Below are 112,599 nucleotides of genomic sequence, written 5' to 3' on the forward strand. Positions count from 1 at the left end.
TCAGCTGATGGAAGGCAAGATCCAGATCAGGAATCGGGGTCGGGCTGCGAAGCCCCAGGGGATCGATATCGGCCCGCTGATGGCCGCGGAAGCGATATGCGTTGATCAGTTGGAGAACCTTGACCTGCTTCTTGTTCTCGCTACTGTCAGCGACACTGGCGGCGGGTTTGCCACGCTGGTTTTGTGCCAACCGATAGAACTGATCGCGAATCGGACTGAGAGGAACATCGTGAGAGGGAGCGCCTTCCGGACGAGGTAACTGATCGAAATAGTTACGCCATTCGTCGGGAACGTCAGAGGGCTCGACGAGGTATTGCTCGTAGAGCGCTTCCACGTAGTGGGCGTTGCCGCCACTGACATGGGAAGTGCGCCACATCAACTCCATTATGCCTTCTTGCATTTTTTGGTCACCCTATGCACTGATGGGTGTTCTTGGCGCCGGCACGACCGGACGTGCCAGCGTCACTTGGGGCCTGCGGAAGCAGGTTGGCGTCATACGCGACGCTGGGGTCCACTTATCGTCAAAAGCCGGTGCGCAGGGCACCGGCCAACGGCGTTCGGGGAACCGACTTCCTGCGACGCCATGTCGCATGAAGAAGCTTGTTGCCAATGATAACAAGCCACGCGGCGCGATTTAAGTGGCATTGGACAGTAACATCTCACGAATCTTGCCAATCGCCCGCGTCGGGTTGAGCCCTTTAGGGCATACCGCCACGCAGTTCATGATGCCACGGCACCGAAACAGGCTGAACGGATCCTCAAGCCTCGCCAGGCGCTCATTCGTTGCGGTATCACGCGAATCGGCGAGGAAACGATAAGCCTGCAGCAAACCGGCCGGCCCCACGAACTTGTCCGGATTCCACCAGAAGGACGGGCAGGCCGTGGAGCAGCAAGCACACAGGATGCACTCGTAGAGCCCATCGAGTTTTTCGCGCTCTTCCGGCGACTGCAAACGCTCGGTGGCCGGCGCAGCAGTATCGTTTTGCAGATAGGGCTGGATGCTCTCGTACTGCTTGTAGAACACCCCCATGTCGACCACCAGGTCACGGATGACCGGCAAACCGGGCAGCGGACGCAGCACCAATTTGTTGTCCTTGACCACCTCGGACAACGGCGTGACGCACGACAGGCCGTTCTTGCCATTCATGTTCATGCCATCGGAACCGCAAACTCCTTCGCGGCAGCTACGCCGGTACGCCATGGAGCTGTCTTGCTGCTTGATCATTTCAAGCGCATTGAGAACCATGATGTCGCGGCCCTGCGTGTCCAGCTCGAACTCCTGCATGTAGGGCGCGGAGTCGGTTTCCGGGTTGTAGCGGTAGATAGATACCTGAAGCGTAGACATCTTGAACAACCCCTTTAATAGGTGCGAATTTTCGGCTCGAAGGTCTCGACGGTTTTCGGCGCAAAGTTCACGTCACGTTGCCCAAGCCGCTTCTCGACCGGGAAGTAAATGGAGTGCTTGAGCCAGTTGGCGTCGTCGCGATCCGGATAGTCGTAGCGCGAATGTGCGCCGCGGCTTTCCTTGCGCTCCAGTGCGGAGATCGCCGTGGCTTCCGCCACCTCGAGCAGATTGTCGAGTTCCAGCGCTTCGACACGCGCAGTGTTGAAGGCATTGGATTTATCGGCCAGATGCGCATTACTGATACGCTCGCGGAGGTCGGCCAGTTTCTTGACGCCCTCCTGCATGTTGTCTTCCTGGCGGAAGACCCCGAAATCGTTCTGCATGACATCCTGCAGTTCGGCGCGCAGCTCATGGATCGCCTCACCACCACTCGACTCATCCCAACGAGTGATACGCGCCATGGCGCTATCGATATCGGACTGCGCCGCCTCGAGATAATCGACACCCGCATTGAGCGCTTCTTCGATAAACATGCCGGCAGCACGCCCGAAGACCACCAGGTCGAGCAATGAATTGCCACCCAGACGATTGGCGCCGTGTACGGAAACGCATGCCGCCTCGCCACAGGCAAACAGGCCGTTGACGATCTGATCGTTGCCGTCGGCATCCTGCATGATCGCCTGGCCGTGCACGTTGGTCGGCAAGCCGCCCATCATATAATGGCACGTCGGCACGACCGGAATCGGGTCCTTGGCAGGATCGACATGGGCAAAGGTCTTGGATAGCTCGACGATCCCCGGCAAGCGTTTACCCAAGACCTCTTCGCCCAGGTGATCGAGCTTGAGCATGACGTGATCACCGTTTTCGCCGCAACCGCGCCCTTCAAGGATTTCCATGACCATGGCGCGGGCCACGACATCGCGGCCGGCCAGATCCTTGGCGTTCGGCGCGTAACGCTCCATGAAGCGCTCGCCATCCTTGTTGATCAGGTAGCCGCCCTCGCCACGACAGCCTTCGGTAACCAGCACGCCGGCCCCGTAAATGCCGGTGGGGTGGAACTGCCACATCTCCATGTCCTGCATCGGGAAGCCGGCGCGAAGCGCCATGCCGATGCCATCACCGGTATTGATCAGGGCGTTGGTCGTGGACGCGTAGATACGGCCCGAGCCACCGGTTGCCAATACCGTTGCCTTGGACTTGATATGTACGAGCTCGCCGGTTTCGATGCACATGGCGATACAGCCCACTACATCGCCGTTGGCATTCTTCACCAGGTCCACCGCATACCATTCATTCAGGAATACGGTATTGTTTTTCAGATTATTCTGATAAAGCGTATGCAGCAGCGCATGGCCGGTACGGTCGGCGGCGGCGCATGTGCGCGCGGCCTGGCCGCCCTTGCCAAAGTCCTTGGACTGGCCACCGAAGGGACGCTGATAGATACGGCCGTTATCGAAACGCGAAAACGGCAACCCCATGTGCTCCAACTCAAAGACCGCCTTGGGGCCTTCTGAACAGAGATACTCAGCGGCATCCTGGTCGGCGATATAGTCACCGCCCTTGACGGTGTCGTACATGTGCCAGCGCCAATCGTCATTGGGGTCGGCGGAGCCAATGGCACAGGTAATGCCGCCCTGGGCGGAGACGGTGTGCGAGCGCGTCGGAAAAACCTTGGATAGTACTGCAGTCTTCTTGCCGGATTTGGCCAGCTCGAGCGCGGCACGCAGGCCAGAGCCACCGCCACCGATAATGATTGCGTCGAATGTCAGGCTACGCATATTGGACATGAATTAGGCTCCCCAAAGGACTTGAATGCCCCACACCAGAAAAACGAAGATGGCCAGCATGACGACCGCTTGAAATGCAACGCGTGCTCCCGATTGCTTGAGATAGTCGGTGGACACCGTCCACAAACCGACCCACGCGTGCGCCGCGATGGAAATGAAGGCCAGCAGGGAGAAGATGCGCATCCAGGTCTGTGAGAAGAGACCGCTCCACGTGGCATAATCGAGCCCCGGATGGAACAGTAGATACAGGACCATGAACACGGCATAGACCGCCAGGATGATCGCCGAGACTCTCTGGATCAGCCAATCGGACAGGCCACTGCGGCCGAGGTTAGTGATGTTGGTTACCATACCCAGACTCCTGCCAGAACCACCAAGATGGCACTGATCACGACCGTGATCTGCGCCTTGCGATGCCCACTCTCGAGATCCACGCCAATGCCTGCATCCATCAGCAGGTGCTTGATGCCGGCCACGAAGTGAAAGCCGAGTGCCGAGAGCAATCCCCAGGCGATCAATTTGGCGAGGACGTTGTTGGCGAGGGTGTCACGCACTGCTTCGAATCCTTCGGGAGACGACAGTGACGCGTCGAGGGCCCAGAAACCGAAGATCAACCCCACGAAGAGGATGACACCGGTCACGCGGTGGGCGATGGAGGTCAGTGCGGGAAGTGGAAATTTTATCGTCGTCAGGTCTAAATTTACGGGTCTTTTGCTATTCACGGCTCATCACACTCTCTTGGCCCGCCAGCGGCTAGGGCTGTACCCGGTGCGGGCGGTGGTTTGAGGGGGAGGCCTTGGTCGAGGGCTTACATGACCAAGCCATGCTCCTGCCAGTCGCGCGGATAAAGATTATAAGGACCGGGGGATGTCATGACAAATGAGATAACCCTTGCAGCCGTTCCCTTGGACGCGTCAAATAGGGCGGCAACTCCGGGTAAAAGCCTTGCTCGACCTTTCTATATTGCCACACCGGGACACGTCCATCGACAGGCCGCAATGCGCCTTGCACGGCGCCCCATGGGCACAGGCGCCCTAGGCCAATTGACAATCCACTGCGTGGTTCTATAGTAGGCGCATTATTTTCGCTGGCATGGCAAGCAAGACAAAGACTTAGGTAAAAAGAGGAGGCCATAATGGCTGACAGGAAAGCGCAGTTGACGGTAGAAGGGTTAGACAAGACGATCGAGTTCCCTGTCTACTCCGGCACCGTCGGGCCTGATGTGATCGACGTCCGCGGCCTGACCAGCGAAGGTCTGTTCACATACGACCCGGGCTTCGTCGCCACCGCCTCCTGCGAATCAAGCATCACCTACATCGATGGTGCTGCGGGCGTCTTGCTTCACCGCGGTTACCCTATCGGCCAACTGGCCGAGCATTCCAATTACGTCGAACTCTGTTATTTACTGCTCTTCGGAGAGCTCCCCAACAAGGCGCAATACGACGACTTCGCGGCCACCGTGAGAAATCACACCATGGTCCACGAACAACTCGTCAACTTCTTCAAGGGCTTCCGCCGCGACGCCCACCCGATGGCGATCCTGTGCGGGGTCGTCGGTGGCCTGGCTGCCTTCTACCATGACAACCTGGACATCACCAAGGAAGAAGAACGGCGTGTCAGCGCGGTTCGCCTGATCGCCAAGATGCCGACACTGGCCGCAATGTGTCACAAGTACAACATTGGCCAGCCGTTCAATTATCCGCGCAATGATCTCGATTACGCGGAGAACTTCCTCTACATGATGTTTGGCAACCCGTGTGAAAGCTACGAGGTCAATCCGGTCTTCGCCAAGGCCATGGACCGGATCTTCATGCTGCACGCCGACCATGAACAGAATGCCTCCACTTCCACGGTGCGTCTGGCAGGCTCGACGGGCGCCAACCCCTTCGCTTGCATCAGTGCCGGCATCGCCGCGCTATGGGGTCCGGCCCATGGCGGCGCCAACGAAGCCGTGCTCAACATGCTCGACGAGATCGGCGATGAGTCCGAGGAGAACATCCAACGTTTCATCGACCGCGCCAAGGACAAGGAAGACCCGTTCAAGCTGATGGGCTTTGGCCACCGCGTCTATCGCAATTTCGATCCGCGCGCCAAGGTTATGAAAGAGACCTGCGATGAAGTGCTGGGCGAACTCGGCTTGGCCGACGACCCGCAGCTCAAGATCGCCAAGCGACTCGAGCAGATCGCACTGGAAGACGACTACTTCATCGAGCGCAAGCTCTACCCGAACGTCGACTTCTATTCCGGCATCATCCTCAAAGCGATCGGTATTCCGACCAACATGTTCACCGTGATCTTCGCCACGGCGCGCACGATTGGCTGGATATCCCACTGGAACGAGATGATCAGCGGCAGTTATCGCATCAGTCGCCCGCGTCAGCTCTATGTCGGTCATTCCAAGCGGGACTATCCGGCCAAGTAACTCGCCAGCAGAACGCGGCTGCAACTCCCAATCAAGATGACTGCACAAGCATCACGGACCGCCTTCAGGGCGGTCCGTTGCGTTTTGAGCCGCCTTCTCTCCTACCCCCAAGAGTGTCCTCTCCCACAGTTGAGTTTTTCCATCCTGACGCCACTGAGCGTTTTCCACACTTTCTGTGGATAAACCTGTTCAAAACCTCTAGGTAGTTCGCCAGAAACACCATGACAAGGCGGTTACGCTCAGATCGGTTAATTTTTAACCTTCCATAAGTTATTGAAAAACATAATATTTTACTATAACGCGCAGCATGACGGGCCTCATTCGGCGTTATACACAACACGATAAGGAAAACCACACGGCAGTGGACAAGATCTTGGAGGTGTCAAGGGGGAAAACGTATAAAAACGTCTAATAGCGAGTGGAGAGCAGAGACAAAAAAGACGCTTTCGCGTCTCCGGTATCGCCATTGCTGATGCTGATAGGCAAGAAAAAGTGGCGTCCCATAGGGGGTTTGAACCCCTGTTACCGCCGTGAAAGGGCGGTGTCCTGGACCACTAGACGAATGGGACGCATTGCCTTGAGCTTGGTGGAGCCTAGCGGGTTCGAACCGCTGACCTCAACACTGCCAGTGTTGCGCTCTCCCAACTGAGCTAAGGCCCCGTGCCTCAAGACGGTGCGTAGAATACTGATTCCACCTGGCTTCGTCAAGCCTGAATTCGGGCTTCGGGCTTCGGGCTTCGGGCTTCGGGCTTCGGGCTTCGGGCTTCGGGCTTCGGGCTTCGGGCAAGCAGCAGTCTGGATCGTCGCCAGCCTGCTGCCAGCGGCTCGTAGCTCGTCGCCCGCAGCTCGCTCGTAGCCTACAGCTCCCGATATTCTTTCTCGAAGCGCTTGGCCTGTTTCTTGGAAACGCCCCCCAGCACCTGGGTGGCATGACGCAGGCGTGCCCGTGTCATGTCCGAGCCGAGAATCGCCATGGCATCCAGCACCGAGGTAGAGGTCGCACTCCCCGTGACGGCGATGAAGACCGGCGCCAGGAACGCCTTCATCTTCATGTCGAACGCCTCGGCCAGGGATTTGACTTCGTCGAGCAATGCCTCCTTGTGCCAGCTCGAGACGCCTTCCAGGCGCCAGATCAAAAACTGCAGCAACTTGAGCAGGTCTTCATGCTCGAGCTTGACACTCTCGAAACTGGACGCCTCGAGCGGCGGCACCCCCGAAAAGAAATGCCCGGCCAGCGGCATGACATCGGAGAGCGTCGATATCCGCGGGCGTACCTGCGGCAGGATCTGGTTGACGTATTCTTCATTGAAGGCCCATTCACGCAACGCCTGAAGCAGTGCCGCATCGTCCAGATCCTCGCGGATATAGACGCCGTTGAGCCAGGTGAGCTTCTCCAGGTCGAACACCGGGCCACCCAGCGATACGCGCTGAATATCGAAGTTCGCCATCATTTCCTCGAGGGTAAACTTCTCGCGATCGTCAGGCATCGACCAGCCCATGCGCCCTAGATAGTTGGTCACCGCCTGCGGCAAAAAGCCCATGTGCCGATAATAATTGATCGAGGTCGGGTTCTTGCGCTTGGACAGCTTCGACTTGTCCGGGTTACGCAGCAGAGGCATATGGCACAGCGTCGGCATCGTCCAGTCGAAGTATTCATACAGCAGCTTGTGCTTGGGTGCCGAATTGATCCACTCCTCACCCCGCATGACATGCGTGATACCCATCATATGGTCATCGACGACATTGGCCAAATGATAGGTCGGCATGCCGTCAGACTTGAGGAGGATCTGGGCATCGACCTGCGCCCAGTCGACTTCGATCTCGCCACGCAGCATATCGCTGACGATACAGCTCCCCTCGCTGGGTACCTTCATGCGCACCACGTAAGGCCACTGCTCGCGCTCGCGACGCGCTACTTCTTCGTCGGCAAGTGCCAGATCCGCAGGCTTGAGCGCCAAGTGCAGCCCTGCTGCCTTGCGCGTCTCCCGTAGCTCGTCGAGCTCTTCGCTGGTCCGATAGCACTTGAACGCATGTCCGGCGTCAAGCAGTTGCTGCGCATATTGCGCATAGATATCGCCCCGCTCGCTCTGGCGGTATGGGCCATGAGGGCCACCGATATCCGGGCCTTCATCCCACTCGAGTCCCAGCCAGCGCAGGGAGTCGAGGATCATCTGCTCCGATTCGGCCGTCGAACGCACGCGGTCCGTATCCTCGATGCGGAGAATGAACTGCCCGCCGTGCTGACGCGCGAAGCAGAGGTTGAAAAGCGCAATATAGGCCGTGCCGACATGGGGATCGCCGGTCGGCGACGGCGCAATACGTGTACGTACGGTCATGAAGTTCCCGATCATTGGTGACTGGCGATGGCATCATTATACGCATGCACCAACCCGGCATCAGCACCGCCGACACCTTCTTCACAACGCCAGGTGCTCACGAAACCAATCGGTAATAAAATCCAGATAGGCACGGGTCTTGTCGGGCAGGTATTTACGCGAACGGAACAACACCAACATGCTGCCGTGCTCATTCCAATACGGCTGCAAGAGCGGTGTCAGCTGCCCCTCCTCCACCGCCGCGCGCGCCGCGAATGTCGGCAGATAGGCCAAGCCGAACCCCGCTTTTGCCGCTTCGACGACGCCCAGCAGGTTATTGATCACCAGGCGTGAGTTGGGCTCGATATCCAGCGGCTGCCCATTGAGCGAAAAACGCCAGTGAGCGCCGAGATCGTAATTGCCGTAGAACACCGTATCGAACTCGGCGATATCTTTGGGATGCAGCGGCCGCCCGACACGGGCCAGATAATCCGGCGCGGCGTACAAGCCATAGACCACTTTGCACAGTGGACGCGACACCAGGCTCGAAGGCGGCATCGGGCCCATGCGAATGGCCAGGTCCACCGATTCGTCGATGGGCTCGAAACGCTGATCCTCGAGCAGGATTTCCACCGACATCTCAGGATAACGACGCATGAAGGCCGTGGTCGGCGCCGCCAAGTACATGAAGCCGAAGCTCACCTGGGCGCTGACCTTGAGTTGCCCCCGAGGTTGCGACGTCACCGACTGTACCTGCGCCTCCGCCGTCTGCAATTCTTCGATGACCCGCAACCCATGCTCGTAATAGATCTGTCCGGCTTCCGTGAGGCGCAGTGAACGCGTCGAGCGGTTGAGTAGACTGACGCTCAACTCATCCTCGAGCGCGGCCACACGCTTGGAAGCCAACGACTTGGAAATACTCAGACGCCGCGCCGCTGAGGTAAAACTCCCTGCTCGAACGACCTCGACGAAGACCCGCAATGCATCCAGTGTCGTCACGTTGAAGATACTCCGATACGCAGTTTCCAAATTAGAAACACTAGTTTTCGATTGTACCCTCTTATTACGCAAAGGCCGACTGCTTATACTTGCCGCTCGGGTAGGCGAGGTATCGTATCGCTCCCGACATGCGTGGCCTTTTCTCAGCGGAATTGCCGCGCGCACGCTAACGGCGCCAGGCAGCTTCGACTTTCCTGCGCCGTGTGGCGTCTTCAGTGAAACGAGCTTTTCTTTGCGCCACCAGGCTGTTCTTCGGGACGGCCGGCGCTCTTTTCCTACTCATTCTCTCCTTTCCACACTGCAATACGGATCCGACATTCGCATTGCATGCTGTTCATAACCCCCAACCCGAAACATACTTTGGCATTGGCTGGCTATGCTAACGCGTTCACCTCATGGCGAGATGTCTACATGGACGCACTGGGACCCCGAATCAAGCAGCTAAGGATAGACGCCGGCTTGAGCAAGGCCGCCTTGGCCAGGCGTGTCGGCGTATCGGACGTCACGATTTCCTATTGGGAATCCGGCACGATCAGACAAGTCGGACACGAGCGACTCATCGCGCTGGCCGATGCGCTGCATTGCCCGCTCGAACGATTACTCGAAGATGGCACTGCCGTCGCCAAGCCCCCGGCCTCTCAACGTACCACCGAGGACGCGCCCGGCAATGCACGCCTCTTGGCACTACACGCTACGCCCCCGGTGCCGTGGGAAGCTCAAACGCTCGCCGACCCTCTTGCCGGCTCAGGCATCGCTATCGATGCTCTAGTTAAGGGGTGTTACCTAGTGACACCAGGCGCAGGCGAGACGTTCGCTTATCTTGAGGAAGGCGATATCGCCGCCATTCTGCCCACCTCGCACTTCCGGCAGGAAGGGCTTTATCTGCTCGAATGGCGACATGCACTCACGATCCTGCACCTGAGCCAGCCTGAACCGAAGACATTGCGCATTGATGCCCCTGGGCACTGCACGCTTGTCGACTCGAACAAGCCGCTCCCCTTCCGCATAGCAGGGCGCCTTCAGGCTCGCTGGCAAAAATGTAATGACAGTGAGTGACCTCTCCTGAAAAAAACCTCCGAGCGTCTCGGAATCCCATGCAATACGCCATGGTCCATACTGGAGAGGTACCCTCATCGCTGGAGGCATCATGATAAAAGCCATTCTGCTGATGACACTGTTCGCCCTGGCATGGCCGGTACTGGCCGACGACCCTGGCCGGCACGACTCACTTAACGACAGTCGACAGCGCAATCAACTGCAACGTGACGTCAGCAGCAACCGTGCCACCACGATCGAGCGTCACCAGTCACTGAACCGCAGCGAACACCGCGATGAGCGTTTCGACGAGCGCCAGCAGCAAGAGCGTCAACTCAAACGCTCTCTGCGCCGCCTGGAAGACTCGCAACACCAGCTTCGAGATAAGCGCAACCAGTCACCCTGACACAAAAAAACCCGACCAATACCGGCCGGGTCTTTATGCAAATCTGCATTTCCTTGCAGTCATCACGAACGTCCTGTCCGTGCCTCCATGCTTACCTAGGCTTCCTTTTCCCTAGCTTCCTTGCTTTCCGCCCTTCCTTGGCGAACACCATCACCATGGTAGAAGAAACGCAGTAGGGCAAATAACCTGAATTAAACAATGCCAATTTAATGTTCCAGAAAGTAAAAGAGGTCGACTCGGCCCGGCTACAAGGATATTGCCCACTCCCCCGCATGACGTACAATATGCGGCCCTTGGTGCCACTCTCGATTTTAGTTCCCCTTCATCGGAGGCCGACAATGGTTGAAAAATCAGCTCATGACTCGCTAGCGCGGGCCCGCCGATTTTCTGTGGCCCCGATGATGGATCGGTAACAAACCCTGCCAAGCTGGGCCTGGTATCGGTTGGGTACCAAATATGTTCCCTCTGTTTCTCCGTTTTCTCCCCTTCTTTCGCTAACAACGTACTCGCAACTGCGCTTCGCCAGCGACATTCGTGCGGGATACAGTCGGCGCGTGCGTGCACGCCTCATACGCGAGGCAGCTTCAGAATCTCCGGGGGTCTCGGAAAAAGGTAACAAAGGTAATGCTTTGCCTGATTTTCTCTTAACAAACTGAATACAAAGGGATTAAAACGAGTGTTCAAAAGGTAACAAAATGGTGATGGTAAGGTAATGCGTTACCTTTTAAAGAGGTAATAGAGAGCAAAATCCATATCCTTTTAAAACAATGACTTACAAGCGCATCACCTTTTACAGTACCTTTCATCACCTTTTGAGGGTAATGAAAAAAAGACTAAGAATCAGAAGGTTATCTCCTGATACGCCCCCTCGTGACCAACATTACCTTTCTCCGAGATACCCTCACTTTCTCAAGAAGCTCACCCATTCCTACCATCCCTCGTCGTACGCTCTGCGGGCTGCTCGGTTTCGCATGATTCCGCATGAGAATAGGCAGCCTCCTGACCATGCTGGCGCCCTGTATCTGCGCGGCCTGCGGCTAGGCGCATGGGCGCCCAAAAACCGACCGGTTTAGCGCGCAGGCGGGGCGGGGTGTCGACGGCGCGGCGCGGGCGCGCAGTGATGTAGGCAAGGCCGCTGGCGAGCTGCTTTTGTGTCCTGAAGGTTACTGAGACCAAAGAAGTGTGGCGGGGTGTCAGCCGTCAACTAGCTTGATGGCTGTACTCATAAAATAGGAGGGGTCGTGGATAACTATCATATCGTAAAGGATGGCGACCACTGGGCCTTGAAGAAGGCAGGGGCTACACAGGCCACGCTTACCGCGCCAACCAAAGACGAGGCCATTCATAAAACCCAAGACTTTATGAAGGGCAAGACGGCCAGCGTCAAAATTCACAAAGAAGATGGCACCATCCAGGAAGAGAGAACCTACCCGCGTAGTGCGGACCCTCATCGCACACCGGGATAGTGCTTGAATAGGGGCCGCCAATCGGGCGGCCCCTTCCAATTTACACACCATTCAGCGATTGGTGATGATCAGCTCGCCCTTGTCTTCTGTCGGCTTGCCGCCGACGCGATAACGAAGGCTGGTTCGTTGGATGTTCAATCCATGGAAGGCACTGCGCATCTCGGGGATGTCGTTCACGCTGATGACAACTTGGCCAGCGGCGTTGCGTGCCAGATCGGCCATTCGATCATACTGCTCGAGCCCGAAATCCCGACCGTAACCGGCGGTTCCCCAGTATGGGGGATCGAGGTAGAACAGGGTTCCTTCACGATCGTACCGGCGTATGCAGTCCGCCCAGTCGAGATGCTCGATAAGCGTCCGGGCAAGACGGAGATGCGCCGTACTGAGATCTTCTTCGATCCGCAACAGGTTCAAACGTGGCGGTGACACGGCAGAGGTTCCGAAGGATTGCCCTTCCACCTTGCCGCCAAACGCCAGCTTCTGGAGATAGAAGAACCGCGCCGCGCGCTGTATGTCCGTCAAGTGAGCTGGATCGATGTCTCGCTGGGTCAAATACTCTTCGCGGCTGACGAGCGCCCAGCGGAACTGGCGCACCAGCTCTTCGAGGTGATGCTTGACGATGCGGTATAGATTGACGAGTTCGCCATGGGCATCGTTGATCACCTCGACCGGGCTCGGCTCCTTCATGAAGAACAGCGCCGCTCCACCGCAGAACGGCTCGACATACGTCCGGTGGGGTTGAAACAGCGGCATGATCTGTTTCGCAAGGCGTCGCTTACCTCCCATCCATGGGAGAATCGGTTTAGTCGTCATCCTTAATACCTGTCTATTTATACAGCATTTGGTATACTCAAGGTGTTGCTCGAGGAGCATGGAAGGCTCCCTAGCGATCAAGGATGAACGCGAGTGACCTGCGCCCGATGGTTAACGCCTCGGGCGCTTTTTATTGTGCTGTAGCCGTTGCCGCGCCACCATCCAGCGAGTATTCCCGGAAGCGGATCACCTGTTCGCCCAGGATGTCGTTGATCTCTTCGAAGACGGCTTGCAGCGGCTCGAGCTCGTTGGTGACGAAGACTTTGGCGGCCTTCTCGACGTCGCCGAATCCGCCGACGTTGTTGGGCATCACGCCCATGAGCTGGGGCGGGACGCGGTGGCTTGCCAGTGTGTCGTCGCGGGTCTCTTGCTTGATGCCGGCGAACTCGTCCTTGGCGGCGACTTCCGAGATGGGGATGATCTGAACGCCGTCCTTCTTGCCGCCGGGCGAGTGAAGGAACAGATTGCGGAAGTTGCCGACGCCCTTCGATTCCTTGAGCGCTGTGCGCATGGCGTCGATGTCTTCCTGGTTCTGCGCGGTGTCGCTGACGTACATCACGAAGCCCGCGTGGGAGCCGTTCAGGTAGTATTTGCGGCGGAACAGGGTGGCGTTCTCGTTGAGCAGGATCGACTGCAGCGCGCCGAGGTAGTCCGGCACGCCGTAGATCTCTTGATTGATGTCGGGCTCCATCAGGTGAATGACCGAATCGCGCTCGAACTCGCTGGCCACCTGCCAAGACGTGACCCACCAGAACTGCCCTTCCTCGACGCCCCGCCGCACGTACTTGGCCCGTGCCGGCCGCAATGCCAGCAGCCGACCCAGGCGCCCATACACCCGCTCGATATACGCATTGCCAAACACCAGGTAGTCGGTGACCAACGCGCGGAACGCCTGCCGGCTCAGTAAGCGGTGAGGGATGAACGATCGCGATAAGATGTTGCGCTTCACCTGCAAGCTGGAGCCGTGATGCGCCGTGGCGCGGTACACCTTGGCCAACGCGGGCAGATCCACCGGCGGTTCGTACCAACGTGACGTCAGCATCCAGCAGCCGGTGTAGAGAAAGTCGGCCAGGTCGGTCACCGGGACCGGCTCGCCGAAGGTGAACGCCTCAGCCCGCGCCGGGGCTGACGCTGCCGCCTCCGCCGCCGGCTCGGATTCGGATAGCGTCGCCGGTACGCGCATGCGCGGTTTGTCTGCCGTGGTCATTCGGACATCTCCATGATGGCGCCGCCGCGCTCGCCCTCGGCGAGCACGTCGATGGGTTCGTTATTGAGGGCGTGCATCGTCGCCCACGCGAGATCCGCGTGGCCGGTCTGGGCGTTGCGCCCGGCGGTGAAGGTGAATTGGCGACCGCTCGCGGTCAGCTCGCGACGAATGGCGGTGAACGACTGCGCGACGATCACGTCGCGGCTATCGAATTCCAGTCGCCCGCGCTCGATGATGTGCTGCGCCTGGCGCACCAACGCGGCCTTGCTGTCCGGCGTGTAGCGATAGCGCGTGACGCGCGGGAAGAATTTCGCGACCAGCTGCGCCACGGCCTCGCCCATCCCGTTGGTGTCGATACCGATGAACTGGACGTTGTAGCGCCGCGTCACCTGCTCGATGAACCCGGCTTGCTCTTCGTAGTCCTGCCCCTTGATGCGGTGCTTCTCCAGGATGCGATGCCGGTCGTTGCGGTTCTTGGCCGGTGCCAGAACGACCAGGCCCGCGCCGTCACCGTCCAGGTTGTCCCCCGCCGGGTCGTAGCCCAGCCACACCGGCTTGTCGCCGAACGGCCGCGCGGCGAAGGGCTTCCAGTCGCGCCAGATATCCCAGCTGTCCACCATGCAGCGCTGCATGGTCATCATCGGGAACGCCGACTGCGAGTCGTCGACGAACTCGCACATCAGCAGGTTGGCGAATTCCTCATCGCTGTATTCCAGTCGCAGCTGATCGAGATCGAACAGATCGCAGCCGCCGTCGATGGCGTCCTCGATGGTCACGATCTGGCGCCACTGGCCATCGGCACCGCGTGCGCCACCGGCGAGCGCTGCATGGCTGACGTCGATCTCGACGCGCTCGTCTTTCTTGCGGCGCTTGTTGAAGCGCTCCCCGGTCCAGAACGGGTACGCCTCATGCGCCACGGATGACGGCGTGCTGAAGTAGGTCTGTTTCCACTTCTTGTGCATCGCCATCCCGCTGGTCACCTTGCGGAACTGCTCGAAGCCGTTGATCCAGAAATACTCATCTAAATACGTGTCGCCGTGGTAGCCCTGCGCGGTCTTGGCGTTCGTCCCCAGAAAGTGCAACTCGGCGCCATTGCTCAAAACGATGGGATCGCCCTTGAGCTCCACGCCGGTGGTTTCCTTCACGAACTGCACGATGTAGTGCTTGAAGATGTGTGCCTGTGCCTTACTCGCCGACATGAAGACCTTGTTCTTGCCGGTCTCCACCGCATCGGCGATGGCTTCCCTCGCGAAGTACCAGGTTGCACCGATCTGCCGCGACTTGAGCAGGTTGCGGATGCGCTCGTGCTGGCCAGCGCGGTACCAGCCGCGCTGGTAGTCGAACAGCGAGGCCTCGAAAGCCTCGACGATCTGGATCACGCCCTCGTCGCCGACATCGTTACGCGCCGGCTTGCGCTTTTCGCCGGCGTTGCGCCGTTCGATGTTGGGGTTGAGATCGCTTTCCTTGCCCGAGCCTTCGTACTTGTGCACCCGCGCCAGGCGCTCGACCTGGCGACCCAGCAAGTCGATCTCTTTGAAGTCCTTGCCTTCCTTCGAATCCTTCCAGATCAGTTGCACCATGCGCGCCTCGAGCGCGCCCTCGATGCGTTGACTGGGAGAGGCATCTTCCCAGGCGTCGCGCTTCTTCCAGCTATCGATGGTCGCGCGGGGCAGGTCGAGGAACTCGGCGATACGCGCGATGCGCCACCCCATCCAGTAGAGGTGGCGGGCAGAGAGGCGCGAGGCGTCGTGGGTATCCAGTTCGGGCGTCGGTGTCGTCATGCCGCCCAGCGTAACCTTGCGAGGGAGTGCGCCATTGCGGGCCCCGGTGTAGACAGGCCGACTCACACCCGGCCCGCGTTGAGCCCGGCCGCCGGTGCGCGGAACCTGATGCCAATACGCATCCCGCACCGCTCGAGGACACTTCATGAAATGGTTTCGCATCGCAACCGAAGGCGCGACGACTGACGGCCGCAACATCAGTGCCGCCTGGCTGCAGCAGATGGCCGACAACTTCGACCCCAATACCTACGGATGCCGGATCAACCTGGAGCACATGCGCGGCATGATGCCGGATGGCCCGTTCAAGAGTTACGGCGATGTCACCGCGTTGAAGGCCGAGCAAGGCGAAGACGGCAAGCTGCAGCTGTACGCATCCATCGACCCCACCGACGAGTTGAAGGCACTCAACGACAAGCGCCAGAAGGTCTACACCTCGATGGAAGTCGACCCCAACTTCGCGGACTCCGGCGAAGCGTATCTCGTCGGCCTGGCCGTTACCGACTCGCCTGCCTCGCTGGGTACCCAGATGCTCCAGTTCGCCGCCGGCGCGGGTAACGAGTCGCCGCTGGCCGGACGCAAGCAGCGCGCGGACAACCTCTTTTCCGCCGCCGTCGAAACCGCGTTCGACTTCACCACCGAGCCACCGGCCGATCCCGGCCCGTCACTCACCGAGCGCGTCAAGGCGCTGTTTCGCAAGCACGACGCCAAAAGCGAGGCGGGATTTACCGCGTTTCGCGACGAGCTCGAGCAGACCCTGGGGCTATTCGTCGAGAAGCATCAGGCCCTGGCCGACGATCTCAACGCGCGGCCCAGCGCCACGGCTTTCAATGAACTGAAAGCCGCCCACGACACCCTGCAAACCCGCTTCGACGAGCTGTATCAGCGCATCGACAACACACCGCGCCACACTCCACGCCAGCGCGCCACCGGCGACGACGGCACCATCGAAACCGACTGCTGAGGAATCCCGACGCTCATGCGTAACGATACCCGCAAACTCCTGAACAACTACGCCCAGCGGCTCGCCCAGCTCAACGGTGCCCCGAACGCGTTCGCAACGTTCGATGTCGATCCGTCGGTGCAGCAGACGCTGGAAACCAAGATCCAGGAATCAAGCGAGTTCCTGAACCGCGTCAACATGGTCGGTGTGCGCGACATGGTCGGCGAAAAACTCGGGCTCGGTATCAGCGGCCCCATCGCTGGGCGTACCGATATCAGCCAGCGCGACCGCAATCCCAGCGATCCCACCACGCTGGACGAACACGAATACCGCTGCCAATCCACCGAGTTCGATACTTTCCTGAGCTGGGCCAAGTTGGATGCCTGGGCCAAATTCCCGGACTTTCAGGCCCGCGTGCGCGACGCGATCATTCGCCAGCAAGCCCTCGACCGCATCATGATCGGGTTCAATGGCACTAGCGCTGCCAAGCAGACCGACCGTAGCGCGAACCCAATGCTCGAAGACGTCAACGCGGGCTGGTTGCAGCAATACCGCGCCAATGCCGCCGCGCGCGTGATCGACGGTGTCCAGATCGGCAAGGGCCAGGAATTCCAGAACCTCGACGCGCTGGTGTACGAGGCGGTCAACTCGCTGATTGACCCGTGGTACCGCGACAACACCGACCTCGTCGCCATCGTCGGCCGCTCGCTGATGACCGACAAGTACCTGCCCAAGATCAACGAGTGGGAACAGCCCACGGAATCGCGCGCCCTGGATCTCATCATGGCTGCCAAGCGCCTCGGCGGGCAGAACGCCATGCAGGTGCCGTTCATGAAAGACAACGCCATCTTCATCACCAGCACCGAGAACCTCTCGATCTACTGGCAGGAAGGCTCACGCCGGCGCCACCTGGTCGAGAAGCCGGAGCGCAAGCGCATCGTCAACTATGAATCCAGCAACGATTCCTACGTGATCGAAGATTATGGCTTCGGCTGCCTGATCGAGGGCATCGAGTTTGCAGACGCAGACACCAGCGGTAGCGGGGAATAACGATGGTCAGTTCCATTCGTCGACACTTCGAACGCGTCAGCGCCGCGCAAGCGGCGCGTGACGCCGGCGACGCGCCCATGCACGGCGACGAATACCACCTCATGCAAGCCAAGCTCTTCGAGGACTATCGGCGCCTGAAAAGCGTCCAGTCTGTCGAGCGCAAGGTCGCCATCAAGCGCGAGATTCTTCCCGACTACGCCGATTATGTCGACGGCGTGCTCGAGGGCGGTGCCGGCGCACAAGACGAGGTACTGATGCGCGTCCTGCTCTGGCGCATCGACATCGGCGATATCGATGGCGCGTTGGGCATCGGCCGCTATGCCCTGCGCTACGGGCTCGAGCCTGGCGATCAGTTTCAACGCTCCACCGCTGCGATTCTCGTCGAGGAAGCCGCCGATCAGGCGCTCGCCCTGGAAGAGGACGACGCCAGCCTGCTCGCAGCACTTCAGGAGATCGAACGCCTTACCGAAGGTGCGGACATGCACGACCAGATCCGCGCGAAATTGCACAAGGCCCTGGGCAATGCCCATCGCGCCGCCGGCGAACCGCAAGAAGCGCTGACGCATTTCCGCCGTGCACTGGCGCTCAACGAGCGCGCCGGCGTCAAGAAAGACATCGAGCGCCTCGAACGCGAGGTGAAGAACGCAGGCGATCAGGCCAACTCCTGACCGTCGCCAACGAGTCGCACGCCGACGTCAGGGGGCGCGACGCCAGAGTAGCGACTTATCACTGCTCGACGCGTCGCCCACCCCCTTCATACACGAACACCAGGAGCCACGATGAGCAGCTTCGTTTCGACCGGCACCACAAGCACCACCACCGCCGAGCCCGTCACGAATAACGGCTTCTGGCCGGACATCGAGCCCAGCGAGTTTCGCGACACGCATCGCCTCGACGGCACCATCACCGCCGTGCGCATCGAAGGCGCCCTGCTCGCTGCCATGGCCACGGTCAACCGCACCCTGCGTGACTGGCAGACCAAACAGGTCGACGCAGGCTACGCCACCGTTGATGCCGTGCCGGTACCGATCTGGCAGGCACCGGGCGTATTCGATGCGTTGTATCGCCGCGCGGTCTTCTCCACGGCGCATGCCAGCCTGGTCGAGCGTTATCGCGATTACGACGCCACCGCCTCGACCCGTGACCGGGGCGATCTCAACGAGTACACCGGCGAAAGCTACCGGCGCGACGCCGCCTGGGCGATCAGCGAGATCGAGGGTCGCCCGCACAGCACGGTCGAGCTGATATGAGCCGCACCGTGCACGCGCGCCAGGGCGACACGCTGGATGCCATTTGCTATCGCGCCTACGGCCGCACCGCCGCCGTCACCGAACGCGTGCTGGAGGCCAATCCCGGCGTCGCCGACCTGGGGCCGATATTGCCGCATGGCACACCCGTCACGCTGCCCGAGATCACCCGACAGCCCAGCCGCGCGCTCGCCGTGCAGCTCTGGAACTGAACGTTTTACCGCGCCGACACCGCGCGATTGCCGACGAGGACAGCATGGCCCAGCCGCTCGAAATTACCACCGAAAGCCTCAAGGCAACCCCGCCGGCATTCGTCACCGCCTTGTACATGGGCGGCATGACGCCGGCCGACTGGGTCACGGCCCTCACCCTGCTCTATCTGGCGCTGCAAATCGGCCTGCTGATTCCGCATTACGTGCGCAAGTGGAAACGCTGGAGGGCGAAATAATGTCGATCAAACGCCGCCTCATCGTCGGCGGTACCGCCGGCGCCCTCAGCCTCGCCACAGCGGTGGTATCCCAGTTCGAGGGCTACCGGTCGGAGGCCTACCGCGACCCGGTGGGCATCCCGACCATCTGCTATGGCCACACCGGCGATGTCGATATGGGTCAGACCCTGAGCCAGGCCAAGTGCAAGGAGCTGCTCGCAGAAGACCTCGGCGATGCTTTCGACGCCGTCGACCAACGCGTCGATATCGAGCTTCCCCCGGCGCGCCGCGCGGCTCTCGCCTCATTCGTCTACAACGTCGGCGAAGGCGCCTTCGCCCGCTCCACGCTGCTCGAGCGACTCAACGCCGGCAAGATGCGCGCCGCCTGTGACGAGCTCACCCGTTGGGTCTACGCCGGGGGCCGAAAGCTCGCCGGCCTGGTCAAGCGCCGCGCCGCTGAACGCAAGCTATGCCTGCGAGGGCTCAATCCATGATGGTGCTGGGACGCCTGCTCGGCGCCGTGCCGCTCAAGGTCTGGCTGGTGCTGATCGGCACCGGGGTGATCGGCGCCGGCGGCTGGTTCGCTTGGCAGGAATACCGCGCTGCCCTGACCGATGCATCCAGCGCCCAGCAAGCGCTTGATTCCGCCCAGGCCGAAAACGCCCAACGCCAACTGGTGATCGACGCCTTGTGGCAAAACGCCCAGCGCCTCGAGGACCAGCGCCGGCAACTGGCCGAGACGAAAGCCGACCTCACCCGCACCGCATCCAACCGCCTCGCCCACATCCGGGAACTACAGCATGACAACGATCAGATTCGCCGCTGGGCTGACACTCGCTTGCCTGACCGGGTTAGCCGGTTGCGCGAGCGCCCCGCCGTCACCGGCGCCGCCGCTTATCATCAATCAGTGCTCGACGCCCAGCCCGTGCACGCTACCGGCCAGCCACCCGACGACTAACGGCGAATTGCACCTGCAACTAGAGCACACCGAAGCCGCCTGGGCGCAATGTGCGGCCGAGGTCGATGCCATCATTCAATGCCACGAGCACACCGATGAAAAAACTCCATCTGCTACGCACGCACCTGATTAACGCCGTGCCAGGGCTCGCCCGCGATCCCGACAAGCTGCTGACATTCGTCGAGGACGGCAGCCTCGAGTTTCGTCGCGGCCCCAACCTGTCCCACGAATACCAGTTCGCCGCGCAGCTGGTGCTGACCGACTTCGGCGACGACCTCGACACCGTGATGGTGCCATTGCTGCAGTGGCTGGCCGAGTATCAGCCCGACGCCGCCCCCGGTGAGGCAGTGACGTTCGAGGCGGAGATCCTCAGCAATCAGGCGGTAGACGTCGCGCTGCGCGTGCGGCTCACCGAGCGCGTGATCGCCAAGGTCGATTGCGACAGCGGCGCGATCCACGTCGACCATGTGTTGTCACGGTTCGAGCGCGATGCCTGCCCCATCACGCATTGGCAGTTGCTACTGCGCGACGCCGAGGCCGACGACGACTACACCCTAGCCGCCGAATGGGGCGAGGAACCCACCGATGACGGATGACCTGCAAGCCCTGGAGGACTGGGCAGCCCCGTTGCTCGCCCAGCTCGAAGCCAAGGAACGCCGCCGCCTGGCGCGCGTCATCGCACGCGACCTGCGCCGCAGCCAACGCCAGCGCATCCGCGCGCAGACCAATCCCGACGGCACGCCCTACGCGCCCCGTAAGCCCCAGAAGTGGCGTTCCCGCCAAGGCGGCATCCGCCGAAGCGCCATGTTCGACAAGCTCTCCACCGCGAAATGGATGAAAGCCACCGCGCACGGCGATACCGCCGTGGTCGCTTTTATGGGCAACGTCGCGCGCATCGCCCGCACCCACCAATACGGCCTACGCGATCGTGTCGACCGCGACGGCCCCACCATCGACTACCCGCAGCGCGAGCTGCTCGGTTTTACTGACGCCGACCGTGAACTCGTCATCAATTCGCTGTTCAACCATCTGGACCCGGTGTAAGACGCCCGCGCCACACCCGCCGCCGCTTCGCCTGTCGCCGTAGCCCACGCACGATAGCGGCATGCACAACGTCGCCGAACTTCTCCGCCTGATTCACAACCTCATCCGCACCGGCACTATCGCCGAAGTGGATCACGACGCCGCGCGTGTGCGCGTCAAATCCGGCGAGCTGCTCACCGATTGGCTGCTGTGGATCGAAGGCCGCGCCGGGACGACGCGTGACTGGGATCCGCCCACCGTGGGCGAGCAGGTCATCGTCTTCTCGCCCGGCGGCGATCCCGCCGCCGGCGTGGTGCTTACCGGCCTCTATCGCAGCGCACACCCGGCGCCTTCGAGCGATGCCAACGTCATCGGCCGCTGGTACCCGGACGGCACGCGCATCGAGTACGACCACGCCAAGCATCGGCTCTTCATCGACTGCGTGGGCGATATCGCCGTCAAGGCCACCGGTACCGTCACCGTCGACGCCAAGTCGATCCACCACAACCAGGGCAACCCGGTCGTCACCACGGGCCACATCTGCCACTTCACCGGCAACCCGCACGGTGACGGCTCATCAACAGTCACGGCGGGGAAATAAGCCATGGCACTCAGCAAGTCTCAGCTCAAAAGCCGCATAGTCAGCGAGATGCGCGCCCAGGGCGCCACCGCGACCGGGGAATACAGCTGGGTCAACCGCATGGCCGAGGCCATCGCCAATGCCGTGGTCGACGAAGTCCAGTCCAACGCCGAGGTGCCGGTCACCGGCGGCTCGAGCTCCGGCACTTACGAGGTGAAATGATGGCAGGCATGTCGCGCACTACTGGCCAGCGCCTCGACGCCCTCGAGCACCTTCGGCAGTCGATCACCGACATTCTCACCACGCCGCTGGGCTCGCGCGTAATGCGCCGCGACTACGGCTCGCTGCTGCCTGAACTCATCGACCAGCCGCTCAACGGGGCGACCGCACTGCGTGCCTACTCCGCCACCGTCGTCGCGCTGATGAAGTGGGAACCGCGCGTCCGCGTGACACAGATCACCCGCATCGTCTCCACCACACGCCCAGGGCGTTTCGACCTGCGCATCGCAGGGCGTCGCGTCGACACCGGCGACGACGTCGCCATCGACGTCCCATTGGGGGCCGCCGCATGAGCTCCCCCATCGACCTTTCGCAACTGCCCGCGCCGGACGTCGTCGAGGAACTCGATTACGAAGACATCCTCGCCGAGCGCAAGGCGCGTCTGCTCGAGCTGACACCCGAGGATGAACGCGCGGACGTCAAAGCCACGCTCGCGCTCGAGTCCGAGCCGATCACCAAGCTGCTACAGGAAAACGCCTATCGGGAGCTGACATGGCGCCAGCGCGTCAACGAGGCCGCCCGGGCGGTGATGCTGGCCTACGCCGATGACGATGACCTCGATAACGTGGTGGCCAACTTCAACACCCAACGCCTCGAGGTCGATCCCGGCGACCCCGATACTTCCCCACCGGTACCGCCGAACTACGAGAGCAATCGCGAGCTTCGCCTTCGTGCCCAGCGAGCCTTCGAGGGGCTGAGCGTCGCCGGCCCCACGGGTGCCTATGAATTTCACGCACTCAGCGCAGACGGCCGTGTTGCCGATGTCACCGCGATCAGCCCCCAACCCTGCGATGCACTGGTCACCGTGCTCTCGCGCCTCGCTGATGGCACTGCCGACCAGGAACTGCTCGACATCGTATATGCCGCGCTCTCTGCCGAGACCGTCCGCCCGGTATGCGACCGGCTCACCGTACAATCCGCCGAGATCGTCGATTACGCCATCGACGCCACGCTCTATCTCTACCCCGGCCCCGAGCAAGATCCGATTCGGGACGCCGCACAGTCACGTGCCGAGACCTACGTGAAGACGCAACGCCGGCTCGGGCGCGATATCCGCCTCTCGGCGATCTACGCCGCGCTGCATGTCGAAGGCGTCCAGCGCGTCGAACTCGATGCCCCCACCGAGGATGTCGTCCTCGACGACACCCAAGCCTCCCACTGCACCGAGATCGCCTTGCGCATTGGGGGCACCGATGAATAACCGATCTCTGCTACCGCCCAACGGTACCGAGCTCGAACGCGATGCGGCACAAGCGCTGGCCGAGATCGAGCGTGTGCCGGTACCGCTACGGCAACTGTGGAACCCCGACACCTGCCCCATGCCCCTACTTCCTTACCTGGCGTGGGCGTTCAGCGTAGACCGTTGGGACACGACCTGGCCGGATACCACGAAACGCGGCGTAGTCCGCTCAGCGTTCTACGTGCACCAGAAGAAAGGGACCATTTCGGCGCTCAGGCGCGTCGTCGAGCCGCTGGGCTACCTACTGGAAGTCGAGGAATGGTGGCAGATGGAACCGCTCGGCGAGCCCGGCACCTTCGCGCTGCGCATCGGCGTGCTGGATACCGGCATCACCGATGCGATGTACACCGAGCTCACCCGCCTCGTCGAAGACGCCAAGCCGCTGACACGCCACATCGTCGGGCTCGACCTGCTCGGCGAAACGCGCGGGCCGTTCTATCTGGGCGCGGCTACCTATGACGGCGACATCACCACCGTTTACCCCTACGCCGCCGGCGACACCGAATCTACCGGCCCGATCTACATCGGCGGCGCGCTCGACGTCATCGACACTACCACCGTCTACCCGCAACCCGCGCAACCATAAGAGGAGCTGTCGCCCATGCCCCAGTTCTACACGCTGCCCACCATCGTTGGAGAGGCGAAGATCGCCAACGCCATCGCCCTGGGCGGCGCCGTCGAAATCACCGACCTCGCAATCGGCGACGGCGGCGGCAGCCTACCGACGCCGGACAGCGACCGCGAATCGCTCGTCAACGAAGTCCGCCGCGCCGCGATCAACACCAGCGTCGTCGACGAGGACAACCCCAACTGGATCGTCGTCGAGCAGGTTCTCCCGCCGGACATCGGCGGCTGGACCATTCGCGAGATCGGCCTATACGACACCGACGGCGATCTCATCGCCTACGGCAACTACCCCGAGACCTACAAACCGGTGCTGTCGGAAGGCTCAGGCAGAACGCAGACGATCCGCTTCGTCATGCAGGTCTCGGACACCGCCGCCGTCACGCTCAAAGTCGACCCGTCGGTAGTGCTCGCTACCCGCGAATACGTCGATGACGAGATCACCGAACACGCCCAAAGCCGGAATCACCCCGACGCCACGACAACGGCCAAGGGAATGGTGCAGTTCGGTACCAGCGAGGAGACTCGGCAGGGCAACCGCACCGACCGCGCTGCCCATCTTGCTGGGGTGAAAGCGGCGGTTGATAAGCACAAAGAAGAATCTCAAGCGCATAACGCGTCAAAAATCGCGCTTAGCAATCCTGTTAAGCAAGCACCTGATGCCGAAAACGTTGATGAAGCGCTTGCCGCCTTGGGGGCGTTTGCCGCTGATGGATACCAGAACATCGCCGTGTTCGATACCGCTGGGGTTACCGAGTGGAAAGTCCCGCAAATTCTGAAAGATGGCCGCCGCAAGGCTTACGTAGTCGTTGACGGGGCCGGAGCTGGTGCGGGAAGAAATGACACCGGCGGTGGCGGTGGCGGTGGTGGCGGTCACGCAGAGAAGGTGATCGATTTGACGGGGGTCGAAACTGTCACGATCACTATTGGGCTCGGTGGAGAAGGGGCCCCCGATGGTATTGGAAAAGCAGATGGAACTAATGGCGGTACAAGTTCATTCGGAGAATATCACAGTGCTGAAGGGGGGCGCGGCGGTACGAACTGGTTCGGCGGTCCCAGTGGTATTGGCATCGGAGGTGACATCAACACAAGCCTGGGGTGCGGTGGATCTGCGGCACGTAACGATGGCAACAGTAACGGCCGGTACCGAGGGGGCATAGGAGGCGGTCCCGGTGGCAACACTACAGGCGCTGACGCGAGTTCCACAGGCGGTAATGCGACTGGCCCCGGCGGCGGCGGTGGCGGTGGTAACGAGAACGCACCAGGTGGAAACGGCGCCGATGGACAGGTCATAGTGAGGTGGTAAGCATGTGGGCACGTATCAATAACAACGGCATCGTGACCGAAATCACGGACATTGACCCGACGGGACGTTTTCATCCGTCGCTAACATGGATCGAATGCGGTGATGACGTGCGCCCGCGTTGGCACTACGACGGCGAGGCGTTCTCAGCGCCGCCCAGTGAATCGCTCGCCGACCTCGCACAGCGCAAACGCCACGAGATCGACGCCGCCCGTGACCAGGCCTTCGCCACCGGCCTCGACTACGACATCGCTGGCGAGCCCGACGTCGTCCAAACCCGCGCCCAGGACCAGATCAATCTGCTCGGCCTACGCGCAAAGGCCGAGTCGCGCGCCGCCGCCGGCGTCACCGACGCGGTCATGGAGTTTCGCGGCAAGAGTAACGTGACGCATCAGCTCACGCCCGAGGACATGATCGCACTGACCACTGCCGCGCTCGATCACATCGAAGGGATCTATAAGAGATCATGGGAACGGAAGGACGCCGTCGATGCCGCGCTTGAGAATGAAGATCGGGAGGGGATTGAAGCGGTGGCGTGGTGAACGCTATCACCTCCGGGAATGAAGAAGCCCGCCTATTGGCGGGCTGCCATGCTCGTCAATCTTCCTTGAACTTCATCACACCCTGACCATTCGTCTTCACAGATTCGATGCCATTTTCTCTCGCTGCATCGGACGAGTACATCTCGCTGGTCCCGATCACCTGACCGTTTGCCGCCTTCAGGTTGAAGAAAGGCTGACCGCTCTTGGACTCTTTCCGATCATAGCGATCATCGTTACCGCTGTTGGTGCGGCAGGACTCGATGCCGTTCTCGGCAGCCCCTCGTGTCGTGTAGCGCTCGCTGGATAGGATCACCTCATGGTTACCCGCCTTGAGCGTGAAGTGGTACTGGCCATCAGTAGCCTGCTTGAGTTCGTAATAACCCGCCATCGTTCGATCTCCATGCTGGTTGTACAACCAAAAGAACCCCGTCCAGCGAAGACAAGGCCCTACCACTTCTAGTACCCATGGGGCGAGTCTGCCACCGTTCCGTTGTATACCCGCGATCCACAATGCCGACCCCGGCGAGGCTCCCCGACATCGTCCTGTAATACGACATCGCCAGCGAGGTGAGCTTCGCGGCAAAAGCAACAAAACGCGCATGCTCACGCCCGAGGAAATGATCAAGCTGACCACCGCCGCGCTCGATCATATCGAGAGGATCTATAAACGCAGTTGGGATCGGAAGGACGCCGTCGCTGATGCACTTGAGAATGAGGATCGGGAGGGGGTTGAAGCGGTCGCCTGGCTATCGGGAGCATAAAAGGGAACCGGCCTGAAATTGACGCTGGACGAGAAAGTAGCGAAGATAATGAACGCTATACGCAACACCCTACTCAGGTGCCCTCATGCCTCAGCCGCAGCCCCGCGCCACCGCCATCGCCGAGATCATTGACGAACTTAGACGCATGGAAAAGAGGCGTGGCCACACGACCCAACTGGATGAGCGGCGTTTGCATAGATCGCTCGCCAGGCTAGACGATAGCGCCGAGAGTCAAGCTGCGCGTAAGGCCATCTGGGCCCAGTGGAACAGGGACCATGAGTCGTTCGATTCAGCCGTCACGACCCTGCTCAAGATGGAGAATCTGAGCCGACCTCACAGTCTCTACGTCAATTTTGCGCTAATGTCTATGCACGCCCTGAACCCCGTTCTCTCCAGCCGTTTGAACCGCGCGGCATTCCGGACCGAGCAGCATAATCTGGAGTTCCTTCGTCATGTGCTGCGAAACGCCTGGCACGCGGCGGATCTGGAATGTTGCGAGGAAGTGATCATACAGCTCGGCCGACTCAAGGCCGATGACTACGACAAACACAACAAACCACTCCAGATAGCCAAAGATTTGCTCGAAACTCACGGCATCACGCTGGCCGAGTTCCAGCAGCATATTCAACGCGTCTTTGACCAGATGCGTGGCTTTCTGACGAACCGGCCCGATGCCTACATGGGCACCGGGATCGCCACCAACATCTATGACGACGGCCACCGGGAATTCGTTCTAGAGTTCCAGCTCGGCGTGGACGACGAGACCCTCGATACCATCGATGAAGCGCTACTGGAACTGCTCTCGGACACCAACCGGGTGCGGCCGGCGCTCAACAAGTGCGTGGGCGTGCTGGTTCGGGACCATCCCAGCGAGATCACCGAGGCCTGCTGATGCCGGACCGCTTGCTTACCATTGCCCAGGAACAACTCGACGCTACCCCATACGATCAAGCGCGACTGCGCAGCGCGGTCAATCGCGCCTATTACGCCGCCTTCCTGACCGGCCGAACCTATTGCGACGAAAAGGCGCTGGTCACGGGTACGGGCGCCAGCCACGAGAAGGTGATTCATGCCCTGCTGGACCACCCCAATCTTGCCAAGCGCGGAAACCAGCTCAACGAAATGAAGCGGCTACGCCACAAAGCCGATTACGACTGGGACCGAGACATCTCCCCTCGAGATGCCAAGAAGACGCTGAAAACCTGCAGGGAACTGGTCGCCTTTTTCCAATTCATCGACCCGCCTGTCGAATAGACCCGCCGTCTGAACTGACCCCCGAAAGCTGGACATCGGTCCAACTGTAGGGGGTCAGTTCAATGGGTAGCGGGCTTTAGGTCCTTCAATCAAAGGCGCTAGGCCTGACCACTGGCTTGGGCGGAAATTCAGCGTAGGTGGTTTTTATACCCAACTTCATCCCTATCTTGTTCAAGCTACGGATAACCCTATCTGGGACTCGTACGCCGGGCATGTATGTCTGATCTTCGCCATGTAGAACATCGTTAGCCATCAAGTTCAGGAGCATGGAGGTCTCTGTGACATCTCCCGCCTTGGGTACAAAGCGCAGCAGGGCCCACAATTTATAAAATGGTATCGCCTGCATCTTGGCTACGTTGATCGCTCCCATTTTTTTCAGCGAATTTGACATATCTTCTGTCGCGTTACAGTTAGTTATAGATGACTGATTAGAAAGAAGATAATAACTTAGCTGACCAAAAGCCTCACGAAGATCCAAAATAGGTTTGATCATAAATTGTTCAATCAATTTGCCGAGCACGAAGACCGAAACCCCAGTCACCACCGTTGCGAATATTTCCACTGGCCTCCCCTTTTTTATCGGACACCGTTCTACAACCTTCACCAGTCTACCAGCCCCGACACCATGAACGCCTGACGCCCCCTGACCAGAGCACACAATGGCTAGGTGTAAACCCCGCCTCTCACACCCTGCCCCACTAACACCCTAACCGCTCACCCCGCACGATACCTGCGTGAATTCACGTCTTTTTTGAAGACTCGCTGAACCTGCGCAGGAGCCACCATGGCACTCGACCAATACCACCACGGGGTGCGCGTTACCGAGGTCAATGACGGTACCCGCACCATCCGCACGATTTCCACGGCGGTCGTCGGCGTGGTCTGTACCGCGTCGGACGCCGACGAAAAAACCTTCCCCCTCAACCGCCCGGCGCTGGTCACCGATGTCGATGCCGCGATCGGCAAGGCTGGGACCCTGGGCACGCTGAAAAACACCCTCACCACCATCAGCAATCAATCCAAGCCGATCATCGTCGTGGTGCGCGTGGCCGAAGGCATCGACGACATGGAGACCACCGCCAACGTCATCGGCACGACCGACGAGACTGGCCAGCGCACCGGCCTGCAAGCGTTGCTCACCGCCAAGCAAAAGCTGGGCGTGACGCCGCGCATCATGGGTTGCCCGGATCTCGACACCCAGGAAGTCGCCACCGCCCTGGTCTCGGTGCTGCAGCAGCTACGCGGCTTTGGCTACGTCCATGCCCACGGCTGCGAGACGATCACCGATGCCACCGCCTACCGCGACGAATTCGGCGCGCGGGAACTCATGGTGATCTGGCCGCAGTGGGAGGCGTTCGACACCGACGATGCCGACACGGTCACCGTCAGCCCGGTCGCCGTGGCCCTGGGTCTGCGTGCGAAGCTCGACCAGGAAGTCGGCTGGCATAAGACACTCAGTAACGTCGTGGTCAACGGCGTCACCGGCATCAACAAAGACGTGTTCTGGGATCTCCAATCGCCGAATACCGACGCCGGCATCCTCAACGCGGCGGACGTCACCACGCTCATCCAGCAGGGCGGCTATCGCTTCTGGGGCTCGCGCACCTGCGCCGGGCCGGAGTCGCTGTTCCCGTTCGAGAACTACACCCGCACCGCGCAGATTCTCGCCGACACCGTCGCCGAGGCGCACCTGTGGGCCGTCGACAAGCCGATGCACGCCTCCCTGGCCCGCGACATCATCGAGGGCGTCAACGCCAAGTTTCGCGAGCTCAAGAATCTGGGCCTGATCGTCGACGGCTCGGCCTGGCTGAACGAAACGCTCAACACGCAAGAGTCGCTCAAGGCCGGCAAGTTGCGCATCGACTACGACTACACGCCGGTGCCGCCGCTCGAGGATCTCGGGTTCCAGCAGCGCATCACCGATTCGTATCTCGCCGACTTCGCCGAGCGCGTCGCCGCCACCGCCTGAACTGACTAGATAGGGACCGATCAATGGCACTCCCCAAGAAGCTCAAGGATCTCAACCTGTTCAGCAACGGTGACAGCTGGCAGGGCATCGTGCAGTCCGTCACCTTGCCGACGCTCACGCGCAAGATCGAGGAATGGCGCGGCGGCGGCATGGACGGTCCCGTCGGTATCGACATGGGCCAAGACGGCTTGCTGACCGTTCAATGGACCGTCGGCGGCCTGGTCGAAAGCATTTTCGATAACTTCGGCAGCTCAACCATCGACGCCGACATGCTGCGTATGACCGGCAGCTACGAACGCGACGACGTCGACGACGCCTCAGCGGTCGAGGTCGTCATGCGCGGCCGTCACACCGAAATCGACATGGGAGATGCCCAGTCCGGCGAGAACACCGAGCACCAGGTCACCAGCACGCTCAGCTACTACAAGCTCAGCATCGACGGCGCCCCGAAGGTCGAGATCGACCTCGTCGGCCAGGTCTTCAAGGTCAACGGCGAAGACCGCCTCGCCGGCCGTCGCCAGCGCCTGGGCATCTAAGGCTTGTCAATGGTCGCCGAGCGAAGAGACCCACCCAAGCGGCCCCGCACGGGGCCTTATGCCATACACCAGGAGCACCACCGCATGACCAAAGCCCAAGTCGCCCAAGCCATCAGCGCCACCGTCGAGCTTGACACGCCCATCCAGCGCGGCGAGCAGATCATCGACAGCATCACCCTGCGCAAACCCAGCGCCGGCGAACTGCGCGGCGTGAACCTCGCCGACGTGCTGCAGATGCAAACCGACGCGCTGATCAAGTTGATCCCGCGCCTGTCCACGCCCTCGCTCACCGACAAGGAAGCGGGCCGCCTCGATCCCGCCGACCTGGTGCAATGCGGCGGTGAAATCGCCGGTTTTTTGCTCTCGAAGCGGGCCAAGGGCGAGGACGCGTAGACCTCCCCGCGAGTGTCGAGGATGCGATGGCCGACCTGGCCATCGTCTTCCACTGGACGCCCACCGACTGCGCGGCATTCACCCTGCGCGAACTGATGGAATGGCGCGAACGCGCGCGCAAGCGTAGCGGCGCCGACAGCAACGGAGCCGGCCATGGCGCGCGATCTTAAACTCCAGGTAGTCCTCGACGCGGTCGATAAGGCCACCGGTCCGCTCAAGAAGATTACCCAAGGCAGCAGCAAAACCGCCGACGCCCTCAAAGCCAGCAAGGATGAGCTGCGCAAGCTCGAACGCCAACAGCGCGACCTGGGCTCGTTTCGCAAACTCAAGGAAGCCACCCGCGAGAATGGCGAAGCGCTGGCCACCGCGCAGGAACGCCTGCGCAACATGCGCGGCGAGCTCAAGCGCACCGATGCCCCCACCGAGAAGTTCCAGCGCCAGTTCAAGCAGGCCCACGATGAGGTCGAACGCCTGAACGGCAAGCTCGGCGACCAGCGCCGCCGCCTGGGCGAGCTGCGGGGCAGCCTGCGTCAGGGCGGCGTTAGCACCGACAACCTCGGGCGCAGCGAAGACCGACTCGCCGAGCAAATCCGCGACGCCAACACCCAGTTCGATGCGCAAAAGCGCAAGATGGGGCAAGTCGCCGAGGCACAACGCAAGGCCAAGCGCGCCAACGACCAGTTCCATCGCGGTATCGGCCGCGCCAATGGCATGCGCGGCGCGGGCATGACCGGGCTGGCCACCGGGGGCGCCGCGCTCTACGGTGCCAGCCGCCTGCTCTCCCCCGGCGTCGAGTACGGCCAACAGATGAGCGCCGTGCAGGCCGTGGGGCGCTTCAACGCCGACGACGAGCGGTTCAAGGCCCTCAAGCAACAATCTCGCGACCTGGGCTCAAGCACCCAATTCAGCGCCGGTGAAGTCGGCTCCGGGCAAGAGTTCCTATTGCGCGCGGGGATGAGCGCCAAGGCCATTAAGTCCTCGATGAAGGACGTGCTCAGTCTCGCCGTCGCCAACAACACCGAACTCGGCCGCACCGCCGACATCGCCTCGAACATCGCCGGTACCTTCAAGATCGATCTCGAAAAAGAAGGCGCCATGGGCCACGTCGCCGACGTTCTCTCGGCCACGGCCAGCCGCGCCAACGTCGATCTGGAAAAGCTCGGCAACACGGTGAAGTACCTCGGCGGCGCCGAAGATCTCGACCTAACGCTCGAGCAGGCCAGCGCCATGGCCGGGCTACTCGGCAACATCGGCATTCAGGGCAGCCAGGCCGGCACCACGCTGCGCGGCATGATGAATCGCCTCACCGACCCCACGGCGGAAGCTGCCGGCGTCATCGACCGGCTCGGTGTGAAGGTCTCCAACGCCGACGGCGAAATGCGCGCCATGCCCGAGATCCTGCGCGACATCAACGCCGACACGAAGGATCTCGGCAACGCCGACCGCAAACAGGCCCTGCAGCAGATCTTCGGCGCCGAGGCAGGCTCAGGCATGGCCGAGCTGGTCAGCCAGATGAGCACCGGCAAGCTGGATGGCCTGATCGAAAAGCTCCGCGTTGCCAACGGCGAAAACGAGCGCATGGCCACCACCATGAAGGACAACATCGGCGGCGACCTCAAGGCCCTCAATAGCGCCTGGGAAGAGGTCGGGATCTCGATCACCGACACCAATAACGGCCCGCTACGTGAGCTCATCCAGAACGTCACCGCGATCACCCGCTGGGTCGGCGACTGGATCAAGCAGAACCCGGAATTGGCCAGCAGCATCGCCAAAGCCGCCGCCGGCCTCGCCGCCCTGGTCGCCGTGGGTGGCGCATTCACCATCATGATGGCGTCGATCCTCGGGCCTATTGTCACCGTGCGCTACGGCCTCGCCATGCTCGGCGTTCAGACCGGCGGCCTTGGTGGCAAGATCTACTCATTGACCAGCAAAATACTACCGGCGTTGGGCCGTGGCATCCTGATGATCGGCCGCACGCTCGCCCTGGCCGGCCGGCTGCTGCTGATGAATCCCATCGGCCTGGCCATCACCGCGCTCGCGACCGCCGCCTACCTGATCTACAAGAACTGGGAGCCCATCAGCCAGTTCTTCAAGGACCGCTGGGCCGACGTCAAAGCCGCCTTCAGCCAAGGCACCGGCGCCGTGCTGCAGTTGCTGCTCAACTGGAACCCCATCGGGTTGCTCTATCGCGGTATCACCGCCGCACTGTCCGCGCTCGGCGTCGAGATTCCCGACAAGTTCAAAACCCTGGGCAGCGCCATCGTCGATGGGCTGATCGGCGGTCTGACCGGCAAACTCGGCGAACTCAAAAATCAAGTCGTCGGCATGGCCGACAGCGTGGGCGGCTGGTTCAAGGACAAGCTGGGCATCAACTCGCCCAGCCGCGTCTTTGCCCAGTTCGGCGGCTATACCGTGGACGGTCTCAACCAGGGCCTTGATGCGCAGCGTAACGAGCCCGCACGACGCATCGCGCAGATCGCCAAGAGCGTCACCCGCGCCGGCGCCGGAATGGCCCTGGGCGCCGCGACGTTACCCGCTGCCGCGTCGCCCGACATCGCCCAGCAAGAACCGATCCGCTTCGACACCCGGCCGCCACTTGCCGCCGGCGGTGGGCAGCAAAGCGTCGATAACAGCGTCAACATCGGCGACATCCACGTCCAGGCCACCCCCGGCATGGACGAACGCCAGCTCGCCCAGTACGTCGCCCAGGAAATCCAACGCGCCCTGGCCGACGCCCAGCGCGAGCAAGACGCCCGCAACCGATCGTCAATGTTGGACAGAGACTGAAAGTTACTCACTGGAATGCGACTGGCCGGGGCGCGTCAAAAGAGCTTGACAGGAGCTGGCCACCAATAGAACCAAAGCTCCGTAGAAAATGATCGAGAGAAATATACTGAGGATGGTCACGCAGACAGAAGCCAATGATTCATCCGGCAGCGCTTTGATAAAAAGAGACGTCACCGAGACTGTCAGGCCGCTTAAAAATGCGAGCTCTATATGCCCCCTATTAGAAGTTTTCGCCTGTATCCCCAACACGGCACCAACGAAGAGAAGCAGTCCCTGCAGGTCAACGTTATGAACGATTTTGACCAATAACAGTTTATCCGGTCCCAATAAGGAAATAATGAACAGGATTAAAAGCAGAATGACGGTAGATATTGCTACAACCGTTGCAATCTTATCTTGAGAGGAAATCTTCATGCTCATGGCCCTTGGAATGTTCGTATTTGAAGTCGGCAGCGTCCCCTACCAGCAACTCAAGCGCGCCACCGAATGGCGGCACGCCAGCCAGTCGCGCGTCGGGGATCGCCCTGCGTATCAATTTATCGGCCAGGGGAGCGATACCATTACCCTCAGCGGCACCTTGCTCCCCGAATTCACCGGTGGCCGGCTGGACCTCGACGAGATCCGCGACATGGCCGACCAGGGCCAGGCGTGGCCGCTGGTCGAGGGAACCGGGCGGCAGTACGGCCTGTGGGTGATCACCAAGGTCGACGAAACCTCGAGCGCGTTTTTCCGTGACGGCGCGGCGGCGAAGATCGAATTCACCCTCTCGCTCGAGCACGTCGACGACCGACGCACCGACCTGATGGGCGACCTCACCACCTCCACCCTCGCCCGTCTCGCCGGGGCCTACGCATGAACGACACCACCCCGCGGCGTTACAGACGCCCCAGCTACCGCATCACCCTGGCCGGGCGCGACATCACCCCCAAGATCGACGGCCGACTCGTCTCGCTCACCCTGCGCGAGCGACGCGGCATGGACGCCGACCAGCTCGACCTGACGCTAACCGACCACGACGGCGCCCTCGCCCTGCCCCCACGCGGCGCCGAGCTGCATGTGGCATTCGGCTGGCAAGACGAAGGGCTCGTCGACAAGGGCGTGTTCACGGTCGACGAAGTGCAGCACAGCGGCACGCCGGACCAGCTCACGATCCGCGCGCGTAGCGCCGACATGCGCGGTCGCCTGCCCGGCAAACGCACCCAGAGCTGGCACGACATCATCCTCGGCGATCTCGTCGACACCCTCGCCAAGCGCCACGACCTCGACCCGGTGGTCGGCAACACCCTGCGCGGCATCCGTATCGCCCATATCGACCAGACCGAAGAATCGGACCTGAACTTCCTGACGCGCCTGGGCGAGCGCTTCGACGCCATCGCCGCGATCAAATCACAGCGCATGCTCTTCACCCGCGCCGGCGAAGCATTGACCGCGAGTGGCCTGGCCATGCCCGCCGTGACCCTCACGCGCCGCGACGGCGACCAGCACCGCTACAGCGTCACCGATCGCGACGCCTATACCGGCGTCGTCGCTTACTGGAGTGACAAGGCCAACGCCGAACGCCAACGCGTCATCGCCGGCAGCGACGACGACGCCAAGGAACTACGCCCCACCTACGCCAGCCAGGCCGACGCCCTGGACGCCGCCCAAGCTGAATGGCGGCGCGTGCAACGCGGCGAAGCCAAGTTCAACATCACCCTCGCCCAGGGGCGCCCCGACATCCTCCCCGAATCACCGCTACGGGTGAGCGGCTACAAGCCCGAGATCGACGCCACCCCCTGGTTGGTAACCGAGGTGGAACACTCGCTAGGCGATAGTGGCTTCGGGACCAGGGTGCAGTGTGAGGTGCTAGAGATTTAAGGCCGACACTACTTTCTAAATGACTTTTAAAGGTTGCTGTTGTTTCCTATTCTCTCGGTGTCGCTGTATGGTCTTAACTTTCCCATCAAGCCAGCAAAACCATCCAGGCAATGCATAATCATAAAGTTCTTGCCGAAGAAAACTGAGCTTCGGAATAGTTCGATAAAAACACTCGCACAACTCCGGAAAGTCAGCCAACACATAGCGAGTAATATTTTTCTTTGAAATATCCCTATATATAAACGCACACCTATTATACACTTCTCTCTCAATGACCTTCTTTTCATCAGGGGCAAGTGTATCTCTCATTTCCAGCGCATGGCTCGTCAAATCTTGCTTAACTGCTCGGCACAAGAACATTGCCCGTTCAACATCTCTTCTTATTTTTGCTTGCCCCATATGCCCTAAACGAACGTTGGCTATTCGAGTCCATAATAGCATTTCAGGTGAGACAACACGAAATCTAAGAGTGCGACCACGTTGGGACCACTCAATTTCAACAGACGATTTCACCAACTGGCTCGAGCGTGCACCGTGAACATCACCCATAACATCAATTGTGTAGCTCTCACCATCTGCCATTTGGGGTCGACGAACCTGGATTAAAGCTCTATTCGGGGTATGGTCACCTATGGAAGGAAACTTAGACTGGCCATTCCAAGCTCTAGCTAGAATTCTTATACTCTCGTTATTGTCGGCAACAATATCCAAGTCCGAAGAGGTTAGTATGTTGGACTCTTTTTCAGATATTTCGTTTTCACCAAACAGATAATATGCCCAAAAAGAAATCGCTTGGCCTCCAATGAGTACCAAGCGATTTTGATCTTCTAACGACAACTCTGCTATAAGATCTAACGCAATATTTAGCTGTTCTTCAGCCACAAAATATCAGCCAAGATGAGCGACGCGTCCGCGCCTTACGATACGTGCATGCTCGCGCGCACCATGAAAATAGGATTTTCCACTGGACGAGGCCGCATTACCCTTCTGCTCTAGCTCTGCTTGGCGAATGCGTTCCTTTTCCTGCACGCGTAGGTCGAAGCAGTCAATACGGCCGAGGCTTACTTGAGAGACCATAAAATTTACCCGATAGATCAGTGGGTTAAAGGAAAGCCTGCTTGGCAGTCCCCTGCCCATACTGGCGCTAGCGCCAGTATGGGCAGGGGACTGCCATCTGTCAACACTCCTATAACATCCATAATGTTAGATGGTTTTACCTAATTTCGCAATTGTCTGTGCGAGTGCTCTACCTTACATCCGTCGGCACAACAATTTTGGTAGCTGCAACGCCGGCAGCCAAGCCGACGCTCAAGCCGAATGGCAACGCGGCAACGCGGCGAAGCCGAGTTCGACCTCACCCTCGCCCACAACCGCCCCGACTTCAATGCCACGCCCTGGCTGGTGACCGAGGTGGAACATTCGTTGGGCGACAGTGGGCTGGGCACACGATTGCAGTGTGAAGTGAGTGGCGCCTCAGCCGATCAAAGCACCAACTAGACGCGCTCTCGCGAAAAAAGTGGGACCGGTGGCCCCACGAACGTATTTTTTTTGCGAATACGCGCGCTTATCACATCACCGCTAACCGCCGCGCCTGGCTCACCACCACGCCCCGTAGATCCGACTGCCGTGCCCAAAGCGACTCACGCGGCCCGGCGGTCGGCATCAGCCGCAAACGCCCGCCGATGCGATGGCTGCTGAATAGCAGCGTCTCTCCCTGCCAGTCCATCACCACCAGGTCGGCATGCTGCGCGGGGCGTTGCTCATCCACCACCAACACGTCGCCCTCGATGATCGGCCCCTCGACGCCGGCATCCTCGCTCACTTCGACGAGATAGCACCCCGGCGGAAACTGCGAGATGTCGTAGCCCCGCATCGCCGGATGTGTAGCACCCCTGCGTTTGATCAATGGCCCCAGGTAGTTCACCCGCATGATGCCCCCTGCCGTTTTCGTGTGGTTTTCGGCTAGCCTAATACTGTATAAACAGACAGTTCAAGACCGGCGCAGGCAACGACCGGGCACAAAAAAGGGGCCGTATAGGCCCCCACACGTTAGCTAATCTGGCTCCCTGCCATAATACATTATATAAAACTTATTAAAATATAATCAATAAAAGGGAGAGCAAGCCGCTGCTAGTTATCTATGACGACACGGCCTTGCAGGACACTTTATCAGTCACCAACAATTTAAGCCGCTTCATCTACGCACCAGTGTTTAATAGCATCAGTCAATTCATCTGTATCCTTGCCTAGATAATGAGGCACACGAAGGCTCTTCAGGTAAAGAGAAAAATCTCTTACTTCTTCTTCAGCGACTCTCAAGTCGGCATCCTTCATATTGCCACCTGGGCGAAGAATGAAAATTTTTCCATTACAGAAGGCTTTTTCCGTGGTGGCCACAGAAACATCTCTATGTCCAAGGTAAAGCTCGCCCTGAATCTTTTCAGGCTTCGTGAAGTCCGCTGACACAATAGTGGCAGCTTCATGCCCATCACGCTCCCTTCGAAAGGGCAAAAAAAGATTGATACCTAACTCCGTTTTAATTTTAGGATTTTCAGGTACATGTTGACGGTACTCACTACCTAGCCTGAAAGCCAAGGAATCACCAATCCTTCTGTAAGCGCGCTTCTTTGTAACAGGAGAGTGCCGGGTAGAACGGTGACCACGTGGAGCGCCAAGAGGAACAAGGTCCTCCATCATTCGCTCGACGACCTCTTCAGCGCTTTCACCTTGGGCGAACCCACCTTCGACAATGCTCAGTTGTGGAGAGGTCCAGTTTTCAGGATTCGGTTCAGACTCGATCATCATTTCTGCCACACGACAAGCAAGCTTCGCATGAAACTCGGCTCTATCATCAAAAAGACAGCGAAGACGACCAAAGTCGTCAATCGTCCGAACATACGGAGCGCCCTGTTGTGGAAGAAAAGCAACACCTAAGTTTAGCCTCTCTCCAGCCGAAAGGTCTGGTGTCCACTGGACACGGTACCACTTCCCTTTAACCAAGCACGGAGCAACACTTTGTTTTTCCCGGAAAATATCATCAATGTTAAGCATAGTCACACCGGCATAGTCGAAAGTTTTTGGCTTAGCCGATCGGAACCATTTTCGGATCGATTTTGGAAAAATGATTCAATCGCAGCCCTACGCGAGGGATCATTACCAAGAAAGGCTTGCCACCAAGGCCTCAGCTCATCCTTTATAGAATGATAGACGTCCGGGTGACGCTCTGCAGCTCTTACTACAAACCCTTCTTCAATGGGGGCGCTGCCGCCTAAGGTCATAATTTCAATCAAGATGTTACGAAAACGACCTTCTGGTGCGAGAGAATCAGCAGTCCAGCATATACCAACCGGCATGTTGCTATGATCAATGATGAATATTTCACCTTTTTCATCAATCAAAAAATTTCCCAGGTTTCTGTCCTGATTTGCAGCCCAGTCGTCGAATGCCATCAATGGGGATAGACCCCGCCATCCCTTGAGAATCTCACGTGTCGCCGTAGCAGCTAATGCTGCGGGAAGACCTGCGTAAATAGAATTGGGAGACCGTCCAGGCGACTCACTCACCGCAAATGCATAGCGATACACGCCCTCCGGACAATTTTTAATATTCATGGAATCAATCAGAGATTGATTCAATTGTACGACTGCAGCCCGTTTTGGAACAGGCAAGCCACAGGCTTTTGCAATGAGATACCCTGTCAGCTCATTCACCACGCCCAAGCTACGCGAGGATGAAAAACATTTTAGAAACCCCCGCTCCTGAGTGTTATCCTCCCACGAAATGTCACATGCATACGTTTCAGCCATTAGGCCATCAGGGGTTCTACCACGAAGACTTCTTATGGACTCTGGTTCTAAGATTTCAATGGATGAATCATTCATAATATCTACCCACGTCCTCGACATAGCCACTTTCTTATGACTTGGGTCGAGTGAACATAACAAATAGCCCCAGGATCACGTCCCCTAGCGCCCAGAACACCAATAGCATGCCGACACCCAAGGTGCTACCAATGGCTGTGCCGGCCTGTTCTGCCTCACTGGTGGCGCCATTCATGCTCTCACCGATGAAACCAAAGTAGGAGAACATCCATATCGCCATCAGTAGATTAAACAGGATGAACCCCCACTTAAAAAACTTCCCGATGATACTCCGCCTGGGTTTGCGTAGTTGCATGCCGCACTGGCTACATTTCAGTGCGGTATCACTCACTTGATGATCACACTCCGGGCAGGATATTAATGCCATGCTATTGCTCCCTTGCGTATCAGGCCCTCTCGCGGAGCCTATTGTGTTATCCGGGCAAAGCCCTAGATCGTGAAATCGGCCCTAACCAGGGCGGCACTTGCCAATACCAACACATGCACAGGGTTCAAATCTTTATATCCACCGCATCAGGGTTGCGAGGTTCGGCAGTATAGTAGTTACCATTATCGCTCCAGAACTGCAGATCGCCCTTTTGGGTGATGACGAAATACTCACCAAAGGTATCATCCGGCTTCTGCAAGCGAAGCCCGCCTCCTTCTGCCTGAGAAGTGACGTAGCGCGAAGTATTGACTCCGTCACCTGGAAAAACATCATCAATGAAGACCTCGTCATTTTTCTGGTAGGCAACAGCGATGTAGTTGAACCCTCTTTCGATACGCCATGAGCCGATGGGATCTTGGTAATGTTCAGATGGATCGTAGGATTGGTATGCCTGAAGCTGACTTGGGGTGAGCCCAGAAATGTCTACGCTAAGCTCAGGGTTATAATGCGTAGCCCCCCAGTAGGCCGACTCGGGATTCTGCGATTCAAGGCGATAGCCGATAAAGGTACGCTCCACATCTTTATCGCCCATCTTCTTGATAGACCTGCCAATGGACTCTAAATCATCTTTGCTGACCCTTTGGTGGAGAGTCACTTCAACGCTGCGCTTATACGGAGCGTTGGTTTCGTCGCTAGCAATGCTATAGAGCTGTGTGAGATCTCTATCACCTGCCGCCTTATCAGCAGCTTGAGGCCCTGTAGAAGTGGATTCAGAATCAATAAGCCCCATAGCGGCTACAACGATGCCTGCGACAAAAAGGGCGCCGATACCACACACAAAGCCAGCGAAATGGCGGGTGATAGCCCCCGACCCTTTCTGACGAAATTTATTGGCGATCCAGTACCACGCGGCAACGAGTGCGCCCAGCATGATCAATGCGGCGATGATGTCCTTCATGTTGGTTCCCTTGCGTTTACGTTTTTAAATGCCCTTTCCAGGCGAATTCTTATAAGCGGCTGCATTCCACCATTCATGCAGTTCTGTGGCGATGCAGTCATGCAGTTTTACAGTTACGCGATCCTGCCAATACGCACTTCACACCGCCCGAGAATCTCCACTTCGCGCATCTGCTCAGGCGGGATCATCTCAGGTTCGTAGTGCTCGTTATCGCTGATGAGATACAGCGCCCCACCAGCCAGGCGCTGCACGCGCTTGATGCGGCGTTCGCCGCTGATCAGTAGCAGGAAGATCCCCTCCTGCCGGTAATCCGTATCGGCCTGATTGACCAATACCCAATCGCCATCATTCAAGGTGGTTTCCATCGAGTCACCGCGCACCTTGATGCCCGCCAGGTGTTCGGGGCTCAGGCCCAGGGCGGTGAGCTGCGTTTCGGGAAAGTGAAGGACACCTTCGACGCGTTCTTCCTCGAGCGATCGTCCGGCACCTGCCGCACCTTCCACGTCGTACATCTTCACCGCTACGCCGTCATTCGACGCGCCAGAGGACGCAGCCACCGGGGCGCCATCGCTCACGCGCTGGGCGCTGACGCCTGGCGTTGAATCGTGGCGGCCGGTCAGGACATAGCCCACGTCGATCCCTACAGCGTCCAGCGCTACCAAATAGTCCGCCTTGGGGCTTCGCTGATCGCTCTCATAGAGCATCTGGGTACGCTTTGTTACCCCCGCGAGTTCACCAAAACCAGCCTGACTAAGGCCCTTTTGGTTCCTGATCTCACGCAGGCGCTCGCCGATGCTGCTCATAAGTTTCCTATTCCTTCTTGACAGGTAATCAAACGATCACCTAATCTCGCTTCCACAAGGCAACACAAAGCATCCTTATAGGTGCTTATTTGTTTACCAGGAGCGCATCCATGACTCATACAGCACTCGACCCTCGCGATCACTTGCTAGCTCGCCAGATCTTGATGGAGGTCATGGCTGATCTGGCTAAACACGAAGGATTGCAGTAAGCACCCCACGCGCTGCACTGACCACCTTGCTCATTTGAATTGCTTAGAAGTCCACAAGGGAAGCCTAACCCATGAATACTCCGGACACCATTCGTAACCCCCACACCGGCTATTCGCGTAGCCCCAACGGCTGCAGCCAACAGGTGATGACCCAGATCACCCCTGATGAGCGTGAGCGTCTCAAGCGCATCGCGGAGCTCGAGATGCGCAGCGTTTCCGCCACGTTGCGGATGCTGATGCTGCGGGGTGTCGAGCAGTACGACGCCGAGACCGAGCAAGCCGCTCGCAGTTGATAACCCTTTTGTCCTGTCTTGCCGCATAAGGAAGCTCCGCCATGTACCAGGACCCAAAACGTGTTCGCACCAAGGCCACCGTCTACCTGGACCAGTACGAGGCCGACGTCATCACCGCGCTGGCCAATTACCTGGGCGTGCCCAAGGCCGAGGTCATGCGCCAGATGATGATGAAAGAAGCCCGCGACGTGCTGGGCGTCGACCTCGCCGCGCTTGCCGACACTATCGCCGCCTGCGCGGGCTGAGCACAGCACCACATCCACCGTGCATCCGAGGTGCCGCATGCCGGAAAAAGCCTTCGAGCTCGACCCACAGCTACAAGACGTGCTCGACGCCGTCCGTGAACAGCAAGGGCTGGAAAGCCGCGAACAAGCCGCCGAGTGGCTGTTGCGCCGACGGATTCGCCGAGGCGCGCAGGAGCTCACCGGACGTGGCCGCGCCCTTTACCCCGCAGGGAGGAACGATTGATGACCATCCAAAACCGACACCGCATTCCATGCCCGCACTGCGGCGAGAACCTGCGGGTTCGCAAATCGCAGGGTCTGACGCCGCTGTACCGCGAGGCGATTTTTGAATGCCGCAACGAGGACTGTGGCTGGCGTGGCAAGGCGTCGATCGAGATCACCCACACCATCGCGCCGAGCGACATCCCCAACCCCACGGTGGCATTGCCGTTCGTGCCACGTCTGCGGGAACTGATCACCAAGCAAGCCCCCATCGCCAACAACTGATACCGGAGAACAACACCATGAACAGCACCGCCATGAACAACGTCACCACGATCGCCCCGCACCAAGACGCGCACAACCTGGCCATCGCGCAGCTCTGGCGGAACCGCTGGGCAAACCGCGTCAACGCCCTGGCCAACTGCATCGAACACTTGGTCGTCGATCACGACATGACCGAGGCCAACGCCGAGTTGGTCGCTATTCAAGCCTATGCGGAACTCGAATCCACCAATCAGCTCGCCAGCATCGATGTCGATGCCACCACCTCCAGCGTGGTGGTGCTACGCACCGAGGGCGGCCGCCCGGTTGTGTTCACCGCCCTCGACCTGATGCGCGTGCTCGAGCAGGCCCGGAATGACGGCCGCGCCGTGGTCGTTGATCGCGACCGCCGCCGCCCCGTCGTCCTCGAGCACTGAAACGGGTAACCACCGCCTTCACCGCGTTCTCTATTCATGAGCAAAAGGAGGCCCAGCGTGAATCCATCGCTGCGCCAGGACATTCTTGCGCGCTTGCAGCGCGACTATCAGGCCGAGGAACGGGGCGAGTACCTACAGAAGGTGCAATGCCCCGAGTGCGGCAAGCGTGAGGCGTTCATCAACGCCGAGTCGCCGTGGATGCTCAAGTGTGGGCGGGAGAACAACTGCGGGGCACAGCTTCACGTCAAGGCGCTGTTCCCGGAGCTATTCGAAAGCTGGACCGAGCGTTACGACGTCCCCGAGCAACGTGCCGAGAGTGCCACGCCAGTGGCCGATGGCTACCTGCGCGATGGGCGGGGTTTCGAGCTCGAGCGCATTCAGGGCTGGTACACCCAGGAGAGCTACTGGAAGCCGGGCATCGGCGGTACCGCGACGGTGCGCTTCGTCCTACCCGGCGGCGCTTACTGGGAACGTCTGCTCGATAAGCCCGAGCGTTTCGGCAAGCAGAAGGCCAACTTCGTCGGCAAGTACAAGGGCGAGTGGTGGCAGCCCCCGGTATTGACCGAAGCCGACATGGTCGAAGCCGGCGAGGTGTGGATCGTCGAGGGCATCTTCGACGCCATCGCGCATTACCACCACGGCAAGGCCGCAGCGGCGGCGATGAGCTGCGGCAATTATCCCGATACCGCGCTAGCGCGACTGGCCGATGCCGCGCATGCGGCCGGCACCGCGCGCCCGACGCTGGTGTGGGCGCTGGACAGCAACCGCGCCGGCCAGAACGCCACGCTCAAGCACGTCAAACGCGCACGGGCCGCAGGCTGGGATTGCCGTGCCGCGCAGATCCCCGGCGGTGGCCAGTACGACTGGAACGACGCTCACCAACGTGGCGAGCTGACCGACGAACACTACGCCACTTATCGGCACCACGGCGCCCTGCTACTCGCCCCGTCGGCCATGGCCAAGGCGTTGATTCTCTACAAGCGTAGCGAGCGCCGCGAGTGCTGGTTCGAGTACAAGCGCCAGATCTGGTGGTGGAAGCTCGACGTCGACGCCTTCGATCGCGCGCTTCGCGCCGAGGGCGAAGACGGGGCCGATCAGCAAAGTCTCGACCCAGCGATTCGCGATGCTGCCCTGGAACAAGCCGGCAGTGTGAAGCGCATCTGCACCTGTTTTCCCACGGCACTCTACTACCAGGCCAACGCCGTCACCGACGAAAGCTGGTACTACTACCGCGTCGAATTTCCCGATGGCCGGGCCCCGGTGAAGAACACCTTCAGCGGTGGCCAACTGGCCAGCGCCAGCGAGTACAAGAAACGCCTGCTCGGCGTGGCGCCGGGCGCGGTATGGACCGGGACCAGCCAGCAGCTCGACACCCTGCTCCAGGACCAGATCGGCAACATCAAGACGGTCGAGACGATCGACTACATCGGCTACAGCAAGGAACACGGGGCCTATGTATTCGGCGATCTGGCCGTGGCCGGCGGCAAGGTGGTGCCGATCAACAGTGAGGATTACTTCGAGCTGGGCCCGCGCAAGCACCTCAAGACCTTGAGCCAGTCGGTGACCTTGCATCTCAACCCTGAGCGCGACGACTACCAGACCGGCTGGACGCACCAGCTATTGGGTGCCTTCGGCGCCAAGGGTGTGGTGGCCACCGCCTATTGGCTGGGCAGCCTGCTCGCCGAGCAGATCCGCGCCGCCCAGGGGAGCTTCCCGTTTTTGGAGATCGTCGGCGAGGCCGGCGCAGGCAAGTCCACGCTGATCGAGTTCCTGTGGAAGCTGGTCGGCCGGCGCGATTACGAGGGCTTCGACCCATCCAAGGCGACCATGCCGGCGCGCTCGCGCAACTTCGCCCAGGTCGCCAACTTGCCGGTGGTACTGATCGAGTCGGACCGTGAGCAGGAAGGCGGCGTCAAGCAGAAGCAGTTCGACTGGGACGAACTCAAAACCGCCTTCAACGGCCGTTCGATCCGTGCACGCGGCGTGAAAAGCAGCGGCAACGAAACCTACGAGCCGCCCTTTCGCGGCAGCATCGTCATCAGCCAGAACGCCCCGGTGCAGGCCGGTGAAGCCATCCAGACCCGCATCTGCCATCTGCATTTCACCCGCGAAGGCCAAACCTCTCAGACCAAGGAACTCGCCGAGGCCTTGGAGAAAACCGAGCTCGAGCACGTTAGCCAGTTCGCCCTGGACGTGGCCAAGCGCGAAAGCGCCCTGCTCGAGCTGATCAACGCTCGCTCGCGCGAGTATGGCAACCGCCTAACCGACGACCCCGATATCAAGGTGCTGCGCATCGCCAAATGCCACGGCCAACTCATGGCCCTGGTGGACTGCCTCGGCCCCGAGGGCTTGGGCCTGTTCGACGCACAGACCATCGACATGGCCGCCGGCCATATTTGGCAGATGGCCCGCGAACGCCAGCAAGCCATCAACGCCGATCACCCGCTTGTCGCCGAATTCTGGGAAGCCGTCGAGTACCTGGAGGGCCTTTCCGAAGAGCCGGTGCTCAACCACTACGGCAAGAACACCGACCTCATCGCCATCAATCTCAAGGACTTCGAGCGCCGCTGCGCTGACTTCAAGTTGCGGCTCCCCGAAGTGCGCGAACTCAAGCGCTATTTGAAATCCAGCAAGAGCCGGAAGTTCGTCGACGCCAACCGCACCGTGCGCAGCCAGATCCGCATGGGCAACACCAGCGTCAAGTGCTGGGTGTTTCAGGGCTGAACGCCAACCGTGAGGAAAGAGGAGATCGTCATGCAGCAACGCACCTACACCCTCGACCAAGCAGCGGCGCTGCTCAACCTGGGCCGCAACACGCTGGCCCGCCGCCTGCGCGGCGCTGGCGTTCTCGGAACGGACAACCTGCCCGCCGGCGCGTACCGAGGCCGCGCCACCCTGGTGACCGTGGCCACCGGTACTTACTGGCACCCCATCTGCGGCTGGACGCACTACGGCCGCACCGAATTCACCGATGCCGGGCTCGATCACATCGCCGACCGGCTGGGCATCGAAATCGACCACCTGCCCGCGCACCACACGTACCGGGCAGCACCGCAACCCCAGCACGCAAGGAGCACCACATGACCATCAAGAATCAAGCCGTTTTCGACGCACTGCGCGTTGCCGCCACTGACGCGGCGACGATCGACTTCACCCGTCACCTACTCGATCAGAAGATCCAGCAAGCGGAAGTGGCGAAAGGCCACGCCCTGGAAGTCATCGAACGCGAGCTGTGCGAGGACGATATTGCCGAACTGGTCGACGCAGGCGCCATCGAGTACGGCGACACTCGCCTGACCCTGAAATACCTCAACGATGGCCTTGCCTTGTTTATCGACGTTCAGCCCCCGACCGGAATGAATCTTTTGAACCTGAAGCCGGTTAAGGACAACGACCAGGAGGACCACGCCCATGGCTGATAACGCCGACCGCGCCACGGACCTGGCGCAACAACACGTTGATACCTCACTCGCCAGCCGGACATGGATCGGCGTCGACTGGGCCCGCGCCGAGTGTGAGGAATGCGGCGACGAGATCCCCGCAGCACGTCGCGAGGCTGCGCCCTGGGCGCGGACCTGCATCGAGTGCCAAAGCATTCGTGAACAACGAGGGCGGCATGTGCGCTGAACAAACCAAAGGCGGGAAGATGGCTAGGCAAGCCGCCATGCTCTGCCAGGACGCAGTGTTTCGCCTCTACCTGGATCACCGCCGGCGTCACAAATTCAACATGACGGAACACGATCTACCCGATGGCACGCATGACGAGCAGGACGCGCGAGACTGGCTGTGCCAAGCCTGTGGTATCGAGAGCCGCGCCGAGCTGAATCATAACCAACGCGCCACCGCCACATTTCTAAGTATCCGGCAGCGTTTCAATCGCTGGAAAACCCAACAAGGAGGCCGCCCATGAACACCTATTTTGGCTTGCTCGCCGAATTCAACGGCCGCGCGGAACTGCCCCTGGAAGAGGTCGCCCCGCGTTACTTCGGTATCAGCGCCCGTACCGCCGGCATGCGAGCCGGTGCCCAGGCCCTGCCGGTGCCCGCCTACCGCGCCGGCGACTCACAAAAGGCACCTTGGCTGGTCAGTGCCGTGGATCTCGCCAGGTACTTAGATAAGCGGCGGACAGAAGCGCATGACATGTGGCGCAAGGTCAACAATTGACTTATTGAGTAAAAAAGAATAAAAAGCCACCTTAAACGGTGGCTTTAACCTGAGAGCAGCATGATTAAAAACTGGTTTTATGAACTATTTCGTCCCATCGAAGAAGAAGGTCCACGGGCTTTTTTCCCTAACAGCAACTTCAAAGAAACCGTAAAAGAAATCATCAAACTATATGTACTTCCTTGGGCAACCGCAGGCGCCATCATGTACATATTTGGATTTTTGCTTTCCCTCATAACTTCTAACGATTATTTTTGCCTTGCTGCAATCGAAATTTTATCTTTAAAGCTGTGGAATACAACAAGTTCACTAGGGATAGTAATAATAACCGCCTCAGGACTTCTCTTTCATATTTACAAACAGGTAAGCGACAGGCTATTCCGCCTTGGCTGCAGGCTGCTTCGTTTCTGCTCAGAGCTAGGCGCCATGGCCTTTGGAACATTTACTGCAATGTTCTTAATTGCGTTGTTTTACACTGATTTCGTAGCACTAAAATCTTACCTAGCGACCTTTATCTCTTTATTACTTATCATTACATTGTTTATTATCAACATGATAGTATGGTGGGCGAGATACTGCACCGAAGAGAACGTATCAAAACCAACTTTCCTTCTGCATATTCGTGACAACAGATCTTACATGGCTTTATTTGGGAGCATCGTGATAACTATTTTCATCATCGCATTACTTTTTAGCGAGTCATCTACCACGTCTAACACAATGTGCGTATTCACTTGAGAACTAAGTTTTCCGGCCGCAAATGAGTGTAGCGCTTCAGCACATCCCAGCTTTCATGTAACGTGAACTGCTGCACCTCTACGATCTCGTACCCAGCCTCGAACAACCGCGAGGTCGCTTCATGGCGCAAGTCATGAAAGCGAAGATCCTCGATGCCGCAGGCTGCGGTCGCTGCACGCCAGCGCGTGCCGATCGACTTGCCACTGTAGGGAAAGATCCGACTTTCCTTATGAGCTTTGGGCTGACGTTGAATGATGGCCATCGCTTCGTGAGTCAGCTTGAAGCGCTTGTGATTGCCCCACTTTTCGCGCGGATGTTTCGCGTCCCGCACCCAGCAAGTCATCGCCTGCGTGTCGAGATCGTCCCAAGTAAGGCGGGTGATCTCTTCCTGGCGCCTCGAGGAGGCGATGGCGAAGTCCATGATGTCTTCCATCGGGATAATCGCGCTCGGCCGGATCTTCTGCGAGCGTTGGAAGTAGGCGCGCAGCTTCTCAATCTCCTCCGACTCCGGCCGCCGGTCTCGCGACTTGGATTTCCCGATTAGCCCCTTCGAACGCAGCAGCAGCTTGGCCGCTTCGAACTCGTTGAGATTGACCGGCATTTTCCAAGCGGCGACGGCCGTCTTCAGAATGATGCCCAGCCACACGACATCCTGGTTGATGGTGGCTGGCTTGATCCCGCTATTACGACGCATCACGCCATGCTCGATGATCTGCTCGCTGGTCAGGTCAGCGATCTGCACCCGTGCGACCGGGAAGCGTTGCAGCTGTTCGATAGTGGCACGCTTCGACCGGCCCGCGTCCTGGGCAAACTCATGAAGATACCGCTCCATGGCATCGTGCAGGGTTACCCCCTTCCACTTCGCGGACAAGACACCGCCGGGGCTACTAAGCTCCAGCTCCCGACGCTTGGCCCACTCCTCTGCCATCGCTTTCTTGGGGAATGTCCTTGACTCGGAGTGATCTGGTTGCCCACGCCGGGCGATGCGAACCTGAGCAAGATATGAGAAACTGCCGTCCTTTCGTCGGCGCTTCCTGATCGTCGCCACGCAAACCTCCCTGATGTACCAAATTGCCGACGCACCATGTGCCAAATTTGTACCAACACATGGTGAAAAACATGGCATAAACACTGTAAATATGAACAGTTATGAGTGATAACGCAACTGCTACAACCGGCATGGATACTGGCACCAAGCGCCGTAAGCTGGATAGAACTTTCTCCATCGCCCCGATGATGGATTGGACGACTCGCGACTACCGTGCGTTCGCCCGTACGCTGACGCGTGAAGCGCTGCTGTATACCGAAATGGTCACCACCGGGGCGATTCTGCATGGCTCGCCGCGCGAGCGCTTTCTCGGGTATAGCGACGTGGAGCATCCGGTGGCGCTACAGCTTGGCGGTAGCGATCCTGCTGCGCTGGCGGAATGCGCCGCTATCGCCGAGGCCTGGGGCTACGATGAAGTCAATCTGAATGTGGGATGCCCCAGCGATCGGGTACAGAACAACCTGATCGGCGCCTGCCTCATGGAGCATCCGGACAAGGTGGCGGCGGCGGTCCGCGCCATGCAAGCGGCGACCTCGATTCCGGTCACGGTCAAGTGCCGTATCGGCATCGACGAGCAAGACGAGGACGCCGACCTGGCGCGCTTCATCGAACGCGTCGCCGATGCCGGCTGCGGTGTCTTCATCGTGCATGCCCGCAAGGCCTGGCTCGAGGGGCTCTCGCCCAAGGAAAACCGCGACGTGCCGCCGCTCAATTATCCACGCGTGCATCGTCTCAAGGCGCAGCATCCCGAGCTGCATATTGGCATCAACGGCGGCATCAAGACGCTGGACGAGTGCCAGGCTCAGCTCGAGAAAGTGGATAGCGTGATGATCGGGCGTGAGGCGTACCAGAACCCTTGGCTACTGGCCGGGGTAGACGCCGCCCTCTACGGCGGCACCTCGCCCGTGAGTAGCCGCCATGCGGCCGCGCGCGCCTTTCGTCCCTATATCGCCGAACGCCTGGCCGAGGGGGCGAAGCTTAATCACATCACCCGCCATCTGCTCGGCCTGTTTCAGGGCTGCCCGGGCGGGCGTCAGTTCCGTCGCCACCTGTCGGAAAACGCCCACCGCGACGGCGCCGGGCTCGAGATCTTCGACGCAGCACTGGCCAAGGTGCGCGAACTCGACACTGCAAGTGCCGTTGCCTGAGCCGCAGCAACCATCCTGACTACAGTTCCGGGCGCGTCTCGAAATCCGAGTGAAAGGTTTCGACGGCGTTCTCGGCCTCTTCGATTTCATCGAAGCGCGCCACATGAAAGAGCGCCTCGCCTTCATTGGCGAGCGGCAGATTACTCATGCCGATGACGATGCCATCGGCGTTGGCGAGCACTTCCTGCTCGGCATTACCGAAGGGATCGGCAACGCGCCCCAGAACATCGCCCCGTGCAACGCGCGCGCCCAACCGCGCCCGTGGCCGCAGAATGCCATCGATCGGTGAGCGCGCCCAGCTCGACCCATTGGCCACCTCCGCCGAGGCGGTCGCATGCCGACGCCGGTCGGTGGGCAACATGCCCAGCAGACGCATCACGCGCTGCACGCCTCTGACCCCCGGGGCGATGGCCCACTCGTCGAAACGCAGCGCCTCGCCGGCTTCATAGGTCAGCACCGGCACGTCTCGCGACTGCGCATATTCCCGCAGACTCCCCTCGCGCAGCTCGGCATTGAGGATCACCGGCACTCCGAACGCCTCGGCCATGGCCTGTGTCGCGGGTCGGTCCTTCAACTGCGCCCGCACCTGTGGAAGATTGGTGCGATGAAGTGCCCCGGTATGCAAATCGACGATGTGTGTCGCCAAGTCGACGATCTGCTCGCGGAACAACGCCGCCACCCGCGAGCCAAGAGATCCGGTCTCACTGCCCGGAAAGCAGCGATTCAAGTCACGCCGATCAGGCAAGTAACGCGTCTGCTGCACGAAGCCGAAGACATTGACGATGGGCACCGCGATCAGTGTGCCCCGCAAGCGCGATAGCGACGCCAGGCGCAACATGCGACGCACGATCTCGACGCCATTGAGCTCGTCACCGTGAATCGCCCCGCACACCAACAGCACCGGCCCTGGCTGACGGCCATGAACGACCTCGACGGGAATATGCAACGGTGCATGAGTGTAAAGCTTGGCCACCGGCACATCGATCTGTGCCCGGCTGCCGGGCGGAATACGCGTACCGGCGAGTTCGAAGGGAGCGCGAGCCATAAGTGTTCCTATACCCAAGGTGGCGGATTCTTTATACCCGCCATGGCGCCTCATGATACCCAGTCATGCAAGCGATTCTTTGTTGAGTCATCGATTGAGGGGCCACGCATGGTAGCTTCTCTACTGAGAACCTCGCGTGACCTGCCTGGACGGCTTGCTCGTAAAATATACCCAAGGGGGTATATCACAGGGTTGCTCCCCCTTCGTAACGTTATCCCAACGCTAATGCTCAACTGGTCAGCCTTTAATAAAGGCCAGTAAGATACAACAACGTTTCGGGAGCAAACCGTGCAGGTAACGTCTCATCCCCACTCTTATTACGCGGCTTCAGCGAATGACAAGCGCGTGCGTCCGACCCTGCAGGGTCACGTGAAGGCAGATATTTGCATCGTCGGCGCCGGCTTCACCGGCATGTCTACAGCCCTACACATGGCCGAAAATGGCTACAAAGTGGTCGTCCTGGAAGGCAACCGCATCGGATTCGGCGCATCCGGCCGCAATGGGGGGCAGATCGTCAACAGCTACAGCCGCGATATCGACTTCATCGAACGCCATTACGGCCAGAAAGTCGGCGCAGAGATGGGCCGAATGGCCTTCGAGGGCGGTCATATTCTGCGGCGTTTCGTCAAAGACTACGACATCCAATGTGACCTGAAGGAAGGCGGTATTTTCGCCGCGTGCAACCGCAAGCAGTTCGATGAGCTGGTCGGGAAAAAAAAGCTCTGGGAAGCCCACGGCCACGAACGATTGGAACTGCTCGACGAGAATGCCATCCAGCAATACGTCGGCACCCAGCGCTACGCGGGTGGTCTGATCGATCACAGCGGGGGACATTTCCACCCGCTGAACCTGGTGCTGGGAGAAGCCGCCGCCGTGGAATCCCTGGGTGGGATCATCTACGAAAACTCTCCGGCATTGAAGATTCATGAGGGTGACGAGCCAGTTGTCCATACCTCGGAAGGCGAGGTCGAAGCAGACTACGTACTGATCGCCGGTAACGCCTATCTCAATGGCCTGTTGCCAAAGCTGGAATCCAAGGCCATACCTTGCGGCACCCAGGTCATCGCCACCGAGCCCCTGGCCGAAAGTGTGCAGCAGCGTTTGTTGCCGAAAGACAACTGCGTCGAGGACGGCAACTACCTGCTGGACTATTTCCGTCTATCTGGAGACGGTCGCCTGATCTACGGCGGTGGCGTCACCTACGGTGCTCGCGAGCCGGAAAAGGTCGAAACGCTGATCGTGCCGAAGATGCTCAAGACATTTCCGGAGCTCGAGGGCGTGAAAGTGGATTTCGCCTGGACCGGCAATTTCCTGCTAACGCTGAACCGCTTGCCCCAGTTAGGACGCATCGGAAAAAACATCTACTACGCGCAGGGGTATAGCGGCCATGGCATCACCTGCACCCACTTGGCAGGCAAAGTGATCAGCGACGCGATTCAGGGTCAGGCAGAACGCTTCGATATTTTCGCCGGCCTACCCCAGCACTCGTTCCCTGGCGGACGGGCCATGCAGATCCCGCTGACCGCCATGGGCGCCTGGTACTACGACTTGCGCGACAAGCTCGGGATTTGATTTTTGTAGATCGACCACCGCCGCAATGAACAGCAAAACGCGACGGCATTTAAGCGATGAACTGAATAAGTGGAAGGTAACTGACTCGCAAGCCCCTCCAGGGGATTTCTCCTCCCTGGCGCGAAACGTTTGTCGTATTATTGCCAATTATTCAACAAAAACAAAAGGATGGAATTTATGTGCAGTACCGTCTCGGATACTCCCAATTCTTGGTACCGTGCCTCCATTGCCGTAGACCTCGAACCCACCATGCCCCTTGAAGGCGACACGAGGAGCGATGTGTGCGTGATCGGTGGTGGAGTGACAGGCTGTTCGACGGCCCTGCACCTCGCCGAACGTGGCTACTCGGTGACATTGCTCGAGGCCGGCGAGATCGGCCATGGCGCCTCCGGACGTAGCGGCGGGCAGATCCTACCGGGGCTAGGTACCGACATCACCACCGTCCAGCAGGCCCTCGGCTTGCCTCGCGCCCGCGAGGTATGGGAAATGAGCCGCGAAGCGGTACGCCTCACCGCCGAGTTGATCGAGCGCCATGCTATTCCCTGCGAGCTGGCCTGGGGCTACCTTCACGCCGCGGTCAAGCCGCGTCATATCAAGGAGCTCACCGCCTTCCGCGAACAGATGACCCGTGACTACGACTACGAAGCTCTCGAATGGCTGGAGGGCGATGCCCTGCGCGAGCACGTCGTCACCGATGCCTACCCGGCGGCCCTGTACGACCGGGAAGGCGGCCATCTTCATCCTCTCAACTACACCCTGGGCCTGGCGCGGGCGGCGCAGCGCGCCGGGGTACGCGTGCATTCGCATAGCGCCGCGTGCACGATCCGCCGCGGTCAACCGGCCACGGTCACCACCGAGCATGGCAGCGTGACTGCAGATTTCGTGGTCCTGGCCACCAATGCGTATCACGGCGGCCTGGTGCCGGAACTCTCCGGCCGCGTCATGCGGGCCGCCAACTACATGATCGCCACCGCACCGCTGAGCGAGACACAGGCGGCACAGGTACTGCCGAAGAACGACGCCCTGGCCGATGCCAACTTCGTGCTCGACTATTACCGGCTCAGCGCCGACAGACGCCTGATCTACGGTGGCGAGGTCAGTTACGACGGCCGCGAACCCCCGCAGTTGCAGGCGCGTATGGACGCCAAGATCACCCGACTGTTCCCGGTACTCGAAGGAGTGCCCATCGAGTACCGCTGGGGCGGCGATGTGGCGATCACCCTCAATAGAGCCCCCGATTTCGGCCGTCTAGGCGATAATCTCTACTATGCCCAAGGGTATTCCGGCCATGGCATGGCTATGGCCGGGCTGGCCGGCAAGCTGATGGCCGAAACCATCGCCGGCCAGAGCGAGCGCTTCGATGTCTTCGCCGCCATACCGCATCGTCAGTTCCCGGGCGGTCGCGCTCTGCGCAAGCCGCTGCTGGTGCTGGCGACCAACTTTTACAAACTGCGCGACCGGCTCTGAGAGAAGTCTTCAACAATAAAGAGGTATCCCCATGAGCGAGACCATGACGGCAGATATCGCCGACCATCCGGACGCTCGCCCGGCCGCCGATGAACGCGACCGGTCGAACCATAAGGCGTCTTCGATCGAGATGCAGGGCCTGCACAAGCGCTTCGGGCGCGATACCGTCGCCTTGGATGGCGTCGATCTGAACATCCGGGCCGGCGAGTTCTTCACCCTGCTGGGGCCCTCCGGCTGCGGCAAGACCACATTGCTGCGCATCCTCGCCGGCCTCGAGGAACCGGATGCTGGATCGCTGGTGGTAGGCGGCAAGGACATCACCGAGATGCCTCCCCATCAACGCAGCGTCAATACCGTCTTCCAGTCCTATGCGCTTTTCCCGCATCTTTCGGTACGCGAGAACCTGGCTTTCGGGCTGAAGATGCGCGGCATGCCGGCCGCCAAGCGCCACGCCAAGGTCGACGAAATCGCCGACTTCATCAAGCTCGGTGATCTCGTCGATCGCCATGTCGACCAGCTCTCCGGTGGCCAACGCCAGCGCATCGCACTGGCCCGAGCGCTGATCTGCGAACCCGACGTGCTGCTGCTCGACGAACCACTCTCGGCACTGGATGCCGGGCTGCGCAGCCAGTTGCAGGTAGAACTGCTGCGGGTGCAGAAGCGACTCGGCATGACCTTCGTCTTCGTGACCCACGACCAGCAGGAGGCGATGGTCATGTCCGATCGCATCGCCGTGCTCAATGGCGGCACCATCCAGCAGGTAGGCCCACCGCGTGAAGTCTACGAGCGCCCGGTGAATGCCTTCGTGGCGCACTTCATGGGCCACGACAATCTCTATCCGATCAGCGCTCGCCAGGGCGACCGTTTGACCACGGCACTGGGTGAACTGACCGCCGAGGAGGCCGGCGACGGCGAACTGTTGCTGATTCGCCCCGAGACGCTGGATCTATTGCCCGGCGCGGTCGAGGGACCCAACCATCTGACGGCGACCGTCACCGAGCGACTCTATCGTGGCAGCCATGCCGAGTTCCGCCTGGCCATCGGCGATACCACCCTGCAGGCCACGGTCAACAACCGCGGCCGTCATCTTCCCGAGGTCGGCGAAACGGTGACGGTAGCAGTAGCGCCGGAAGACCTGGTCACCCTGAGCGAGTGAGGAGGCGAACATGTCCTATCCTGGAGCAGTACCCACTGCCCGCAGCCGGGCCATGGTCCGCGAGACCCGCCATCTGCTGTTCACGGTGACGCCGGGGGCGTTATGGATATTCATCTTCCTGGTATTGCCCAGTGCGTACCTGATGGGTGTGGCTTTCATGACCAACGGGCCCTATGGGCTGCCGCAGATGCCGCTATCACTGGACTCCTTCGAGCGCCTGGCGGGCGTCGGCTTTCTAGGCTGGAGCCCAGGTAATCTCTACACCCTGCTGCGCTCGCTGTGGCAGACCCTAGTATCGACGCTGCTGGTAGTGATAATCGCCTACCCGGTGGCCTACTACATCACCACCTGTCGTGAGAAGTGGCGGCCGATCCTGCTGTTGCTGGTCGTCGTGCCGTCGTGGACCAATCAGGTGATTCGCGCCTTCGGCTGGATGAACCTGCTGGCACCGGGCACACCGCTATCCAGCCTGGCCGAGAGCCTGGGGTTGGTGGCACCGAACATGGGGCTGTATCCCTCCAACTTCGCGGTCACCCTGGGGCTAATCTACAACTTCCTGCCTTTCATGGTGCTGCCGCTGTATGCCGCCTTCGAGAAGCTCGATACGGCGCAGGTGCAGGCCGCACAAGATCTCTATGCCAGCCCGGTGCGCGCCTTCTGGCACGCCGTCTTCCCGCAGACACTCCCTGGACTACTGGCGGGCACGGTCCTGGTGGCGATTCCCGCCTTCGGCATGTACGTGATTCCCGAACTGCTCGGCGGCGGCAAAGGCATGATGCTCGGTAACCTGGTCGCCAACCAGTTCGCCGGCAGTTCCAATTGGCCGCTGGGAGCGGCCGGGGCGATCTTGATGTTGATCGCGACGTTCATCGGCCTGTTCGCCATGCGGCGTATCGGCAAGCGCCTGGGCGGCGGTGAGGAGGTGGTGATATGAGAAAGCGAACGCTTGCGCGCGGTCTCGCCGGCATCTGGTGGGTGACGCTGTTCTTCCTCTACGTGCCGTTGTTCGTGATCGTGCTGTTCTCCTTCAACTCGGCCAATAGTACGGCCGTTTTCGAGAACTTCTCGCTGGTCTGGTATCGCAGACTGTTCGGCAATGAGCAGATCATCGACGCCTTCGGCCACAGCCTGGTACTGGCGGTGAGTTCCTCGATCGTGGCGTTGGTGATTGGCTGTCTGATCGGCTATGGCATGTACCGTCATCGCCACCGCAAGCTGGGCTGGCTGATCGTGCTGATCTATCTACCGATCGTGCTGCCGGATATCGTCTTCGGCATCTCCGAGATGGCCTTCTTCGTGCAGATCCACGCCTGGACCGGCCTACTCGAGCCAGGACTCGGCACCATGATCATCGCGCATGTGACTTTCCAGATCCCTTTCGTGGCACTGATCGTCTACTCACGCTTCGTGGGCCTGGATCCAACGCTATTCGAGGCCGCCAAGGACCTCTATGCGTCGCCGGTCAAGCGCGTGGTGCACTTCATGGTGCCGACCATCAAGCCGGCGTTGATTTCCGCCTTCTTCCTGTCGTTCACGCTGTCGATCGACGACTTCGTGATCAGTTTTTTCACGGCAGGGCCGGAGAGCGCCACATTGCCGATCTATATCTGGAGTGCCATCAAGAAAGGCGTGACGCCCGAGATCAATGCGATCGCCACCCTGATGATTGGCGCAGTGGCCATAGCCGCCATATTCAGCATGCTGTTCAACCGGCAGGGACGCCGCTAGGCGCTTCCTGTCAAAACAAAGTAGCACCAACAAAACGTAGCACCGCAGGAGAGCGAAACGATGAAAACAATGACCACAAGAATCGCCGCGACACTCGGGGGCCTATTGCTGGCCAGCGGCGTCCAGGCTCAGGAAGACAACAAGCTTTACCTGTTCAACTGGACCCAGTACATGGACCCGGCAATCATCACGGCCTTCGAGGAAAAATACGACGCCGAGGTGGTGCAGAACTACTACAACTCGCTACCCGAGATGTTCGCCAAGCTCAATGCCGGCGGCGTATCGCAGTACGACATCATCGTACCGTCCAACTACTACGTGCCACGGCTGATCGAGACCGGCATGGTACAGAAGCTCGACAAGTCCAAGATTCCCAACCTGGATAACGTCATGGAGCAGTTCCAGGACCCCGGCTATGACCCGCAGAGCACCTATTCAGCGCCTTACCAATGGGGGGTAACCGGCCTGGTGTATAACACCGAAACGTTCCCCGACGCGCCCAAGAGCTGGTCGCTGATGTTCGATCCCGAGATCAACCCAGGACACCCTTTCGCCCTGATGGGCGATGGCCAAGTGAGTATGGGCGGTGCCTGCGCTTACCTGAGTCACGGCTATGACTGCACCGACACCGAGGCCTGGAAGGAGGCTGCAAGGCTGCTGATCGACACCAAGAATCGTGACAACTTCAGCGGTTTCGTCGACGGCACGCCGAGCCTGCAGCAATTGGCGCGAGGCGTGACGCACGTCGCCTTGAGCTACAACGGCGACTACCTCTTCTACCGCCAGGACAACCCGGAATCTTTCGAGAACATCGAGTTCATGATTCCCGACGAAGGCACCGAGATGTGGGTCGACACCATGCTGATCCCCTCCAAGGCCCCCCATCCCGACCTCGCGCACAAGTTCATCAACTTCATCCTCGACGCCAAGATCGGCGCTCAGCTATCCAATTACAACTACTACGCCAGCCCCAATGCGGCGGCCCAGCCCTACCTCGACGACATACTGACCCAGCCCCCGATCCAGCCGTCCGAGGAGGACATGCAACGGTTGCACTTCACGCCCAGTCTCCAGGGCGAGCAACTGCAGGTCTTCCAACAGTTGTGGTCTGAGGTCCAGGCACGCTGAGACGACAGGCTCCCGGCCATCCGGCCGGGGCCCCATCCGCAGAGCAAGGAAATCCCATGAGTAACCGTCAGGAACACCCTCACTTCAACGACTGGTTTCAGACGCGCGGCATCACCGAGGTCGAGTGCCTGGTCACCGATCTCACTGGCATCCTCAAGGGCAAGATCATGCCCGCCGGCAAGTACCTGGGCGGCGGACGTCCGCGACTGCCGGATTCGATCTTCATCCAGACCGTCACCGGCGGCTACCCCGATGACGATGACATCCATTTCTGGAATCCTGCCGAACGGGACATGGAGCTGGTGCCCGACCCCAATGCCATCTTCCTGGTGCCTTGGGCCGATGATGCCACCGCCCAGATCATCCACGATTGCCACTATCTGACCGGCGAGCCGGTGGAGCTTTCCCCCCGCCACGTCCTCAAGCGAGTGCTCTCCTTCTACGAAGCGCGCGGCTGGAAGCCGGTCGTCGCGCCCGAAGTCGAGTTCTTCCTGGTCAAGACCAACACCGACTCCGACTATCCGCTGGAGCCACCTATCGGCCGTAACGGCCGCCAGGAAAGCAGCCGTCAGTCGTTCTCCATCGATGCGGTCAACGAGTTCGATCCGCTATTCGAGGAGATGTACGACTACTGCGATGCCATGAACCTCGACCTGGATACCCTGATTCACGAAGAAGGCGCCGGGCAGATGGAGGTCAACTTCCAGCACGGCGATCCCCTGCGGCTGGCCGACCAGGTGGTGATGTTCAAGCGCGCCCTGCGCGAAACAGCGCTTCGTCACGGCATGTATGCCACCTTCATGGCCAAGCCGATGGCCAATGAGCCGGGCAGTTCGATGCATCTCCATCAGAGTCTGTTGGATGCCGAATCCGGTGACAACCTGTTCGCCGGCGAAAACGGCAAGTCCAGCCGACTGTTCCAGCAGTTCATCGGCGGGCTGCAGCAATACCTACCGGCGGCCATGCCGCTGCTGGCGCCCAATGTCAATTCTTACCGCCGGCTGATGCGCACCGAGACCAGCGGCTCGGCGCCGACCAACGTCGAATGGGGCACCGACAACCGCACCGTGGGCCTGCGAGTCCCGGTCTCGACGCCCGAGGCGACTCGGGTCGAGAACCGCCTGGCAGGGGCCGATGCCAACCCTTATCTGGTCATGGCAGCCTCGCTGGCCTGCGGCTACCTCGGCATGCTCGACCAGCTCGAGCCACGCCCGCCGATGATCGGCTCGGCCTGGGCCGGCGGCCACAAACTGCCTGACGATATCCGTCCGGCGCTGGATATGCTGAGCGATTGTCAGCCCCTGGCCGAGGTCCTCGGCGAACGTTTCACCAACAGCTACCTGGCAGTCAAGCGCGCCGAGCACCGCGAATACTTCCAGGTGATCAGCTCCTGGGAGCGCGAACATCTGCTACTTAGGGTCTAATTTTTCGTGACACCGACCGACCACCTCGCCAATCCCGCCAGCCTGACCTGGCACCATCATCTGGCCCGTCTGTTCCAAGCCGTCGCCGGCAGCGGCTTTCCACTCCTGTTGGAGCAGACGCTGCACGAGCTGGTCGGTTTCGATACCATCCTGATCAATACCTATAAAGGACAACGACGACCGCTGCTGATCCACGACAATTATCCGGCTACACGTCGCGAGCAAGGCATCGAACGCTATTTGAACCAGGCCTTCCTGCTGGATCCCTTCTTCAAGGCCGTGTACGACGGACTGGAAAGCGGCGCGCATCGGCTGCGGGAGCTGACTCCGGATCGTTTCGAGAGCAGCGACTATTATCACCACTACTACCGTGCCCTAGGGCTCAGCGACGAGATCGGCTTGTTTGCCAGGGTCGACACGGACGTCGTCATGGTAGTGTCACTAGGATTTCGCGACGATACCCCACGAATCACCCGACGGGAGCTGCTAGCGTTGCGACACATCTCGCCGGTGCTGGAAGTTCTACTCGGCGAATACTGGAAGTGGCAGGAACATCGCTTCCACCAATGCTTGGCCGAACGGGAGCCGGTGGAGGAAGCCTTCGACAGCTTCGGTCGGGAGCGCCTGACGGCACGTGAACGGGAGATCGTGCGCCTGCTGCTGGCCGGTCACTCCACCAAATCGGCGGCCCGCGAGCTGGGTATCAGCGACGGCACCGTCAAGGTCCATCGCAAGCACCTCTATCAGCGCCTCGACGTCTCCAGCCAGTCGCAACTCTTTCGGCTGTTCCTCGATCATGTGGCGCTGGTCTCGCGACGCCAGACAGAACAACAGTAGGCTTCACGAACTCGACCATAGCGTCATGACGGGCCCTTCCCTGGGCCTGCTTGCCTTCCCCGGTGGCCTCGCGGCCATGCTCACGACGCGGGCGTCAGCGTCATCCACACCGTCTTGAGGTCGGAGTATTCCTCCAGCGAGTGGTGGGACTTGTCGCGGCCGTTGCCGGACTGCTTGACGCCGCCGAAGGGCACCGTCTGGTCCATGTCCGCCCAGTTGTTAACGAAGACCTGCCCCGAGCGTAGCCGCCGCGTGACACGCATGATGCGATCGATGTCCTGGCTCCACAGGCCTGCTGCCAGGCCGTAGTCACTGTCGTTGGCCAACCGCACGGCCTCTTCTTCAGTATCGAAGCCGAATACCGCCAATACCGGACCGAAAATTTCCTCCCGGCCGATGGCCATGCTGTCGGTGACGCCGTCGAATACCGTCGGACCGATGAACAGGCCCTGGCCATTCGCCTCCTCGCCGTTCAGGGCCTTGCCACCGGTACGTAGCGTCGCGCCTTCTTCAACGCCCTGGCGGATATAGTCGAGCACCCGCTGGTACTGGGTCTGATCGACCATCGCCCCCATGAAGCTCGCAGGATCCAGCGGATCGCCGGGCTGCATATGTTCGGCGGCGCTCAGAACCTTGTCGACGAAGCGCTCGCGAATGCTGTTTTCGACCAGTAGCCGCGAGCCGGCGATGCACACCTCGCCTTGATTGTGGAAAATCGCGGCGGCGGCGTGCTCGGCCACTCGGTCCAGGTCCTTGCAGTCGGCGAAGACCACATTCGGGCTCTTGCCGCCGCACTCCAGAAAGACCTTCTTGAGGTTCGACTGGCCGGCGTACTGCATCAGTTGCTTGCCGACCCCGGTGGAGCCGGTAAAGGCCAGGCAGTCGACGCCCATCGACAGTGCCAATGCCTTGCCCACGGTGTGGCCGAAACCGGGCAGCACCTGGAAGACGCCGCGCGGCAAACCGGCTTCCCGCGTCAGTTGCGCGAGGCGCAATGCCGACAGCGGCGACTTTTCCGAGGGCTTGAGGATGACACTGTTGCCGGCCGCCAGCGCCGGCCCGATCTTCCAGGCCGTCATCATCAACGGAAAGTTCCAGGGCACGATCGACGCCACCACACCGAGCGGTTCGCGCAGCACCAATCCCAGACTGTCCTCGCCGGTGGGGGCGATCTCGCCGTAGAGCTTGTCGATGGACTCGGCATGATGACGAATGCAGCCGATGGCGCCGCCCATGTCCCCCATGGCGCTCGACACCGGCTTGCCCATGTCCAGACTGTCGAGCACCGCCAACTCATGCTTGTGCTCCTCCATCAGCTCAGCCAGACGCAGCAGCACGGCCTTGCGTTCGCCCGGTGACAACCGCGACCACGCGCCGCCCTCGAAGGCACGTCGCGCCACCGTCACCGCCGCCTCGGCGTCGGCGGCATCACAACTGGCCACTTCGGCGAGCATCTCGCCGGTGGCCGGATTGAGGCTCGTGAACGTCTCGCCGCTGACAGCGTCAACGAAAGTATCGTCAATATAGGCACGCGCCTCGAGGCCCTTTTCGACACTCAGATGCTCGGCCAGCGCCCGCCAATCGGCATGGGTTTCGGGAATTGAGGTCTTGGATTGAGTCATGTCGTTCTCCTCAGGTCAGGACACGCGATTGGCGCGTTCAAGGATGGCATCGCAAAGCACTTGAGTACCTGCGGCACAGTGTTCCGGCGAGGCGTATTCGGCCTCGTTGTGGCTGATGCCGTCGCGGCAAGGAATGAAGATCATGGCCGTCGGCGCCACCCGTGACACATAGACAGCGTCGTGACCGGCCCCGCTCATCATGCGACGGTATTTCAGGCCATGCTCGAGAGCGCCACGTTCCACCGCCGCCACGCACTCCGGGGCGAACGCCACCACCGGCGAGGCCCATATCCGCTCTTGGGCCACCGTGACGCCGCAGGTCTCACCCACTTCAGTAAGCAACTCTTCGAAATACGCCTGCAACGCGTCCAGCTCGCTCTCTACCACATGGCGCAGGTCGATAGTGAGCCTGACCTCGCCGGGCACCACATTGCGTGATGCCGAGACGATATCCAGACAACCGCAGGTCACCTTGGTATCGCCGCTGTCGTCCGCCAGGGCATGGGCCTGCAGTCGGTCGATCAGGCGCGCCGCTGCCGCCAGCGCATCGCGGCGATAGCGCATGGGAGTCGGCCCGGCATGAGCCGACTGGCCCGAGAGCGTCACGTCGAACCAGCGCATACCCTGGACGCCGGTCACCACACCGATAGCCTCGCCCTCTTCCTCGAGCACCGGTCCCTGCTCGATATGCACCTCGAAGAAACTGTCCAGACGGGGCTCTCCCACCGGCGAAGCACCCGCGTACCCGCAGGCAGCCAGCGCTTCACCGAACGTCACCCCGTCACGATCCTCGCGCGCCAGCGTCGACTCGACGCTGAATACGCCCGCATAGGTACCGGACGCCACCATGGCCGGCGCAAAACGGCTACCTTCTTCGTTGGTCCAGACCACCAGCTCCAGCGGTCGCTCGGTGACGATGCCCTGATCCGACAGCGCGCGAAACACCTCCAAACCACCCAGTACGCCCAGATTACCGTCGAAGCGACCGCCCTTGGGCTGGGTATCCAGATGACTGCCCATGGCAACCGGATCGAGGTCGTTACGCTTGCCGGCACGGCGAATAAAGATATTGCCGACGCGGTCGACCCGCCAGGTACAACCGAGCGACTCGCACCAGTCGAGCAACAGTTGCCGGCCGGCGGCATCCTCTTCGGTCAAGGCCAGACGGCCACTACCACCGTTCTCGGTAGGACCGATCTCGGCCATCGCCATCAGGCTGTCCCACAACCGTTGGCCGTCAATGGAAACCGCCATGAGGTACCCCCTTTGTGCTTGTTAGGTGTTTGAACCATTGAACACATTAGGCGGCCCGCCAGTGGTTGCGATATACCCCTATCAGGATATATTCCCGCCCTCCCTTTCCTCGCTAGTCTCTTTCCGACCACAACGACTCATCACAACAACTCATCACAACAACTCATCGCGGCCACTTATCACGGCAATGACCGCTTTTAACTTGCGAGATGACACCATGAGCACCGAAACCCGTCCCTACGATGCCCAAGCGCTCTGGCAAAAGGACAAGGATCACTTCATTCATCCTTTCACCGACTTCAGCGTCTTTCACGAGGAAGGCTGTGACCTGATCACCGACAGCGAGGGCATCTACGTCCAGGATGCCCACGGCAACCGCTTCATCGACGGCATCGCCGGGCTGTGGTGCGTCAACGTCGGCCATGGCCGTGCCGAGATCGGCCAGGCCATGTCCGAGCAGGCCACGCGCATGGCCTACTTCTCGACCTTCAACAACCTCTCCAACGTGCCGGCCACACTGCTCGCCGACAAGCTCGCCGAGCTGGCCCCCGCGCATCTCAATCACGTCTTTTACAGCTGCGGTGGCTCGGCGGCCAACGATGCCACCATCCGCCTGGTGCATTACTACTTCAATCGCCTCGGCAAGCCGGCCAAGAAGCGCATCCTGTCGCGCAACAATGCCTATCACGGCACCACCTATCTGGCCTCTACCCTGACGGGAATTGCGAGCAACAATTGGGGCTTCGATACTCTCGATCATCTGGTCACCCATCTCAGCGAGGCCAACTGCTACCGCCGCCCCGAAGGCATGAGCGAAAGCGAATACTGCGATCATCTCGTGGCGGAATTCGTGGAGACCGTCGCCGAGATCGGCGCCGACAACATCGCCGCCTTCATCGCCGAGCCGATCATGGGCGCCGGCGGCGTGCTGGTAGCACCGAAGGGCTACCACAAGCGTATGCAGGCGGTGTGTCGCGCCAACGACATCCTATTCATCGCCGACGAGGTAGTGACAGGTTTCGGCCGTCTGGGGCACTTCTTCGCCTCCGAGGCGATGTTCGAGACCCAGCCCGATATCATCAACTGCGCCAAGGGGCTGTCGTCCGGCTATGCGCCGCTGGGCGCGACGCTGATCTCCGACGCACTCTACGACGTGCTCTCTACCCCGCAGGGACCGGGCGGCGTGCTGAGCACTGGTTTCACCTACTCCGGGCATCCGGTGAGCTGCGCGGCGGCACTCAAGAACATCGAAATCATCGAGCGCGAGGCGATCTGCGAAAACGTCCGCGAGGTGGGGCCCTATCTCGAAGAGCGCCTGCATTCACTGTCACATCACGCCACGGTGGGCGACGTGCGCGGCAGCCATTTCATGATGTGTCTCGAGAACGTCGCCGACAAGAACACCAAGGCACTCTTCCCAGTGGAAGCGCGAGTCGGTGACCGCATCGCCTTCGAGGCCCAGCAGCGCGGCCTGATCATTCGTCCGGTGGGCCATCTCAACATCGTGTCGCCCCCGCTGATCTGGACTCGCGAAGTGGTCGACGAGGTCGTGGCCATCCTCGACGCGGCGCTGACCGCCGCGACGGCGTCACTCAAGGCCGACGGTTACCTGTAAAAGAGCATTTCTCGACCTGTCCGATAGGCATCCAAGGTAGGCCGCCCGTAGAAGGTCATTCGCCATGGACGGCGAATGTAGCGCCCATGGAAGGGTTTACAGCGCCTTCCAACGGGACGGTCTACAGAGGCGGCCCCGCCACAGGGCCGTCCCCGAGACCACAAAGACAAAAGAGGACTTCATGATGGACACTTACGGACTCTGGAGCCTGTTTCCCACCCTGATCGTGCTGATCATGGCCATCGTCACCCGCCGCACCATCGAATCGCTGATGACCGGCGCACTGGTCGGCATGTTGATGATCGAGCCGACAAGCGTGGTGACCCAGGCTTCCGACACGCTGCTCACGGTGCTCGGCAACGACACCGTGACCTGGATCATTCTGGTCTGCGGGCTGTTCGGCAGTCTGATCGCGCTACTCGTGCGCACCGGCGGCGTGCTGACCTTCGGCGACGTCATGACTCGCCGCATCCACGGCCGACGTCAGGGGCTGCTGACAACCTGGGTCCTCGGACTGGTCATTTTCGTCGACGACTATCTCAACGCCCTGGCGATCAGCGCCTCGATGAAGAAGATCACCGATCGCTTCAAGGTCTCGCGGGAGATGCTCGCCTACATCGTCGACTCGACCGCCGCACCGATCTGCATCCTGGTACCCTTCTCCACCTGGGCGGTATTCTTCGCCGGACTGCTCGAGGACAACGATGTGACCGGCAGCGGTATGGGACTCTACATCGAATCGATTCCCTACATGTTCTACGCCTGGATCGCCGCTGCAGTGGTGCCCCTGGTAGCGATGGGGTGGATTCCCGCCATCGGCCCCATGAAGGCCGCTGAATCGCGCGCTGCGGGCGGCCAGTTGATGCCCGACGGAGCCGAGGAAAACGCCCTGGAAGTCGAGGACGAAGGCCAGCGCCGCCCGCATCTGCTCAACTTCCTGCTGCCCATCGCCAGCCTGATCTTCTTCACCTGGTATTTCGACATCGACATCCTGCGCGGGGTGATCGTGGCCCTGGCCGTGACACTGGTACTGATCTTCAGCCAGCGCCTGATGAGCTTTCACGCCACCTTCGATACCGCACTCGACGGCTTCAAGTCGATGCTGATGCCGTTGGGCACGCTGGTCGCCGGCTTCACGCTCAAGGAAGTCAACGACGGCCTGGGGCTCACCGAATACGTGATCCAGACCCTGCAGCCACTGATGACCGCGCAACTGCTACCAGCGGTGAGCTTCGTCACCATGGCGTTACTGGCCTTTGCCACCGGCTCGTTCTGGGGACTCTTTGCCGTGGCGATGCCCATCGTGCTGCCACTGGCGAGCAGCGTCCACGCCGAGATGCCACTGGTGATCGGCGCGCTGATCTCAGCCAGCGCCTTCGGCAGTCACGCCTGCTTCTACGGCGACTCCACCGTGCTCTCGGCCCAGGGCAGCGGCTGCACGCCGATGGCCCACGCTCTGACTCAGCTTCCCTATGCGCTTATTGCCGCTTTCCTGGCAACGCTGGTATTCCTGGCAGCAGGCTATCTTTGAGGTTCGTCATGAACGACACACACATCGCAACAGCGCGTCGCACCACCACGCCCACCGCGCGGGGCTTTGCCATGCCCGCCGAGTTCGCCCCGCATGACGCCTGCTGGATGCTCTGGCCGCAGCGTCCCGACAACTGGCGCTACGGCGCCAAGCCGGCTCAGGCGGCATTCGTCGCCGTCGCCGAGGCGATCGCCGTGAGCGAGGCGGTCTTCGTCGGCGTCAACGACGATCAGTACGAAAACGCCCGCAACCAGTTGCCGACACACATTCGGGTGATCGAGCTTTCCAGCAACGACGCCTGGATGCGCGATGTCGGGCCGACCTTTCTGACCCATCCGGATGGTCGCTTGGCGATGGTCGACTGGGAGTTCAATGCCTGGGGCGGGCTCAACGGAGGGCTCTACTTCCCCTGGGACAAGGACCGCCGCATCCGCCAGAAGATCGCCGAGATACTCGGCATCGAACGCTTCATCACCCCGCTGGTCCTCGAGGGTGGCGCGATCCACGTCGACGGCGAGGGCACCCTGATCACCACCGAGGAATGCCTGCTCAACCCCAACCGCAATCCCGATCTCGACAAGGCCGAGATCGAACGGCTTTTGTGCGTCTATCTGGGTGTCGAAAAGGTCATCTGGCTACCGCGCGGCTGTTTTCAGGACGAGACCGACGGCCACGTCGACAACCTGTGTTGCTTCGTCGCCCCCGGCGAGGTGGCGCTGACCTGGACCGACGACGAGAGTGACCCGCAGCATGCCATCTCCCGCGAGGCCCTGGCGATTCTCGAGGCCGCCACCGACGCCAAGGGACGGCGGCTTATAGTGCACAAACTACCGATGCCCGGCCCGCTGAAGATCGCCGAGACCGAGGCCAGCGGCGTCGATCGGCTAAGCAGCTCGCGGCCCCGCCAACCCGGCGACCGCATGGCCGGCTCCTATGTCAATTTCTATATCGGCAACGCGGTAGTGGTAATGCCCAAACTCGATCCAGTCCACGACGACGCGGCACGAATAATCCTCGAGAGATTGTTCCCGGGGCGCCGGGTGGTCGCCGTCGATGCCCGCGAGATCCTGCTCGGCGGCGGCAACATCCACTGCATCACCCAACAGCAACCCCGGGCCTGATTCCTGTCAGGCGCTATCGTGGGACAAGCCTATGCAGCAGGACGGCCGTGTTAGCCACGCTCGACGACGTCTACTCTGTTGAAGAGCGACCCTGCTGCAAAAAAGCGGCCATCCAGTGAGCGACCTGCAGTGAGTCCGTACGCGCAGATGCCTCATGGAGTTTGGTCAGCGCCTGGTCGGCCGCCGCCGACGGAATCGGCGCGTCGCGACGTGACTGAAGCAACCGGGTTTCGAACGCCACGTTGAACTCCGGATGCGCCTGCAGGGTCAGGATGCGATTGTCATACTGCAGCGCCGCAAACGGACAGAACGACGAAGAGGCGATGAGCTCGGCCTGCGTCGGTTTGCTCAGCACCTGATCCTGGTGCACCGCATTCAGTGTGAATTGGCCCCCCAGGGCGCTCAGTTCCGGCACGCTTTTGTCCAGTCGATAGGTATGCAGCCCCACGCCCCAACCGTTCGGATACCGGTTGACGTCGGCCCCAAAGGCTTCCGCCACGATCTGGTGGCCAAAGCAGATCCCTACGATGGGACGGCCGGTGGCGTAGATTTCAAGAATCAGTGCTTTCAAGCGTGCCATCCAGGGCGTCTTGTCGCAGACGCTGGATTTTGAGCCAGTGATGATCCAGGCATCACAGGCATCGGCTGATTCGGGAAAGATATCGTCGCGGACATCGAAGGTAATGAAGGTAAAGTCATAGCCGGCTTGCCCGAACAAGTTAACGAACATGTCGGCGTAGGAGCCGTGCGTCTCGATCAGATCATCCGGCGCAGTGCCGGTGGCCAATATGCCGATTTTCAGCGTCATGACGAATTCCTCACTCACGGTCGCGCCGTGCCTGTCTTTAGCGCCTGGCCAGGATCAGAGCAATCCTAGATAGGCCTCGTATTCGATATCGGAAATGCGCTCGTTCAGGCAGCGGTGCTCCTGGCGCTTGGCTTGCGCATAGACACGCACGAACTCGTCGCTCAGGTATCCCCGCAGTCTCTCACTGTGATCAAAACGCTCGATGGCGTCCTGCCACTCGCAAGGCAACGGATAGCGGGGATTCTCTTCGGCGTAGGCATCACCTTCCACCGGGGCATCTGGCTCGAGTTCGTTTTCCATGCCATGCAGCGCACCAGCGAGAACGGCCGCCAGCACCAGATACGGGTTGGCATCGGCACCGGCTACCCGATGCTCGATCCGCCGCGCCTGATGGGGGCTTTCCGGCACGCGCAGCGCCACCGTGCGATTCTCGTAACCCCAGCTAGCATGAGTCGGGGCATGGGCGCCCGGCATGAAGCGGCGATAGGAATTCAGGTGCGGCGCGAACATCAGCATGCTCTCCGGCATCGACTGCATCAGCCCCGCAATGGCATGGCGCAGCAGATCGCTGCCCTGTTCGGTGCCGTCATCGAAGACATTGTTGCCGTCGCAGTCGAGCAGACTGAAATGCACATGAAAACCGTTGCCGCTTTCCTCGACATAGGGCTTGGCCATGAAGGTAGCCGCATAGCCATGGCGACGGGCAACGCCGCGTACGAGGCGCTTGAACAGGATCGCCTGATCGCCCGCATTCAGCGGGTCGTCCACATGGTCGAGGTTGACCTCGAACTGCCCCGGGCCCATCTCGGCGATGATGGTATCCGCACCGATACCCTGTGCCTGACAAGCCGTGCGGATATCGGTAAAAAACGCCTCGAAGCCATCCATTTCCTCAACGGAATAACCTTCCGTATAGGCCAGGCGGCGGCCTTTGCCCTCTGCAAGTGCCGGCGGAATCGGACGCTGAATGCTTTCCGATTCGGCATCCATCAAATAGAACTCAAGCTCGGTGGCCATCACCGGTGTCAGCCCCTTGTCGGCGAAACGATCCACCATGCGCTTGAGCACCTGGCGAGGATCGGCCTCGAAGGGCGTGCCATCAGGATTGAACATCATCGCCAGCATCTGGTCACGCGGCGCCTCCGACCATGGCACCGGGATTGGCGTTGCACTGACAGGCAGGCAGACACCATCACTGTCGCCGGTCTCGAACACCAGGCCATTGTCCAGCACATCGGCACCCCAGAAATCAAAGCCCACCACCGAGCGCGGCAGTTTGAGCCCTTCCTTGCGGACCTTTTCCAGACCGCTGGCGGGCATACGCTTGCCGCGTAAATTGCCGTTCAAATCCGTGATGAAGAGATCCAGATCGCGGTTCTTGTCGTGTTTTTTATTCGTCGCCATACGTGTGACTCTTGAATGCTTTTCGAAATCAGAGCATCAAGATATCCCATCCAGATAGTGGTGTATCTATCACCCCAGGGGTATCCGATCAACGGAAGACGTCATCTATCTCTGCCTGCGACATGGCCCGAAGGCGAGCCGGGCTGGTACCGGCCCACCATCTGGCTTAGCCTTGGTAAAATTCCTGAAAGCCTCCTTTCGGCCGCCTACAAGAAGCAAGGATAAGCGATGAGAGATCGCGTCAATCAGATACACACCAATGAGAGTTGGCAGAAAAACCTGGCCGTACTCATCGAGCATCAGCGGCTGCGCAGTTTTCCGATGATGCTGGAGGCCTTCCTGTCGACCCTGTGTTTCTTCGACACGATTCTGCTGCTGACCTACAAGAAATCGCTGCGACCGATTCTCGTCCACCCTTCCGACCCGGCGGAGCAGAGCGATACCCTACGCCAGTACATCAATCATGCCTATGTACTCGACCCCCTGTTCCACGCCATCAAGGACACCGCACCCCCCGGTATCGTGCGGCTTGCCGATATCATGCCGGATTCGTTCAAGAGTACCGAGTACTATCAAACCTGCTACCAGAACTTCGGGCTGGTGGATGAGATCAACCTCTTGATCCGCCTCGATGACGAAGTGACCTGCGCCATCACGCTGGGGCGCAAAGCCTCGCTGGAAAGCATTTCGCGTACCGAACTGAATGCCCTGCAAGAGTTTCACCCTGTCATCAGCGCGCTCATGCGCCAGTTCTGGCAGACCCAGTCCGACGAGTTCCTGCAATATGGCCGCTCCGACGACCCCATGAAACGCGCGCTACGCACCTTCGCCAGCGGCGTGCTGACTCAGCGTGAGCGAGAAATCACCGATCTGATCCTGCGGGGTTTTTCCTCCCAAGCGATTGCCGACCATCTGACAATCAGCGTCGGCACGGTCAAGGTGCATCGCAAGAATATTCATGCACGACTAAACACCTCTACCCAGGCGGAAATCTTCACACAGTTCATCAACCACCTGAGTCACCTGGAAGAGCATCACTAGAAAGACCTCCTCCGAGCCTGCAAGGCCAATGTCAGATACACATGCGCCGGTGGCGATATAGCCACGCGACATCAATCGCAAACGAATACGTCAGCAATACCAGCGCCAGGCTCACACAGAGCATGGCCCAGAAAGGCGCGACGAACGGCAGCAGCGCCACCAGCAGGCTGGCGACTTGCCATACACACACCAACTGGCGACGAAAGCTTGGGGGGAGCGGCCGTTGCAGCCAGTGCCACACCCACCCTGCCGCGACGAACACATAGCGCAGCGCCCCGCACAACAGCACCCAACCGCCCAGCTTGTCGAGCACCACGAGCGCGCAGCACAGCACCGCGATGAAGAAGGCATCCAGCTCCATATCGAAACGGGCACCGAAGCCAGTGACAGAATGCGTATGCCGGGCCACCCAACCATCAAGGCCGTCCAGGCACAACGCCAGCAATGCCAGTCCCGCCATTTCCAGCGCATGACGCTGCATGAAAGCAGGAAACACCATGCTGCCGGCAAGCAGGGCGACCAATATCCCCCGCAACAAGGTCACGCGATTGGCCCAACCCAGCCAGCGCGATGCCGTCGGCCAGGCCCACACGATCATGACCGCCATGCCCAGATACACACCGCCCACCGCCCAGCCAAGCCCCGCAGGTGCCGCCAGATGCCACTGCAAGGCCTCCACCAGCACGCCCACCAGGCATAGGCCTAGCAGAAGTTCCAGCATCGCCGGCAGACCATGGGCCCAGGACGGCCTGCGGCCAGTGGTGTGGGGGGACGTGGAACGCATGCCCTTCCTCCGCAGCCTTTTGGTTTCACTATGGCAGAGGCACCGGTGACCAGCGCAATTTTTACTAAGCTGATAGCACTCGATGCTTATAATAAAAATGGTACAAAAACGATCCTGTGTACAATACCTGTACATGAATGGTGTCATGGACGATACTCAAGGCAAAGAAGGAGATTTGCCATGCACGCAGCGAACGCCCAGGCTTTCTGGATACAGGCACCGGGGCACGGTGAAATCAGACAGCACGCCCTGCCCGACCTCCAGGCGCATGAGCTGTTGATCAGAACACGCTACAGCGCCGTCAGTCGCGGCACCGAAAGTCTGGTATTTCAAGGCAAGATCCCGGAGAGCGAATACACCCGCATGCGCGCGCCCTTTCAGGAAGGCGATTTCCCGGGGCCGGTCAAATATGGCTATGCCAACGTCGGCGTGGTCGAAGAAGGGCCGGGGGCCTGGCGTGGCCGCGAGGTATTCTGTCTTTATCCGCACCAGACACGCTACGTCGTTCCTCTCGAGTCCGTCGTGCCACTACCCGAGGATCTTCCCGCCGCGCGTGCAGTCCTCGCGGCCAACATGGAAACCGCCGTCAATGCCCTGTGGGACGCCGCCCCACGCGTCGGCGACCGGATCAGTGTCGTCGGCGCCGGCGTGGTCGGCAGCCTGGTCGCCTGGTTATGCCAACAAACGGCTGGCGCGCGCGTGCAACTGCTCGACATCGATGCCGGCAAGGCCGAACTGGCCGCCGCACTGGGCCTGCCCTTTCGCCACCCACGCGATGCCGAGGACGAGCAAGACATCGTGATCAACGCCAGCGGCAGCCCTCACGGCCTGCGCAGCGCTCTGGAGCTGGCGGGATACGAAGCGGAGATCATCGAGCTGAGCTGGTTCGGACGCGACGAGGTCACGCTGCCGCTCGGCGAGGCTTTTCACTCGCGGCGATTGACCCTGCGTGCCAGCCAGGTGGGCGGGGTCTCCCCGGCCAGACGCGCGCGACGCAGCCATGCCCAGCGTCTGCAACTGGCCCTGACGCTACTTCGCGATGCCCGCCTCGATGCCTTGATCGACGCTGAAAGCGATTTTCACGACTTGCCCACTACATTGGCACGCCTGAGCGACACGGATCGCCCGGCGCTATGCCATCGCATACGCTATTCGTGACGCCACCGCCATGCGGTGGCGCCCATCCAACACGCCTAACCAGTAACACGCATGACCGGTATTACGCATCGGCAATACATAAGGAGTCACACGGATGTTCAGCCTGACGGTTAGAGACCACTTCATGATCGCGCACAGCTTCAACGGCGAGATCTTCGGCCCTGCACAGCGCTTGCATGGCGCCACCTATGTGGTCGATGTCGCCTTCAAGCGCCCCGAACTCGACCGCGATGACCTCATCGTCGATATCGGCTTGGCCAGCCAGACGCTGTCGCGCGTGCTGAGCGATCTCAATTTCAATAACCTCGACGACGTGCCCGAATTCCGGGGGCGCAACACCACTACCGAGTTCATGGCCAAGGTGATTTTCGAACGGCTCACCCACGCCATCCGCCAGGGCGAACTCGGCGAGACCGGGCATGGCCTGACGGCCCTCGGCGTCACGCTGCATGAATCGCATATCGCCTGGGCGAGTTACGAGGGCGCGGTATGAGTCATCCCGTGACCCTCATCGTCGCTGGCAACCCCGCGCAGTTGACCGGCGGCTACGTCTACGACGCACGCGTCGTCGCGGCCCTGCGCGAACACGGCTGGCCGGTCGAGGTGATCGGCCTCGAGGGGCGTTTTCCCGAACCCGACGCCACGGCGCAAAAGGCCCTGGAAAACGCCTTGGCGGCCCAGCCCGAGGGTGCCCATGTGATCATCGATGGACTCGCGATGGGTGGCTTGCCCGACGTCCTCGAGACCCATACCCAGCGCCTGACGCTCACCGCCCTGATCCACCATCCGCTCGCCGATGAAACCGGCCTCGGCGACGCCGAGCGCGAGCGCTTCTTGATCAGCGAGACGCGCGCGCTGTCGGCGGTGCGCGACGTCATCGTCACCAGCCTCTTCACCGCGCGGCGTCTGGCGGATTTTCAGGTGGCTGCGCAGCGCTTGCACGTGGTCGAACCCGGCGTGACGCGCGCCACGCCGGCACATGGCAACGGCGATGTGCCGCGCCTTTTGTGCGTGGCCACGGTCACCCCGCGCAAGGGACATGACGTGCTCGTCGAGGCGCTGGCCACGCTGACCGACCTGCCCTGGACATGCGACTGCATCGGCGGCCTGGATCGCGCGCCGGCGCATGTCGCGCACGTCCAGCAACGTATCGCCGCCCATGGCCTGGAAGAACGCATTCACCTGCTCGGCGAGCGATCCGCCGATGCTCTGGACAAGGCCTATCACACCAGCGATATCTTCGTGCTGCCCTCGCATTACGAGGGCTACGGCATGGTCGTCAGCGAAGCCCTTGCACATGCCTTGCCCGTGGTTACCACCACCGGCGGCGCCCTCGCTCATACTCTGCCCGACGATGCCGGCCTCAAGGTGCCGCCCGGCGATGTCGAGGCCCTCGCCGCTGCGCTGCGCGAGATGCTCGGCGATCCGCGCAAGCGTCAAGCATGGTGCGAAGGTGCCGAGCGCGCCCAGGCCTCGCTGCGCGACTGGTCACAGGTCGGCGCGGCCTTCGCCGCCGCCTTGCAGCGAGGCGCCGCATGAACACCGCCGGTACGTTCAGCGAATCCTGGCTGGCGCAGCGCGAGCAGGCCGATCACGACGCCCGCGCCATGGCGCCCTTGCACGCCGCCAGTGACTGGCTTGCCACGCGTGGGAGCCACGTTCCCTGGCAACTACTCGATCTGGGCAGTGGCAGCGGCGCCAATGTACGCTACCTCGCGCCTCGCTTGCCCGGCACTCAGCACTGGTGCCTGGTCGATCATGACGATTCTCTGCTCGATCATGCCGTGGGGCGCTGTCAGTCCTTGCGCGATAACGCGGGAGCGCCTATCCACGTGACCACGCAACAGCGCGACCTGCATGCCCTCGAGGCATCGTGGTTCACCGGTATCGACCTCGTCACCGCCTCGGCGTTGTGCGATCTGGTCAGTGCTGACTGGGTCGAGGCCCTGGCCGACGCCTGCGCGGCCCAAGGCGCCGCGGCACTGATCACGCTCAGCGTGGATGGCGAAATTCATTTCCAGGCCGATAACGTGGCAGTCAATGACGCCGAAGATGCCTGGCTCTTCGCGCTCCTCGCCGCGCATCAACGCCGCGACAAGGGCCTGGGTCCCGCGCTGGGCACCACGGCACCCCAGACATTGATCGAAGCCTTCACCGCCAGAGGCTTTCACCTCGTCGACGCTGAAAGCCCCTGGCGCCTGACGCCGGCGCAACGCCCCCTGGCGCTGAGCCTGATCGACGGCTGGGCCAACGCCGCCCGCGAACAAGCGCCACATGATCGTCAGCGCATCGAGCGCTGGTGGCAACATCGCCGGGAGGCCCTCGAGCGGGGCCGACTCGATCTATACGTCGGGCACCGCGACCTGTTCGCCGCCCCGGGGCCCGCCCATGCGTCCCGCTAAGGCGACCCTCGTACGCCTGGGCGTGAGCCTGGCGCTGATCGGGGTGCTCGCCTGGCAACTCGACACGCGGACGCTGCGTGACGCCTTCGCCACCCCCGCGCCGGGCTGGCTGTTGCTGGCATGGGCCCTCAGCGTACCCCAGGTGGTGCTCTCCGCCTGGCGCTGGCGCCTGACCGCCCGACGCATGGGGCTTAAGTTGCCGCTGCGCCGTGCCGTGGCGGAATACTACATGGCTACCTTTCTCAACCAGGTACTGCCGGGCGGCGTCATTGGCGACGCCTCGCGGGCCTGGCGCCATGCCCGGTCGAGCAGCGACCGCCCACGGGCGTGGCGCGCGGTGATCATCGAACGCCTCTCCGGCCAACTGATGCTGGCCGTAATCGCCATCGCGGGGCTCATGGCCTCATCGGACTTGCGCGATAGCGTACTCGGTAGCCTTGTCCGGCTGGGTAATGTCCCTGGTGCGCTGACGATAGGGATCATCATGCTGGGCGGACTGGGAATCTGGGGCTATCGCCGTCCGCCGGCCTGGCTACGCGACACGCTGGGCGATCTCGGCGCCGCCCTGGTCGCCTCGCGCATGTGGTTCTGGCAATGCCTCAGTTCGCTGGGTGTGGTGGCGAGCTATATCGCCATCTACGCCATCGCCGCTCGTGGCGTGGGGGCCGATATCCACCTCGCCACCCTATTGCCGTTGATTCCGCCGGTGCTGATGGTCATGGCGATTCCCCTCTCGGTAGCCGGTTGGGGATTGCGCGAGAGCGCCGCCGCATTGGTGTGGATGGGGGCCGGGCTGGATCCCGCCCAGGGCGTGGCCATTTCACTGGTCTACGGGGTCATCGTGCTGGTCTCGAGCCTGCCGGGCGCCTGGCTGCTCTGCCGCCGTCGTCCCCCGCGCCGGGGTCGCGAGACTCGGACAGGCGCTCCGCTAACGAGCAAGCGTGGAGGAGGCTGCCATGCGCGATGACGCAGAGGGTATTTACAAAAGGGCTGCACTCGACAATCCGGCGTTAAAATCGGCCTCAAAAGACTCATTTACCCCATGTAAACTCCGTGTTTTCGGCCAATTTTGCCTTGTCTTGCCATCGTTCGCCTGTTTTGTAAACACCCTCTTACACCGTATGACCGGGACGCAGCGTCAGATCGAACAGCGTGTCGTCGCCCATCGCGAACGTGCGACACGGCGGACGCAGGGCCGCGTCGAGGGTCTCGATTTCGGCCAGGCTCACCGCCGGGCGCCCCGAGCCGATCAACAGCGGCGCCACGACCACATGCAGGCGATCGAGCTGGCCATCTGCCAGAAAACGCGACACGGTTTGCCCGCCGCCTTCGATGAGCACCCGGTGAAGACCGCGTGCCGCCAGGGTATCGAGCAGCGCTGCGGGCGTCAGGCCGGCGGCACTCTCGGGCACCAGCGATTCGACGTGTCCGCCCAGGGTATCGCGCGGCAGCGGATGCCGGGTGATATGCAGCGTCGAGGCATCGCCGTGCTGGAACACGCCGCTGGTCGCGGGAACGCGGCCGTTGGGGTCGAGAATCACGCGTACCGGATTGTCTCCCGGCACATGCCGCACGGTGAGTTGCGGGTCGTCGGCACAGGCCGTGCCCGCCCCGATGATCACGGCATCGACCAGCGCGCGCAGGCGGTGCAGGTGCACGCGGCTGGCCTCGCCGGTGACGTAGTGCGAGGCGCCGGTGATCGTGGCGATACGTCCATCGAGGCTCTGCCCGAGTTGCGCGATGACGAAGCGCCCGGGTGTCGCACTGCTCGGCAACAGACTATCGAGCAGCGCCGTCGCCTCCGCCGTGACCGGGCCCTCGGCTTGCCAGGCGCCGCCGCGCCAGACGCGCAGCCGGCCATCCGCCAGCGTCAACGCCGCATGGGCGCCCCAGTCCTCGCGTCGAGCCTCGCAAATCGCCTGCCAGGCCAGCGCCACATCGAGTGTCGCAGGACTCATACGGTCTCCCGTGCCGTGTGCCAACGAATATGTCATGACACGTCATCGAAGCATTACGACGCGCAAAAACCAAGGAGAGGCTCATGAGACAGGTAGAACGTGCGATCTTCGATTTGCGCCGCGGCCTTCCGGTCGTGCTGCGCACCCCGCAAGACGACGTCTTGATCCAGCCACTGGAAGGCATCGACGATACCGCCCTGAGCGCGCTCGCTGATATGGCCGGTCACGCGCCCGGTCTAGTGATTACCACGCATCGACTCGCTTCCCTGGGCACGCACGCGCCCGAGGGCGCCGACGCAGTCCGCCTGCCCCTCGGCACGCATCACCGCGCCAGCGATGTCGTCGCCTGGGCGATGGCGGCCATGGCCGAGCCTCCGGGCATCCAGCCACCCGCCCCCGCCTCAGCGGCGGAAACGGCCGCGCTGAATTTGATGCGGCGTGGCCAGTTAGTGCCCGCCGCGCTCAGCGCCCGTGTCGACGCCACGCGGCGCGAAGCCATGGCTGCGCTCATCGACGACGGCACCCTGCTTGGTGTAGCACTCGACGACGTGCAACGCTACGGCGAAGGTGACACGACCACCCTCAAGCGTATCAGCGAAGCCAACGTGCCCCTCGCCGATGCCGAACAGGCCCGCTTCGTGCTTTTTCGCGAAAGCGACGGCCTGCGCGAACATCTAGCGGTGCTGGTCGGCGATCCCACCGAGTGGGCGGACGCCGTGCCCGTGCGTCTGCATTCGGCCTGCCTGACGGGCGATCTGTTCGGCAGCCTGCGCTGCGATTGCGGCGAGCAGTTACGCACCAGCGTGGCGGCCATTAGCGAACATGGCGGTGGCATCCTGCTGTATCTCGCCCAGGAAGGACGCGGTATCGGCCTGGCCAACAAGCTGCGTGCCTATGGCCTGCAGGATACCGGACTGGACACCGTCGATGCCGATCAGGTGCTGGGCTTCGGCGAGGACGAGCGGCAGTACCGCGCCGCGCTGCAGATGCTCGCCGAGCTTGCCGTCACGCGTATCGCGCTGTTGACCAACAATCCCGAAAAGATCGCGGCCATGAGCCTCGGCGGCATCGATGTGATGGGTCGCGAAGCCTGCTATGGCAAACTCAACGAGCACAATCGGCGCTACCTGAGCGCCAAGGCCGAACGCGCCGGCCACTGGCTGGAGGACGTGCTCGAAAGCCGCGATGTCAGCGACAGGCACGCCCTGCACCGCGATACCTCCGGCTCGCTCGAATGACGTGATGCGCGCCATGCTGGCGCGCCTCTCACTCTAGGCTATGTACGAAAAGTCGGCGAGCGAAGGTCAGACAAGGCAAAAATCTGCGAAAAGGCGGAGTTTACGGGGTGTAAATGAGTACTTTGAGCTGATTTTTAACGCCGTATGGCCGAGCACAGGCAGTTTTCGTACATAGCCTACGGGGAGCGTTCGCGCAGTTGGCCCAGATCGAAGCAGCCGGCTTCCTCGATCACGCTCGCCAGGCGCGCGGCGAAATGCGCCACCAGGCGCTCCCCCAGGGCCGGCGCGGCCAGAGTCGCGTTGCCCACCACGCCGCTGGGGTGCAGGTCCTGCGCCATCCAGGCGAAACCGGCATCGCCCTCGGGCAACAGCGTGCGTCCTGCACGTTCCTGATGGGCGCCCAGCGAGACCGCTTCGTCGAGCTCGGCCCGGCGGACCTTGTGCGGCGCCAGATGCATCATCATCGCGGTTTCCAGCGCCCCGCCGTGCAGTCCGTGGCGCAACTCCTCGGCGGGCAGCGCGTCTTCGGGCGGCGTGAAGCGAAAGTAATTCGCCTTGATCACCAGCAAACCATGCCGCTGGCGTAACTTGAGTGCCGCCAGGTCGACCACCGCCTTGTTGCCGCCATGGCTGTTGAACAGCACCAGACGGCGAATGCCCGCACGCGCCACGCTGGCACCGATATCCACCAGGTGGGCGATGGCCGTCTCCGGCGTCAGACTCAAGGTGCCGGCGAAGTCGCCATGCTCGAGGCTCGACCCCACCGCCAGGGTGGGCAGTATCAGCACATCCCGCGACGCCTCGACACGTGTGCACATCGCCGCGACCAGGCCCTCGACGATATCCACGTCGGTGGAAAGCGGCAGGTGCGCGCCATGCTGTTCGATGGCCCCCAGCGGCAACAACGCCACGCTCTCCGGGCCTACGCATCGGGCCAGCTCGGGGCTGCTCAACGACGCCCAGTCGACGCCACCGTTCGCAGTATTTTCAGGCGATGAAGCGTTCATAATCTCTCCTCCTGTTGCAACGCCGCCACCCAGTCGGCGAAGCCGCTGTCACGCACCACGCGGCGCTGCAAGGCGCTGTCCATGACCCGCGCGTCGCCGCCGGCCAGCGTCAAGCGGCGCTTGGCACGGGTAATGCCGGTATACACCAGCTCACGGGTCAGGATCGGGTTGGCATGCTCGGGCAGCACGAACAATACGTGGCCAAACTCGGAGCCCTGCGATTTGTGTACCGTCATCGCGAAGACCGTCTCGCAGGCCTCGAGACGCGACGGCAACACTGCCCGTGCGCCATCGGCGGTCGCGAAGAATACCCGTAGATGCTGCTGCGCCTCGGGATCGGGCAAGACGATACCGATGTCACCGTTGTAGAGCCCCAGTTGCGGATCGTTGCGCGTCACCATCACCGGGCGCCCGGCGTACCAGCCCTGATGGTCGTCGATGAAGCCCTCGCGCCACAGGCGTGTGGCGATGCGCGCATTGAGCCCTTCGACGCCCCAAGGGCCACGTTTGAGCGCGCACAGCACCTGGAAATCCCCCAGTCGCTCCAGCGCCTCTGTTGGCGTGGCACCTGCCGCGATGCGCCGGTAGAGATCGCGATAGCCGGCCAACGCGGCACGCTCGACGGCGGCCTGGTCGCGCGACGCCGAAAGCCACTGTATATCCGCGTACCCCGCGTCCCACGCCTGGCGAAACGCCGCGACATCGCCGGCATTGGTCGCCGCCGCCAGGGCGCCGATGCCGCTATGCGCATCGAAGCGGTAGCTCTTGCGCAGCATGACCACGTGATCGGCCAGCGGCGAACACCCGGCATCGGCGGTCATCGAGATCCCCGCCAGCCGCTCGAGAACGTCACAGGCGTGAGGCGAATAGCTCTGATCCAGGGCATTGGCGCAGAGATCGCCGAGCACCGAGCCGGCTTCCACCGAGGCGAGCTGATCCTTGTCGCCGAGCAGAATCAGGCGCGCCTCGGCCGGCATGGCCTCGAGCAGCGCGGCCATCAGCTCCAGATCCACCATCGAGGCTTCGTCCACCACCAGCAGGTCGAGACTCAGCGGATGTCCGGCGTGATGACGGAAGCGCCGCGTATCCGGGCGCGCGCCGAGCAGGCGGTGCAGCGTCAACGCCTCGCGTGGCAAGGCCGCCTTGACGTCATCGCCGACGTCGAGCCCCTGCACCGCACCGGCGATCGACTCGGACAAGCGTGCCGCCGCCTTGCCGGTGGGCGCGGCCAGTTGGATACGCAGGCCATGGCTCGACTCCGCCGACGACAGCGCCTGCGTCTGAAGCAATGCCAGCAGCCGCGTCACGGTCGTGGTCTTGCCGGTGCCGGGGCCGCCGGAGATGATCGTCAGCCGGTTACGCAGCGCCAGCGTGCAGGCCACCTTCTGCCAATCCGGCGTGTCGTCTGGCGCGGCGTTCGCGGCAAACAGCCGCGCCAGGGGCTCGGCCAGCGACGCATCCACCGGCAAGGGCCGTCCCAGACGCTCGCCGAGATGCGTCGCCACCGCCCGCTCGGCAGACCAGTAACGGCGTAGATACAAGCGCTCGCCCGCCAGCACCAGCGGCGTGGTACCCGGCCCGGGCGGCGCCACCAGCGGCGACGCGGCCAATCGCGCGGCCCAGGTGGCACTATCCAGCCCCTGCAGGAAGTCCTCGGGAAGCGGCACCTCGGCCTGCGGCGCGTTTTCTTCCAACGGCGGCAGCGAGAGCACGTCGCGCGGCGCTGACAAGGCACGCGACAGCGCCAGGCACACATGGCCACGCCCCAGTTGATGGCTGGCCAGCGCTGCCGCCAGCAGCACCTCGGCCGGCGCCTGGGCGTCGTGCTTGGCGAGAAAGCGCACGAAATGGGCATCCAGCGCGCGCAACCAGCCCAGCGCCTCCCACCACGCCAGGCTCTCGAACAATCTCGCGCGCGACGGCGGAGCCGCCTCCAGGGTCAGGGAATATTGAACGTCGCTCATGCATTCTCTCCCGGGGCAGTCTCAGGTGCGGCGACGCCGTGTTCGCGGCGCAGCGCCTCGACGAGCGCCGCGTCGCCGGCGAGCCAGGCATCCAGGGCCTCGATCAAGCGCCGTTCGGGGCGACGCTGGAAGACGCCATGACCCGGCGTGCCATCGAAGCCGCGCAGGAACACGTAACAGGCCCCACCCATGTGGGTATCGTAATCATAATCCTCGAGACGCGCCGTCAGCAGGCGGTGCAATGCCAGCACGTACAACACGTACTGCAGGTCATAGCGATGCGCGACCATGGCCTCGGCCAGCGCCTCGTGATGATAGTCGGCCAGGGCATCGCCGAGATGATTGGACTTCCAGTCGAGGACGTACCAGCGGCCGTCCTCGGCCTCGAATACCAAGTCGATGAAGCCCTTGAGCATGCCGTTGAGCTTGCGCGGCGCCAGCCGGGGGCGTGGCGTCGGCAAGGGCTCCAGCGCGCAGACCAAGGCATCGAGCGGTGTGCTCCAGGCATCCTCGGCGGGCAGCCAGAACTCCAGCTCGGCGCGCCAGGCGGCCAGGCCATCGAGGCGGATCGCTGCGCCCTGATGGCCGGCGAACGGTGCCGGCAGCGCCTGGCACAGCCAGTCGAGCAACACCGGCGCCCACTCGGCGTCGAAGCCGCCGAGGTGCAAACGCGTGCTGACCAGGCGCTGCAATTCATCACGATAAGCCGGTTCGCTCAGGCGGTCGAAGTCCACCGCTTCCAGCAGGCCATGCAGAAAGGTCCCCGGGCGTGGGCCGCGCGGAAAATCGCGTAGCGTGCGTGCGGCAGGACGCGGCACCGGATCGCGCTCGCGGCTGACCTCGACATCCAACGTCGCCGGGGCGTCCCAGGGCAGCGCCTGTGCGCCTCCGCCGCTCTCGAGACGCGCGTCGACGATCAACGCCGAATACGAGGCGATCCACCAGTCATCGTCGATGCCCCCCGTGAAACGCCGCGCCGGCGCCATTTCCGGGGATGTGCCACCGAGGCGCAGGCGATGCGTGGGCGGCTCGGGCAGCGCCTCGACGTTCAGCGCCGCCGCCAGGCGTTCGCGCAGCGCATGGCCGTCGTCATCGGCCTGGCAGCCCAGCAAGCGACCCAGCGCCGTCTCGTGCAGGCAGCTCGACACGCCGCGCCCACGCCCCAGTTGCGCAACGCCCAGCCGGCAGGCATGCGCGGCCCGCGTGAGGGCGACATAGAGCAGCCGCACGTCTTCATCCATGCGTGCCTGCTCGGCGGCCGCCAGTTGCGTGTCGTCGGCACCATGCACCCAGACCCGACCCTGGTGCGGATCGCGCCATTCGAGCAAGCCGGTGCCACGATCCGGCGTCGCCGGCCGGTAATCGCAGACGAACGGCAACAACACGATGGGATACTCGAGGCCCTTGGCCTTGTGGATGGTGATGACCTTGACCAGATCCTCGTCGCTTTCCAGCCGCTGGCTGACGGCTTCGGCATCGAGCTCGGCCGCCCCTTCGAGGAGCGCGCGATGCCACCAGCGCAACAGCGCATGTTCGCCGTCGAGCCGGGCCGACACCGTCTGCGCCAGCTCGCCCAGATGCAACAGGTCGGTCAGTGCTCGCTCGCCGTCGTCGCGCTGTCCCAGGCGTTCGGCGACCCGGAAGTCGCGCATCACCGCGCGCAGCATGGGCAGCACGCCACGCCGCTGCCACTGGCGGTGATAGTCGGCGAAACGCTCGACTTCGCGCTCCCAGGCCAGTTCATCGGCGAGCAGCGTTTCCAGCGTCGCCGGTGTATCGCACAACAGGCGCGTCGCCAACGCTGCCTTGAGGCGAGCGTCCTGGCGTGGCTGCGCCACCGCCTCGAACAACTGCAACAGCTCGAAGGCCAACGGCGTATCGAAAACGCTGGTGCGCTCGCTGAGATAGACGCTACGAATGCCGCCCTCGGCCAGCGCCCGGCGTACCGCCAATGCCTCGGCGCCCTTGCGCACCAGAATCGCGATGTCTGCGGGTCGCACCGGACGCCGGGTACCACTGTCATCGGCGGAGCTGTTATCCACAAAATAGGCGCCGCCCTCGAGCATTCGCTGGATCTCGGCACGCGTGGCATTGGCCATGCGCGCCTGATAATCCGCCTTGGTGTGACGCTCCTCGCCCGGCCACCAGGCACCAAGCGCCGCCATATCGTGGCCATCGGCGTCCACCAGGCGCGTCGACTTGCCCTGGGCTTCGACCTCGACGAAGGGGATCTCGTCGCTGCCGAACGGTTCGGGATGGCGCGCGAACAGCGTATTGACCGCCTCGACCATGGCCTGGCTGGAGCGAAAGTTGCGCGCCAGGGTGAAGCGACTCGGGGTTTCGCGCCGCGCCGCCAGATAGGTGTCGATATCGGCGCCGCGAAAGGCGTAGATCGCCTGCTTGGGGTCGCCGATCATCAACAAGGTGGTCGTGGTCTCCACCTCAGGCGCCCGGTAGATACGCGAGAAGATGCGGTACTGCAGCGGATCGGTGTCCTGAAATTCGTCGATCAACGCCACCGGCAGTGCCCGACGAATGCGCCCCGCGAGGCGCAGCGCGGCTTCCGGCGCCGCGTCAGGGTCGAGCGCGGCGTCCAGGTCGCACAACAGATCGCCGAACTCCCACCAGCCCTGGCGACGCTTCTCGGCGGCGAACATCGCTGCCACCGTATCGCGGGCATGGGCCAGCACTTGCGGTGCCAACTGATCAAAAGGCGTGGCCGTCTCGGCCAGCTCGTCGAGCAGCGCGAAAAACGCATGCGTCGGCGCCTCGTGGCCCTTCTTGGTCCCGCCTTCGAGTTTGGCCTGGCTCAGCCAGAAGCGGCCCTGGCTGTCGGTCGTGTCGTCATCACCGCCTGCCTCGAGTGTCGTCAGCCACTGCTCGAAGGCCGCCAGGCGCGTGTCGAGCTCCTCCGGCTTGTAACTGCGCTTGTTGAGAGCGCCGCGCGCGAAGGCGTCCTGCAGGCAGGCGGCGATAGCGTCGCGATCCCACGCCTGGCGCAGCCGAGCTTCCAGTTCACTGCGGGCGGCCAGCGAGCGCTCGGCACTCTCCAGCAGTGCGTTCAACGACGCGGGCGCCTTTATATACTCGCCGTCCCACCACAGCGGCTGTGCCCGGCCTTCCTTGAGCAACGGCGTCAAGGCACGGCTAAGCGCCTCCGGCCCCTCCCAGCGGCGGCGTATTTCGCGCTGCCAATGCGCCGCGAGGGGATAGAAATGGCAACGCCAATAGTCCTCCACGACCCGCGTCAACAAGGCCGAGCCGTCCTGCAGTAACTCGGCACCGAAACGCGCGCCGGCATCGAAGGCGTGGCGCGTCAGCATGCGCTGGCAGAAGCCATGGATGGTAAAGATCGCCGCCTCGTCCATCAGCCGTGCGGCCTGGTCGAGGCGCTTGGCGGCACCGGCCAGGGCGTCGTCACCGGCCTCGACCAAGGACCCCAGCAGCGCCGCGAGCACCTTGTCGTCACGCGCTTCCGGCGGCGCCAGCAACCAGTCGCGGGCCTCCTTGAGACGCCCGCGAATGCGCCCGCGCAGCTCGGCAGTGGCGGCTTCGGTAAAGGTCACCACGAGAATTTCCGGCGGCAACAGCGGACGCGGGAAATCGTACTCTTCGCGACCGGGCAACGGGCCCAGCACCAGCCGCACGTAGAGCGCCGCCAGGGTGAAGGTCTTGCCGGTGCCCGCACTGGCCTCGATCAGGTGATGGCCGGTCAACGGCAGCGTCTCGAGCACCAAGGGCTGAACGGCCGGCGCCGTGGCATGGCTGGGCGACGTCATGAACGTCCTCTGTGTACTCGCTGGGTGATGCGCGCCAGCATGTCCATTAGCGGCGCATACTGGGTGAGCGAGGCGGCGATGCCGCCTGCTGCCTCGAAGGTGGCGAAATCGGGCCACAGTTGCCCCAGTGCGCCATCGCTTGCACGCAGCGCCGCCGGCCCGGCGAAGGCATCGGTCTCGTAGCGCGCGATAAGCGCCTCGCGCAGGCCGGCATCCGGCGCTTCCCCTGCCGCCAACGGCGCCCAGTCGGCACGCGGCAAGCGTTTCCAGACTTCCTTGGCGATCTCGTCGATGGCCGGCCACGGCGCGCGATAGGCACGCGCCCAGGCCACCAGCAGGCCGTCGAGTTCGCCTGCGGCGCTGGCCTTGTCCAGTCCCGGGAGGCTCAGGCAGCGATCCTCGAAGATCGCCGTCCAGGCACACGACGCCTCCAACGTGGCATTGGCGAGCAGCCAGCGCAGATAACCGGCATACAGCCGATGCAACTTGCCGACGTGGCGATAAGGCCCCTCGCCCTCGACCTTCAGATGCCCATAGTGCCCCGGCTCCAGCGTCACCAGCCGCCAAGGTGCCGAGGCCTCTTCGGGCGCGGCGAAAAGCCCGTCCAGACGCGCCTCCAGAGTGAGTGCTTTGTCGTCCGGTGCTTCATGGACAGCGACATAACGCACCAGTGGCGGCGTCGAGGCGACGCACTCGGCCACCTCGCGGCGCCAGCTTTCCACCTGGCGCGACAGGCGCGCCAGGCGCGGTTCGATCAAGGCCTCGCCGAAACCCGCCGTGGGCAAGCGCCCGGCCAGGCGCAGCCGCTCGGCGACGGCGGTAAGCGGCACGCCATCGCGGGCGCCCTCGAGCAGCTCGCGCTTGAGGCCGTGGTCTTCCAGGCCATCCGGCGCGAACGGCTCATTGTCCTCGTCGGGGACCTGGGCGTCGGCGAAATGTACCCCCAGGCGTCCCAGATAGACCGTCCAGGGACGACGCAGCACGCGTTGCAGATCACCGAGACCCAGCGGTTCACTGGGCAATTCGACCGCCGTGGCGGCATGTGGCAGCACGGATTCGTCGCGCTCGGGTAGCATATACAGCGCCTCCCAGCTCGACTCATAGGTGAAGCGCGGATCGTCGCGTTCGAAGTAGCGTCGCGAGAACGGCTGCAACGGATGCGTCTCGATCAGGCGCTGCGCCAGTCGGGTGGCGCGGTCGGCGGCATCGCTCTCCGGCACGTCCCAGCCTTGCTCGAGGGTATCGAGCAACTCGCCGAGCAACACCGACGGCGGGCGCGGGGTATTGTCGCGCACATCGCGCCCCACCCAGGAGAGCGTCAGGCGTTCGCGCGCCGAAAGCATGGCCTCGAGCATCAGGTAGCGGTCGTCATCACGCCGCGAACGGTCCCCGGGGCGCGGCCGCGTGGCCATCAGATCGAAATCCTGGGGCTGGCGCACGCGGGGATAGTCGCCGTCGTTCATGCCCAGCAGATAGACATGGCGAAAGGGAATCGCGCGCATCGGCATCAGCGTCGCGAAGTTGACCTTGCCGGCTAGAAAGCGCTGCGCGAGGCCGCCTTCGTCGAGTTCGGCGCGCAGCGCATCGCGCACCACACCGAGTCCCACCGGGGCCTCGAAGCCGGCCTGCCGACATTGCTGCGACCAGCGCCCCAGCGCCGCGTCGAGACGCGCCACGACATCGTGCTCTTCTGCGCCGGTGGGGCTCAGGCAGGCGGCGAACAAGGCCTGCAGACGTCCCAGCCATGCCTCGGGGGACAGCCGCTCGCTCAAGGCCGCACACTGCGTTTCCAGAGTCTCGAGCAGCGCCGCCACACGCCCGGCAAGATCCGCCTCGAGCCCGCCCACCTCGGCATACGGCACGATACCTTGGAAGTCCCAGCTCGGCGGGCGCCCCAGTGAGTCATCACTTTCGCCCTGAGCACCGGCCGAGGCCGGTTCGCCCACCGCATAGCCGAGCAGCATGCGCGACAGCCCGAAGCGCCAGCTGTTCTCGCCCAGCGCCGGAAATCCCAGTGATTGACGGTGCTCGGCACTCAGCCCCCAGCGCACACCGCTGCCGGCCAGCCACTGGCGCAGCCGTTCGAGTTCGGCCTCGTCGATGGCGAAACGGGCACGAAATGCGGGCACTTCCAAGGCATCGAGCACCTCGCTGACCGTCAGACGCCGCTCGGGCAAGTCGAGCAACAGCAAGGCCAGCACCATCAGCGGGTGCGCCTCGCTGGCCACCTGGTCGGCGATGGTGAAAGGAATATGCCGGGGATGCGACGGCGGCAACTGACCGAAGACCGCCTCGATGCAGGGCGCGTAGCGGTCGATCTCCGGCACCATGACCACGATGTCGCGAGGCCGCAGCGGCTCGCCCGCCGCCTCGGCGTCCTCGAAGGCCGCCAGCAAGCGGTCGTGGAGGATCTCCACCTCGCGCAGCGGTGAGTGAGCGCTGACCAGGGCCAGGGAGTCGTCGTCCGGGGCGATCGTTCTCGGCCCGCCTTCCTGTCGGGCGCGCTCGCCGGGATGCACCAGTTCGAGGACATCCTGTTGTAACTGCTGCAGCAGCGTCGGCGACTGCGCAGGCGCCATATCACGGAAGACATCGGTTTCCAGGTCGAAGCCGCGCGCGCTCTCGAATTCGTACAGGCCGACGATGAAATCGCGCCCCTGGGTGCCCCACCCCGCCAACAGCGGATTGGCGTGCAGGTGCAGGGCCTCCTCGTCGAGTTCGGCCAACCACGGTGCCTCGGGGTGGCGCGCTTCCTGCTCGTGGCGTGCCTGGGCCGATAACCGCCCGGCGCGTTTGATGGCATCGCGGTCGGACACGATATCGCCCCAGTAGTGGCGACACGGGTTGGCGATCATCAGGAACACGTCGACCACGCCGGACAGCGCATGCAAGGCCTCCAGCGTCTGCGCCGGCAACGCCGAGATGCCGAACACGAACAGCCGTGGCGGCATCTCGCGGGGTCGCTCGCGAAGCTGCCGGGCGGCGTCGAGAAAACGCCGGTGCAGACGCGCGCGATGGTGCTCACGTGCCTGCGCCGGGGCATCTTCGATCAGCGCCCGCCACAGCGCCGGCTGCCAGCGCTGGTCGTCGGGCAACTCCAGAGGCGCCGTCTCGCCGCGCTCCCAGGCTTCGATCCATTCGGGCCGGTAGATCAGGTACTGATCGAAGAGATCGGCGAGGCGCACCGCCAGATGCCAACGGCGACGCTCGCGCGCCTCATGTGCGGCGCCCGGCATGGGGCTGGCCTCCAGCGCCTCGCTCTGCAAGTAATCGCGAAGCGGCGCGTAGCAACTCGGATCGTCGGGCGCGGCTTGCGGATCGAGACAGCGCTCCAGCAGATGCATCAGGCGCCAGGCCAAGGGCGTCTTGTCGAATGGCGAGTGCTCGGGAATGTCATCGCCGAGCACCGCGCGATAGGCACGCCACACGAAGCTCGACGGCAAGGGGAAATCCACCGAGGCGGCGATGCCATCGGCCTCGGCCAGCGTCAGGCGCAACCACTGCGCCATGCCGTTGGATTGCACGAGGAAAGTTTCCGGCACCAGCGGCGGTTGGCGATGGCGCCGAATGACATCGAGCGCCAGGCTTCCCAGGTCCTCGAGATGATTGGCGTGTATGACGCTGAACATGGATGCTCCCGGCGGTCGAGGTAACGTCCAGCGGTATCTTACACCATCGTGTGGACGGCCCCGAGCCCCGGGGAGGTGAAGGGAGCCGACGCGCCTGGACGCTACCGCATTCCGAAAGTCGTGGTGCCGCCAATAGTCAACCCAAATAAAACCAAAAGGTTGACATAGGAATGTACCCTCGTATCCTCACTGTTAACTTTTAATCACTAATAAAGTTAACGGAGAGCGAGAACATTATGCCTGCCCGGTCACACGACAACGCTTGCGGTGATCTCTCAAAGACTCGCCACGATTGGTCCCTGAAGGAAATCCGTGAGCACCAAGGCGAGTCGATGTTCCACGCCGCCTACGAAGCCTGATCTCATGGCCGAGACCTGGACCCGCCGTCTGAACGAACGGGCCGCAGCCCGACGCGCCGAGGGACTGTGGCGGCGGCGAACCACCCTCGCGCCCGGTGATACGCGACGCGACTTCGCCGGCAACGACTACCTGGGCCTGGCCGGCGACCCACGGCTCGCCGAGGCCCAGGCCGAGGGTGCAAGACGCTTCGGCGCCGGGGCTCGGGCCTCGCATCTGGTCGCCGGGCATCTCGATGTTCACGAGCGGCTAGAGCAACGTCTGGCCACGCTCACCGGGCGTCCCCGAGCACTGCTGTTCTCCACGGGTTACATGGCCAATCTGGGCACTCTCCAGGCGCTGTGCGACCGCCACATCCCGGTCTTCCAGGATCGCCTCAACCATGCCTCGCTGATCGATGGCGCCCAACTTGCCGGCGCGCCCTCGCGGCGCTTTCACCACCGCGACCTCGCCGACCTCGAGCGCCTGTTGGTCCGGGCCCCGAACGATGCCCCGGCCCTGGTGGTCAGCGACGGCGTGTTCAGCATGGACGGCGACATGGCCGACATCGCCGAGCTGGCCGCGACCACTCGCCGCCACGGTGCCTGGTTGATGGTCGACGATGCCCACGGCCTGGGCGTACTCGGTGAACATGGCGACGGTTGCGTGGGACGCGCTCACGGCGTCGACGACGTGCCGATACTGGTCGGCACCCTGGGCAAGGCTCTGGGCAGTGCCGGGGCCTTCGTGGCCGGCGATGCTGCCCTGATCGAGCATCTCATCCAGTTCGCCCGTCCCTACATCTACACCACGGCCCAGCCACCCGGCGTGGCAGCGGCCACCCTGGCCGCCCTGAACATCCTCGGAGACGAACCCGAGCGTCGCACCCAACTGTTTGAGCGCATCGACCGTTTCCGCCGCGAGGCCGCCACACTCGGCTTGCCGCTGACCGACTCCCACACGCCCATCCAGCCCATCGTGCTGGGTGACAACGCGCGCGTCATGCGCTGGGCCGAGCACCTGGGCCGGGCCGGATTGCGCGTCGGCGCCATCCGCGCGCCCACCGTACCCCGCGGCCAGGCACGCCTGCGGATCACCCTGAGTACCGCCCATGACGATGACGCCATCGACGCCCTGCTCGAGGCACTGGACGCCTGTCGACGGGAGGGTATCTCATGACGCAGTTGATATTGCTCAGCGGCTGGGGCTGCGATGCCCGGCTGTGGCAGGCGCTCGACGGATACTGGTCGACGGAAGTCGACATCGAGACACCGGATTGGCCAGGCTATGGCGATCGCGCCGCGCTCGACGATCCCGCCTCGCTGGACGGCCTGGCCGACGCCATGGCCAATGACCTGCCGAGTGACGCCGTCTGGATCGGCTGGTCGCTGGGTGGTCTGCTGGCCGGCGCTCTGCTCGACCATCTTCCCCCACCTCGCGCCCTGGTACTGCTCGGGATGGACGAACGCTTCTGCCATCCCGAGGGCGTCAGCGAGTCCGATCTAGCGACCTTCCGCGACGCCTTCCGACGCAATCCGGAGGCTACCCGCAGCCACTTCCTGCGCTGGCAGCTCGGTGGCGAACCATCGCCCAGGAGCGCTCATCGACGACTGCGCGCCCTGCTCGGCGACGCCGCTCCTGCGACTTCGGCCACTCTGGCGGCGGGCCTCGAGCAGCTCGCCACGCTCGACAACACTTCGCGCCTTGCTACCGCCTCCTGCCCGGTGCATCGGCTGGTCGGCGCACGCGATCCCTTGCTGGCCCCGAACGTCCTTGCGCACGCCGATCGACGTATCGAGGACGCAGGCCACTGTCCGTTGCTCAGCCAACCGCAGCAACTGGCGACATTATTGTCGGGTATCGCCGCCCGCCCGGGAGCGATGCCATGATCACCGCCTCGACCGTCACCGAGCCAATCGATCATACCGACGCCGCCGACTGGCGCGCCCGGGTCGCCCATGCCTTCTCGCGGGCCGCACCGTATTACGCCCGCCGCGCCAAGGCGCAGCGGGCCATGGCCGAACGGCTGCTCGAGCGGCTGCCGAGGCATGCCGACAACCTCCTGGATCTGGGCTGCGGTCCCGGCGACCTCACCGCCGAACTGGCCCAATACTATGGTGAAAACTGCACGGTGAGCGGTCTCGACCTGGCCCCGGGCATGCTCGCCGAGGCCCGCAAGCGTCACGGAGCGTCCGCCATCTGGCTATGTGCCGATGCCGCCGACCTGCCGCTGCCGAGCGCACGCTTCGATCTGGTGGTCTCCAACCTGGCGATCCAGTGGAGCCCGGATCTCGACGCGGTACTCGGTGAGATTCACCGGGTACTGCGCCCCGGCGGACGCGCGCTGATCAACACCCTGGGACCAGGCACCCTCGATGAGATAGGCCAGGCCTGGGCACGCCCCACCGCCCTGCTCGAGTTCCGCGATGCCGACCACTATCGGAGGTCCGCTCATGGAGCCGGCTTTCGGCGCGTCGAGGTCTCGGCGCACACCGAGCGCTTCCACTACCCCGACCTGTCGGCCGTGATGGCGTCCATCAAGGGCGTCGGCGCCCAGGTGGCGCGCGCCGGAGCGCGGCTTTCCCGCGCCGACATGGCACGTGCCACTCGCCGCTACGAGCATCTGCGCACGGATGCCGGACTACCCGTTTCCTATCACCTGCTGAGTCTCGACCTGGAACGCTGAATGACCGCTTACTTCGTTACCGGCACCGACACCGATGCCGGCAAGACCCTCGTCGCCAGTGGCCTGCTGGCCCTGGCCCGACGCCACGGCCGGACCACCCTCGGGCTCAAGCCGGTAGCCTCCGGCTGTGACAGCACATCCCGAGGGTTGTGCAACATCGACGCCCTGACCCTCCAGGCCCAGAGCGAACCTGCCACCGCCTACACCACCATCAACCCCTACGCCTATGAACCGGCCATTGCCCCGCACCTGGCCGCCCGTCGTGCCGGCGAGATCCCGACGCTGGATGACCTGGTCGCAGTCACCGCCGCTCCGCTGGCCGAGAAACACGGGATGACGCTGATCGAAGGCGCCGGCGGCTGGCGCGTCCCACTCAATGACACCGAAGACCTCGCCGGCCTGGCGGTGCGCCTCGGGCTGCCAGTGGTCTTGGTAGTGGGGCTCAAGCTCGGCTGCCTGAACCACGCCCGGCTCACGGCCGAGGCGATTCGCGCCGACGGCCTGCCACTGGCCGGTTGGGTCGGCAACCTGATCGAGCCGGGACTGTCCTTCGACGCGACCGCCGATGAGGCCTGCTATCGCAACAACCTGGCGACCCTGGAGCGCAGCCTGGACGCGCCCTGTCTCGGCATCGTTCCGCGCCTGACCGCCGACACGCCGGACGCGCGCGCCCGTGCCGCCGCCGACTACCTGACGCTGCCCGGCGATGAATGACGTCCAACACCCGCGCCCCCCCCCCGATACACTACCCACATGCGAGGAATCCCGATGACCTCCCCCGTCTGGCCCCCCTATGCCCATCTCAACACCCAGGCGCCATCACCCAAGGTAGTCGGTGGCGAGGGGCCCCGATTCACCCTGGAAAGCGGCGAGTCGCTGCTCGACGCCACTTGTTCCTGGTGGTGCATGATCCACGGCTATCGCCACCCACGGCTGGTGCGTGCCATCCAGCGGCAGGCCGAGGAACTTTGCCATGTGATGCTCGGCGGACTGACCCACGAGCCCGCAGACCGCCTGGCCCGCGAGCTGGTGCGCGTCACGCCTGAAGGATTGAACCATGTATTCTTCTCCGACAGCGGCTCGGTCGGCATGGAAGTGGCGATGAAGATGTCGGTGCAGTATCACTATCTGCGCGGCAAACCGGCCAAGCATCGCATGCTGTCCCTGATGAAGGCCTACCACGGCGATACCGCCGGCTGCATGGCGGTCTGCGATCCCGAGGAAGGCATGCACTCGCTGTTCGCCGGTTTTTTGCCGCAACATCGCTTCGCCCCGGCGCCCACTGCCCCGTTCGATGCCGAAGAAGATGCCGTACAGACCGATCTCGACGCCCTGCGCGAAGTATTAGAAGCTCATCACCACGAGATCGCCGCCCTGCTCATGGAACCGCTATTGCAGGCAGCCGGCGGCCTCAACATGACCTCGCCCCATTACCTGCGTGGCGCCCGAAAACTGTGCGATGAGTTCGACGTGCTGCTGGTGTTCGACGAGGTCGCCACCGGCTTCGGCCGCACAGGAAAGATGTTCGCCGCCGACCACGCCGCTGTGACGCCGGACATCATGGTGCTCTCCAAGGGCCTGACCGGCGGCTACCTGGGGCATGCCGCAACCCTGGCCACCGATCGCGTGCATGACACCTTCATCGGCGATAGCGAGCTGCATGCCTTCATGCACGGCCCCACCTTCATGGGCAACCCGCTGGCCTGCCGGGTGGCGCTGGAAAGCCTGGCAGTATTCGAGGAGGATGACTATCTGAACCGCATTCAGGCGCTGAACGGCGTGCTGCGCGAGGAACTGCTCGACGACGAGGTGCTACGTGTGCACCCGGACGTGGTCGACGTGCGCGTGCTGGGTGCCACTGCGGTGATCGAGGTCCACGATGCCAAGGCACTCAAGGGCGTGGCCGACTTCGCCCTTCAACAGGGCGTGTGGCTGCGTCCCTTCGGTCGCTGGCTGTACACCATGCCCGCCTACATCACATCGAGTAACGACTTGCGCCATATTACCGGTGTCATGAAGCATTGGTTCAGCACACGTCACGCCCCTCGACCCGGCAGGAATGTCGCGACTCATCCATGAAGACGCGGATTACGTCTTGGCCCGCCGGCAATGTTAACCTGTCGGGCTAATGTGCCCTTTCATTCACCGGCACCGCGAATTCCGCGAGGAGTCATCCGTGCAGCCATTGCCGCCTCCCTACCCGAATACCGCCGAGGGACGCCCACGGCGGGTCGGCGTGGAAATCGAATTCGCCGGCCTCATGCCGGATACCGCTGCGCGGCTGGTCGTCGATTGCTTCGGCGGCGACATCGTACGCAAGAGCCCTCACCGCATGAGTGTCGAAGGCACGCCCTGGGGCAAGTTCACCATCGAGCTGGACAGCAAATACGTCCATCCCGATGCGGCGGTCATGAAGGCCAACGGGATGGCCCCCGGCCAGGCGCCCTCGGCGGGACGCGAATGGCGCATGGAGTTCCATCAGCGCTCACGCGAGTGGCTCGGTGAAATGGTCGCCGGCCTGGTGCCCACCGAAATCGTCTCGCCACCGATTCCGTGGTCGCAGCTCGGCGAGTTCGATCGGCTCTTCGAGGCCTTGCGCCGGCATGGCGCGGAAGGCACCGATGCCAGCGTCTTCTATGGTTTCGGGTTGCATCTCAATCCCGAAGTCCCGGCGACCGATACGCCAAGCGTCCTCGCGCATCTGCAGGCCTATATCATCCTCGCCGCCTGGCTGCGCGATCAGATCCAGGTCGACATCACGCGCGAGATACTGCCGCATACCAACCCCTTCCCCAAAGCCTATGCCTTGAAGGTGCTCGATCCCGATTACGCACCGACGCAGGCGCAGTTGATCAGCGATTACCTGCGCGACAATCCCACGCGCAACCGTGAACTCGACATGTGCCCCCTGTTCGCCCACCTCGCACCCGAGGCCGCGCATCCCTTGCTCCAGGAAAGCCTGGTCAAGCCGCGCCCTACCTTTCACTTTCGCCTGCCCAACGCCCAGCTCAACACGCTCGACTGGGGCAGTGTCACGGAATGGAATCGTTGGGTAACGGTCGAACGCCTGGCTGCCGATCCGCATAGCCTGCACACACAGATGCAGGCCTATCGCGCCCACCATGCGCAATCGACGATGGGGCAATGGCGGGACAAACTGAAACGCTGGGTCGAGAAATGAGCTCACGACCACTAATCGGTATCACCACCTCGGACCACAAGAGCTTTCTGGCGTGGGCATGCGACCGGCTCGCCGTGTGGCGTGCCGGCGGCCAGCCGGTGCGACTATCACCTTCGCGCGAGATTCCCGAAGGGCTCGCGGGATTGATGATCGGCGGTGGCGACGACATCGGCGCCCAGCTCTATGATGGCGGGGAGGTGCGCCTCGATGTGCGTGTCGACCCCGCGCGGGATCAATTAGAACTCTCGCTGCTCGAGCGTTTTCTGCCCCAACAGTTGCCCGTGCTGGGCATCTGCCGAGGCGCGCAGATCATCAACGTGCACTGTGGCGGCACCCTGATCGGCGATATCTATACCACCTACGATCATGTGCGCCGCCAGCGCACCGTACTGCCTCGCAAGCAGGTCGACATCGCCACCGAGAGCCGCTTGCATACCCTGCTCGGCGTCTCGCGCTGCCGCGTCAACAGCCTTCATCACCAGGCAGTGGATCGGCTCGGCGATACCCTTCACGTCGTGGCGCGCGACCGCGATGGCCTGATTCAGGCCATCGAGGCCTCTGGATACCCCTATCTGGTCGGCGTACAGTGGCATCCCGAATTCCTCATCTTCAATCGCCCCCAGCAGCGTCTTATTCGCGGCCTCGTCGACGCCGCACGCACGCGTTGATCGCACTGCCCTTCCCACACGACGACGCCCCGCATGATGGCGGGGCGTCGTGGTCTGCGTGCGATTTCGTCGAGGACCTCTCAGCGGCTCATGAAGCCATGACAGCCAGACGCCGACCGCTCGACGCACGCATCAGATAGAGCCCGATGACGATGCCCAACCCGCCCAACGCAGCGACGTAGAACGCCGGGAACAGGGGATGCACGGTCATCAACACCGACACCACGATGGGCGTGAAACCGCCGAAGATGGCGTAGGCGACATTGTACGAGAACGACAGCCCCGTGAAACGCACCATGGCCGGGAACGATTTGACGGCAATCGTCGGTACCACGCCGACGATCCCCACGGCGAAACCGCAGACGATGTAAAGCGGCGTCAGCCACTCGGGATGCGTGCCGACGGTGGTCATCATCGCCCAGTAGCTGATCGCCAATAGCAAACCCCAGAGCATGATGGTCGGGCCGCTGCCGAAGCGGTCCGCGCTCCAGCCCGAGGCCAGGCACCCGACCACCACACCGAGGATGGCATAGACATTGGCCAGCGAGGCATCCAGCGCGTAGCGGCTCTCGAGCAGGCTCGGCGTCATCAGGATCACCACCACGATGGCGGCGGTCAGAATCCAGGTGACGGCCATCGACAGCACCACACTCGGCAAGTGGTTGCGCAAGATACTCTTGACCGGTAGCTCCTCGGCCAGCGCCTTCTTTTCCTGCATCTCGGCAAACACCGGCGTCTCGTGCAACCAGCGACGCAGGTACACGGCCAACAGCCCGAACACCCCGCCGATCAGAAACGGAATCCGCCAGGCATACGCGGCCAGCTCAGCATCGCTGTAGGTGGTCTTGATGAACGCCGACATCAGCGAACCGATGAGAATCCCCGACACCAGGCCAGCAGACAGCGTGCCGCAGGCGAAGCCCACGTGGCGGCGCTTGACGTGCTCGGTGACGAACACCCAGGCACCGGGCACTTCACCGCCCACCGCAGCCCCCTGCAGGATACGCAGCGCTACCAGCAGCAGGGGCGCCGCATAGCCCAGGGTGTCGTAGGTCGGCATCAAACCGATCAACAGCGTCGGCACCGACATCAGGAAGATCGACAGGGTAAACATCTTCTTGCGCCCCAGCAGATCACCGAAGTGCGCCATGATGATGCCACCCAGCGGGCGTGCCAGATAGCCGGCGGCGAAGATCCCGAAGGTCTGGACCTGGCGTAGCCATTCAGGCATCTCGGGGGGAAAGAACAACTGCCCCACCACCGTCGCGAAATACACGAAGATGATGAAGTCGTAAAACTCCAGTGCGCCGCCCAGGGCGGATAGCGATAGCACCTTGACGTCGCGGCGATTCAGCGGGCGCGACGATGCCGCATCGGTCTCTTGCGAAGTAGCCATGATGAATGAGGTCTTCCGTCGAATGATCGTTGATCGTGTTATATGAACATCAGTCCAGCGTCGCGATACCCAAGTAGGGAGGGAGGTACCGACCGACGAGCGTATAGGAGGCTAACAGATTCGCGGAAAGACTGCATCGGCGACGTTGTCAAGTATCAACGACACCAAGGGAGAGCACTTACTATAAGAAGACCGTCGCAAATATAAAAGGGCCGGCGCAAGGCCGGCCCTCGGGGAAGCGGAAGTGATACCGCTATCAGCTTTCGAGCGTTGCATCCAGCGTGATCTCGGCATTCAGCACGCGCGAGATCGGGCAACCTTCCTTGGCCTTGTTGGCCGATTCCTCGAAGCCTGACTGATCGATGCCCGGCACCTTGGCGCGGGTGACGAGGTGTACCTTGGTGATCTTGAAGCCGCTGTCATCCTGATCCAGCGTCACGGTCGCTTCGGTACGCACATCGTCGGGATCGTGGCCAGCTTCTCCCAGAATCATCGACAGCGCCATCGAATAGCAACTGGCGTGGGATGCCGCGATCAATTCCTCGGGATTGGTCCCCGGCTCGCCTTCGAAGCGCGTATTGAAACCATAGGGATTGTCCTTGAGCGCACCGCTCTGAGTGGAGACCGTCCCCTTGCCGCGCTTGAGACTGCCTTGCCAATGGGCGGAACCGGTTTTCTCGATACTCATTCGTGCCTCCTGTCGTGAGTGGGCGTCATGCCCTTACACCATAGTCCATGTGGGTGATGTCGTGGACTTCAAGGGGCAAAGGATCAATCACTCGCCCGAACGCGACGACACGCCGCCCACTGCTCCGCCAGCGCAGCGCTGCCCATTTCACGCAAGACTGCGACGTTACGCTCGGGGATGGCGTCAGGATCGGCATATCCCGCCACGGCGGCCTCGACACTGGCTTCGCGCAGGAGATGCCACATCGGCCAGGGCGAGCGATTGGTGTAATTGGCGGGATCGTTGGCCGCGACGCCCTCAAAAACATAGTCGGGGTGAAAGCTCGCCAGTTGGTAGATCCCCGCATAGCCCTCCGCCTCGAGCAAGGCCTCGGCGACGCCTAGCAGATCCAGATAGTCGTCGAAGTCGGCCAGTCCCTCCGGCAGGATCACCAGCGTGGTCTCGATTGCCGGCTCGCCGTCCAGCCGCTGACATTCCTCGATCAAGGTATGCAGCAGGCGTTCGGGAGCGGCATCGCCCGCCACGACATAGCGCACGCTGTCACGGCGCACCTCGCGACCGGCGAAGGGGCAAACGTCATGCGCCACGACGAAGTTCGCTACCCAGGCGCGGGTCATGGCGATGACATCGGCATCCAAGGGACGCTCGGACATATGAATCGATCCTGAAACGAGAGAGGGCTACCAGTATAACGGACTTGTCGTGCTTTCCGTGTCGGCGCACCCTGAATGCATCCGCATTCATCCATACTATTCCCTCATGCCAATGCCAGGGAGGCAGCGATATGTCCAAACTCCTTTCCCCCGACACACCTAGCGTCACCCTCGCCGCCACCGCCCGGGAACCCGCCGTCACGCTGCCCGCCATCGGCCAGGGTAGCTGGCACATGGGCGAGAACCGCGCTCCGCGCCGTGATGAAGTCCACGCCCTGCAATACGGTCTCGACTTGGGCATGACGCTGATCGACACCGCCGAGATGTACGCCGACGGCGGCGCTGAGAAAATCGTCGGCGAGGCCCTGCGCGGGCGTCGCGACGAGGCCTTCGTGGTCTCCAAGGTCTACCCGTGGAATGCTGGCCGCCAGGACGCCGTCGCCGCCTGCGAGCGCAGCCTGAAACGCCTGGGCAGCGATTATCTGGACCTGTATCTACTGCACTGGCCCGGCAACGTCCCCCTGGAAGAAACGCTGGAAGCATTCGAGCATCTACAAGCCCAGGGCAAGATTCGCCGCTACGGCGTCTCCAACTTCGACATCGACGACATGCACGCCCTGCATAGCTTGCCCGGTGGCAATGCCAGCGCCGTCAACCAGGTGCTCTATCATCTCGGCTCGCGGGGTATCGAACACAGCTTGCTGCCCTGGCAGCGCCAACACGTCCTGCCGACCATGGCCTACTGTCCGCTAGCCCAGGGCGGTCAGGAACTCGACCACCCCGAGGTCCGCGCTATCGCCGATACATTCGGCGTCACCCCCGCCCAGGTGCTGCTGGCATGGGCGATCCGCCCGGTGAACGGCCAACGCGACGTCATCGCCATCCCCAAGGCCGTGCAGCCCGCTCACGTCGAAGCCAACGCCGCTGCCCTGGCACTCACACTGGACGACGCCAGCCTCGCGCGCCTGGACGCCGCCTTTCCCGCGCCGACGCGCAAACCACCGCTGGATATCGTCTAGGTGCATCGACCATTCGAGGAGAATAAATCGTCAGGCGGCATTCCGCTGAGGCAAGCGGCGTCGCGTTCGCTGTAGCCGTACTCGTCTCGCAAACCGCAGTGGATGGCTTGACGCTCTTCGAGCGGCTTGTGCTGACTCGCTTTGCATTTGCCTTCCAGACGCTCGATGGTGAGTTCGACGCCGACGATGGCCCGGCACATCGCCGCAATATAATCGTCGGGCGCATCGCTCACCCGCCAAGGCCTTTCCCGTTCGCCTTCGAAGCGTTCGGTAAGTGCTGTCACCGTCTCGACTAACCAGTGCGGAGCGTCGATCAAACGAAGCCGGCCATGCGCATGCACCACCTGATAATTCCAGGTCGGCACCACCTTGCCGTGCTCCCGCTTGGCCGGATACCAGCTCGGCGTGATATAGGCCTGAGGGCCGTGGAAGATCGCCAACGCCTCGAGCATCTCTGCCGGGTTTTCCGCAACTGGGCTTTCAAGACAGGACACCAGCGGATTGGCACGCGCTATATGGCCACGCAGGATATCCGGCGATTGCGCATCCGCTGCCGGTGTCAGCAACAGCGGCAAGTGATCGGCGCTTAGCGCACCGGATGAGTCCCGAGTCACCAGCGTGGCGAAGGGAGCGGATGCGATGGCGCGACGACATTCGGCACGATCATCGAGGCGAAACTGAGACGGCTGATACATGGCTCGACCTTCAAGACAGAGAAATCGTGGCAGTCATCGACGATAACGACTGGTGTTGGCGACCCGCCGCATCGAAGTTCTCGAGCGCCAGCCAGCGGCGGTGGCACTCGCGAATCGCCGGCCACTCAGTGTCTAGTACCGAGAACCAGGCCGTGTCGCGGTTACGCCCGGCGACGACCCGATGCTGGCGAAAGACACCCTCGAAGCGAAAACCGAGGCGCTCGGCGGCGCGGCGCGAGGGCGCGTTCAGGGCATCGCACTTCCATTCGAGGCGTCGATATCCCTTGTCGAAGGCGTGCGCCATCATCAGCATCAATGCCTCGCTGGACATCGGCGTGCGTGCCATGCGGGGCGAGAAGCTGAGATGACCGATCTCGATTCGCCCATCTGCCGGCACGATATTGAGATACGTCGCCATGCCTGCCGCTTGCCCATCAGCGGGATCGACCACGGCATAGCAGAGCGGATCCCACCCCGCGCTCATGCGCGACAACCAGGCCTGGCAGCCGGCCTCGTCATCGAACGGACGACCACCGAGATAGGTCCAGCGGGCACGCGCCTCAGGATCGTTGGCGAATTCCGGAGCTGGCATCCGCCACGCCTGCCACAGCGACGCCGCGTGATACGCCGCATCCAATGGCTCCACCCGGCAGAAGCGCCCCACCAGAAGCGCGGCATCGGGCGCCGATGGTGCTTGCCAGCGGTCGAGGTTCGGGCCGACCGGCTGTCCGTAAGCGTTATAGGCTTGGCTCATGGGAGACTTTCCTCAGGGTGTGACGAAGCACTAGTCTGTCGCCATAATGGTCCCCCAATAAGAACCAATATTGCCAATATGCGAGGAACCAGTGACCGATCCGAACGCCCACCGGCTCTGGATTCAGGAAGCGCTGAATCTGCAACTGGCCGAACCGGATGCCCGAACGCTCGGCCAGCGTCTTTATGGTGCTCTGCGCAGCGGTATCCAGCAGGGCCAACTATCCCCTGGAAGTGCCCTGCCCTCGTCCCGGCAGTTGGCCTCCAGCCTGGGTATCGGGCGCAACACCGTGCTGGGTGCGGTCGATCGCCTCATCGCCGAGGGCTTTCTTGTCTCGCGCCCAGGTGCGGGTGTTTTCGTTGCCGATTGGCAGTGGGGAACACAGCAAGATCTCGAGATACCATCTCTAACCAATGTGGCACTCTCGCGCCGCGGCGAACGCCTCCTCGAATTCACGGCGCCCTCGAGCGAGCGTCATACTGCCTTCGCGCCCGGCGTACCGGCGCTGGATCGTTTTCCCCGCGAGCGCTGGCAGCGCTTGCTTAGACGCCACCAGCAGCGCGCTCCTATGGAATGGTTCGATTACCAGAATGCGGGTGGCGTCAACGCGCTACGCAAGGCGCTGTGCGATTATCTGCGCCTGTCGCGCTCGGTGCGCTGCCACCCGGAACAGATCCTGATCACCCAAGGAGCCCAGCAGGGCTTTGAGTTGATCGCACGACTGCTCGCCGATGTCGGGGATAGCGTCTGGATGGAGGAGCCCGGCTATGGCGGTGCGCAGGCCTGCTTCGCGTCGGCGGGGCTGACATTACAGCCGGTGCCAGTCGACGGTGACGGTTTGAACGTCGCGTCATTGCCCGCCGAGACGCCACCACCCAAGCTGATCTACGTGACGCCATCGCACCAGTATCCCAGCGGCGCGACCCTACCGCTGTCACGTCGTACAGCGCTGTTAGCGCTCGCCCAGCGGCATGACGCCTGGATCATCGAGGACGACTACGACAGCGAGTTCCGCTATACCAGCGCGCCGATCGCCTCGCTTCAGGGACTGATGGAGAACGCCCCGGTGATCTATGTCGGCACCTTCAGCAAGGTCCTCTATCCGGGGCTTCGGCTGGGCTATCTGGTGCTGCCACCGTCGCTGGTGGCAACCTTCCAGCGCATCAACGCCCGCCTGCACCGAGAGGGGCAGTATATCGCCCAGGCAGCGCTGGCCGACTTCATCGGCGAAGGCCATTTCTCACGCCATGTAGCACGCATGCGCAAGTGCTACCGGCACCGCCAGGCAGCGCTTCGCCAGGCGCTGGCGCCGGCGGTATCCCGCGGGCTCGAACTCTCGTCCGGCCATGCGGGGATGCACCTGGTCGCGTATCTACAAAGCCATGCACTGGAGCGCGAACTCGTCCACCGGGGCAAGCAAGCAGGCCTGCGGCTATCGCCGCTATCCGGCTTTTATCTGCAAGCACCCGGCCAGCCGGGGCTGGTACTCGGCTATGCCGGCGCAACTGAGGCCGAGATCGAACGCGCCGGCCGGTGGCTCAGCGAAACGTGGCGGTCACTGACACGAGACGTAAGCAACAGCGGCACCGCCTAGCCTCTGCCCCGCCGCGACGCCAGCCGATCCGCCAGCCGGGTCGGTTCGGGCAACTTGGTCTTGCCCAGGCAGGCAATCGCCCATTCCAGCGCTGCGGCCTGATCCAGCCGATGTCCCGGCGAGACGATCACCGGCTGGACATTATCACGCGAGCGCAACACCGCGCCGATGACCACGCGTCCCTCGGCATCGGTTTCGACGTCAGCGGGATCCTCGGCGCGGCGACGGTCGGTGAGCGGCGTCCATTCACCGCGCGTGGCCGGCACATCGCCGTGACGACCGCAAAGCACCTTCTTCGCCACGCCGATCGTCGGCAGATCGAGCCATAGGCCCAGGTGCGAAGCCACGCCGAGACGCCGTGGATGCGCGATGCCCTGGCCATCGACCATGACCAGATTGGGGCACGACGCCAGCCGCGCAAAGGCCGCCAGGGCGGCGGGAATCTCGCGAAACGACAACAGCCCCGGGATATACGGCATGCGTGTCGGCTCACGATGCACCACCGACTCCTGCAGCGTCAGCGACGGCCATTCGAGCACCACAACCGCCGCCCGCGTCGTCTCGCCGCCATCCTCGAAGCCGATATCCACGCCCGCGATGCAGGTCACCGCGTCCGGCTTTCCCTGCCTGACCACGCGCGGCGCCAGACGACGCTGCAATACCACAGCCTCCTCCGGCGTCAGCGTCCACTCATGCAACGCTTGTTGATTCGTCATATGGCCTCCTTGGCATTCCTTCTTCCTTGTTACCGGCCCCATTGGGCCGCCCTCCCGCAACCGGTAGACTGGCACTCCAGTAAAGGAGATCTGCGTGAAACTCATCCACACAGCGGACTGGCATCTCGGCCAGACTTTCCATGGCCAGGAGCGTCATGCCGAGCAACGCGCGTTTCTCGACTGGCTGTTGGCGGCCCTCGAAACGCGCCACCCGGACGCCTTGCTCATCGCAGGCGATATCTTCGATGTCGTCAATCCCTCGCTGCGCGCCCAGGAGATGCTCTACGACTTCATCGTCGAAGCGCATCAACGTTTGCCGCAACTGAATATCGTCATGATCGCCGGCAACCACGACAGCGGCAACCGTATCGAGTTGCCCGCGCCGCTGATGCAGCGCCTCAACACCCACGCCCTGGGCCGTGTGAGCTGGCTCGACGACGGACGACTCGACGCCGAGCGCCTGCTGGTACCGCTGACCGATACCGACGGCGCGGTTCGCGCCTGGTGCCTGGCGCTGCCCTTCCTGCGGCCCGCCGAGGTCACCGGCAATACCGCGCTGAGCAGCGACAAGACCGACGACGCCTCGCCCAATAGCTATGTCGCGGGCATCACGCGCGTTCACCAACAGCTCATCGACGCCGCACGCAAGCATCGCGTCCCCGGCCAGGCGCTGATCGCCATGAGTCACGCCCATCTGCACGGCGCTGCGGTCTCCGAGGCCAGCGAGCGGCCCATCGTCATCGGCGGCGAGGAATCGATCCCGGCCTCGTTGTTCCCCGCCGACATCGCCTATGTCGCACTGGGCCACCTGCATCGCGCCCAGCAGGTCGGCGAAGAGCGCATCCGTTACAGCGGTAGTCCGTTGCCGCTGGACTTCAGCGAGGTGGCCTATCCCCATCAGGTCGTCGAAGTCACGCTCGACGGCGCCGCCTTGTGCGATGTCGAGAGCCTGGCGGTCCCGCGTCCGGTGGCCATGCACCGCCTCGGCCCGGCACCACTCGACGACGTGCTTGCCGAGCTGGATGCCCTGGAAGATACGCCCGAACTACCACGCGAGCGCTGGCCCTGGCTCGAGATACGCGTCGAACTCGACGCCCCGATGCCCGATCTGCGCGCCCGGGTGGACACGGCGCTCGACGGCAAGACACTGCGTCTGCTGCGCCTGGAGCGTCGCTTGCCGAGAGTCGCCGCCGAGGACGCACCCGCCCGCATCGACCTGGCGGCGCTCGGTCCGCGCAAGCTGTTCGAGCGTACCTGGCAAGCGCGCTGGGGCGAGCCGCCCTCCACCGATGTGCTCGCCGACTTTGACCGGCTACGTCAGGACGTGCTCGACGACGAGGAGACACCGACATGAAGATCCTCGCCCTGCGCCTGGCCAACCTGGCCTCGATCCCCGGCCCGCTGGAACTCGACTTCACCACCGCGCCGCTCGCCGAAGCCGGCCTGTTCGCCATTACCGGCCCCACCGGCGCCGGCAAGAGCACGCTGCTCGATGCCTTGTGTCTGGCGCTCTACGGCAGCACGCCCCGGTTGCGCCAGGCCCCCGGTCAGAACGCCCCGCTGCCCGACGTGGGCGACGCCACGCTCAATACCGCCGACCCGCGAACTCTACTTCGCCGAGGCACCGCCAGCGGCCATGCCGAGGTCGACTTCCTGGGTCGCGACGGCCGCCGCTATCGCGCTCGCTGGGCCGTGCGTCGTGCCCGCGAGAAAGCCGATGGCAAATTGCAGAAAATCGAGCAGTCGCTCACCGATCTGGATAGCGACCGCCTGCTGACCACACAGAAGCGCGAGTTCGACCGCCTGCTGCCCGAGCGCCTGGGCCTCAGCTTCGAGCAATTCACTCGCGCCGTGCTGCTGGCCCAGAGCGAATTCGCCGCCTTTCTCAAGGCCGACGACAACGAGCGCAGCGACCTGCTCGAGCGCCTCACCGGCACCGCCGAGTACTCCGAGATCTCGGTCGCCGCCTATCGCCGCGCCAGTCAGGCCAAGAAAGCCGTCGACGCGCTGGATGCCAAGCTCGCCGACGACCTGCCCGCCGAGGCCGAGGCTCGCGCAGCGCTCGAAAAGACCGCCGAGACCGCCCAAACCGAGCTCGACACCGTACAACGCCATGCCAAGCGCCTGGAGACACAGGCACAGTGGCACGCCACGGACGCCAAACTGCGTGACGCTCATACCCAGGGGCAGCGCGAGCACCGCGCTGCCGAGACGCATTGGCAGACACTGGCCCCGGCCCGCGCCGACCGTGACTGGCAGCGCCTGATCGCACCTCAACGTCACCGTCTGACACGCCAGGCCGAACTGCCCGGCGAGATCACACGTCTCGAGACGACTCATGCCGACACGCGCAAGGCCCTGGCGCAGGCCGAGACCACACAGCAGCAGGCCAAACAATCACATGCGACGGCCGAACAGGCTCTCCAGGATGCCGATACCGCACGCCGCACGGCCGAGCCTCAACTGCACCAGGCCCGCGAGCAGGCACAGCAACTGGCGACCCGCGAGCATCAGTTAGCCGAGCTCGACAAAACGCACGCCGCGCATCGCCGCGACGCGCAAGCACTGACCAAACGCCGCCAGGAGGCCCACGAGACACAGCAACGCCAACGTCGACAGCGCGATGACTGGCAGGCTACCCTGCATCAACTGATGGGCGAGCACACCCGCGTGGAAGACGCCCGCCAGGCCGTTCAGCGCGCGCATGATCACGCCGCGCAGCGTCATCTGGCACTCAGCGAGTTGCAAAGTCGCTGGCAAAGCGCCCGGCGCGCCGACCACACCCAGCGCACACTCAATGAGCGCCTGACGCAGGACGCCAAGCAACTCGAGGCATTGATCACCCAAGGCCAGGCCGCGCGCCAGCGCCTCGATGAGTACGAGCGCCACTATCGCAGCGTGCTGGAATTCGTCGAACGCGGCCGCGCGGTGCGCAGCGAGAGTGTCACGCAGTTGCGCGAGGCCCTCGAGGAAGGCCAGCCCTGCCCGGTGTGCGGCGGTCTCGAGCATCCCTGGCGCCACCAGCCGCCACAGACGCCCGAAGCCGCCCAGCTTGCCGCCCAGCAGGCGGAAGAAGACCGCCAGTTGACGGACGCCCAGCAGCAGCGCGACCACGCCCAGCAACAGCGCGACGAACTGCTGGGCCAGTACCGGGCGCTTGACGCCTCGCTCACGCAGCAACGCCAGGACGCTGCGGATGCCGACAAGCGCCGTCAGGAGGCGTACCAGGTACTCGACGAGCATCCGCTGTATGCCGAGCTGTCTACCATCGATCACGAGCGGCGCGACGCCTGGCTGACCGAGCAACACCAGACAAGCGACGCCCAGCGCGCACAACACGCAGAGACGCTTCAAGCCCTTGCCCGCGCCGAGGCCGAGCTGGCACCGCTCGACGAGGCATTGCGCCAGAGCGAGCTGACACTGGCGCAGCTCGACGCCCAGCGCATCAGCCTCGACAAGGAACTTGAAGAACTCGATGCGCGTCTGCCTCCGCTACGCCGCGAGCGCGACGATATTGCCACCCGGCTCAAGGCCCTGCTCGGCGAGCATGCCTCGCCGGATGCCTGGCAGCAGTACCTCGATACGCGCCAGGCCACCGCGCGCCAAGCCCGGGATACGGCGCTCGCCCAATGCCATGACAGTGAGCGGGAAACCCAGCGGCTTGCCCAGCAATCGCACTACGAGGCCGAGCAACTCGCCCGGCTCAAGCAGGAAATCGACACCCTTAACCGTGAGCTGGAGGCCTGGCGCCAAGCACATCCCGAGCTGGACGATGCCACGCTGCAGCGGCTACTCGCCGAAAGCGATGACGACGCCGAATCACGAGAACGGGAATTGACCCAGGCCGAGCAGACCCGCCAGCAGACCGCTGCCGCCCTCGCCGAGCGCCGCCAGGCCCTCATCACGCATCGCCGTGAGCAGGCGTTGACCGAGCACGACGCCAACCCGGACGCCCTCTTGAGCGAGACGGTCGACGCCCGGATCGACCAGCGCCGAGAGGCGTTAGACACCGCGCGTGACGCCCTGACGCCTCAGCACGATGACGCCCAGGCACGCCGCGACGACGCCCTGCACGCCCTGCGAGACGATGACCGCAAGCGTCAGCGCCAACGCGAAGGGCAAGCCGAACTCGATGCCGCGCGCGCCGAGTACCGACGCTGGGGTCGCATCAGCGAACTGATCGGCTCCGCCGACGGCAAGGTCTTCCGGCGCATCGCGCAGACCTACAACCTTGAGCAACTGCTGGAACACGCCAACGCGCATCTGACGGGGCTGAGTCGCCGTTACACGCTGATTCGTGGCGGCAGCGAGCTGGGCCTGCTGGTGGAGGACCGCGACATGGGCGACGAGTGCCGCTCGGTGCATTCGCTTTCCGGCGGCGAAACCTTCCTCGTCTCGCTGGCGCTGGCGCTGGGGCTCGCTTCAATGGCCTCCGGCGAACTCGTCATCGAATCGCTGTTCATCGACGAAGGCTTCGGCAGCCTCGACCCGCAATCCCTGGCGCTCGCCATGGACGCCCTGGACGGCCTGCAAGCGCTGGGCCGTCGCGTCGGCGTGATCTCCCACGTACAGGAAATGCACGAACGCATCCCGGTACAGATCCAAGTCGAACCGCTGGGTAATGGGACGAGTCGAGCGAGATTGGTGAGTACCTAGTGAATATGAGCCTCTAGGAAATATGAGCTTCTAGGAAATACAGGACGGCCGCCTCCGCCCTCCTCGGCGCAGCATCATAACGCCCGAAGCCTCAACCAGAGGCGGCCAGCGGCTCTTGGTAGCTGTACCCATCAGCTCGCTCTTTACACTCCAATTTCACCGGCGAGTCAGTGCCTTAGAATCTCGAGTTGTTCGCGAAGCTCCGGGATATGCGTCTGAATGATGCTCCAGACAGTATCGTGATCAATCCCGAGATAGGCATGGATGAGACGATTCCGCGTGGCGATAATCAGACGCCATGGAATCTCTGGGTGAGCGGCACGTATATCATCTGGAATGCGGGTAGCTGCCTCACCAATCAATTCCAGATTGCGGAGGGTGGCATCATATGTGAGGTCGTGGGTGATGAAGCCTTCTTGATCCAGCCCATCAGTGTAAGCAAGCACTTTCTCGGAGAAGCCGATCATGTCATCGATGTAGAAACGCCACTCTCGTTGCGGTCTATTTTCAGACATGCATGGCCTCGCGCTCGATGAAAGGCCGGATCTCGGGACGCAAAGCCTTATCGGTCACCAAATCCACCGGACGCCCCAAGAGATCTTCCAAATAGAATTGCACCCCGAAGTAGCGATCTGCCGTTGCCGGGCCCTCAAAGCTCACCAGGATATCGACGTCACTGCGCTCTTCCGCCTCATCGCGCGCCATGGAGCCGAAGAGTGCGAGATCCCGAACACCGAATTGATGGACCATGGCAGGCAGATGCTGCTTCAGTAACGACAGCGTTTGCTGTTTGTTCATCTTTTACCTCCACGTCAGGCAGCAACGGACTCACTGCACCCTTTGCCTCATGTGCGCTTAGCATAGCACCCGGCACTTCCGCATCAACGACTGCCAGGAACCCCATTGTCCTCCATCTCGCTCGGTCCTCGGCCCTGCCGGCATAGAGTCATAACGCCCGAAGCCGCAACCAGAGGCGGCCAATGCCGACGGAACTGACAAACAGCATGATTCCGATTGCCACGGAAAAACCACCGCGCCAGAGGCTGTCTGGACTGGCGGCGCCCACTGTTTCCAGTCGCGCATAATGCGTTCCCAGCGTGACCAGACCCGCCGCCAGATAACCGATGCCAATCAAGGCAGCACCCACGGCTATCAGAGTCGCCGACGAAGCAGAGACGTCGGCCTCTTGCGGTGTTAACCATCGACTGATCGGCTTGCGCGCCAGGATAAGCACCGCTCCCAAGAGTAGACTGACGAGAAAATGCACGCCCTGTATGGCAAGCATGTTCGGTGTCCCCGGCTCTTGAGCCACCGACAAGCTGGACCAGGTTATATAGAGAGACATGGCATAACTCGAAAGCGTCCTGACCAGAAGCCAAATCCCCGCGACACCCAACAGCGCTTCGCACAACGAACGAGTCTGGAAACTGGGCATATTTCTCCTTGTGGTGATAGAAGCCTTGGGTAGGCTCAAGCTGAGAACGCTTCATTCAACCACTTGATGAAGTTGCGTTTTTGCTTGAATTCAGTGCGCACCTCCGCGAGACGCGCTTGCTCGGCCTGCTCCGCCCGGTACGTCAAGGCGACCGCCACGCAATGCTTGCAGAAGTCGATGCCTTCAGAGGCTGGGCAATCGCAACCACCATCAAGACCACGCTTGTTCAGTTTCAACGTCACGGTATAACGCTCGCTCCCCTCTACATCAGCAGTGATGGTAGCGCCCTGCTTGTTCCAGCCGACCACCATGCCCTGGCGGTAATAATCCAGCCCTCGGCCAAACGCCGCCTCGCCCGCCAGTACGCTGAGCTGACGATCGGTCAGAAGTGCCACCTCATCGTGTTGCGTCATTCGTAATGGCTCCACACGCGGGGAACTCTCACCACTCGCTCGTCTTCGAGAAGATGGCCGTATACCCTACCTTTGAATGTTTCTACAATATGTCGATGCCATCGACATGTTTCGACGACGTGTCGAAAAAATGGCGCTTCGTGCACATATAAAAGCGAAGTGGCGATGGCGTGAACATATCGGCTCGCTTCTGATGGATTATCATTGAGCCCTTGCATGCACCTTACTCTGTTTGCGGGTGCCTGATTCCTGATAGCGTTCAAGGTAAGCTGAGACGTTCATGCTGAGTTCAATGGCTTGATGCGGGCGACCTCGTCCTTGACCGATCGTGCGGCCGTCCATAAATCAATGGCTCGCTGCGCATTCAGCCAAAACTCCGGAGAGTTGCCAAACAAGCGACCAAGCCTAAGCGCCATTTCAGGGCTGACAGAACGTCTTTCACGTAACAGCTCATTGACAGATTGGCGAGACACGCCCAGCAATTCGGCCAACCCCGCAACGGTCAAGCCATAGTCCGGGACAAAGTCCTCCCTCAGCATTTCGCCAGGATGCGTCGGCTTGCGTCGCATTCCGTCGGTGTTAGAAATAGCCATAGTTATGACCTCACTCAGTGGTAATCACATACCTCAACATCGTATGCGTCACCATCTTCAAAATAGAAGCAGATACGCCATTGAGCATTGATTGAAATCGCGTACTGACCCTGCCTATCCCCAGAAAGTGAATGGAGACGGTTGCCAGGCGGCACTTTCAAATCATCTAGTTGCTCCGCCAGATTTACGTATTCCAGCTTCCGGGAAGCTCTTGAAGCTACATCCGAGGGGAACTTCTTTGACCTCCCTCTGGAATAAAGCTCTTGGGTACGTTTATCTGCGAAGGTTTTGATCATACACCGAAATGTATTTTGTCACGTGACGCTTGTCAACAAACATCGCGTTTCGTATCCATATCCCTGACAGCAAAACGCCGCGCCCGAAGGCACGGCGTTTAGCATGACGTTGTTGGCTACGTCGTAGTGCTCAACCGGCGAATTTAGCGGCCATTTCAGCAGTGTGCTGGCCCTGGAAGCGGGCGATAGTCAGCTCGTTTTCGCTGGGTTGGCGGCTGCCGTCGCCACCGGCGATGGTCGTTGCACCGTAGGGCGTGCCGCCGGAGACTTCCTCGAGCTCGCTCAGCGCCGCGCAGGAATACGGGACGCCGACGATCGCCATACCGTGGTGAAGCAAGGTGGTGTGAATCGAGGTCAGGGTGGTTTCCTGCCCGCCATGCTGGCTGGCAGTGGAGGTGAAGGCGCCGCCCAGCTTGCCGATCAGCTTGCCCTGGGCCCAGAGGCCGCCCGTCTTGTCCCAGAAATTGCGCATCTGCGAGGCCATGTTGCCGAAACGCGTGGGCGTGCCGACGAGAATCGCGTCATACTCGGCCAAAATGCTGGGGTCCTCCAGCACGGCGGCGGTGCTGTCTTCCTTATAGCCGGATTTTTCGGCGACATCGGCGGGCACGAGTTCGGCCACGCGGTACAGATCCACCTGGGTACCGGCAACACTGCGCGCGCCTTCGGCGACGGCATTGGCCAGCGTTTCGACATGCCCGTAACTGGAGTAATAAATGACGAGAATCTTGCTCACGTGAGTGCTCTCCTGACTGGATGTATGGACGTTCTCAAGATGACGCACGCTCGCGCTGCCGTCAAAGTGACGCCCCGTGACATCAGCGTGCTAGGCTGGCGTAAAACATCCCGCTGGGAGGCTGTCATGTCCAACACCACTGCCCTGCTCGAACGCTTGATTGGCTTCGACACCGTGTCGCGACATTCCAACCTGGAATTGATCGCCTTCATCGAATCCTATCTTGCCGAACACGACGTACCATGTACCCGCATTACCAACGATGACGGCAGCAAGGCCAACTTGCTGGCCCGCATCGGTCCCGAGGTGGCGGGTGGCGTGGTCCTGTCCGGGCATACCGATGTGGTGCCGGTGGACGGCCAACCGTGGAGCAGCGATCCTTTCACGCTGACCGACAAGGGCGATGGCCGCCTCTACGGACGCGGTAGCTGCGACATGAAAGGCTTTATCGCCAGCGCGTTGGCGCAGGTACCGCAATGGCAAGCACTCGACCTGCAGCGCCCCATCTACCTGGCGTTTTCCTACGACGAGGAAGTCGGCTGCCTGGGCGCGCCGCGTTTGATCGAGCGTCTGATGGCCGATGCACCGACCCCGGCGGCGGTGATCGTCGGCGAGCCCACCCTGATGGCGCCGGTGGTGGCCCAGAAAGGCATCACCAACCTGCGCACCACGGTGACCGGCCGCGAAGCGCATTCCAGTCAGGTGCGACAGGGCGTCTCCGCCGTGCATGTAGCGGCCCGCCTGGTGACGCGCATCGAGGACATCATGTCGGAGCTGGTCGCGGAGGGCCGTGTCGATCCGCTCTTCAATGTGCCCCACTCCAGCCTGCACGTAGGCAAGATTCAGGGTGGCACGGCGATCAACATCATGGCCCGCGAGTGCCATTTCGACTGGGAGATCCGCCACCTGCCGACGGATGGCTTCGAGGCCTTGTTCGAACGCCTGCAGCACTACGCCGAGACGCTGATGAACGAATTGCGCCCACGCGCACCCCAGATCGACATTCATACTCAGCACCTGACCGAGACCGTGCCCGCCCTGGCCGACCGCGACAACCAGACGGCGCTCGAACTCTGCCACGCACTGCTGGGCGACGCCGACAACGAAGCCGTAGCCTATGCCACCGAAGCGGGCCAATTCCAGCATGCCGGCCTGTCCACCGTCATCTGCGGCCCTGGCAGCATCGCCCAGGCGCATCAGCCCGACGAATACCTGGAGATCGCTCAACTCGACGCCGCCGATGCCTTCATGGCTAAGCTCGGGCAGCGTCTGGCTCAGTGACTTCAGCTTTTGCGTCGATAAGAGTAACTGGG

General features: G+C 62.1%; 121 protein-coding genes and 2 tRNA genes (1 of these 123 only partly in view). 76 read left to right on the top strand and 47 right to left on the bottom strand.

Features of this window, described 5'->3' with window-relative positions:
- From L1073_RS02925 to sdhC, 5 genes are all read right to left on the bottom strand, one after another.
- Positions 1-400, bottom strand: partial view of a 2-oxoglutarate dehydrogenase E1 component gene (locus L1073_RS02925; protein WP_246896761.1) — the beginning only. Its footprint begins 2,435 nt before the window's first position; 400 of the gene's 2,835 nt are visible here — the first part of the coding sequence; its start codon is at positions 398-400; its stop codon lies beyond the left edge, outside the window.
- A gap of 234 nt (positions 401-634) precedes the next feature.
- On the bottom strand, positions 635-1,345 hold the full coding sequence (locus tag L1073_RS02930; RefSeq protein ID WP_246896763.1) for a succinate dehydrogenase iron-sulfur subunit: 711 nt from the start codon (positions 1,343-1,345) through the stop codon (positions 635-637).
- 14 nt (positions 1,346-1,359) lie between these two features.
- Positions 1,360-3,132 (bottom strand): succinate dehydrogenase flavoprotein subunit, encoded by a 1,773-nt coding sequence (sdhA, locus tag L1073_RS02935; protein WP_246896765.1) that lies wholly within the window; start codon positions 3,130-3,132, stop codon positions 1,360-1,362.
- 3 nt (positions 3,133-3,135) lie between these two features.
- A complete protein-coding gene (gene sdhD, locus L1073_RS02940; protein WP_246896767.1) occupies positions 3,136-3,483 on the bottom strand; it encodes a succinate dehydrogenase, hydrophobic membrane anchor protein in 348 nt (115 codons plus the stop codon).
- A complete protein-coding gene (gene sdhC / locus L1073_RS02945) occupies positions 3,477-3,854 on the bottom strand; it encodes a succinate dehydrogenase, cytochrome b556 subunit (RefSeq protein ID WP_246896768.1) in 378 nt (125 codons plus the stop codon). The genes sdhD and sdhC overlap by 7 nt, the downstream gene beginning before the upstream one ends.
- 413 nt (positions 3,855-4,267) lie before the next feature.
- Between sdhC and gltA the strand changes: the two genes are divergently transcribed.
- Positions 4,268-5,554 carry a citrate synthase gene (gene gltA, locus L1073_RS02950; protein ID WP_246896769.1) on the top strand — a complete coding sequence of 429 codons (1,287 nt, stop codon included), beginning with the start codon at positions 4,268-4,270 and terminating at the stop codon, positions 5,552-5,554.
- A 493-nt stretch (positions 5,555-6,047) separates the two neighbouring features.
- Here the strand turns inward: gltA and L1073_RS02955 are convergent.
- The 4 genes from L1073_RS02955 to L1073_RS02970 form a co-directional block, all read right to left on the bottom strand.
- A tRNA-Glu gene (locus L1073_RS02955) sits at positions 6,048-6,123 on the bottom strand.
- A gap of 15 nt (positions 6,124-6,138) precedes the next feature.
- Positions 6,139-6,214 (bottom strand) — tRNA-Ala (locus L1073_RS02960).
- Positions 6,215-6,411: 197 nt separating this feature from the next.
- Entirely contained in the window at positions 6,412-7,890 is a 1,479-nt protein-coding gene (gene gltX, locus L1073_RS02965) for a glutamate--tRNA ligase (protein WP_246896770.1), read from the bottom strand.
- Between the two features lie 81 nt (positions 7,891-7,971).
- Positions 7,972-8,868, bottom strand: a complete 897-nt coding sequence (locus L1073_RS02970; protein ID WP_246896771.1) for a LysR family transcriptional regulator — start codon at positions 8,866-8,868, stop codon at positions 7,972-7,974.
- A gap of 411 nt (positions 8,869-9,279) precedes the next feature.
- Here L1073_RS02970 and L1073_RS02975 point away from each other — a divergent pair, with 411 nt between their 5' ends.
- The 3 genes from L1073_RS02975 to L1073_RS02985 all read left to right on the top strand — a co-directional run bounded on the left by L1073_RS02975 (position 9,280) and on the right by L1073_RS02985 (position 11,775).
- Entirely contained in the window at positions 9,280-9,924 is a 645-nt protein-coding gene (locus L1073_RS02975; RefSeq protein ID WP_246896772.1) for a helix-turn-helix domain-containing protein, read from the top strand.
- A 91-nt stretch (positions 9,925-10,015) separates the two neighbouring features.
- Positions 10,016-10,309, top strand: a complete 294-nt coding sequence (locus tag L1073_RS02980) for a hypothetical protein (protein ID WP_246896773.1) — start codon at positions 10,016-10,018, stop codon at positions 10,307-10,309.
- A gap of 1,241 nt (positions 10,310-11,550) precedes the next feature.
- Positions 11,551-11,775 (top strand): DUF2188 domain-containing protein, encoded by a 225-nt coding sequence (locus tag L1073_RS02985; protein WP_246896774.1) that lies wholly within the window; start codon positions 11,551-11,553, stop codon positions 11,773-11,775.
- Between the two features lie 51 nt (positions 11,776-11,826).
- On the opposite strand, the gene L1073_RS02990 is transcribed toward L1073_RS02985, so the two are convergent.
- The 3 genes from L1073_RS02990 to L1073_RS03000 all read right to left on the bottom strand — a co-directional run bounded on the left by L1073_RS02990 (position 11,827) and on the right by L1073_RS03000 (position 15,576).
- Positions 11,827-12,588 carry a DNA adenine methylase gene (locus tag L1073_RS02990; RefSeq protein ID WP_246896776.1) on the bottom strand — a complete coding sequence of 254 codons (762 nt, stop codon included), beginning with the start codon at positions 12,586-12,588 and terminating at the stop codon, positions 11,827-11,829.
- A 130-nt stretch (positions 12,589-12,718) separates the two neighbouring features.
- Positions 12,719-13,795: a phage portal protein gene (locus L1073_RS02995; protein WP_246896777.1), complete on the bottom strand. Its 1,077-nt coding sequence runs from the start codon at positions 13,793-13,795 to the stop codon at positions 12,719-12,721.
- Entirely contained in the window at positions 13,792-15,576 is a 1,785-nt protein-coding gene (locus tag L1073_RS03000) for a terminase large subunit domain-containing protein (RefSeq protein ID WP_246896778.1), read from the bottom strand. The genes L1073_RS02995 and L1073_RS03000 overlap by 4 nt, the downstream gene beginning before the upstream one ends.
- Before the next feature lie 145 nt (positions 15,577-15,721).
- On the opposite strand from L1073_RS03000, the gene L1073_RS03005 reads away from it, so the two are divergent.
- The 18 genes from L1073_RS03005 (at position 15,722) to L1073_RS03085 (ending at position 25,789) form a co-directional block, all read left to right on the top strand.
- Positions 15,722-16,537, top strand: coding sequence for a GPO family capsid scaffolding protein (locus L1073_RS03005; RefSeq protein ID WP_246896779.1), 816 nt, complete (start codon positions 15,722-15,724; stop codon positions 16,535-16,537).
- A gap of 15 nt (positions 16,538-16,552) precedes the next feature.
- A complete protein-coding gene (locus L1073_RS03010) occupies positions 16,553-17,566 on the top strand; it encodes a phage major capsid protein, P2 family (RefSeq protein WP_246896780.1) in 1,014 nt (337 codons plus the stop codon).
- 2 nt (positions 17,567-17,568) lie between these two features.
- Positions 17,569-18,234: a phage terminase small subunit gene (gene gpM, locus L1073_RS03015; RefSeq protein WP_246896781.1), complete on the top strand. Its 666-nt coding sequence runs from the start codon at positions 17,569-17,571 to the stop codon at positions 18,232-18,234.
- 111 nt (positions 18,235-18,345) lie between these two features.
- A complete protein-coding gene (locus L1073_RS03020; protein ID WP_246896782.1) occupies positions 18,346-18,816 on the top strand; it encodes a head completion/stabilization protein in 471 nt (156 codons plus the stop codon).
- An 8-nt stretch (positions 18,817-18,824) separates the two neighbouring features.
- Positions 18,825-19,025 carry a tail protein X gene (locus L1073_RS03025; RefSeq protein WP_343322443.1) on the top strand — a complete coding sequence of 67 codons (201 nt, stop codon included), beginning with the start codon at positions 18,825-18,827 and terminating at the stop codon, positions 19,023-19,025.
- Between the two features lie 44 nt (positions 19,026-19,069).
- Positions 19,070-19,261, top strand: coding sequence for a hypothetical protein (locus L1073_RS03030; RefSeq protein ID WP_246896784.1), 192 nt, complete (start codon positions 19,070-19,072; stop codon positions 19,259-19,261).
- Positions 19,261-19,734 carry a lysozyme gene (locus L1073_RS03035; protein WP_246896785.1) on the top strand — a complete coding sequence of 158 codons (474 nt, stop codon included), beginning with the start codon at positions 19,261-19,263 and terminating at the stop codon, positions 19,732-19,734. The genes L1073_RS03030 and L1073_RS03035 overlap by 1 nt, the downstream gene beginning before the upstream one ends.
- The gene (gene lysB / locus L1073_RS03040; protein WP_246896786.1) at positions 19,731-20,198 is read left to right on the top strand and encodes an Rz-like lysis system protein LysB; all 468 of its coding nucleotides are present in this window, start codon (positions 19,731-19,733) and stop codon (positions 20,196-20,198) included. Before L1073_RS03035 ends, lysB begins: the two co-directional genes overlap by 4 nt.
- A complete protein-coding gene (lysC, locus tag L1073_RS17330; RefSeq protein ID WP_425531563.1) occupies positions 20,083-20,331 on the top strand; it encodes an Rz1-like lysis system protein LysC in 249 nt (82 codons plus the stop codon). Before lysB ends, lysC begins: the two co-directional genes overlap by 116 nt.
- Positions 20,294-20,794 (top strand): phage tail protein, encoded by a 501-nt coding sequence (locus L1073_RS03045; protein WP_246896787.1) that lies wholly within the window; start codon positions 20,294-20,296, stop codon positions 20,792-20,794. The genes lysC and L1073_RS03045 overlap by 38 nt, the downstream gene beginning before the upstream one ends.
- Positions 20,784-21,242 (top strand): phage virion morphogenesis protein, encoded by a 459-nt coding sequence (locus tag L1073_RS03050; protein WP_246896788.1) that lies wholly within the window; start codon positions 20,784-20,786, stop codon positions 21,240-21,242. Before L1073_RS03045 ends, L1073_RS03050 begins: the two co-directional genes overlap by 11 nt.
- A 61-nt stretch (positions 21,243-21,303) precedes the next feature.
- Positions 21,304-21,822: a phage baseplate assembly protein V gene (locus L1073_RS03055; protein ID WP_246896789.1), complete on the top strand. Its 519-nt coding sequence runs from the start codon at positions 21,304-21,306 to the stop codon at positions 21,820-21,822.
- A gap of 3 nt (positions 21,823-21,825) precedes the next feature.
- Positions 21,826-22,023: a hypothetical protein gene (locus L1073_RS03060; protein ID WP_097023405.1), complete on the top strand. Its 198-nt coding sequence runs from the start codon at positions 21,826-21,828 to the stop codon at positions 22,021-22,023.
- An 8-nt stretch (positions 22,024-22,031) separates the two neighbouring features.
- Positions 22,032-22,373 (top strand): GPW/gp25 family protein, encoded by a 342-nt coding sequence (locus L1073_RS03065; RefSeq protein ID WP_246896790.1) that lies wholly within the window; start codon positions 22,032-22,034, stop codon positions 22,371-22,373.
- Positions 22,370-23,281 carry a baseplate assembly protein gene (locus L1073_RS03070; protein WP_246896791.1) on the top strand — a complete coding sequence of 304 codons (912 nt, stop codon included), beginning with the start codon at positions 22,370-22,372 and terminating at the stop codon, positions 23,279-23,281. Before L1073_RS03065 ends, L1073_RS03070 begins: the two co-directional genes overlap by 4 nt.
- Positions 23,274-23,906: a phage tail protein I gene (locus L1073_RS03075; protein ID WP_246896792.1), complete on the top strand. Its 633-nt coding sequence runs from the start codon at positions 23,274-23,276 to the stop codon at positions 23,904-23,906. Before L1073_RS03070 ends, L1073_RS03075 begins: the two co-directional genes overlap by 8 nt.
- 15 nt (positions 23,907-23,921) lie before the next feature.
- Positions 23,922-25,250 (top strand): phage tail protein, encoded by a 1,329-nt coding sequence (locus tag L1073_RS03080; RefSeq protein WP_246896793.1) that lies wholly within the window; start codon positions 23,922-23,924, stop codon positions 25,248-25,250.
- Positions 25,251-25,252: 2 nt separating this feature from the next.
- Complete coding sequence (locus L1073_RS03085; protein ID WP_246896794.1) at positions 25,253-25,789, top strand: DUF4376 domain-containing protein; 537 nt, start codon at positions 25,253-25,255, stop codon at positions 25,787-25,789.
- A 55-nt stretch (positions 25,790-25,844) separates the two neighbouring features.
- On the opposite strand, the gene L1073_RS03090 is transcribed toward L1073_RS03085, so the two are convergent.
- A complete protein-coding gene (locus L1073_RS03090; protein WP_246896795.1) occupies positions 25,845-26,177 on the bottom strand; it encodes a YegP family protein in 333 nt (110 codons plus the stop codon).
- A 19-nt stretch (positions 26,178-26,196) separates the two neighbouring features.
- Between L1073_RS03090 and L1073_RS17395 the strand changes: the two genes are divergently transcribed.
- The 3 genes from L1073_RS17395 to L1073_RS03105 all read left to right on the top strand — a co-directional run bounded on the left by L1073_RS17395 (position 26,197) and on the right by L1073_RS03105 (position 27,804).
- Positions 26,197-26,550 carry a DUF4376 domain-containing protein gene (locus tag L1073_RS17395; RefSeq protein ID WP_281505951.1) on the top strand — a complete coding sequence of 118 codons (354 nt, stop codon included), beginning with the start codon at positions 26,197-26,199 and terminating at the stop codon, positions 26,548-26,550.
- Positions 26,551-26,635: 85 nt separating this feature from the next.
- Positions 26,636-27,442: a hypothetical protein gene (locus L1073_RS03100; protein ID WP_246896797.1), complete on the top strand. Its 807-nt coding sequence runs from the start codon at positions 26,636-26,638 to the stop codon at positions 27,440-27,442.
- Positions 27,442-27,804 carry a HEPN domain-containing protein gene (locus tag L1073_RS03105; protein WP_246896798.1) on the top strand — a complete coding sequence of 121 codons (363 nt, stop codon included), beginning with the start codon at positions 27,442-27,444 and terminating at the stop codon, positions 27,802-27,804. The genes L1073_RS03100 and L1073_RS03105 overlap by 1 nt, the downstream gene beginning before the upstream one ends.
- An 85-nt stretch (positions 27,805-27,889) precedes the next feature.
- Here the strand turns inward: L1073_RS03105 and L1073_RS03110 are convergent, their stop codons facing one another.
- The gene (locus L1073_RS03110) at positions 27,890-28,366 is read right to left on the bottom strand and encodes a hypothetical protein (RefSeq protein ID WP_246896799.1); all 477 of its coding nucleotides are present in this window, start codon (positions 28,364-28,366) and stop codon (positions 27,890-27,892) included.
- 222 nt (positions 28,367-28,588) lie between these two features.
- Between L1073_RS03110 and L1073_RS03115 the strand changes: the two genes are divergently transcribed.
- The 5 genes from L1073_RS03115 to L1073_RS03135 all read left to right on the top strand — a co-directional run bounded on the left by L1073_RS03115 (position 28,589) and on the right by L1073_RS03135 (position 33,489).
- On the top strand, positions 28,589-29,773 hold the full coding sequence (locus L1073_RS03115) for a phage tail sheath protein (protein WP_246896800.1): 1,185 nt from the start codon (positions 28,589-28,591) through the stop codon (positions 29,771-29,773).
- Between the two features lie 23 nt (positions 29,774-29,796).
- Positions 29,797-30,309, top strand: a complete 513-nt coding sequence (locus tag L1073_RS03120) for a phage major tail tube protein (protein WP_246896801.1) — start codon at positions 29,797-29,799, stop codon at positions 30,307-30,309.
- 84 nt (positions 30,310-30,393) lie between these two features.
- On the top strand, positions 30,394-30,702 hold the full coding sequence (locus L1073_RS03125; RefSeq protein ID WP_246896802.1) for a phage tail assembly protein: 309 nt from the start codon (positions 30,394-30,396) through the stop codon (positions 30,700-30,702).
- 26 nt (positions 30,703-30,728) lie between these two features.
- Positions 30,729-30,872, top strand: coding sequence for a GpE family phage tail protein (locus L1073_RS03130; protein WP_246896803.1), 144 nt, complete (start codon positions 30,729-30,731; stop codon positions 30,870-30,872).
- On the top strand, positions 30,856-33,489 hold the full coding sequence (locus L1073_RS03135) for a phage tail tape measure protein (RefSeq protein WP_246896804.1): 2,634 nt from the start codon (positions 30,856-30,858) through the stop codon (positions 33,487-33,489). Before L1073_RS03130 ends, L1073_RS03135 begins: the two co-directional genes overlap by 17 nt.
- A gap of 3 nt (positions 33,490-33,492) precedes the next feature.
- On the opposite strand, the gene L1073_RS03140 is transcribed toward L1073_RS03135, so the two are convergent.
- The gene (locus tag L1073_RS03140) at positions 33,493-33,903 is read right to left on the bottom strand and encodes a hypothetical protein (protein WP_246896805.1); all 411 of its coding nucleotides are present in this window, start codon (positions 33,901-33,903) and stop codon (positions 33,493-33,495) included.
- On the opposite strand from L1073_RS03140, the gene L1073_RS03145 reads away from it, so the two are divergent.
- Together L1073_RS03145 and L1073_RS03150 are read left to right on the top strand one after the other, a co-directional pair.
- Positions 33,902-34,345: a phage tail protein gene (locus tag L1073_RS03145; protein WP_246896806.1), complete on the top strand. Its 444-nt coding sequence runs from the start codon at positions 33,902-33,904 to the stop codon at positions 34,343-34,345. The genes L1073_RS03140 and L1073_RS03145 overlap by 2 nt on opposite strands.
- A complete protein-coding gene (locus L1073_RS03150) occupies positions 34,342-35,346 on the top strand; it encodes a contractile injection system protein, VgrG/Pvc8 family (RefSeq protein ID WP_246896808.1) in 1,005 nt (334 codons plus the stop codon). The genes L1073_RS03145 and L1073_RS03150 overlap by 4 nt, the downstream gene beginning before the upstream one ends.
- A 15-nt stretch (positions 35,347-35,361) precedes the next feature.
- Here L1073_RS03150 and L1073_RS03155 read toward each other — a convergent pair whose 3' ends face one another.
- Positions 35,362-36,228: a hypothetical protein gene (locus L1073_RS03155; protein ID WP_246896809.1), complete on the bottom strand. Its 867-nt coding sequence runs from the start codon at positions 36,226-36,228 to the stop codon at positions 35,362-35,364.
- Between the two features lie 435 nt (positions 36,229-36,663).
- On the opposite strand from L1073_RS03155, the gene L1073_RS03160 reads away from it, so the two are divergent.
- On the top strand, positions 36,664-36,843 hold the full coding sequence (locus L1073_RS03160) for a hypothetical protein (RefSeq protein ID WP_246896810.1): 180 nt from the start codon (positions 36,664-36,666) through the stop codon (positions 36,841-36,843).
- A gap of 70 nt (positions 36,844-36,913) precedes the next feature.
- Here the strand turns inward: L1073_RS03160 and L1073_RS03165 are convergent, their stop codons facing one another.
- The 6 genes from L1073_RS03165 to L1073_RS03190 all read right to left on the bottom strand — a co-directional run bounded on the left by L1073_RS03165 (position 36,914) and on the right by L1073_RS03190 (position 41,355).
- Positions 36,914-37,276 carry a S24/S26 family peptidase gene (locus tag L1073_RS03165; RefSeq protein WP_246896811.1) on the bottom strand — a complete coding sequence of 121 codons (363 nt, stop codon included), beginning with the start codon at positions 37,274-37,276 and terminating at the stop codon, positions 36,914-36,916.
- A gap of 254 nt (positions 37,277-37,530) precedes the next feature.
- The gene (locus L1073_RS03170) at positions 37,531-38,397 is read right to left on the bottom strand and encodes a hypothetical protein (RefSeq protein WP_246896812.1); all 867 of its coding nucleotides are present in this window, start codon (positions 38,395-38,397) and stop codon (positions 37,531-37,533) included.
- Between the two features lie 2 nt (positions 38,398-38,399).
- On the bottom strand, positions 38,400-39,227 hold the full coding sequence (locus tag L1073_RS03175) for a hypothetical protein (protein ID WP_246896813.1): 828 nt from the start codon (positions 39,225-39,227) through the stop codon (positions 38,400-38,402).
- Between the two features lie 34 nt (positions 39,228-39,261).
- On the bottom strand, positions 39,262-39,594 hold the full coding sequence (locus L1073_RS03180) for a zinc ribbon domain-containing protein (RefSeq protein WP_246896814.1): 333 nt from the start codon (positions 39,592-39,594) through the stop codon (positions 39,262-39,264).
- 124 nt (positions 39,595-39,718) lie between these two features.
- The gene (locus tag L1073_RS03185; RefSeq protein ID WP_246896815.1) at positions 39,719-40,552 is read right to left on the bottom strand and encodes a hypothetical protein; all 834 of its coding nucleotides are present in this window, start codon (positions 40,550-40,552) and stop codon (positions 39,719-39,721) included.
- Positions 40,553-40,665: 113 nt separating this feature from the next.
- Entirely contained in the window at positions 40,666-41,355 is a 690-nt protein-coding gene (locus L1073_RS03190; protein WP_246896817.1) for an XRE family transcriptional regulator, read from the bottom strand.
- 280 nt (positions 41,356-41,635) lie between these two features.
- Here L1073_RS03190 and L1073_RS03195 point away from each other — a divergent pair, with 280 nt between their 5' ends.
- Genes L1073_RS03195 through L1073_RS03250 form a run of 12 tightly spaced genes read left to right on the top strand, consistent with a single transcriptional unit; the run spans position 41,636 to position 47,903 of the window.
- On the top strand, positions 41,636-41,857 hold the full coding sequence (locus L1073_RS03195; RefSeq protein ID WP_246896819.1) for a hypothetical protein: 222 nt from the start codon (positions 41,636-41,638) through the stop codon (positions 41,855-41,857).
- 41 nt (positions 41,858-41,898) lie between these two features.
- Positions 41,899-42,102 (top strand): hypothetical protein, encoded by a 204-nt coding sequence (locus L1073_RS03200; RefSeq protein ID WP_246896820.1) that lies wholly within the window; start codon positions 41,899-41,901, stop codon positions 42,100-42,102.
- Between the two features lie 37 nt (positions 42,103-42,139).
- Positions 42,140-42,325, top strand: coding sequence for a hypothetical protein (locus tag L1073_RS03205; RefSeq protein ID WP_246896822.1), 186 nt, complete (start codon positions 42,140-42,142; stop codon positions 42,323-42,325).
- Positions 42,325-42,588: an Ogr/Delta-like zinc finger protein gene (locus tag L1073_RS03210; protein ID WP_246896824.1), complete on the top strand. Its 264-nt coding sequence runs from the start codon at positions 42,325-42,327 to the stop codon at positions 42,586-42,588. Before L1073_RS03205 ends, L1073_RS03210 begins: the two co-directional genes overlap by 1 nt.
- 17 nt (positions 42,589-42,605) lie before the next feature.
- Positions 42,606-43,001, top strand: a complete 396-nt coding sequence (locus L1073_RS03215) for a hypothetical protein (protein ID WP_246896826.1) — start codon at positions 42,606-42,608, stop codon at positions 42,999-43,001.
- A gap of 57 nt (positions 43,002-43,058) precedes the next feature.
- Entirely contained in the window at positions 43,059-45,725 is a 2,667-nt protein-coding gene (locus tag L1073_RS03220) for a toprim domain-containing protein (RefSeq protein WP_246896828.1), read from the top strand.
- 30 nt (positions 45,726-45,755) lie between these two features.
- Positions 45,756-46,085: a phage antirepressor KilAC domain-containing protein gene (locus L1073_RS03225; protein WP_246896830.1), complete on the top strand. Its 330-nt coding sequence runs from the start codon at positions 45,756-45,758 to the stop codon at positions 46,083-46,085.
- Positions 46,082-46,420 carry a hypothetical protein gene (locus L1073_RS03230; RefSeq protein ID WP_246896831.1) on the top strand — a complete coding sequence of 113 codons (339 nt, stop codon included), beginning with the start codon at positions 46,082-46,084 and terminating at the stop codon, positions 46,418-46,420. The genes L1073_RS03225 and L1073_RS03230 overlap by 4 nt, the downstream gene beginning before the upstream one ends.
- On the top strand, positions 46,413-46,628 hold the full coding sequence (locus L1073_RS03235) for a TraR/DksA C4-type zinc finger protein (protein ID WP_246896832.1): 216 nt from the start codon (positions 46,413-46,415) through the stop codon (positions 46,626-46,628). Before L1073_RS03230 ends, L1073_RS03235 begins: the two co-directional genes overlap by 8 nt.
- Positions 46,629-46,647: 19 nt before the next feature.
- Positions 46,648-46,911, top strand: coding sequence for a hypothetical protein (locus L1073_RS03240; protein ID WP_246896833.1), 264 nt, complete (start codon positions 46,648-46,650; stop codon positions 46,909-46,911).
- Positions 46,908-47,165, top strand: a complete 258-nt coding sequence (locus L1073_RS03245) for a pyocin activator PrtN family protein (protein WP_246896834.1) — start codon at positions 46,908-46,910, stop codon at positions 47,163-47,165. Before L1073_RS03240 ends, L1073_RS03245 begins: the two co-directional genes overlap by 4 nt.
- A 60-nt stretch (positions 47,166-47,225) precedes the next feature.
- On the top strand, positions 47,226-47,903 hold the full coding sequence (locus L1073_RS03250; RefSeq protein WP_246896835.1) for a hypothetical protein: 678 nt from the start codon (positions 47,226-47,228) through the stop codon (positions 47,901-47,903).
- On the opposite strand, the gene L1073_RS17290 is transcribed toward L1073_RS03250, so the two are convergent.
- Positions 47,896-48,951, bottom strand: coding sequence for a tyrosine-type recombinase/integrase (locus L1073_RS17290; RefSeq protein WP_246896836.1), 1,056 nt, complete (start codon positions 48,949-48,951; stop codon positions 47,896-47,898). The genes L1073_RS03250 and L1073_RS17290 overlap by 8 nt on opposite strands.
- A 101-nt stretch (positions 48,952-49,052) precedes the next feature.
- Between L1073_RS17290 and dusA the strand changes: the two genes are divergently transcribed.
- Entirely contained in the window at positions 49,053-50,099 is a 1,047-nt protein-coding gene (gene dusA / locus L1073_RS03260; protein ID WP_246896837.1) for a tRNA dihydrouridine(20/20a) synthase DusA, read from the top strand.
- Positions 50,100-50,118: 19 nt separating this feature from the next.
- Here dusA and L1073_RS03265 read toward each other — a convergent pair whose 3' ends face one another.
- Complete coding sequence (locus tag L1073_RS03265) at positions 50,119-51,144, bottom strand: succinylglutamate desuccinylase/aspartoacylase family protein (RefSeq protein WP_246896838.1); 1,026 nt, start codon at positions 51,142-51,144, stop codon at positions 50,119-50,121.
- Positions 51,145-51,432: 288 nt separating this feature from the next.
- On the opposite strand from L1073_RS03265, the gene L1073_RS03270 reads away from it, so the two are divergent.
- The 8 genes from L1073_RS03270 (at position 51,433) to L1073_RS03305 (ending at position 60,456) form a co-directional block, all read left to right on the top strand.
- Complete coding sequence (locus L1073_RS03270; protein ID WP_246896839.1) at positions 51,433-52,716, top strand: NAD(P)/FAD-dependent oxidoreductase; 1,284 nt, start codon at positions 51,433-51,435, stop codon at positions 52,714-52,716.
- A 177-nt stretch (positions 52,717-52,893) separates the two neighbouring features.
- Positions 52,894-54,183, top strand: a complete 1,290-nt coding sequence (locus tag L1073_RS03275; RefSeq protein ID WP_246896840.1) for an NAD(P)/FAD-dependent oxidoreductase — start codon at positions 52,894-52,896, stop codon at positions 54,181-54,183.
- Positions 54,184-54,214: 31 nt separating this feature from the next.
- The gene (locus L1073_RS03280) at positions 54,215-55,339 is read left to right on the top strand and encodes an ABC transporter ATP-binding protein (protein WP_246896841.1); all 1,125 of its coding nucleotides are present in this window, start codon (positions 54,215-54,217) and stop codon (positions 55,337-55,339) included.
- Between the two features lie 10 nt (positions 55,340-55,349).
- On the top strand, positions 55,350-56,273 hold the full coding sequence (locus L1073_RS03285; RefSeq protein WP_246896842.1) for an ABC transporter permease: 924 nt from the start codon (positions 55,350-55,352) through the stop codon (positions 56,271-56,273).
- Complete coding sequence (locus L1073_RS03290; RefSeq protein ID WP_246896843.1) at positions 56,270-57,067, top strand: ABC transporter permease; 798 nt, start codon at positions 56,270-56,272, stop codon at positions 57,065-57,067. Before L1073_RS03285 ends, L1073_RS03290 begins: the two co-directional genes overlap by 4 nt.
- Positions 57,068-57,127: 60 nt before the next feature.
- The gene (locus L1073_RS03295) at positions 57,128-58,195 is read left to right on the top strand and encodes an ABC transporter substrate-binding protein (protein WP_246896845.1); all 1,068 of its coding nucleotides are present in this window, start codon (positions 57,128-57,130) and stop codon (positions 58,193-58,195) included.
- Between the two features lie 56 nt (positions 58,196-58,251).
- Positions 58,252-59,619 (top strand): glutamine synthetase family protein, encoded by a 1,368-nt coding sequence (locus tag L1073_RS03300; protein WP_246896846.1) that lies wholly within the window; start codon positions 58,252-58,254, stop codon positions 59,617-59,619.
- Positions 59,620-59,625: 6 nt separating this feature from the next.
- Positions 59,626-60,456 (top strand): helix-turn-helix transcriptional regulator, encoded by an 831-nt coding sequence (locus L1073_RS03305; protein ID WP_246896847.1) that lies wholly within the window; start codon positions 59,626-59,628, stop codon positions 60,454-60,456.
- A gap of 80 nt (positions 60,457-60,536) precedes the next feature.
- On the opposite strand, the gene L1073_RS03310 is transcribed toward L1073_RS03305, so the two are convergent.
- Positions 60,537-62,078 carry an aldehyde dehydrogenase gene (locus L1073_RS03310; protein WP_246896848.1) on the bottom strand — a complete coding sequence of 514 codons (1,542 nt, stop codon included), beginning with the start codon at positions 62,076-62,078 and terminating at the stop codon, positions 60,537-60,539.
- 15 nt (positions 62,079-62,093) lie between these two features.
- Positions 62,094-63,332: a Zn-dependent hydrolase gene (locus L1073_RS03315; protein ID WP_246896849.1), complete on the bottom strand. Its 1,239-nt coding sequence runs from the start codon at positions 63,330-63,332 to the stop codon at positions 62,094-62,096.
- A gap of 217 nt (positions 63,333-63,549) precedes the next feature.
- Between L1073_RS03315 and L1073_RS03320 the strand changes: the two genes are divergently transcribed.
- The 3 genes from L1073_RS03320 to aguA all read left to right on the top strand — a co-directional run bounded on the left by L1073_RS03320 (position 63,550) and on the right by aguA (position 67,599).
- Positions 63,550-64,947 (top strand): aminotransferase, encoded by a 1,398-nt coding sequence (locus tag L1073_RS03320; protein ID WP_246896850.1) that lies wholly within the window; start codon positions 63,550-63,552, stop codon positions 64,945-64,947.
- A 181-nt stretch (positions 64,948-65,128) separates the two neighbouring features.
- Positions 65,129-66,478 carry a Na+/H+ antiporter NhaC family protein gene (locus L1073_RS03325; protein WP_246896851.1) on the top strand — a complete coding sequence of 450 codons (1,350 nt, stop codon included), beginning with the start codon at positions 65,129-65,131 and terminating at the stop codon, positions 66,476-66,478.
- 8 nt (positions 66,479-66,486) lie between these two features.
- Entirely contained in the window at positions 66,487-67,599 is a 1,113-nt protein-coding gene (aguA, locus tag L1073_RS03330) for an agmatine deiminase (protein WP_246896853.1), read from the top strand.
- Positions 67,600-67,669: 70 nt separating this feature from the next.
- Here the strand turns inward: aguA and L1073_RS03335 are convergent, their stop codons facing one another.
- Together L1073_RS03335 and L1073_RS03340 are read right to left on the bottom strand one after the other, a co-directional pair.
- A complete protein-coding gene (locus tag L1073_RS03335) occupies positions 67,670-68,407 on the bottom strand; it encodes a glutamine amidotransferase-related protein (protein ID WP_246896855.1) in 738 nt (245 codons plus the stop codon).
- A gap of 54 nt (positions 68,408-68,461) precedes the next feature.
- A complete protein-coding gene (locus L1073_RS03340; RefSeq protein WP_246896857.1) occupies positions 68,462-69,811 on the bottom strand; it encodes a glutamine synthetase family protein in 1,350 nt (449 codons plus the stop codon).
- Positions 69,812-70,039: 228 nt separating this feature from the next.
- Between L1073_RS03340 and L1073_RS03345 the strand changes: the two genes are divergently transcribed.
- Complete coding sequence (locus tag L1073_RS03345) at positions 70,040-70,852, top strand: helix-turn-helix domain-containing protein (protein ID WP_246896859.1); 813 nt, start codon at positions 70,040-70,042, stop codon at positions 70,850-70,852.
- Between the two features lie 31 nt (positions 70,853-70,883).
- Here L1073_RS03345 and L1073_RS03350 read toward each other — a convergent pair whose 3' ends face one another.
- Positions 70,884-71,636 (bottom strand): CDP-alcohol phosphatidyltransferase family protein, encoded by a 753-nt coding sequence (locus L1073_RS03350; RefSeq protein ID WP_246896861.1) that lies wholly within the window; start codon positions 71,634-71,636, stop codon positions 70,884-70,886.
- A 180-nt stretch (positions 71,637-71,816) separates the two neighbouring features.
- On the opposite strand from L1073_RS03350, the gene L1073_RS03355 reads away from it, so the two are divergent.
- From L1073_RS03355 to L1073_RS03375, 5 genes are all read left to right on the top strand, one after another.
- Positions 71,817-72,794 carry a zinc-dependent alcohol dehydrogenase gene (locus L1073_RS03355; RefSeq protein WP_246896863.1) on the top strand — a complete coding sequence of 326 codons (978 nt, stop codon included), beginning with the start codon at positions 71,817-71,819 and terminating at the stop codon, positions 72,792-72,794.
- Positions 72,795-72,888: 94 nt separating this feature from the next.
- Positions 72,889-73,287, top strand: coding sequence for a 6-pyruvoyl trahydropterin synthase family protein (locus L1073_RS03360; RefSeq protein ID WP_246896864.1), 399 nt, complete (start codon positions 72,889-72,891; stop codon positions 73,285-73,287).
- Positions 73,284-74,333: a glycosyltransferase family 4 protein gene (locus L1073_RS03365; RefSeq protein ID WP_246896866.1), complete on the top strand. Its 1,050-nt coding sequence runs from the start codon at positions 73,284-73,286 to the stop codon at positions 74,331-74,333. Before L1073_RS03360 ends, L1073_RS03365 begins: the two co-directional genes overlap by 4 nt.
- Positions 74,330-75,196 (top strand): class I SAM-dependent methyltransferase, encoded by an 867-nt coding sequence (locus L1073_RS03370; protein ID WP_246896867.1) that lies wholly within the window; start codon positions 74,330-74,332, stop codon positions 75,194-75,196. The genes L1073_RS03365 and L1073_RS03370 overlap by 4 nt, the downstream gene beginning before the upstream one ends.
- Positions 75,183-76,163: a lysylphosphatidylglycerol synthase transmembrane domain-containing protein gene (locus L1073_RS03375; RefSeq protein WP_246896868.1), complete on the top strand. Its 981-nt coding sequence runs from the start codon at positions 75,183-75,185 to the stop codon at positions 76,161-76,163. The genes L1073_RS03370 and L1073_RS03375 overlap by 14 nt, the downstream gene beginning before the upstream one ends.
- 145 nt (positions 76,164-76,308) lie before the next feature.
- On the opposite strand, the gene L1073_RS03380 is transcribed toward L1073_RS03375, so the two are convergent.
- Positions 76,309-77,154, bottom strand: a complete 846-nt coding sequence (locus L1073_RS03380) for a RibD family protein (RefSeq protein ID WP_246896869.1) — start codon at positions 77,152-77,154, stop codon at positions 76,309-76,311.
- A gap of 83 nt (positions 77,155-77,237) precedes the next feature.
- Between L1073_RS03380 and L1073_RS03385 the strand changes: the two genes are divergently transcribed.
- Complete coding sequence (locus L1073_RS03385) at positions 77,238-78,392, top strand: GTP cyclohydrolase II (RefSeq protein ID WP_246896871.1); 1,155 nt, start codon at positions 77,238-77,240, stop codon at positions 78,390-78,392.
- 176 nt (positions 78,393-78,568) lie between these two features.
- Here the strand turns inward: L1073_RS03385 and L1073_RS03390 are convergent, their stop codons facing one another.
- Genes L1073_RS03390 through recC form a run of 4 tightly spaced genes read right to left on the bottom strand, consistent with a single transcriptional unit; the run spans position 78,569 to position 88,771 of the window.
- A complete protein-coding gene (locus L1073_RS03390) occupies positions 78,569-79,399 on the bottom strand; it encodes a creatininase family protein (RefSeq protein WP_246896872.1) in 831 nt (276 codons plus the stop codon).
- Complete coding sequence (gene recD, locus L1073_RS03395) at positions 79,396-81,363, bottom strand: exodeoxyribonuclease V subunit alpha (RefSeq protein WP_246896874.1); 1,968 nt, start codon at positions 81,361-81,363, stop codon at positions 79,396-79,398. Before recD ends, L1073_RS03390 begins: the two co-directional genes overlap by 4 nt.
- The gene (gene recB, locus L1073_RS03400; protein ID WP_246896875.1) at positions 81,360-85,142 is read right to left on the bottom strand and encodes an exodeoxyribonuclease V subunit beta; all 3,783 of its coding nucleotides are present in this window, start codon (positions 85,140-85,142) and stop codon (positions 81,360-81,362) included. The genes recD and recB overlap by 4 nt, the downstream gene beginning before the upstream one ends.
- Positions 85,139-88,771 carry an exodeoxyribonuclease V subunit gamma gene (gene recC / locus L1073_RS03405; protein WP_246896877.1) on the bottom strand — a complete coding sequence of 1,211 codons (3,633 nt, stop codon included), beginning with the start codon at positions 88,769-88,771 and terminating at the stop codon, positions 85,139-85,141. Before recC ends, recB begins: the two co-directional genes overlap by 4 nt.
- Before the next feature lie 363 nt (positions 88,772-89,134).
- Here recC and bioF point away from each other — a divergent pair, with 363 nt between their 5' ends.
- From bioF to L1073_RS03440, 7 genes are all read left to right on the top strand, one after another.
- On the top strand, positions 89,135-90,286 hold the full coding sequence (bioF, locus tag L1073_RS03410) for an 8-amino-7-oxononanoate synthase (RefSeq protein WP_246896879.1): 1,152 nt from the start codon (positions 89,135-89,137) through the stop codon (positions 90,284-90,286).
- On the top strand, positions 90,283-90,996 hold the full coding sequence (locus L1073_RS03415; protein WP_246896881.1) for an alpha/beta fold hydrolase: 714 nt from the start codon (positions 90,283-90,285) through the stop codon (positions 90,994-90,996). The genes bioF and L1073_RS03415 overlap by 4 nt, the downstream gene beginning before the upstream one ends.
- Positions 90,993-91,793, top strand: coding sequence for a methyltransferase domain-containing protein (locus L1073_RS03420; protein ID WP_246896883.1), 801 nt, complete (start codon positions 90,993-90,995; stop codon positions 91,791-91,793). The genes L1073_RS03415 and L1073_RS03420 overlap by 4 nt, the downstream gene beginning before the upstream one ends.
- Complete coding sequence (gene bioD / locus L1073_RS03425) at positions 91,794-92,507, top strand: dethiobiotin synthase (RefSeq protein WP_246896884.1); 714 nt, start codon at positions 91,794-91,796, stop codon at positions 92,505-92,507.
- 54 nt (positions 92,508-92,561) lie between these two features.
- Complete coding sequence (bioA, locus tag L1073_RS03430; RefSeq protein WP_246896885.1) at positions 92,562-93,872, top strand: adenosylmethionine--8-amino-7-oxononanoate transaminase; 1,311 nt, start codon at positions 92,562-92,564, stop codon at positions 93,870-93,872.
- Between the two features lie 97 nt (positions 93,873-93,969).
- A complete protein-coding gene (locus L1073_RS03435) occupies positions 93,970-94,974 on the top strand; it encodes an amidoligase family protein (protein ID WP_246896886.1) in 1,005 nt (334 codons plus the stop codon).
- A complete protein-coding gene (locus tag L1073_RS03440; RefSeq protein WP_246896887.1) occupies positions 94,971-95,642 on the top strand; it encodes a gamma-glutamyl-gamma-aminobutyrate hydrolase family protein in 672 nt (223 codons plus the stop codon). Before L1073_RS03435 ends, L1073_RS03440 begins: the two co-directional genes overlap by 4 nt.
- Before the next feature lie 88 nt (positions 95,643-95,730).
- Here L1073_RS03440 and L1073_RS03445 read toward each other — a convergent pair whose 3' ends face one another.
- The 3 genes from L1073_RS03445 to L1073_RS03455 form a co-directional block, all read right to left on the bottom strand.
- Entirely contained in the window at positions 95,731-97,038 is a 1,308-nt protein-coding gene (locus L1073_RS03445; protein WP_246896888.1) for an MFS transporter, read from the bottom strand.
- A 256-nt stretch (positions 97,039-97,294) separates the two neighbouring features.
- Positions 97,295-97,726, bottom strand: coding sequence for an OsmC family protein (locus L1073_RS03450; RefSeq protein ID WP_246896889.1), 432 nt, complete (start codon positions 97,724-97,726; stop codon positions 97,295-97,297).
- 83 nt (positions 97,727-97,809) lie between these two features.
- Positions 97,810-98,379: a DUF1415 domain-containing protein gene (locus tag L1073_RS03455; protein ID WP_246896891.1), complete on the bottom strand. Its 570-nt coding sequence runs from the start codon at positions 98,377-98,379 to the stop codon at positions 97,810-97,812.
- Positions 98,380-98,510: 131 nt separating this feature from the next.
- On the opposite strand from L1073_RS03455, the gene L1073_RS03460 reads away from it, so the two are divergent.
- Positions 98,511-99,398 carry an aldo/keto reductase gene (locus L1073_RS03460; protein ID WP_281505953.1) on the top strand — a complete coding sequence of 296 codons (888 nt, stop codon included), beginning with the start codon at positions 98,511-98,513 and terminating at the stop codon, positions 99,396-99,398.
- Here L1073_RS03460 and L1073_RS03465 read toward each other — a convergent pair.
- Together L1073_RS03465 and L1073_RS03470 are read right to left on the bottom strand one after the other, a co-directional pair.
- Positions 99,395-100,093 (bottom strand): FMN-binding negative transcriptional regulator, encoded by a 699-nt coding sequence (locus L1073_RS03465; protein ID WP_246896892.1) that lies wholly within the window; start codon positions 100,091-100,093, stop codon positions 99,395-99,397. The genes L1073_RS03460 and L1073_RS03465 overlap by 4 nt on opposite strands.
- 10 nt (positions 100,094-100,103) lie before the next feature.
- Complete coding sequence (locus L1073_RS03470) at positions 100,104-100,847, bottom strand: GNAT family N-acetyltransferase (protein WP_246896893.1); 744 nt, start codon at positions 100,845-100,847, stop codon at positions 100,104-100,106.
- A gap of 91 nt (positions 100,848-100,938) precedes the next feature.
- Between L1073_RS03470 and pdxR the strand changes: the two genes are divergently transcribed.
- Positions 100,939-102,441 carry a MocR-like pyridoxine biosynthesis transcription factor PdxR gene (pdxR, locus tag L1073_RS03475; protein WP_246896894.1) on the top strand — a complete coding sequence of 501 codons (1,503 nt, stop codon included), beginning with the start codon at positions 100,939-100,941 and terminating at the stop codon, positions 102,439-102,441.
- Here pdxR and nfi read toward each other — a convergent pair.
- Entirely contained in the window at positions 102,438-103,157 is a 720-nt protein-coding gene (nfi, locus tag L1073_RS03480; protein ID WP_246896895.1) for a deoxyribonuclease V, read from the bottom strand. The two genes, pdxR and nfi, sit on opposite strands and share 4 nt — an antisense overlap.
- 94 nt (positions 103,158-103,251) lie before the next feature.
- On the opposite strand from nfi, the gene L1073_RS03485 reads away from it, so the two are divergent.
- Positions 103,252-104,511 (top strand): exonuclease SbcCD subunit D C-terminal domain-containing protein, encoded by a 1,260-nt coding sequence (locus L1073_RS03485; RefSeq protein ID WP_246896896.1) that lies wholly within the window; start codon positions 103,252-103,254, stop codon positions 104,509-104,511.
- Positions 104,508-107,813, top strand: coding sequence for an AAA family ATPase (locus L1073_RS03490; protein WP_246896897.1), 3,306 nt, complete (start codon positions 104,508-104,510; stop codon positions 107,811-107,813). The genes L1073_RS03485 and L1073_RS03490 overlap by 4 nt, the downstream gene beginning before the upstream one ends.
- A gap of 167 nt (positions 107,814-107,980) precedes the next feature.
- On the opposite strand, the gene L1073_RS03495 is transcribed toward L1073_RS03490, so the two are convergent.
- The 7 genes from L1073_RS03495 to wrbA all read right to left on the bottom strand — a co-directional run bounded on the left by L1073_RS03495 (position 107,981) and on the right by wrbA (position 111,286).
- On the bottom strand, positions 107,981-108,328 hold the full coding sequence (locus L1073_RS03495) for a HepT-like ribonuclease domain-containing protein (protein ID WP_246896898.1): 348 nt from the start codon (positions 108,326-108,328) through the stop codon (positions 107,981-107,983).
- Positions 108,321-108,611: a nucleotidyltransferase family protein gene (locus tag L1073_RS03500; protein WP_246896900.1), complete on the bottom strand. Its 291-nt coding sequence runs from the start codon at positions 108,609-108,611 to the stop codon at positions 108,321-108,323. The genes L1073_RS03495 and L1073_RS03500 overlap by 8 nt, the downstream gene beginning before the upstream one ends.
- 148 nt (positions 108,612-108,759) lie before the next feature.
- On the bottom strand, positions 108,760-109,248 hold the full coding sequence (locus L1073_RS03505; protein WP_246896902.1) for a hypothetical protein: 489 nt from the start codon (positions 109,246-109,248) through the stop codon (positions 108,760-108,762).
- A 35-nt stretch (positions 109,249-109,283) separates the two neighbouring features.
- A complete protein-coding gene (locus L1073_RS03510; protein WP_246896903.1) occupies positions 109,284-109,661 on the bottom strand; it encodes an SWIM zinc finger family protein in 378 nt (125 codons plus the stop codon).
- A 278-nt stretch (positions 109,662-109,939) separates the two neighbouring features.
- Entirely contained in the window at positions 109,940-110,254 is a 315-nt protein-coding gene (locus L1073_RS03515) for a HigA family addiction module antitoxin (RefSeq protein ID WP_246896904.1), read from the bottom strand.
- A gap of 14 nt (positions 110,255-110,268) precedes the next feature.
- Positions 110,269-110,550 (bottom strand): type II toxin-antitoxin system RelE/ParE family toxin, encoded by a 282-nt coding sequence (locus L1073_RS03520; RefSeq protein ID WP_246896905.1) that lies wholly within the window; start codon positions 110,548-110,550, stop codon positions 110,269-110,271.
- 130 nt (positions 110,551-110,680) lie between these two features.
- Entirely contained in the window at positions 110,681-111,286 is a 606-nt protein-coding gene (gene wrbA, locus L1073_RS03525) for an NAD(P)H:quinone oxidoreductase (protein ID WP_246896906.1), read from the bottom strand.
- Between the two features lie 126 nt (positions 111,287-111,412).
- Between wrbA and argE the strand changes: the two genes are divergently transcribed.
- On the top strand, positions 111,413-112,567 hold the full coding sequence (argE, locus tag L1073_RS03530; RefSeq protein ID WP_246896907.1) for an acetylornithine deacetylase: 1,155 nt from the start codon (positions 111,413-111,415) through the stop codon (positions 112,565-112,567).
- The last annotated feature ends 32 nt before the right edge of the window (positions 112,568-112,599 follow it).

Origin of the sequence: Chromohalobacter nigrandesensis (genome assembly GCF_023061285.1) — a bacterium.
In the GTDB taxonomy this organism is placed as follows: domain Bacteria; phylum Pseudomonadota; class Gammaproteobacteria; order Pseudomonadales; family Halomonadaceae; genus Chromohalobacter; species Chromohalobacter nigrandesensis.

Coding starts and splice junctions, on each gene's coding strand:
- L1073_RS03055 (WP_246896789.1), top strand. CDS start 21,304: ATGCACAACGTCGCCGAACTTCTCCGCCTGATTCACAACCTCATCCGC.
- L1073_RS03080 (WP_246896793.1), top strand. CDS start 23,922: ATGCCCCAGTTCTACACGCTGCCCACCATCGTTGGAGAGGCGAAGATC.
- L1073_RS03160 (WP_246896810.1), top strand. CDS start 36,664: ATGGCAACGCGGCAACGCGGCGAAGCCGAGTTCGACCTCACCCTCGCC.
- L1073_RS03195 (WP_246896819.1), top strand. CDS start 41,636: ATGAATACTCCGGACACCATTCGTAACCCCCACACCGGCTATTCGCGT.
- L1073_RS03320 (WP_246896850.1), top strand. CDS start 63,550: ATGAGCACCGAAACCCGTCCCTACGATGCCCAAGCGCTCTGGCAAAAG.
- L1073_RS03045 (WP_246896787.1), top strand. CDS start 20,294: ATGAAAAAACTCCATCTGCTACGCACGCACCTGATTAACGCCGTGCCA.
- L1073_RS03150 (WP_246896808.1), top strand. CDS start 34,342: ATGAACGACACCACCCCGCGGCGTTACAGACGCCCCAGCTACCGCATC.
- gltX (WP_246896770.1), bottom strand. CDS start 7,890: ATGACCGTACGTACACGTATTGCGCCGTCGCCGACCGGCGATCCCCAT.
- argE (WP_246896907.1), top strand. CDS start 111,413: ATGTCCAACACCACTGCCCTGCTCGAACGCTTGATTGGCTTCGACACC.
- L1073_RS03420 (WP_246896883.1), top strand. CDS start 90,993: ATGATCACCGCCTCGACCGTCACCGAGCCAATCGATCATACCGACGCC.
- L1073_RS03010 (WP_246896780.1), top strand. CDS start 16,553: ATGCGTAACGATACCCGCAAACTCCTGAACAACTACGCCCAGCGGCTC.
- L1073_RS03190 (WP_246896817.1), bottom strand. CDS start 41,355: ATGAGCAGCATCGGCGAGCGCCTGCGTGAGATCAGGAACCAAAAGGGC.
- recB (WP_246896875.1), bottom strand. CDS start 85,142: ATGACGTCGCCCAGCCATGCCACGGCGCCGGCCGTTCAGCCCTTGGTG.
- recD (WP_246896874.1), bottom strand. CDS start 81,363: ATGAGCGACGTTCAATATTCCCTGACCCTGGAGGCGGCTCCGCCGTCG.
- L1073_RS03310 (WP_246896848.1), bottom strand. CDS start 62,078: ATGACTCAATCCAAGACCTCAATTCCCGAAACCCATGCCGATTGGCGG.
- L1073_RS03240 (WP_246896833.1), top strand. CDS start 46,648: ATGGCTAGGCAAGCCGCCATGCTCTGCCAGGACGCAGTGTTTCGCCTC.
- dusA (WP_246896837.1), top strand. CDS start 49,053: ATGAGTGATAACGCAACTGCTACAACCGGCATGGATACTGGCACCAAG.
- L1073_RS03390 (WP_246896872.1), bottom strand. CDS start 79,399: ATGAACGCTTCATCGCCTGAAAATACTGCGAACGGTGGCGTCGACTGG.
- L1073_RS03200 (WP_246896820.1), top strand. CDS start 41,899: ATGTACCAGGACCCAAAACGTGTTCGCACCAAGGCCACCGTCTACCTG.
- L1073_RS03115 (WP_246896800.1), top strand. CDS start 28,589: ATGGCACTCGACCAATACCACCACGGGGTGCGCGTTACCGAGGTCAAT.
- L1073_RS03450 (WP_246896889.1), bottom strand. CDS start 97,726: ATGAGTATCGAGAAAACCGGTTCCGCCCATTGGCAAGGCAGTCTCAAG.
- aguA (WP_246896853.1), top strand. CDS start 66,487: ATGAACGACACACACATCGCAACAGCGCGTCGCACCACCACGCCCACC.
- L1073_RS03360 (WP_246896864.1), top strand. CDS start 72,889: ATGTTCAGCCTGACGGTTAGAGACCACTTCATGATCGCGCACAGCTTC.
- L1073_RS03490 (WP_246896897.1), top strand. CDS start 104,508: ATGAAGATCCTCGCCCTGCGCCTGGCCAACCTGGCCTCGATCCCCGGC.
- L1073_RS03020 (WP_246896782.1), top strand. CDS start 18,346: ATGAGCAGCTTCGTTTCGACCGGCACCACAAGCACCACCACCGCCGAG.
- L1073_RS02995 (WP_246896777.1), bottom strand. CDS start 13,795: ATGACCACGGCAGACAAACCGCGCATGCGCGTACCGGCGACGCTATCC.
- L1073_RS03180 (WP_246896814.1), bottom strand. CDS start 39,594: ATGGCATTAATATCCTGCCCGGAGTGTGATCATCAAGTGAGTGATACC.
- L1073_RS03230 (WP_246896831.1), top strand. CDS start 46,082: ATGACCATCAAGAATCAAGCCGTTTTCGACGCACTGCGCGTTGCCGCC.
- L1073_RS03350 (WP_246896861.1), bottom strand. CDS start 71,636: ATGCGTTCCACGTCCCCCCACACCACTGGCCGCAGGCCGTCCTGGGCC.
- nfi (WP_246896895.1), bottom strand. CDS start 103,157: ATGACGAATCAACAAGCGTTGCATGAGTGGACGCTGACGCCGGAGGAG.
- gltA (WP_246896769.1), top strand. CDS start 4,268: ATGGCTGACAGGAAAGCGCAGTTGACGGTAGAAGGGTTAGACAAGACG.
- L1073_RS03130 (WP_246896803.1), top strand. CDS start 30,729: ATGGCCGACCTGGCCATCGTCTTCCACTGGACGCCCACCGACTGCGCG.
- L1073_RS03465 (WP_246896892.1), bottom strand. CDS start 100,093: ATGTATCAGCCGTCTCAGTTTCGCCTCGATGATCGTGCCGAATGTCGT.
- L1073_RS03145 (WP_246896806.1), top strand. CDS start 33,902: ATGCTCATGGCCCTTGGAATGTTCGTATTTGAAGTCGGCAGCGTCCCC.
- L1073_RS03460 (WP_281505953.1), top strand. CDS start 98,511: ATGTCCAAACTCCTTTCCCCCGACACACCTAGCGTCACCCTCGCCGCC.
- L1073_RS03075 (WP_246896792.1), top strand. CDS start 23,274: ATGAATAACCGATCTCTGCTACCGCCCAACGGTACCGAGCTCGAACGC.
- L1073_RS02930 (WP_246896763.1), bottom strand. CDS start 1,345: ATGTCTACGCTTCAGGTATCTATCTACCGCTACAACCCGGAAACCGAC.
- L1073_RS03070 (WP_246896791.1), top strand. CDS start 22,370: ATGAGCTCCCCCATCGACCTTTCGCAACTGCCCGCGCCGGACGTCGTC.
- L1073_RS03090 (WP_246896795.1), bottom strand. CDS start 26,177: ATGGCGGGTTATTACGAACTCAAGCAGGCTACTGATGGCCAGTACCAC.
- L1073_RS03005 (WP_246896779.1), top strand. CDS start 15,722: ATGAAATGGTTTCGCATCGCAACCGAAGGCGCGACGACTGACGGCCGC.
- L1073_RS03185 (WP_246896815.1), bottom strand. CDS start 40,552: ATGAAGGACATCATCGCCGCATTGATCATGCTGGGCGCACTCGTTGCC.
- L1073_RS03035 (WP_246896785.1), top strand. CDS start 19,261: ATGTCGATCAAACGCCGCCTCATCGTCGGCGGTACCGCCGGCGCCCTC.
- L1073_RS03500 (WP_246896900.1), bottom strand. CDS start 108,611: ATGAACAAACAGCAAACGCTGTCGTTACTGAAGCAGCATCTGCCTGCC.
- L1073_RS03125 (WP_246896802.1), top strand. CDS start 30,394: ATGACCAAAGCCCAAGTCGCCCAAGCCATCAGCGCCACCGTCGAGCTT.
- L1073_RS03315 (WP_246896849.1), bottom strand. CDS start 63,332: ATGGCGGTTTCCATTGACGGCCAACGGTTGTGGGACAGCCTGATGGCG.
- L1073_RS03085 (WP_246896794.1), top strand. CDS start 25,253: ATGTGGGCACGTATCAATAACAACGGCATCGTGACCGAAATCACGGAC.
- L1073_RS03100 (WP_246896797.1), top strand. CDS start 26,636: ATGCCTCAGCCGCAGCCCCGCGCCACCGCCATCGCCGAGATCATTGAC.
- L1073_RS03300 (WP_246896846.1), top strand. CDS start 58,252: ATGAGTAACCGTCAGGAACACCCTCACTTCAACGACTGGTTTCAGACG.
- L1073_RS03245 (WP_246896834.1), top strand. CDS start 46,908: ATGAACACCTATTTTGGCTTGCTCGCCGAATTCAACGGCCGCGCGGAA.
- L1073_RS03285 (WP_246896842.1), top strand. CDS start 55,350: ATGTCCTATCCTGGAGCAGTACCCACTGCCCGCAGCCGGGCCATGGTC.
- L1073_RS03030 (WP_246896784.1), top strand. CDS start 19,070: ATGGCCCAGCCGCTCGAAATTACCACCGAAAGCCTCAAGGCAACCCCG.
- L1073_RS03265 (WP_246896838.1), bottom strand. CDS start 51,144: ATGGCTCGCGCTCCCTTCGAACTCGCCGGTACGCGTATTCCGCCCGGC.
- sdhD (WP_246896767.1), bottom strand. CDS start 3,483: ATGGTAACCAACATCACTAACCTCGGCCGCAGTGGCCTGTCCGATTGG.
- L1073_RS02980 (WP_246896773.1), top strand. CDS start 10,016: ATGATAAAAGCCATTCTGCTGATGACACTGTTCGCCCTGGCATGGCCG.
- L1073_RS03215 (WP_246896826.1), top strand. CDS start 42,606: ATGAACAGCACCGCCATGAACAACGTCACCACGATCGCCCCGCACCAA.
- L1073_RS02990 (WP_246896776.1), bottom strand. CDS start 12,588: ATGACGACTAAACCGATTCTCCCATGGATGGGAGGTAAGCGACGCCTT.
- L1073_RS03385 (WP_246896871.1), top strand. CDS start 77,238: ATGAGACAGGTAGAACGTGCGATCTTCGATTTGCGCCGCGGCCTTCCG.
- L1073_RS03335 (WP_246896855.1), bottom strand. CDS start 68,407: ATGACGCTGAAAATCGGCATATTGGCCACCGGCACTGCGCCGGATGAT.
- L1073_RS03505 (WP_246896902.1), bottom strand. CDS start 109,248: ATGCCCAGTTTCCAGACTCGTTCGTTGTGCGAAGCGCTGTTGGGTGTC.
- L1073_RS03445 (WP_246896888.1), bottom strand. CDS start 97,038: ATGGCTACTTCGCAAGAGACCGATGCGGCATCGTCGCGCCCGCTGAAT.
- L1073_RS03340 (WP_246896857.1), bottom strand. CDS start 69,811: ATGGCGACGAATAAAAAACACGACAAGAACCGCGATCTGGATCTCTTC.
- L1073_RS03375 (WP_246896868.1), top strand. CDS start 75,183: ATGCGTCCCGCTAAGGCGACCCTCGTACGCCTGGGCGTGAGCCTGGCG.
- L1073_RS03440 (WP_246896887.1), top strand. CDS start 94,971: ATGAGCTCACGACCACTAATCGGTATCACCACCTCGGACCACAAGAGC.
- gpM (WP_246896781.1), top strand. CDS start 17,569: ATGGTCAGTTCCATTCGTCGACACTTCGAACGCGTCAGCGCCGCGCAA.
- L1073_RS03380 (WP_246896869.1), bottom strand. CDS start 77,154: ATGAGTCCTGCGACACTCGATGTGGCGCTGGCCTGGCAGGCGATTTGC.
- L1073_RS03345 (WP_246896859.1), top strand. CDS start 70,040: ATGAGAGATCGCGTCAATCAGATACACACCAATGAGAGTTGGCAGAAA.
- L1073_RS03135 (WP_246896804.1), top strand. CDS start 30,856: ATGGCGCGCGATCTTAAACTCCAGGTAGTCCTCGACGCGGTCGATAAG.
- L1073_RS03175 (WP_246896813.1), bottom strand. CDS start 39,227: ATGAATGATTCATCCATTGAAATCTTAGAACCAGAGTCCATAAGAAGT.
- L1073_RS03105 (WP_246896798.1), top strand. CDS start 27,442: ATGCCGGACCGCTTGCTTACCATTGCCCAGGAACAACTCGACGCTACC.
- L1073_RS03165 (WP_246896811.1), bottom strand. CDS start 37,276: ATGCGGGTGAACTACCTGGGGCCATTGATCAAACGCAGGGGTGCTACA.
- L1073_RS03295 (WP_246896845.1), top strand. CDS start 57,128: ATGAAAACAATGACCACAAGAATCGCCGCGACACTCGGGGGCCTATTG.
- L1073_RS03355 (WP_246896863.1), top strand. CDS start 71,817: ATGCACGCAGCGAACGCCCAGGCTTTCTGGATACAGGCACCGGGGCAC.
- L1073_RS03280 (WP_246896841.1), top strand. CDS start 54,215: ATGAGCGAGACCATGACGGCAGATATCGCCGACCATCCGGACGCTCGC.
- L1073_RS03205 (WP_246896822.1), top strand. CDS start 42,140: ATGCCGGAAAAAGCCTTCGAGCTCGACCCACAGCTACAAGACGTGCTC.
- L1073_RS03210 (WP_246896824.1), top strand. CDS start 42,325: ATGACCATCCAAAACCGACACCGCATTCCATGCCCGCACTGCGGCGAG.
- L1073_RS03120 (WP_246896801.1), top strand. CDS start 29,797: ATGGCACTCCCCAAGAAGCTCAAGGATCTCAACCTGTTCAGCAACGGT.
- L1073_RS03250 (WP_246896835.1), top strand. CDS start 47,226: ATGATTAAAAACTGGTTTTATGAACTATTTCGTCCCATCGAAGAAGAA.
- sdhA (WP_246896765.1), bottom strand. CDS start 3,132: ATGTCCAATATGCGTAGCCTGACATTCGACGCAATCATTATCGGTGGC.
- L1073_RS03455 (WP_246896891.1), bottom strand. CDS start 98,379: ATGTCCGAGCGTCCCTTGGATGCCGATGTCATCGCCATGACCCGCGCC.
- L1073_RS03510 (WP_246896903.1), bottom strand. CDS start 109,661: ATGACGCAACACGATGAGGTGGCACTTCTGACCGATCGTCAGCTCAGC.
- bioD (WP_246896884.1), top strand. CDS start 91,794: ATGACCGCTTACTTCGTTACCGGCACCGACACCGATGCCGGCAAGACC.
- L1073_RS03325 (WP_246896851.1), top strand. CDS start 65,129: ATGATGGACACTTACGGACTCTGGAGCCTGTTTCCCACCCTGATCGTG.
- L1073_RS03225 (WP_246896830.1), top strand. CDS start 45,756: ATGCAGCAACGCACCTACACCCTCGACCAAGCAGCGGCGCTGCTCAAC.
- L1073_RS03275 (WP_246896840.1), top strand. CDS start 52,894: ATGTGCAGTACCGTCTCGGATACTCCCAATTCTTGGTACCGTGCCTCC.
- L1073_RS03415 (WP_246896881.1), top strand. CDS start 90,283: ATGACGCAGTTGATATTGCTCAGCGGCTGGGGCTGCGATGCCCGGCTG.
- L1073_RS03050 (WP_246896788.1), top strand. CDS start 20,784: ATGACGGATGACCTGCAAGCCCTGGAGGACTGGGCAGCCCCGTTGCTC.
- L1073_RS03000 (WP_246896778.1), bottom strand. CDS start 15,576: ATGACGACACCGACGCCCGAACTGGATACCCACGACGCCTCGCGCCTC.
- L1073_RS03170 (WP_246896812.1), bottom strand. CDS start 38,397: ATGCTTAACATTGATGATATTTTCCGGGAAAAACAAAGTGTTGCTCCG.
- L1073_RS03370 (WP_246896867.1), top strand. CDS start 74,330: ATGAACACCGCCGGTACGTTCAGCGAATCCTGGCTGGCGCAGCGCGAG.
- L1073_RS03065 (WP_246896790.1), top strand. CDS start 22,032: ATGTCGCGCACTACTGGCCAGCGCCTCGACGCCCTCGAGCACCTTCGG.
- L1073_RS03365 (WP_246896866.1), top strand. CDS start 73,284: ATGAGTCATCCCGTGACCCTCATCGTCGCTGGCAACCCCGCGCAGTTG.
- L1073_RS03520 (WP_246896905.1), bottom strand. CDS start 110,550: ATGATCAAAACCTTCGCAGATAAACGTACCCAAGAGCTTTATTCCAGA.
- L1073_RS03140 (WP_246896805.1), bottom strand. CDS start 33,903: ATGAAGATTTCCTCTCAAGATAAGATTGCAACGGTTGTAGCAATATCT.
- recC (WP_246896877.1), bottom strand. CDS start 88,771: ATGTTCAGCGTCATACACGCCAATCATCTCGAGGACCTGGGAAGCCTG.
- L1073_RS03515 (WP_246896904.1), bottom strand. CDS start 110,254: ATGGCTATTTCTAACACCGACGGAATGCGACGCAAGCCGACGCATCCT.
- L1073_RS03290 (WP_246896843.1), top strand. CDS start 56,270: ATGAGAAAGCGAACGCTTGCGCGCGGTCTCGCCGGCATCTGGTGGGTG.
- L1073_RS03470 (WP_246896893.1), bottom strand. CDS start 100,847: ATGAGCCAAGCCTATAACGCTTACGGACAGCCGGTCGGCCCGAACCTC.
- bioF (WP_246896879.1), top strand. CDS start 89,135: ATGGCCGAGACCTGGACCCGCCGTCTGAACGAACGGGCCGCAGCCCGA.
- L1073_RS03235 (WP_246896832.1), top strand. CDS start 46,413: ATGGCTGATAACGCCGACCGCGCCACGGACCTGGCGCAACAACACGTT.
- lysB (WP_246896786.1), top strand. CDS start 19,731: ATGATGGTGCTGGGACGCCTGCTCGGCGCCGTGCCGCTCAAGGTCTGG.
- L1073_RS03495 (WP_246896898.1), bottom strand. CDS start 108,328: ATGTCTGAAAATAGACCGCAACGAGAGTGGCGTTTCTACATCGATGAC.
- L1073_RS03060 (WP_097023405.1), top strand. CDS start 21,826: ATGGCACTCAGCAAGTCTCAGCTCAAAAGCCGCATAGTCAGCGAGATG.
- bioA (WP_246896885.1), top strand. CDS start 92,562: ATGACCTCCCCCGTCTGGCCCCCCTATGCCCATCTCAACACCCAGGCG.
- L1073_RS02975 (WP_246896772.1), top strand. CDS start 9,280: ATGGACGCACTGGGACCCCGAATCAAGCAGCTAAGGATAGACGCCGGC.